This window comes from Enterococcus sp. AZ063 (assembly GCF_051715045.1).
Classification (GTDB): Bacteria; Bacillota; Bacilli; order Lactobacillales; family Enterococcaceae; genus Enterococcus_D; species Enterococcus_D casseliflavus.
Window position 1 is genome coordinate 3633014 of the sequence record NZ_JBIOTA010000001.1, and the last position, 81987, is coordinate 3715000.

68 protein-coding genes and 1 riboswitch are annotated in these 81987 nt (G+C 44.3%); of the genes, 13 read left to right on the plus strand and 55 right to left on the minus strand.

Annotated features, from left to right (window positions below):
* Nucleotides 1-265: 265 nt before the first annotated feature.
* The 6 genes from IGK61_RS17095 to rplM form a co-directional block, all read right to left on the minus strand.
* The gene (locus IGK61_RS17095; protein WP_074536283.1) at nucleotides 266-1267 is read right to left on the minus strand and encodes a reverse transcriptase family protein; all 1002 of its coding nucleotides are present in this window, start codon (nucleotides 1265-1267) and stop codon (nucleotides 266-268) included.
* Between the two features lie 211 nt (nucleotides 1268-1478).
* A complete protein-coding gene (locus IGK61_RS17100; protein WP_074536285.1) occupies nucleotides 1479-2687 on the minus strand; it encodes a phosphoribosyltransferase-like protein in 1209 nt (402 codons plus the stop codon).
* A 224-nt stretch (nucleotides 2688-2911) separates the two neighbouring features.
* Nucleotides 2912-3127 carry a helix-turn-helix domain-containing protein gene (locus IGK61_RS17105; RefSeq protein ID WP_074536287.1) on the minus strand — a complete coding sequence of 72 codons (216 nt, stop codon included), beginning with the start codon at nucleotides 3125-3127 and terminating at the stop codon, nucleotides 2912-2914.
* 591 nt (nucleotides 3128-3718) lie between these two features.
* Nucleotides 3719-4051: a hypothetical protein gene (locus tag IGK61_RS17110; protein ID WP_074536288.1), complete on the minus strand. Its 333-nt coding sequence runs from the start codon at nucleotides 4049-4051 to the stop codon at nucleotides 3719-3721.
* A 515-nt stretch (nucleotides 4052-4566) separates the two neighbouring features.
* Entirely contained in the window at nucleotides 4567-4959 is a 393-nt protein-coding gene (rpsI, locus tag IGK61_RS17115) for a 30S ribosomal protein S9 (RefSeq protein WP_003128901.1), read from the minus strand.
* Between the two features lie 15 nt (nucleotides 4960-4974).
* Nucleotides 4975-5421 carry a 50S ribosomal protein L13 gene (gene rplM / locus IGK61_RS17120; protein WP_301280258.1) on the minus strand — a complete coding sequence of 149 codons (447 nt, stop codon included), beginning with the start codon at nucleotides 5419-5421 and terminating at the stop codon, nucleotides 4975-4977.
* A gap of 406 nt (nucleotides 5422-5827) precedes the next feature.
* Here rplM and IGK61_RS17125 point away from each other — a divergent pair, with 406 nt between their 5' ends.
* Together IGK61_RS17125 and argH are read left to right on the plus strand one after the other, a co-directional pair.
* Nucleotides 5828-7042 carry an argininosuccinate synthase gene (locus IGK61_RS17125; protein WP_074536290.1) on the plus strand — a complete coding sequence of 405 codons (1215 nt, stop codon included), beginning with the start codon at nucleotides 5828-5830 and terminating at the stop codon, nucleotides 7040-7042.
* A gap of 54 nt (nucleotides 7043-7096) precedes the next feature.
* Nucleotides 7097-8476 (plus strand): argininosuccinate lyase, encoded by a 1380-nt coding sequence (gene argH, locus IGK61_RS17130; protein WP_074536291.1) that lies wholly within the window; start codon nucleotides 7097-7099, stop codon nucleotides 8474-8476.
* 40 nt (nucleotides 8477-8516) lie between these two features.
* Here the strand turns inward: argH and IGK61_RS17135 are convergent, their stop codons facing one another.
* Complete coding sequence (locus tag IGK61_RS17135) at nucleotides 8517-9005, minus strand: Dps family protein (RefSeq protein ID WP_005230382.1); 489 nt, start codon at nucleotides 9003-9005, stop codon at nucleotides 8517-8519.
* 125 nt (nucleotides 9006-9130) lie between these two features.
* Between IGK61_RS17135 and IGK61_RS17140 the strand changes: the two genes are divergently transcribed.
* Nucleotides 9131-9802: a prepilin peptidase gene (locus IGK61_RS17140; RefSeq protein WP_074536293.1), complete on the plus strand. Its 672-nt coding sequence runs from the start codon at nucleotides 9131-9133 to the stop codon at nucleotides 9800-9802.
* Between the two features lie 81 nt (nucleotides 9803-9883).
* On the opposite strand, the gene IGK61_RS17145 is transcribed toward IGK61_RS17140, so the two are convergent.
* Nucleotides 9884-16408, minus strand: coding sequence for a Spy0128 family protein (locus IGK61_RS17145; RefSeq protein ID WP_438844971.1), 6525 nt, complete (start codon nucleotides 16406-16408; stop codon nucleotides 9884-9886).
* 295 nt (nucleotides 16409-16703) lie between these two features.
* Between IGK61_RS17145 and IGK61_RS17150 the strand changes: the two genes are divergently transcribed.
* A complete protein-coding gene (locus tag IGK61_RS17150; RefSeq protein ID WP_074536295.1) occupies nucleotides 16704-18122 on the plus strand; it encodes a helix-turn-helix domain-containing protein in 1419 nt (472 codons plus the stop codon).
* A gap of 213 nt (nucleotides 18123-18335) precedes the next feature.
* On the opposite strand, the gene rpoC is transcribed toward IGK61_RS17150, so the two are convergent.
* Nucleotides 18336-21986 carry a DNA-directed RNA polymerase subunit beta' gene (gene rpoC, locus IGK61_RS17155; RefSeq protein WP_034871965.1) on the minus strand — a complete coding sequence of 1217 codons (3651 nt, stop codon included), beginning with the start codon at nucleotides 21984-21986 and terminating at the stop codon, nucleotides 18336-18338.
* Nucleotides 21987-22073: 87 nt separating this feature from the next.
* Nucleotides 22074-25691, minus strand: coding sequence for a DNA-directed RNA polymerase subunit beta (rpoB, locus tag IGK61_RS17160; RefSeq protein ID WP_008381746.1), 3618 nt, complete (start codon nucleotides 25689-25691; stop codon nucleotides 22074-22076).
* A 433-nt stretch (nucleotides 25692-26124) separates the two neighbouring features.
* On the opposite strand from rpoB, the gene IGK61_RS17165 reads away from it, so the two are divergent.
* A complete protein-coding gene (locus IGK61_RS17165) occupies nucleotides 26125-27087 on the plus strand; it encodes a biotin--[acetyl-CoA-carboxylase] ligase (RefSeq protein ID WP_074536297.1) in 963 nt (320 codons plus the stop codon).
* 331 nt (nucleotides 27088-27418) lie between these two features.
* On the opposite strand, the gene menA is transcribed toward IGK61_RS17165, so the two are convergent.
* The 3 genes from menA to pplA all read right to left on the minus strand — a co-directional run bounded on the left by menA (nucleotide 27419) and on the right by pplA (nucleotide 30663).
* The gene (gene menA, locus IGK61_RS17170) at nucleotides 27419-28372 is read right to left on the minus strand and encodes a 1,4-dihydroxy-2-naphthoate polyprenyltransferase (protein ID WP_074536299.1); all 954 of its coding nucleotides are present in this window, start codon (nucleotides 28370-28372) and stop codon (nucleotides 27419-27421) included.
* A 12-nt stretch (nucleotides 28373-28384) separates the two neighbouring features.
* On the minus strand, nucleotides 28385-29461 hold the full coding sequence (locus IGK61_RS17175) for an FAD:protein FMN transferase (RefSeq protein WP_074536301.1): 1077 nt from the start codon (nucleotides 29459-29461) through the stop codon (nucleotides 28385-28387).
* A 263-nt stretch (nucleotides 29462-29724) separates the two neighbouring features.
* Nucleotides 29725-30663, minus strand: a complete 939-nt coding sequence (gene pplA, locus IGK61_RS17180) for an extracellular electron transfer flavoprotein PplA (RefSeq protein WP_016608361.1) — start codon at nucleotides 30661-30663, stop codon at nucleotides 29725-29727.
* A gap of 270 nt (nucleotides 30664-30933) precedes the next feature.
* Here pplA and IGK61_RS17185 point away from each other — a divergent pair, with 270 nt between their 5' ends.
* The 4 genes from IGK61_RS17185 (at nucleotide 30934) to IGK61_RS17200 (ending at nucleotide 35057) form a co-directional block, all read left to right on the plus strand.
* Entirely contained in the window at nucleotides 30934-32874 is a 1941-nt protein-coding gene (locus IGK61_RS17185; RefSeq protein ID WP_005230327.1) for an NAD(P)/FAD-dependent oxidoreductase, read from the plus strand.
* Between the two features lie 206 nt (nucleotides 32875-33080).
* Nucleotides 33081-33488 (plus strand): NusG domain II-containing protein, encoded by a 408-nt coding sequence (locus IGK61_RS17190; RefSeq protein WP_074536302.1) that lies wholly within the window; start codon nucleotides 33081-33083, stop codon nucleotides 33486-33488.
* 10 nt (nucleotides 33489-33498) lie between these two features.
* Complete coding sequence (locus tag IGK61_RS17195; protein ID WP_074536304.1) at nucleotides 33499-34059, plus strand: Gx transporter family protein; 561 nt, start codon at nucleotides 33499-33501, stop codon at nucleotides 34057-34059.
* An 11-nt stretch (nucleotides 34060-34070) separates the two neighbouring features.
* Nucleotides 34071-35057: a polyprenyl synthetase family protein gene (locus tag IGK61_RS17200; protein WP_010748870.1), complete on the plus strand. Its 987-nt coding sequence runs from the start codon at nucleotides 34071-34073 to the stop codon at nucleotides 35055-35057.
* A 162-nt stretch (nucleotides 35058-35219) separates the two neighbouring features.
* Here IGK61_RS17200 and gor read toward each other — a convergent pair whose 3' ends face one another.
* From gor to IGK61_RS17290, 18 genes are all read right to left on the minus strand, one after another.
* Nucleotides 35220-36566, minus strand: a complete 1347-nt coding sequence (gor, locus tag IGK61_RS17205) for a glutathione-disulfide reductase (RefSeq protein WP_074536305.1) — start codon at nucleotides 36564-36566, stop codon at nucleotides 35220-35222.
* Between the two features lie 93 nt (nucleotides 36567-36659).
* Nucleotides 36660-37901, minus strand: coding sequence for a peptidase U32 family protein (locus IGK61_RS17210; RefSeq protein ID WP_008381725.1), 1242 nt, complete (start codon nucleotides 37899-37901; stop codon nucleotides 36660-36662).
* Between the two features lie 13 nt (nucleotides 37902-37914).
* Complete coding sequence (locus IGK61_RS17215; protein ID WP_074536307.1) at nucleotides 37915-38835, minus strand: peptidase U32 family protein; 921 nt, start codon at nucleotides 38833-38835, stop codon at nucleotides 37915-37917.
* 269 nt (nucleotides 38836-39104) lie between these two features.
* Nucleotides 39105-41585 carry an ATP-dependent Clp protease ATP-binding subunit gene (locus IGK61_RS17220; RefSeq protein ID WP_010748867.1) on the minus strand — a complete coding sequence of 827 codons (2481 nt, stop codon included), beginning with the start codon at nucleotides 41583-41585 and terminating at the stop codon, nucleotides 39105-39107.
* A 5-nt stretch (nucleotides 41586-41590) separates the two neighbouring features.
* Nucleotides 41591-42058 carry a CtsR family transcriptional regulator gene (locus IGK61_RS17225; RefSeq protein ID WP_005230319.1) on the minus strand — a complete coding sequence of 156 codons (468 nt, stop codon included), beginning with the start codon at nucleotides 42056-42058 and terminating at the stop codon, nucleotides 41591-41593.
* 224 nt (nucleotides 42059-42282) lie between these two features.
* Nucleotides 42283-44280 carry a Stk1 family PASTA domain-containing Ser/Thr kinase gene (gene pknB, locus IGK61_RS17230; protein WP_074536309.1) on the minus strand — a complete coding sequence of 666 codons (1998 nt, stop codon included), beginning with the start codon at nucleotides 44278-44280 and terminating at the stop codon, nucleotides 42283-42285.
* Nucleotides 44277-45017 carry a Stp1/IreP family PP2C-type Ser/Thr phosphatase gene (locus tag IGK61_RS17235; RefSeq protein ID WP_074536310.1) on the minus strand — a complete coding sequence of 247 codons (741 nt, stop codon included), beginning with the start codon at nucleotides 45015-45017 and terminating at the stop codon, nucleotides 44277-44279. The genes pknB and IGK61_RS17235 overlap by 4 nt, the downstream gene beginning before the upstream one ends.
* Before the next feature lie 14 nt (nucleotides 45018-45031).
* Nucleotides 45032-46390 (minus strand): 16S rRNA (cytosine(967)-C(5))-methyltransferase RsmB, encoded by a 1359-nt coding sequence (gene rsmB / locus IGK61_RS17240; RefSeq protein WP_015510616.1) that lies wholly within the window; start codon nucleotides 46388-46390, stop codon nucleotides 45032-45034.
* Nucleotides 46380-47333 (minus strand): methionyl-tRNA formyltransferase, encoded by a 954-nt coding sequence (gene fmt, locus IGK61_RS17245; RefSeq protein WP_074536311.1) that lies wholly within the window; start codon nucleotides 47331-47333, stop codon nucleotides 46380-46382. Before fmt ends, rsmB begins: the two co-directional genes overlap by 11 nt.
* Entirely contained in the window at nucleotides 47326-47817 is a 492-nt protein-coding gene (gene def, locus IGK61_RS17250) for a peptide deformylase (protein WP_005230314.1), read from the minus strand. The genes fmt and def overlap by 8 nt, the downstream gene beginning before the upstream one ends.
* 10 nt (nucleotides 47818-47827) lie before the next feature.
* Entirely contained in the window at nucleotides 47828-50230 is a 2403-nt protein-coding gene (gene priA, locus IGK61_RS17255) for a primosomal protein N' (protein WP_074536313.1), read from the minus strand.
* Between the two features lie 128 nt (nucleotides 50231-50358).
* Nucleotides 50359-50664, minus strand: a complete 306-nt coding sequence (gene rpoZ, locus IGK61_RS17260; RefSeq protein ID WP_005232977.1) for a DNA-directed RNA polymerase subunit omega — start codon at nucleotides 50662-50664, stop codon at nucleotides 50359-50361.
* A gap of 5 nt (nucleotides 50665-50669) precedes the next feature.
* Nucleotides 50670-51284: a guanylate kinase gene (gmk, locus tag IGK61_RS17265; protein ID WP_005230308.1), complete on the minus strand. Its 615-nt coding sequence runs from the start codon at nucleotides 51282-51284 to the stop codon at nucleotides 50670-50672.
* 124 nt (nucleotides 51285-51408) lie between these two features.
* Nucleotides 51409-51690, minus strand: a complete 282-nt coding sequence (locus tag IGK61_RS17270) for a hypothetical protein (RefSeq protein WP_005230307.1) — start codon at nucleotides 51688-51690, stop codon at nucleotides 51409-51411.
* A gap of 13 nt (nucleotides 51691-51703) precedes the next feature.
* Entirely contained in the window at nucleotides 51704-52588 is an 885-nt protein-coding gene (locus IGK61_RS17275; RefSeq protein WP_074536314.1) for a YicC/YloC family endoribonuclease, read from the minus strand.
* 27 nt (nucleotides 52589-52615) lie between these two features.
* A complete protein-coding gene (locus IGK61_RS17280) occupies nucleotides 52616-52831 on the minus strand; it encodes a YdbC family protein (RefSeq protein WP_005230288.1) in 216 nt (71 codons plus the stop codon).
* Complete coding sequence (locus tag IGK61_RS17285) at nucleotides 52824-54488, minus strand: patatin-like phospholipase family protein (protein WP_074536315.1); 1665 nt, start codon at nucleotides 54486-54488, stop codon at nucleotides 52824-52826. Before IGK61_RS17285 ends, IGK61_RS17280 begins: the two co-directional genes overlap by 8 nt.
* A gap of 75 nt (nucleotides 54489-54563) precedes the next feature.
* A complete protein-coding gene (locus IGK61_RS17290; RefSeq protein ID WP_167827262.1) occupies nucleotides 54564-55280 on the minus strand; it encodes a class A sortase in 717 nt (238 codons plus the stop codon).
* 231 nt (nucleotides 55281-55511) lie between these two features.
* Between IGK61_RS17290 and IGK61_RS17295 the strand changes: the two genes are divergently transcribed.
* Entirely contained in the window at nucleotides 55512-56300 is a 789-nt protein-coding gene (locus IGK61_RS17295) for a hypothetical protein (protein WP_005230281.1), read from the plus strand.
* Between the two features lie 55 nt (nucleotides 56301-56355).
* On the opposite strand, the gene thiT is transcribed toward IGK61_RS17295, so the two are convergent.
* From thiT to IGK61_RS17330, 7 genes are all read right to left on the minus strand, one after another.
* Nucleotides 56356-56928 (minus strand): energy-coupled thiamine transporter ThiT, encoded by a 573-nt coding sequence (gene thiT, locus IGK61_RS17300; protein ID WP_015510621.1) that lies wholly within the window; start codon nucleotides 56926-56928, stop codon nucleotides 56356-56358.
* Between the two features lie 52 nt (nucleotides 56929-56980).
* A riboswitch (TPP riboswitch) is annotated at nucleotides 56981-57082 on the minus strand.
* Between the two features lie 181 nt (nucleotides 57083-57263).
* Entirely contained in the window at nucleotides 57264-58238 is a 975-nt protein-coding gene (locus tag IGK61_RS17305; RefSeq protein WP_005230276.1) for a ribose-phosphate diphosphokinase, read from the minus strand.
* A 115-nt stretch (nucleotides 58239-58353) separates the two neighbouring features.
* Nucleotides 58354-59727: a bifunctional UDP-N-acetylglucosamine diphosphorylase/glucosamine-1-phosphate N-acetyltransferase GlmU gene (gene glmU / locus IGK61_RS17310; protein ID WP_074536319.1), complete on the minus strand. Its 1374-nt coding sequence runs from the start codon at nucleotides 59725-59727 to the stop codon at nucleotides 58354-58356.
* Nucleotides 59728-59906: 179 nt separating this feature from the next.
* The gene (purR, locus tag IGK61_RS17315) at nucleotides 59907-60731 is read right to left on the minus strand and encodes a pur operon repressor (RefSeq protein ID WP_005230273.1); all 825 of its coding nucleotides are present in this window, start codon (nucleotides 60729-60731) and stop codon (nucleotides 59907-59909) included.
* Between the two features lie 151 nt (nucleotides 60732-60882).
* Entirely contained in the window at nucleotides 60883-61713 is an 831-nt protein-coding gene (locus IGK61_RS17320; RefSeq protein ID WP_005230272.1) for a metal ABC transporter permease, read from the minus strand.
* The gene (locus IGK61_RS17325) at nucleotides 61686-62366 is read right to left on the minus strand and encodes a metal ABC transporter ATP-binding protein (RefSeq protein ID WP_005232967.1); all 681 of its coding nucleotides are present in this window, start codon (nucleotides 62364-62366) and stop codon (nucleotides 61686-61688) included. The genes IGK61_RS17320 and IGK61_RS17325 overlap by 28 nt, the downstream gene beginning before the upstream one ends.
* A 12-nt stretch (nucleotides 62367-62378) precedes the next feature.
* Nucleotides 62379-63338 (minus strand): metal ABC transporter substrate-binding protein, encoded by a 960-nt coding sequence (locus tag IGK61_RS17330; RefSeq protein WP_074536321.1) that lies wholly within the window; start codon nucleotides 63336-63338, stop codon nucleotides 62379-62381.
* A 305-nt stretch (nucleotides 63339-63643) separates the two neighbouring features.
* Between IGK61_RS17330 and IGK61_RS17335 the strand changes: the two genes are divergently transcribed.
* A complete protein-coding gene (locus tag IGK61_RS17335) occupies nucleotides 63644-63823 on the plus strand; it encodes a hypothetical protein (RefSeq protein WP_005230269.1) in 180 nt (59 codons plus the stop codon).
* A gap of 182 nt (nucleotides 63824-64005) precedes the next feature.
* Here the strand turns inward: IGK61_RS17335 and ispE are convergent, their stop codons facing one another.
* Nucleotides 64006-64857 (minus strand): 4-(cytidine 5'-diphospho)-2-C-methyl-D-erythritol kinase, encoded by an 852-nt coding sequence (ispE, locus tag IGK61_RS17340; RefSeq protein ID WP_034858541.1) that lies wholly within the window; start codon nucleotides 64855-64857, stop codon nucleotides 64006-64008.
* Nucleotides 64858-65031: 174 nt separating this feature from the next.
* Between ispE and IGK61_RS17345 the strand changes: the two genes are divergently transcribed.
* The gene (locus IGK61_RS17345; RefSeq protein WP_010748856.1) at nucleotides 65032-65439 is read left to right on the plus strand and encodes an Hsp20/alpha crystallin family protein; all 408 of its coding nucleotides are present in this window, start codon (nucleotides 65032-65034) and stop codon (nucleotides 65437-65439) included.
* Nucleotides 65440-65494: 55 nt separating this feature from the next.
* Here IGK61_RS17345 and IGK61_RS17350 read toward each other — a convergent pair whose 3' ends face one another.
* The 3 genes from IGK61_RS17350 to IGK61_RS17360 form a co-directional block, all read right to left on the minus strand.
* On the minus strand, nucleotides 65495-66250 hold the full coding sequence (locus IGK61_RS17350; RefSeq protein ID WP_005230266.1) for a DUF6681 family protein: 756 nt from the start codon (nucleotides 66248-66250) through the stop codon (nucleotides 65495-65497).
* Between the two features lie 8 nt (nucleotides 66251-66258).
* Nucleotides 66259-66693: a hypothetical protein gene (locus IGK61_RS17355; RefSeq protein ID WP_074536322.1), complete on the minus strand. Its 435-nt coding sequence runs from the start codon at nucleotides 66691-66693 to the stop codon at nucleotides 66259-66261.
* Between the two features lie 181 nt (nucleotides 66694-66874).
* The gene (locus tag IGK61_RS17360) at nucleotides 66875-67426 is read right to left on the minus strand and encodes a hypothetical protein (protein WP_074536324.1); all 552 of its coding nucleotides are present in this window, start codon (nucleotides 67424-67426) and stop codon (nucleotides 66875-66877) included.
* A gap of 124 nt (nucleotides 67427-67550) precedes the next feature.
* On the opposite strand from IGK61_RS17360, the gene IGK61_RS17365 reads away from it, so the two are divergent.
* Nucleotides 67551-68063: a type 1 glutamine amidotransferase domain-containing protein gene (locus IGK61_RS17365; RefSeq protein ID WP_010748853.1), complete on the plus strand. Its 513-nt coding sequence runs from the start codon at nucleotides 67551-67553 to the stop codon at nucleotides 68061-68063.
* Nucleotides 68064-68198: 135 nt separating this feature from the next.
* On the opposite strand, the gene IGK61_RS17370 is transcribed toward IGK61_RS17365, so the two are convergent.
* From IGK61_RS17370 to rsgA, 13 genes are all read right to left on the minus strand, one after another.
* Complete coding sequence (locus IGK61_RS17370) at nucleotides 68199-68498, minus strand: hypothetical protein (protein ID WP_074536325.1); 300 nt, start codon at nucleotides 68496-68498, stop codon at nucleotides 68199-68201.
* Nucleotides 68499-68673: 175 nt separating this feature from the next.
* On the minus strand, nucleotides 68674-69822 hold the full coding sequence (locus IGK61_RS17375; protein ID WP_074536327.1) for a mannitol-1-phosphate 5-dehydrogenase: 1149 nt from the start codon (nucleotides 69820-69822) through the stop codon (nucleotides 68674-68676).
* 22 nt (nucleotides 69823-69844) lie between these two features.
* Nucleotides 69845-70282, minus strand: coding sequence for a PTS sugar transporter subunit IIA (locus tag IGK61_RS17380; RefSeq protein WP_008381683.1), 438 nt, complete (start codon nucleotides 70280-70282; stop codon nucleotides 69845-69847).
* Between the two features lie 15 nt (nucleotides 70283-70297).
* A complete protein-coding gene (locus IGK61_RS17385; RefSeq protein ID WP_074536328.1) occupies nucleotides 70298-72070 on the minus strand; it encodes a PTS mannitol transporter subunit IICBA in 1773 nt (590 codons plus the stop codon).
* Nucleotides 72071-72384: 314 nt separating this feature from the next.
* On the minus strand, nucleotides 72385-72819 hold the full coding sequence (locus IGK61_RS17390; protein WP_005230245.1) for a PTS sugar transporter subunit IIA: 435 nt from the start codon (nucleotides 72817-72819) through the stop codon (nucleotides 72385-72387).
* A 12-nt stretch (nucleotides 72820-72831) separates the two neighbouring features.
* A complete protein-coding gene (locus IGK61_RS17395) occupies nucleotides 72832-74862 on the minus strand; it encodes a BglG family transcription antiterminator (RefSeq protein WP_005230244.1) in 2031 nt (676 codons plus the stop codon).
* Complete coding sequence (locus tag IGK61_RS17400; protein WP_074536330.1) at nucleotides 74843-76591, minus strand: PTS mannitol transporter subunit IICB; 1749 nt, start codon at nucleotides 76589-76591, stop codon at nucleotides 74843-74845. The genes IGK61_RS17395 and IGK61_RS17400 overlap by 20 nt, the downstream gene beginning before the upstream one ends.
* A gap of 69 nt (nucleotides 76592-76660) precedes the next feature.
* Complete coding sequence (locus tag IGK61_RS17405) at nucleotides 76661-78022, minus strand: C40 family peptidase (RefSeq protein ID WP_015510633.1); 1362 nt, start codon at nucleotides 78020-78022, stop codon at nucleotides 76661-76663.
* A gap of 185 nt (nucleotides 78023-78207) precedes the next feature.
* Nucleotides 78208-78717: a rod shape-determining protein MreD gene (mreD, locus tag IGK61_RS17410; protein ID WP_005230239.1), complete on the minus strand. Its 510-nt coding sequence runs from the start codon at nucleotides 78715-78717 to the stop codon at nucleotides 78208-78210.
* Between the two features lie 2 nt (nucleotides 78718-78719).
* Nucleotides 78720-79577: a rod shape-determining protein MreC gene (mreC, locus tag IGK61_RS17415; protein ID WP_074536331.1), complete on the minus strand. Its 858-nt coding sequence runs from the start codon at nucleotides 79575-79577 to the stop codon at nucleotides 78720-78722.
* A gap of 142 nt (nucleotides 79578-79719) precedes the next feature.
* Nucleotides 79720-80352 (minus strand): thiamine diphosphokinase, encoded by a 633-nt coding sequence (locus IGK61_RS17420; RefSeq protein ID WP_074536333.1) that lies wholly within the window; start codon nucleotides 80350-80352, stop codon nucleotides 79720-79722.
* Nucleotides 80353-81006 carry a ribulose-phosphate 3-epimerase gene (gene rpe / locus IGK61_RS17425; RefSeq protein ID WP_015510634.1) on the minus strand — a complete coding sequence of 218 codons (654 nt, stop codon included), beginning with the start codon at nucleotides 81004-81006 and terminating at the stop codon, nucleotides 80353-80355.
* Between the two features lie 9 nt (nucleotides 81007-81015).
* A complete protein-coding gene (rsgA, locus tag IGK61_RS17430) occupies nucleotides 81016-81900 on the minus strand; it encodes a ribosome small subunit-dependent GTPase A (protein WP_016608316.1) in 885 nt (294 codons plus the stop codon).
* Nucleotides 81901-81987 lie beyond the last annotated feature (87 nt).

Sequence of the window (81987 nt, forward strand, 5' to 3'; positions counted from 1 at the left end):
TACTTGGAAAGTGCTTTAAATCGTTGATATAATAACTATTAACGCTTTGAAAACTGTGAAAATTTACAAACTTTCTTAAGACCAGGATGGCTATTCCTGAATTTTATAGAGCTGAAAAACGCTTTAACAGCGGGATTTACAGCAAACTTTTAAGGAAAATAGTTTTACTAAATTCTATTGAATTTTAGATACTCGTTAACAATATTAATAACAAAAATAATTTAATTGCATATCAGAATATAGTACTCTTACTTACAACTATTACTTAAGTTTCCCAATCAACAGCATTTAGCTGTTCTAAATATAACGCACCCTTCTCTCTATCAACCATGTAAATATATTTAGCTTTCCCAAATAAATGGGCCTTATAATTTGAGCTTGCAATGTTTCCGGTCCTTTTCATATGAGAATTTAGCCCATACTTATTAATATAATAAATATCTCTTCTTAAATCTCGAATAATATTTTTAGGAACCGACAATTTTTCATTAATTACTATACCTGTAACTTGTTTTCTATCACCTTTTTTTAATAACTTAACTTTCTTTTCATTAACTAAAAATTTCTCATCAGTTACTATATTAATAAAAAACTGTTTGTATTTATAGACGGTTCTTCCACCAGATATAGTAATATCATCGGCATATCTAGTGTATTTTAAATTGTTTTTTTTACACAACCCCAAAAATCTACTATCCATTTTTCTACATACTAGATTGGCTATATACGGACTGCTAGGAGCTCCTTGAGGTAATTCATTTTTGTATATGCAAATATTACTTAAAGTATTAGATAAATCATTTGTATATCCAAAATGTTTGAACATTAAAAATACACGGATTTTACTAATCGACGGAAAAAAGTCTTGAATATCTAATTTCAATATATATTTCTGTCCGATGTGGGGTTTTGCATTATCAACAATAGATTTATTTGGCACAAATCCAGTAATTTCATTATTGCACTCTTGTGAGTATAAAATGTTATCCAAAATCCATCTCTGCATATATTTTAATTTTATGGATGGCAAAAAGAGTGTTCTCACTTCTCCTTGCTTTTTTTTAGGAATCTCTACTTCATGATATTGATATTCCAATTTAAATAAAATATTATAAAAATCTGTTTTTTCTAACCCAAGCAACCTTCTAAAATGTTCTGTATCAAATATCACAGGTACATTATTTCTTTTCAACATTGATGAATACTTCTTAATGTCTTCTGCTGACCATTCTTCTTTTAATGATAATGGATTTTTATCAGAACTCATATTTTCTCCTCAACTGAATTCGCTACTAGTTAACTAATATTTCTTGAGTTTTTCAAAACGGTAATTTATTATTGAGACCTTCGGAAATAATCAAATTACTGTCTGAGCTTTAGCGAAGCATGCTTGGACGCAATTTGTTCAAGCATGTTTTGCTATTTAGGAACTTAATTTCTTAGAAAAGCGACTCGCTTTTCAGACACTCTAACAAATTTTAAGAAGAAAAATAATCATCATCTAATGTCAACGCATCCTTAGATTTAGCAAAAGAATCCATTGGATCTTTGATTAAATCATTAAAAGATAAACTACTTAGGTTATTACTTTTAAGATACTGTATTGCTTTAGTCGACAATTTTTTTTCAATATTAATCCATCCATCTTGAATCAAATAATCATAATGTACCCGCAACTGTTTTCTATTATACATTAAAATATTTCTTAACTCAAAATTTTCCGAGGATGCTTTAAATTCATTCAAATAAACCAATGTTACAACAACTTTGATTTCATAATTCTTTATTTTCAAAACAGATAGATTATATTTAATATTCTTTAAGTCATTCTGATGTTTTAAGAAATCAAATTCTGCCTGTTTTCTTGGAAATAATGCAGACCAATAGCCTTCAAAATGACTCCAATAACTACTAATAGTATTATTGGGGCTATTTCTATAAAATGTGACTAGAGCTTCCGATTCATCATAACCTAAAGGGAAAGAGCTATTAACATCTTCTTTTTCAAAATTTCGAATTACTTCTCTTAACTCTAGAGAACCATTTAATATCTTCGTACTTTTGCAACTATATTTTAAATATAGTTTATTTGAACCTGCATTTTCTTTTACAAACCTTAATATATTCTGCTCTGCTTCTTCCATAATATGAATACAGTATATGACTATTTTCTTATCTTCCAAAAATGGCAACAACTTTCGGAAATAGGTAATTATAGTGTTTCCTGATCCTGAAAAATCGTCAATGAACACTATAGTTTCAACCTTTTCTATCATTTTTGATTTAGGTTTCGCAAGTAATTCTTGATATATATCAAGCCCTTTACTGTTGTCTAAAGAATTTACTTCTAGATACTTATTTAAAAAGAAATTTGAACTGTTATATTTTGTTAGTGCTTCTACATTTGAAATATTACAAAATATGGTCTTCTGAATATTAACTGCTCTAGATAAAAAGTCATGATGAAATTTTCGAAACATATGTTCTACAGTTTCTCTAGAGTAGTACCTATAGTTATTTATTCCATCTATTAAAAAATTACTTACATTAGTCTTATCACTTAGTTTCGTTTGCGATACAAAATAACCAAACTTTTTTTTAAAATTTCTTACATATTCTTCTTCACTATCACGAACATTATTGTTTACAAGAAAATTTTCTAATGCATCATCAAACTTTTTACCCATTTTCGCCTAGCCTCCTCTTTAAGCAAAAGAGATTACTCAATTTTAAATACATTTATATAGATACTATTAAAATAGAGCATATTAATTTTCATCATTAGCTATTTTTTGAGTGATGACTGTTATTCATGAAATTAACCTGTTACAAGATTTATATATTCGGCTGATTCCAAATTATTCAGCATACCCAAAAATAAAAACTTTCTTTTTTTTCAATTATTTAATCGCTATCTATCACACTTTTTCTTTTTCGTCCTATCCAACAAATAATCCACATTGACATCAAAATAGTCAGCTATCTTAATCAGTGTACTGGCCGTCCATTCAATTTTTCCAGTTTCATACTGAGAATAAGTATTTTGAGAAATATTTAATAATTCTGCCATTTGCTGTTGTGTCACATCATTATCTTCTCTTATTGAACGAATATTTTTGTATTTCATCTGCATCACCTATATTCATTATAGGTATCTGTAATAAAGATATTAATATTTATCTGTAATAAAGATATTATATATTGTTCAATAATTTAACTTGAATGACAAAAATGGAGATAGATACAGAAAAGCGAACAGAATTAATCATAACAAAAAGTCAGCCGATAAAAACAATCTCTTGTCAAGACCTATTTCTTTTAAGCAACACTTTCGATCAGATTCACTCGTGGGTAGAAATGCTGTATTTAATAAATAGTTTCTTTACCAATAGTAAAGCTCCTTTGAACAAGAAAAAAATTCTCATAGAATGTAGCAAACTCTTATCTCTTTGCTACATTCTATGAAGATTTTTTACTTTGCACAACTAAACTGATAAAACAGATTAAAGATTTAAAAACTAGACCAAAAGTTAGAATTTAGTTTTACTTTATCTGTACCAGACTGAAAGGATACGACTTATATATTTATACTGATCTACTCGTTTGTTACCGCAAACGGTAGGGATATACGTTGTAAAGCGTATATTCAATAAGAAAAGTCAACAGTGCCCCAAACTTTGTTGACTTTTTTTAGCGTTATTTAGTTACACATCTATTTCTATTCTTCAAACCAATCATAATAATCATCCACGGTCTTCTCTGCATAGAGTTTTAATAATTCCAGACTTAGGGATTGGAATACCTGTATTAATTCATCCCCACCAAAGAAAGTCGAAAAGCGTTTTCCCGTTAGTTCTTTAGACAAGCTAGAAATAAGCTCTTCTGTTTCATCTTCATCTGCAAGAATATTAATTAATTTCCCCACTAGATTGGTATCATCAAAGGACAGCTCTTTCTCTTTTAGCGTTCTTTCATAGCTCTCCTCTATCATAGAAAGAATTTTTTTCGTATCTCCATAGTCAAAATCTCTGGTTGATTCATAGTAAACCATTATTTCTGAACTAATAAAAATAACGGCATCTTCTCTCTGACCACCTTCTAAACCGGTATGCTCTGTAAGATAGCTTTATATCAACTCTTGAATGTGCACTCGTAACAACTTAACGCGGATTTCTGCATAACAATCATCAATGCCCCCTTCTATTGGATAGCCAAAATCAATTTCCCATCCCAGATTCTTAAAACTACCCGTTAAAAATTCTGGTTTTTTTAATGGTACATCGAGATAATCTTTTAATGGAGCGGCTTGTCCTCGCAATAGTAAATAATCTCAAATATAATCTTCTATTTCGCCAAAATAAAACCAGCCGACTGGTCTTCCACTAAGCTCTGAAACCTTCTCAACGACTTCTAACGGGGCTAAAGAATATCCTCGAACATAAGAATTGATGGTTGGCATAATTAATCCCAATCGATTGCCATTAGTCACTATACTCGTTACCAAATCAAAAAAAGACACTTTCCAAATGAATGAAAAGTGTCCTGAAACCCTTGATGTAACAACGATTAACGTTTTGAAAACTGTGAAGCTTTACGAGCTTTCTTAAGACCTGGTTTTTTACGTTCAACCATACGTGCGTCACGAGTAAGTAAGCCAGCACGTTTAAGAGCTAAACGGAAATCAGGATCAACTTGTAACAATGCACGTGCGATACCGTGACGGATTGCACCTGATTGTCCAGCGTATCCACCACCATTTACGTTTACAAAAACATCGTATGAACCTTTAGTTTCTGTAACGCCGAATGGTTGGTTGATTACTTCACGCAAGTCTGCGTGTGGGATGTATTCTTCAACATCTTTTTTGTTAACAGTAATTTTACCAGTACCTGGTACTAAACGTACGCGGGCTACTGCATTTTTACGACGGCCAGTGCCGATATATTGAGCTTGTGCCAATGAAATTCCCTCCTATTAGATTAAGTTTGTGATGTCCAATACTTCTGGTTGTTGTGCAGCATGTGGGTGTTCAGCGCCAGCATAAACATGAAGTTTCATTCCTTGTTTACGGCCTAAAGTGTTTTTAGGAAGCATGCCTTTTACAGAAGTTTCGATCAAACGACGAGAATTTTTAGCACGTAATTCTCCAGCAGAGACTGATTTCAATCCTCCTGGGAAGTTTGAGTGACGGTAATAAATTTTATCGCTTGCTTTGTTACCTGTTAATTTGATTTTTTCTGCATTAATGACGATTACGAAATCGCCTGTATCCACATGAGGTGTGAATGTTGGTTTATTTTTACCACGTAAGACAGATGCTACTACTGCTGAAAGACGACCCATAGGAACATCTGTTGCATCTACTACGTACCATTTACGTTCTACTTCGCCTGGTTTGGCCATATATGTTGTACGCACAATTTTTTCCTCCAATTCAATTTCACGAATGTTTGACATACACTTGAGTTTCCGGGGCTCTTGTGGGGCAAACAATACCATATAACATAATACCTTCTATAAAGCCTAATGTCAACGTAATTCCGCCTCTTTTTGAAAATTTTCTCCATTCGTTTTCTGCCATTTTCTCTGAAAAACGAAACTTGTTGTTGCAGGTTTCTAAAACTGAACACCATAATGAATATTATGTATAAACTTTCATTAGCAAAGTGAGCATCCACTTCTTTTCCTTAACCATCGATAATAGTATAAAAACCTGATAATCACCACTTTTATGTATAAATATTTAATTTTACCCTTGATTTATTATTTTTATTCTGATAAGATAGCTTCAATCACTTGAAAACATGCGGAAAAGGAGTTAATAAGTATGAAAGAAAAAGTAATATTGGCCTATTCTGGAGGATTAGATACCTCCGTTTCAATTAAATGGTTAACGGACCAAGGATATGATGTGGTGGCTTGCTGCCTAGATATCGGTGAAGGTCGCGACACCCAATCCATTAAAGACAAAGCTTTGGCAGTTGGCGCGATTGAATCTTATGCCATCGATGCCCGCGAAGAATTCGCCCAAGATTTTGCTTTGATCGCTTTACAAGGCAATACTTTTTATGAAAATTCTTATCCTCTTATTTCCGCTTTGTCTCGTCCATTGATTGCCAAGAAATTGGTGGAATTGGCATTAGCGACTGGCGCAACGACCGTCGCCCACGGCTGTACTGGTAAAGGCAACGACCAAGTTCGGTTTGAAGTAGCGATCGCTGCTTTAGCGCCTCACTTGAAAGTCATCGCACCGGTTCGGGAATGGAAATGGTCCCGGGAAGAAGAGATTGCCTATGCAGCTGAAAAAGGAGTACCGATTCCCGCTGATTTGGACAATCCGTATTCCATCGACCAAAACTTGTGGGGACGTGCCTGTGAGTGCGGCGTCTTAGAAGATCCTTGGGCAACACCGCCAAAAGGAGCCTACGCCATCACGCAAGAATTAGAAGATACTCCTGACGTACCAACGATCGTTGAGATCACTTTTGATCAAGGGGTACCGACCGCCATTGATGGCGAAACGATGAATCTAGCAGAATTGATCATGAAACTGAACCGGATGGCTGGCGAGCATGGCGTTGGTCGGATCGACCATATCGAAAATCGTCTGGTGGGGATCAAATCACGGGAAGTTTATGAATGTCCAGGAGCGATCGCTTTGATGACGGCTCATAAAGAATTGGAAGATTTGGTCTTTGTACGGGAATTGGCACATTTCAAACCAATCATTGAGCAGCAATTAGCGCAAGTCATCTATGACGGCCTATGGTTCAATCCATTGACGGAAGCCTTGATTACCTTCCTGAAAAGCACGCAAGTCTACGTCAACGGAATCGTGCGTTTGAAATTGTTCAAAGGCAACGTCATTTGTGAAGGACGTAAATCTGAAAACAGCTTGTACGATGAAAACTTAGCAACGTATACTTCTGCAGATACCTTCGATCAGCATGCGGCCATCGGCTTCATCAAATTATGGGGACTGCCAAGCAAAGTGCACGCTGAGATCCAAGCACAACAGCAACTAACAGAAACATTGATTTAAGTATGCACGGCTGAAGCTGCCGCTTCAGCCGTAATCTTTTTTTGAGGTGAGAATATGGCAAAATTATGGGGCGGACGTTTCGATGGGAAAAATGAAGCATGGATCGATGCTTTTGGGGCTTCCATCACGTTTGATCAAAAGTTAGCAAAGCAAGACATTCTTGGCAGTTTGGCCCATGTCAAAATGCTGGTCCATACGGGCATCATCAGTCAAACCGATGGCGAAGCGATCATTGGCGGCTTGACCACGATTCAGAAGCAATTGGCCGCTGGCGAATTGACCTTCACGATTGAAAATGAGGACATCCATTTAAACATCGAGACATTCTTGCATGAATTGATTGGACCCGTGGCAGGCAAATTGCATACTGCCCGTAGTCGTAATGACCAAGTGGCGACCGATATGCATTTGTATTTGAAAGAAGTCGTGCAAGAGGTGATCACTTTGATCGCTGAATTGCGAGAAGCGCTGGTTTTACAAGCCGAAGCCAACATCTACACCATCATGCCCGGTTATACCCATCTGCAGCATGCACAGCCGATTTCTTTTGCCCATCACCTCTTAGCCTATTACAGCATGCTGACGCGTGACCAAGAGCGTTTCAGTGAGAGTTTGAGCCGCATCGATGTGATGCCTCTAGGCAGTGCCGCTTTAGCAGGAACTACCTTCCCTATCGATCGTGCCTTCACCGCTCAAGAATTGGGGTTCAGCAATATTTACAGCAACAGCCTAGATGCGGTCAGCGATCGTGATTTTATCTTGGAATTTTTAAGCAACGCCTCTTTATTGATGATGCATCTGTCTCGTTTTTGTGAAGAGCTGATTCTTTGGTGCAGCCACGAATACCAATTCGTGGAACTGACCGATACCTTCTCCACCGGCAGCTCCATCATGCCTCAAAAGAAAAACCCTGACATGGCGGAGCTGATCCGTGGAAAAACAGGACGTGTCTATGGGAATCTCTTTGGTCTTTTGACGGTCATGAAGGGCTTGCCGCTGGCGTACAACAAAGATTTCCAAGAAGACAAAGAAGGCATGTTTGACAGTGCCGAAACCCTCACGAAAAGCTTGCAGATCATGACGGGCATGATCGCAACGATGAAGGTCAATCAAGCACGGATGCAAGAATCCACTGAAAAGGATTTTTCCAACGCAACAGAATTAGCAGATTACTTAGCTGGCAAAGGCGTGCCTTTCAGACAAGCACATGAGATTGTCGGCAAGCTCGTCAGCGAGTGCTTGACCAAAGGCATCTATCTGCAAGATGTTTCCTTGGAAGACTACCAAGCGATCCATCCTGCCATCGACAGCGATATTTTTGAAAAACTTGACTCCTATACCGCCGTCAAAAATCGTCATTCCTATGGCGGCACCGGTTTTAATCAAGTGGCACAGCAAATTGAAGCCGCCAAAGCATTATTGGTAGGCAAGTAAAAAAACCAGCGAAGAAAATTCTTCGCTGGTTTTTTGTTGATTAATGACGTACGCGAGATTTCGCTGGATCGATCAATGGCGCTTCGCCTAAGTGCGCTTGGATCATCCAAATACGTTTTTCGATGGCTGTTTTGAAGCCGATGAAGATATCTTGGGTTGGATCGTCGCCTTCTTCACCAGATACTTCGATCCCTTTTTGGTATAAGTCCGCTAAGTAACGGTAACCTTCCACCAATGTAGCTAAGCGTTCTGGAATCGTGCGGTCCCAGTTACCGACTTCATCAGGGATTTGAGTGTGTTCTGCCATTTCACGCAAAGTTGAATATGGTGAACCGTCTAATGTAATCAAGCGTTCAGAAACTTCATCCAATTGCTCATTTAAATCATCCATGAATTCGTCCATCATTGGATGCAATGTCAAAAAGCCAGGTCCACGCATGTACCAGTGTGTTTGGTGAACGACCATAGCCATTTGGCTTAAATCAGCAACAAGTTGGTTTAATACTTCTTTTGTTTGTTCAAATTTCATAACGATTCCTCCTCTAAATTATCTATTTTAAGGATAATACGAAACAAATAAAAAGTACAACAAAATCATCTATTTGAGAAAATTTCTCACTCTCTTACGTATTTCTTTATAAGGAGGATCGAAAAATGACGATTTTCGTGTTTTTTTTAGGCGCTTTACTCGGCTTCTTTTGGCTTTTGCTCTTGCAAACCCTGTTTTGGAATCCGCTAAAAAGTGATTCTCGTTCTCATTACCAGAAGGTGAACAAAGTTTCGGATAACCATTGGTTTTTTCTCCTTCCTACAAGATGGCTTTCACCCCTACTTTATTGGGCCTTCACCTGCTTGTGCTATGGCGGACTTTGTGGGGTTGCCTTTCATGATTCCGAAAGCTTCCTGGCTTTTGTCTGGCTGACCAGTGCCTTTTTACTCAGTTTGACCGACTTGATAGACTATAGCGTCTACCCGCAACTGCTGTACCCCGCCCACCTACTTCTCGCGCTAGCACAGCTTAGAAGCGGCGCTTCTTTTCAATGGCTGTCTTTAGGCTTGCTGGTTCCACTGGTCTTTTTTGTCTGGCAGGAAAAAATGGGCGGCGGCGATCTCTTAGTGCTGGCAGGTTGGAGCATTTGGCTAGCGCCAACGACCCTTTTGGCCCTCTTATTGGTAGCCAGTAGTCTTGGGCTCCTCGCTTTTCTTAGCTATCAAGGCATCTGGAAGAAACGATTGGCGCAGTTGCCCTTCGTCCCCTGCTTGAGTCTGGGTTTGCTGATTGTTCGCTTTCTAGCGTTTCATACTTTTGACGGTTTTTTTCTTTGAAGTGAAGAAAAACGGGACAGGAAAAAACGGGACAAGTTGGCCTCATCCCGCTTTCTCTTTCTGCTTTGTTGCTTCCCCTGCCTATGATAACGGCGTCCGTTTTTTGCGATCAAGGTAGATGCCTACTGCGATCACTACTAACAACAGTCCCAAGACGACCCAACCAGCGGTCGTAGTGTCATTGGTTTTCGGTAAGTTGTCAGTTCCCGGCTTCGGTGTTTTGCCTTCTTTGACATGGTTGTTGAATACCATCTCTGCCGTTTGTTCCGCTTCAGCTACTAATTTTCCTGCTTGTTCTTTGACGGTGACCGTTACTTGATAGGTGGTTTCATCATAGATGATCGTGGCGTCGTTGCCAGTTTTTTCACGAATCGTGTAACGATGTTCCCCAGCATCGTCATACGTCAATGCATCAAAGGTAATCGTTCCATTTGCGTCATTGCGTTGGGTTTGCAGAACCTTTCCAGCTTCATCCACTAATTCAAATGCGAATTCGTTGGCTTGCAAGTCTCTACCCGTCAAGACTTTCTCGGCACTTAGTACGACACTGCCTGCTTGTGGTTGGTAGCTGTTTTCAAAGACTTGATCGCCTTCGTATTCGGCAACTGCGGTCAACTGTCCATCTTCATCCGTCACGGTCACAACTACCGCCAGCTCTTTTGTATCGTAGGTGATGGTACCGTCAGTTCCTGTTTTCTCACGAATGGTGTAGTGATACTCACCTGCTTTGTCATATGCAAGAGCATCGAAACTGATTTGTCCGGTTGCGTCATTGGCTTTTGTTTGAAGTACGTTGCCTTCTTCATTGACTAGTTCAAAGGCGAATTCATTTGCTTGTAGTGTACGACCAGTTAAGACTTTCTCGGCATTCAATACGACACTACCAGCCTTTGGTTGATAGCTGTTTTCAAAGACTTGGTTGCCTTCGTATTCGGCAACTGCGGTCAACTGTCCATCTTCATCCGTCACGGTCACGACTACTGCAAGCTCTTTTGTATCGTACGTGATAGTGCCATCGCTGTCTATTTTCTCACGAATGGTGTAGTGGTACTTACCTGTTTCTTCGTAAGGGAGCGCGTCAAAGTAGATCTTGCCAGTGGCATCATTGGCTTTTGTTTGAAGTACAGTTCCGTCTTCATCGACTAGTTCAAAATCGAATTCATTTGCTTGTAACGTACGACCAGTTAAGACTTTCTCGGCACTTAGCACGACACTGCCAACTTGCGGTTGGTAGCTGTTTTCAAAGACTTGGTTGCCTTCATATTCGGCAACTGCGGTCAACTGTCCGTCTTCATCCGTCACAGTAACGACTACCGCTAGTTCTCTCGTATCGTAAGTGATGGTGCCATCGTTTCCTGCTTGCTCACGGATGGTATAGCGGTATTCGCCAGCTTCCTCATAGGCGAGAGCGTCAAAGTAGATTTGTCCGGTTGCATCATTGGCTTTTGTTTGAAGTACAGTTCCGTCTTCATCCACTAGTTCAAAGGCAAATTCGTCTGCTTGTAACGTGCGGCCGATCAAGACTTTTTCGGCACTCAGTACGACACTGCCAGCTTTTGGTTGGTAGCTGTTTTCAAAGACTTGGTTGCCTTCGTATTCCGCCACTGCGGTCAACTGTCCGTCTTCATCAGTGACGGTTACAACTACCGCCAGTTCTTTTGCATCGTAAGTGATGGTGCCGTCAGTTCCTGTTTTCTCACGAATGGTGTAGTGATACTCACCGGCTTCCTCGTAAGGGAGCGCGTCAAAGTAGATCTTGCCAGTTGCATCATTGGCTTTTGTTTGAAGAACAGTTCCTTCTTCATCTACCAGTTCAAAGGCAAATTCGTCTGCTTGTAACGTGCGGCCGGTCAATACTTTCTCGGCACTCAGTACGACACTACCAGCTTGTGGCGTATAGTCGTTTTCAAAGATCGCATTGCCATCATACGTTGCTTTTGCCACCAGTTGCCCGTCTTCATCGGTGACTTTCACGACAACGCCAATTTCTTTCATGTCATAGGTAATGGTACTATCTGCGTCAGCTTTTTCTCGAATCGTGTAGCGGTATTCGCCGATTTCGTCATACGTCAATTCATCGAAATAGATTTGGCCAGTTGCGTCATTGGTTTTCGTCTGTACTACATCGCCTGCTTCATCGACTAGTTCAAAGGCAAACTCGTTGGCTTTCAGTGTGCGGCCTGTCAATACTTTCTCAGCATTCAGCACCACACCGCCAGCTTTTGGCGTATAGTCATTTTCAAAGACTTGATTGCCTTCGTATTCCGCCACTGCAGTCAACTGTCCGTCTTCATCCGTCACGGTCACAACTACCGCAAGTTCTTTTGCATCGTAGGTGATGGTACCGTCAGTTCCTGCTTTCTCACGGATGGTGTAGCGGTATTCACCTGCTTTATCATATGCAAGAGCATCGAAACTGATTTGTCCGGTTGCATCATTGGCTTTTGTTTGAAGAACGTTCCCTTCTTCATCCACTAGTTCAAAATCGAATTCATTTGCTTGTAGCGTACGACCAGTTAAGACTTTCTCGGCACTTAGTACGACACTGCCAGCTTGTGGTTGGTAGCTGTTTTCAAAGACTTGATCGCCTTCGTATTCGGCAACTGCGGTCAACTGTCCGTCTTCATCCGTCACGGTCACAACTACTGCAAGTTCTTTTGTATCGTAGGTGATGGTGCTGTCAGTTCCTGCTTTCTCACGGATGGTGTAACGGTATTCACCTGCTTTATCGTAAGGAAGAGCGTCAAAGTAGATCTTGCCCGTGGCATCATTGGCTTTTGTCTGAAGCACAGTTCCTGCTTCATCAACTAGTTCAAAGTCAAATTCTTCTGCCTGCAAGCTTCGACCCGTCAAAATTTTCTCAGCATTCAAAACGACACTGCCAGCTTTTGGTGTATAGTCATTTTCAAAGACTTGATTGCCTTCATAGACTGCTGTCGCAATCAACTGGCTGTCTTCTTCCGTGACGGTCACAGTTACCTTTAGTTCTTTGTCAGTATAGGTGATGGTTGGATCATCGCCGGCTTTTTCCCGAATCGTGTAATGGTACTCGCCGGGCTCATTGTAAGTGATGTCGTCAAAGGTGACTTGTCCGTTACCGTCATTGGTTTGGGTTAGAATCACAGAGCCAGCTTCATCCACCAGGTAGAAAGTAAATTCGCCGTCTTTCAGCTCGCGTCCATGAAGCAGCTTCTGGACATTCAAAGCATGGGTCGTTTCTTTGATTTCTCGCTTGTTGGCTAGCTCAAAGACATAATTGACTTCTTTATCAGAGATAGTGAAGGTGTACTGAGTCGCATCTCGTTCGTATCCTTCTGGTGCGGTGATTTCTTGGATCATATAATCGCCGTAACGCAGATTGTCGATCCGATCAATGGCGTTGCCGTTTTCCATGATCTGATTGTTTTTGACCACCAGATTCGACAAGATGACTTCATAGGCATTTTGCGCATTTTTGCGGCTTAATTGGAAAACTGCTTCTTCATCGATCCCTCGTTCTTTGGTGCCATCGGCATCGTATTTCACGATCGTCAAGGAGCCGTTCGTCCCAGAAGAGGTTCCGCTGCCGTCTGTCGATTTGATGGTGATTTCTTTGGTCACTGTGTGAATCTCGATCTCACTACCCGTTAAATTGACACTATTGGCCACCCGTTCATTGTTCAAAATCCCAGGATCAAGCTGTGTTTGATAAACGATAAAGTACGGTTTATCAATCATTTCTTCAAAAGCGATCACTAACGATTGCGTACCTGCTACCACATCCGAGGTGATTTTCGGATTGTCTTCGTTGATGAAGGTGACTTTTTCCCCTTTTTCCCAAGTGCCATTGTTTAAGACCGCTTCATACACATCTACGATCACGTTATCGTTGGCATCGCGTAAAAAGGTGTGCTGATTGTAGTTGATGGTATCGGTGACCACCGCATTGTGGATTTTGCGACTGTCAGCGTTGATCATGATTTCCCAATCGATCAACCGATTGTTGTCGGCATTCTGGCTACCATTTTTCATCAACCAATCCGTTTTCGCAGACTTGTCGACTTGGCCATCGGCAGTCAACGTTGTGTCATTGTCCGTCAATGTAATAGTATTTTTGTAGGTAAATACTTCTTCCGCTGCTTCCGTTGCCAAGAAGACCGCCAGTGTTTCTGACGTTTCTTTCAGCAAGGTGATCGTAACTGTCTTCGAGTCAGGGTCATAAGTGTAACTGTAATCCTCGTTTAGCACCAATTGCTCTTTCAGCGCTCTGACTTGCGTCGTATACCCAGTTACTGTGACCGTATAAAGCGCCAAGTCTTTTAAGGTTTGGCCTTCTTGCAGCTGGTCCGTGATGGTTGCATCTTTGTTGATTTTTTCTTTGTACGTATTGAATAGCCCCATCCAATAGACTTGATCGCTAGAGGCGGTCTGCTCATCAAAAATAGTTCCTAAGTTCCGACCTAATACGGCAGTAATCGCTTTGGCGACATCTTCCCCTTCACCAATAAATAGGCCGTATTTCAAGGCATTTTTTAACCAGTTGGTATCCATCCAAGTATTGGATTCAGAGGCTTCCGTGAACGTATTGCCGGCTTCATCTTTATAATGGACAAACGCTGCATTACTAAAACGACTGCTAGAACTTCCTAATGCGATCTGCTGTGAAACATCGAAGCTAGTTTTGAAATTAACCGTGATCGTTGCCGAGGTCGTTTGGTACGCCCCTTGCAGCTTGATCCGAAAACCAGTCTCAAGTTCCTTCGTTGAGCCATCGGCTAGTGTTTTCGTTTCTGTGATTAGCTCTAGCGTATAATCGGTATTGAGCTCTAAAGGCACAGTCACGCCGCTGGCTGTCACTACTAGCGTATCCGCCAATAAAGCTAACGCACTACTGTTTGCGCCAGAGATCAATTGATAGCGGTCTTCTATAATCAGGTCGCTAACTTTTTGCTGATTGGTATTGGCATCAATTTTCCATGCGACAGTCTTCGTTTCATAGTCTTTGGTGCCAGCTGTCTTCACGACACCGATCGTTTTGGTTGGCGTCACTGTCCCACTGCCCGTCAATGAGGTATTTTGATTGTCGCGGATCGAAGCGTAGTTGTAAATACGAGTATCAGCTAGAACAGATTCATACAACTGGGTATCGTATTGGATCTTGTAGTAACCAGCTTTGGCAAACGTGATGCCAAAGCGGACGATTTCCCCCTCTTTATCCAGCTGGTACGTCCCATCAAAGGACCAATCTTCTGCTGGGATCGAGTTACCATCTTTGTCCGTGATCACCAAAGTCTCTGGAACAAAAAAGTGTAGGGCTTTTTCAGGATCCGTTCCTGAATAGGTCTGATCCAAAACTCTGGCTTGGTCTTTGTCCAATGTGACGGAAATTTCCCATGATGCTCGTTTCGTTTCTTGATCATAGCCTTTGAACCGTTTGTATTCCGATTGCTCATCGTAAGTAACCGTTGCTTCTGCAGTTTTTTCTGTAAAATCGCTACCGTTGATTGTTGCCGTGTTTTTGAAAGAAGAAGCCGTTGGATCGGTGACTGCACTATTGATCACGATTCGAACCGGTTGATTAACCGTTTGATTGAAGGTAAACGTGTTGTTAACACTGTTAAACGTATATAAGCCATCAGTACGAATCCATTCATCGGTGGATTCATCGTACAAGTAGCCTGTCGAGGTACTATAAGCTAATCCTTGTGGCATCTTATCGGTGATCACAACATCATGCAATTCACGACTGGCTTGGTTAAAAATAATTTCCCAAACCACTGAACCGCTGGAAGTCACGTTCCCCGTCTTAATGATATCGACCTCATAAATAGGTAATGTAATGATGATCTCATGGCCATCTTCATCGTAAATCCCGGTAGGAATGGTCACTTCCTCAGTAACGGTGCTTACACTTAATTCAGTGATCAGATCAATAGTCCCTGAGCGGTTGGAAAGTGTTTGTGCTGCCTCATTAAAAGTAACGGTCAATGTACCATCGAGTGCTAAGGTAAAGCTTCCGATCGATTGTCCGCCAGAACGAGTCAATTCACCACTGACGGTGTTATGAATGGCAAAATAATTCGGCAATTGATACGTATAATAATCACCAGCACGAATTTCTTCCGTATCTGCTAACGACCAGTCAAAATGAATTTTGATATTGTCATTATACATCGGTGGATTTTCGGCAGTGAAAGGCTGATCGTTTAAGTCAGTGATTCGGACATTGTCAAAAAGCTGCACGCCCCGTTCATTCAGGTTGGCACTAAGATTTTCAGCGGTAGCAGAAGCTTCCGTTTCCGTCTCAGCATCTGGTGCTCGGGGTTGAATGCTGTTTTGATTCAGTGTCGAAGATGCTTGGGTTGCTTGACTTTCACTAGGAACGGTTGCTTGTTCTTCTTCTGCTTGACTCGTTGCTGACTGAACTGCTCCCGCTGTCGATGAATCCGTAGGTGCTTTTTCCGTATCGATCGTTCCGGTCACAGGTTCGCTACTTTCTAACGTTTCGGTCGTTCTTTCGGTGCTTTCGGTTGCGTTGATTGCTTCTGCCAGTATGATCGTTGGTTCACAAAAAATGGAGCCAAGCAAGACTAGCAAACATATATAGATAGAAAATTGTTTTTTCATAATTGTTCATTCCTTTTTTATTTAAATTTTTTCAATTGATCTCGGAAACGCTCGACGAATAACATTGTTCAACAGTGAGCAAGATATCCCAACAAACAACTGCTTTTTGCCTCCTCCCCATGATTCAAAAATTTTGGTCTTTGCTACTTGTATCAAACGTATTACTACTATTCCACACTTCTATTTTCCCAAAATTTTGGGGTGGGATGTATTCAAAAAAAATACAACACGCAATTTTTTTGAATACATGTAAAAACGTGATACTATTTACTTAAAAGGGGGCTCAGGGGCAATCATGTTACGGAAATTGTTATCATCTACGACACAAAAGAAACTACAGCTGATTGAGTATTTATTAGACGATCAGGGAACGAGTCTTCACGATTTGGCAGTAAAATTTTCCATTTCAATGTCTGCAGCAAAAACCTATATCGCGGAAATCGACAATGAATTTTCGTTTCTGGACTTACAATTTGACGATTATTCAGCTGTTCGCCTCCACTTGCATCCCTTTGCTACTCGGCTAGACGTATACAGCCAGTTTTTGACACGCTCTTCTGCATTTCAATTATTGGAACTACTCTTCTCATCGAGTTTCACTAGTTATGACATGCTGGCACTAGAATTAAATTTAAGCAAGTCATCGATCATTCGTTTGATCAAGAGGATCAATTTGGTTCTGGCACCGTATGATTTCTTCATCGCAACCAAACCCATCCAGTTAAAAGGAAATGAAAACAATATTCGCCAATTTTTTCTGATTTTCTTCTTAGAGAAGTACCAGTATGAATTTGTGGATGCCAACATTAACCAAGAGCAGGATTTCTTGAAGATCGCCCGTATCATGGCGGCTGCGACACCCTTAAAACTTTATTTTTCCGACATCAAAAAAATTGCCTTTGTAATCTATATCAACACGAAGCGCGATCGCTTATACGCTTCCAATCCCAATGGGAACCACATCGAATATTTCTTAGAAAAAATCGATTTAAGCGAATTTACTGGCTACAGTCGTGCTTACGTCGAGAAAATGGTCGGCTATATCACAACCCATATCGGTCAAGACCCCGCTGTATTTCGCGAGACCAAACAAGAGTTTTATCAAATGACCAAGCGTATATTTAAAAAATACAACTATCATGAAGCCAATTTTGAAGAGAAGTTGGATGCCGTCGTCTTTTCCTATTTTCTTGGAATCAACTTGCAGGTTCCTTACTGCATCTTGGATGATCGCTTTGCTCGTTTTGTTGATAATTGTGATTTGGTCCAACAGGCAGTTAATCGAGACATCGTTCACCTTTTGACCCATTCAAATTTACCGATCATTCGACCAAGTACGATCAATTACCTGATTTATATTTTCCATATATCTTTCCCAAATTTCGCTAAAGAAATCATCGATGCCAATGCTGGCTTTCGCTTAGCTTTGTTTTATGATACGAATAGTTATCATACGGAATTTATCCAAACGAAAATCCAACAGTTTATTCCTTATCAGCTAACCATCACGATTTTAAATCCTCTGGACTCGTTTTCTCTGACCAGACTGGACGAGACTTATGATTTGATCATCGGCAATCTGACCCCCTCCTGCAAAAAAAATCTGTTTCATTATGCAGACATCAATCTGACTTCGAATGACTTGGCTTTTATTGCGCAGCAGATTCAGGAAAAAGGGATTCGGATGCTGCAAGAACGGCAAGAGGAAAACTAATAAACCAAAAAAATCACCTTCGAAAGAGTTGAATGACGTACGCCAAAGAACAATTTGAACGCATGTCGGGATTCATCATACTTTCGAAGGTGATTTCTTTTGCACATATGACCTAACAACATGAATTTCTATAATATAAACAAAAAAAGCTTGCCATTCCGAAGAATGACAAGCTTTTCCGTCACACTGAGTCAATCAGGTGCTGGGCATTGATTAGTTTTGGCTGTTCAATGCGTCTTCAGCAGCCATTTGTGCTTCGATGTCTGAGATGCTGTAGACATTTTCGCTGGCAACTGTTACTTCTTTTGGTTCCATTTCACGGTAACGAGGCATACCAGTACCAGCTGGGATGATCTTACCGATGATAACATTTTCTTTCAATCCAAGAAGTGGATCTTTCTTGCCGCGGATCGCTGCATCGGTCAACACACGAGTGGTTTCTTGGAAGGACGCAGCAGATAAGAAGCTGTTGGTTTCCAAGGATGCTTTCGTGATCCCTAATAGGACTGGACGGCTAGTTGCAGGAACGCCGCCGGCTACCAATGTGTCGTAGTTGCGGTCTTTAAAGTCGGCGATATCCAACAATGTTCCTGGCAAGATGCCTGAATCACCTGGATCCATGACGCGGACTTTACGCAGCATTTGACGAACCATTACTTCGATATGTTTGTCGCCGATTTCTACCCCTTGCATCCGGTAAACGCGTTGAACTTCCCGTAATAGGTAGTTTTCAACAGACAAGACATCGCGAACTTGTAACAGTTGTTTTGGATCGATCGATCCTTCCGTCAATGGCGCACCACGATGGATAAAGTCGCCTTCTGCTACTTTCATCCGGGCAGTATAAGGAACGGTATACGTACGCGTATCGGTTTCCCCTTTGATGGTCACTTCTTTGGTCCGAGTTGAAGGGTCTTCTGAGATATCGATGACTTCTCCGGTAACTTCGGTAATGACCGCTTGTCCTTTCGGATTACGGGCTTCAAAGATTTCTTGGACACGAGGGAGACCTTGCGTGATATCGTCTCCGGCAACCCCGCCGGTATGGAAGGTACGCATGGTCAACTGAGTACCAGGTTCACCGATTGATTGGGCAGCGATGGTACCGACTGCTTCCCCAACTTCAACTTCAGAACCAGTGGCTAAGTTGCGGCCATAACAATGTTTACATACACCATGTTTGGTGTTACATGTAAAGACAGAGCGAATGGATACTGTTTCGATACCAGCGTCCACGATGGCTTTAGCTAAATCTTCAGTGATCAATTCATTGACCCCTAGAAGGACTTCGCCAGTTTCAGGATGGATCACTGATTTACGTGTGTAACGTCCAATCAAACGTTCTTCTAAGGATTCGATGATCTCGTTTCCTTCGCGAATTGCTTGAATGTCTAAACCACGGTCAGTACCACAATCGTCTTCACGGATGATGACATCTTGGGCAACGTCAACTAAACGACGTGTCAAGTAACCGGAATCGGCTGTTTTCAAGGCGGTATCGGTCATCCCTTTACGGGCACCATGGGTCGAGATAAACATTTCCAAGACAGATAGACCTTCACGGAAGTTTGAGATGATCGGCAATTCCATGATTCGTCCGTTAGGCGCGGCCATCAATCCACGCATACCAGCAAGCTGAGTAAAGTTGGAGATGTTACCACGGGCACCGGAATCAGACATCATGAAGATTGGGTTTTTCGCTTCCAATGATTCCATCAGTTTTAACTGGATTTCATCTTTGGCTGCATTCCAAACACCAATAACTCGTTCATAACGCTCGTCATCGGTAATCAATCCACGACGGAATTGTTTCGTGATCGTTTCAACTTGTTTGTGGGCATTGTCGATGATTTCATGTTTTTCGTGCAAGTTCATGATATCAGCGATACCAACGGTGATACCTGCCATTGTTGAATGGCTGTATCCTAAGTCTTTCATGCGGTCAAGCATGCGTGACGTTTCAGTGATGCGGAAACGTTTGAAGACTTCTGAAATGATGTTTCCTAAGTTTTTCTTCTTGAATGGGCCAACAAGCTCTTGTTCTTTGATGAAGGCAGGCACATCTGTACCAGCTTCAATAAAGTACTTATCTGGTGTTTGAACCGTCAAGTTGTAGTCTGTCGGTTCGTTCAAGAATGGGAATTCTGGTGGCATGATCGAGTTAAAGATCACTTTACCCACCGTTGTTACCATCAAGCGTTGTTTTTGCTCAGACGTGAATGGTTTGTCCCCTAAAGTGTTTGGATTGATGGCGATCCGTGTGTGTAAATGCACGTAGCCATTGCGCCATGCCGTAACTGCTTCGTCCATGTCACGGAAGATCATGCCTTCCCCTTCACGGCCTTCTTCTTCCATCGTCAAGTAGTAGTTCCCTAGGACCATATCCTGAGATGGTGTTACAACTGGTTTTCCGTCTTTTGGATTCAAAATGTTTTGGGCTGCTAACATCAGCATACGTGCTTCTGCTTGCGCTTCTTCGTTCAATGGTACGTGAACGGCCATTTGGTCTCCATCGAAATCGGCATTGTAGGCTTCACAAACAAGTGGGTGCAAACGAATGGCACGGCCTTCAACTAAGACTGGTTCAAATGCTTGGATACCTAATCTGTGAAGCGTAGGTGCCCGGTTCAATAGCACTGGATGTTCTCTGATAACATCTTCTAAGACATCCCAAACTTCGTCTTCTTGACGTTCGATTTTGCGTTTGGCATTTTTGATGTTTGACGCGATTTCACGAGAAACAAGTTCCCGCATCACGAATGGTTTGAATAATTCGATCGCCATTTCTTTTGGCAGACCACATTGGTACATTTTAAGGAATGGACCAACGACGATAACTGAACGACCTGAGTAGTCGACCCGTTTTCCTAGCAAGTTTTGACGGAAACGACCTTGTTTCCCTTTCAACATGTGAGAAAGAGATTTCAATGGGCGGTTCCCTGGCCCTGCAACTGGACGGCCGCGACGACCGTTATCGATCAAGGCATCGACTGCTTCTTGCAGCATCCGTTTTTCATTTTGAACGATGATGTTTGGTGCATTCAAGTCTAACAAGCGTTTCAAACGGTTGTTACGGTTGATTACACGACGATACAAGTCGTTCAAGTCACTTGTGGCAAAACGTCCACCTTCTAATTGCACCATTGGACGCAAATCAGGCGGGATAACTGGGATAACGTCCATGACCATCCAGCTTGGTTTGTTTCCTGAAGCACGGAATGCTTCTAAGATGTCCAAACGGCGGATCGCACGGGTCCGTTTTTGACCAGTTGCGTTTTTCAATTCTTCTTTTAATTCAGCAACTTCGCCTTCAAGATCAACGCCATCTAATAATTGTTTGATGGCTTCGGCACCCATCGCTGCTGAAAATTCTTGACCGTATTGGTCACGTTTTTCACGGTATTCCCGTTCAGTCAATAGTTGTTTTTTCTCAAGGCTGGTGTTTCCTGGTTCAATCACTACGTAAGAAGCAAAGTAGATGATTTCTTCCAATGCACGTGGGCTCATGTCTAAAACAAGACCCATCCGTGAAGGAATGCCTTTGAAGTACCAAATGTGTGATACTGGTGCTGCTAGTTCAATGTGTCCCATGCGTTCACGACGCACTTTTGAACGTGTTACTTCCACGCCGCAACGGTCACAAACGATGCCTTTATAGCGGATCCGTTTGTATTTGCCGCAAGCACATTCCCAGTCTTTGGTTGGACCGAAAATACGCTCGTCAAACAACCCTTCGCGTTCAGGTTTTAACGTACGGTAGTTAATGGTTTCTGGTTTTTTTACTTCACCATAAGACCAGCTTCTGATTTTTTCAGGAGAAGCCAAACCGATTTGCATACTTTCGAATTTATTTACATCGATCAAAAAAGGTTCCCTCCATTTCATTTCATGGACATATCCGATAGAACGGGGGCTATTTCCGCTGGTGGCGGAAATAGCGAGGGCCGTCTATTATTGCAAGCGATCTTCTGCTGTCTCGATTTGTTGGTTCAACGCGTCGGCGGCATTTTTAGCTTCTGTTTGTGCTTTTTGTTCTAATTCACGGGCTGTTTGTTGCTCCGCAAATTTTGTTAAGGCATCAACGGTGATCAAATCATCATCGTCATCATCCATATCACGTAGTTCGATCTCTGCATCATCGATATCTAGGACACGCATGTCTAGACCCAGTGATTGCAATTCTTTTACTAATACGCGGAATGATTCTGGTACACCTGGTTTTGGAATTGGTTCCCCTTTGACGATCGCTTCGTATGTTTTCACACGACCAACCACGTCATCTGATTTGTAGGTCAAGATTTCTTGCAAGGTGTAAGCAGCACCGTATGCTTCCAGTGCCCAAACTTCCATCTCTCCGAAACGTTGTCCACCAAATTGGGCTTTTCCTCCCAATGGTTGTTGCGTAACCAATGAGTAAGGTCCAATGGAACGGGCATGCAATTTATCATCGACCATGTGGGCCAATTTGATCATGTACATGACACCAACGGAGATGCGGCCATCAAATGGTTCGCCGGTACGTCCGTCGTAAAGCACTGTTTTAGCATCGCTGGCCATCCCTGCTTCAGCAACCGTTGCCCAAACATCTTCATCGCTGGCACCATCAAAGACTGGTGTTGCCACGTGAATGCCTAATTGACGCGCAGCCATTCCTAAGTGTAACTCTAATACTTGTCCAATGTTCATCCGAGAAGGTACCCCTAATGGGTTCAGCATGATATCGACTGGTGTGCCATCTGGTAAGAAAGGCATGTCTTCTTCTGGCATAATGCGAGAAACGACCCCTTTGTTTCCGTGACGTCCGGCCATTTTATCCCCTTCATGGATTTTCCGTTTTTGAACGATATAAACGCGAACCAGCATGTTCACACCTGGTGACAATTCATCGCCAGCTTCGCGGGTAAAGATTTTGACATCGTGGACGATTCCGCCGCCGCCGTGAGGCACGCGTAGAGAAGTGTCACGCACTTCGCGGGCTTTTTCACCAAAGATTGCGTGCAACAAACGCTCTTCTGCTGAAAGTTCCGTTACCCCTTTTGGCGTGACTTTCCCAACAAGCAGATCGCCATCTTTGACTTCCGCACCAATGCGGATAATACCCATTTCGTCTAGGTCTTTCAACGCGTCTTCCCCAACGTTCGGGATTTCGCGAGTGATTTCTTCAGGTCCTAATTTTGTGTCGCGGGCTTCTGATTCATATTCTTCAATATGGACAGAAGTGTAAACATCATCTTTCACCAAACGACGGCTCATGATGATGGCATCTTCATAGTTGTACCCTTCCCAAGTCATGAATGCGACTAAGACGTTTTGTCCTAATGCCATTTCACCTTGTTCCATAGATGGGCCATCTGCTAAGATGTCGCCTTTTTCCACTTTTTCACCAAGTGCCACTAATGGACGTTGGTTGTAGCTGGTTCCTGAGTTTGAACGACGGAATTTGGTAACAGAATAAACGTCTAATGCGCCATTGTCACGACGAACGCGCACTTCGGCTGCATCCACGTATTCTACGATCCCATCATGTTTACATAACAAAGCAGCTCCTGAGTCATGTGCTGATTTGTATTCCATACCAGTACCAACCCAAGGTGCTTTCGGATTGATCAATGGTACAGCTTGCCGCTGCATGTTGGCACCCATCAAGGCACGGTTGGAGTCATCGTTTTCCAAGAAAGGAATACATGCGGTTGCGACTGCGACTACTTGTTTTGGTGATACGTCCATGTAGTCGACTTTATCGATCGATACTTCCAAGTTTTCAGAAGTAGCACGCGCCATAACAACGTCGTTTACGAAAGAGCCGTCTTCATTTAACAAGCTGTTTGCTTGGGCCACAACGTAGTGGTCTTCGGTATCGGCAGTCAAGTAATCGATCTTGTCTGTAACACGGCCTGTTTCACGATCAACTCGACGGTATGGGGTTTCAATGAAGCCATACTTGTTGACTTTGGCATAAGAGGCCAAGCTGTTGATCAACCCGATGTTTGGTCCCTCAGGCGTTTCGATCGGACACATACGGCCATAGTGGGAATAGTGAACGTCTCGGACTTCATAGCCGGCACGGTCACGGGTCAAACCACCAGGTCCTAAGGCAGATAGACGACGTTTATGGGTCAACTCACCCAATGGGTTTGTTTGGTCCATGAACTGTGACAACTGAGAAGAACCAAAGAATTCTTTGATACTTGCGACAACCGGACGAATATTGATCAATTGTTGTGGTGTCAAGGTTTCGGTGTCTTGGATCGACATCCGTTCACGAACGACACGTTCCATCCGAGCAAGCCCGATCCGGAATTGATTTTGCAATAATTCACCAACAGAACGAATCCGACGGTTTCCTAAGTGGTCGATGTCATCGACATTGCCGATGCCTTCCATCAAGTTGAAGAAGTAGCTCATTGAAGCAATGATGTCTGCTGGACGAACGGTACGTGTCGCAGTATCTGGATAGCCATTACCGATCACGTTGACTTCTTGTTCTGGATCTTTTGGTGAAAAGACTTTGATGACTTGGACCGTCATTGGTTCGGTAACGACCCCATCTTCTGATGGATAGTACGTTACACTGTTTAGGCCATTATCGATAAATGCGCCTAGTGTTTCCATGACTTGGTGAGTCAAAACAGTGCCTTTTTCAACAATGATCTCGCCTGTTTCAGGGTCAACCAAGGTTTCTGCTAAGGTCAAGTTCAATAGACGTGTTTTCAAGTCTAATTTTTTGTTTACTTTGTAGCGACCAACATTTGCTAAGTCGTAACGTTTTGGATCGAAGAAACGTGCGTTCAGCAAGCTGCGTGAGCTGTCTGCTGTTTTTGGCTCGCCTGGACGAAGACGTTCGTAAACATCTTTCAATCCTTCTTCGGTACGAGAATCGCTTGCGTTTTTATGCAAGTCTTTTTCGATCGTGTTACGCAATGATTCACTGTCGCCGAAAATTTCAAAGATCGTATCATCAGAACCAAACCCTAGGGCACGGACTAAGACCGTCAAAGGAATTTTACGGGTACGGTCAATCCGTACGTAAGAGATATCTTTGGCATCAGTTTCCATTTCTAACCACGCACCGCGGTTAGGGATAACAGTTGAACCAAAGCCTTCTTTTCCGTTTTTATCGACTTTGCCATGGAAATATACACCTGGAGAGCGGACCAACTGAGAAACGATAACCCGTTCTGCCCCGTTGATGATAAAGGTTCCTTGTTCAGTCATTAATGGGAAATCACCAAAGAATACTTCTTGGGATTTGATTTCCCCGGTTTCACGGTTCGTCAAACGCAAAGTAACATGTAATGGTGCCGAATAGTTTGCATCATGGGCACGTGCTTCTTCTACTGTATACTTTGGTTCTTTCAATTCATAATCCACAAATTCTAGGGACAAGTTACCGTTGAATCCTTCGATTGGCAAAATATCTTCAAACATTTCTCTTAGGCCCTCATCTAGGAACCATTGGTAAGAGTCGGTTTGAATTTCAATCAAATTCGGTAATTCTAATACTTCACTGATCCGTGCGAAACTTCTACGTTCGCGATGCTTTCCGTATTTTACTACGTGTCCAGCCAAGCTCTTCACCTCTTCATAAAGTCTTTCAAAAAGGCTATCCGATTATTTACAAAACTGTAACAAATATTAAATATAGGTTACAGAAAGCATTTTTTGCGGCTTTTAGGCAAAAAAAAACCAAAAATAGAACGGATGCATTGGGCATTTTCTACTTTTGTTTCCTTATTCCTAAGCCGAAACGGACAATATTTCGTTTCTGCTTTTTTCGTTCAGATAGTTTTTGCAACTCCTTATTATACAGATGAAGCACTTCTCTGTCAAGCTTTCATTGGAAGTTACAATGCTTTTCTGGCGCACCCATTTCCTAAGATTTTCTAAAGAAAAAAACAAGGCTGGTGTGGACGGTTTTTCGTAAGAAACTACTTTGCTTTTTGCCGATTTCTTGCTATGCTAACGAAAACGTTACACGTGAAACATTAGGAAGGATATCCTTATGACGACAAAAGAAAAAATACTGACCTTATTACAAAAAGAAGATACTGTGCTATCTGGAGAGAAACTGGCCCAAGCTTTGTCGATCTCTCGTACCGCAGTCTGGAAAGCCATTAAAGAACTCGAGAAAGAAGGCTATCATTTCGAACACTTGGCCAACGGCTATCGCTTTGTCTCGGATGATCGATACGATCAAGCAGCACTTGCGGCAGCCTTGCCGATGATTCCCACGATTCAAATCAAGGAAGCTGTTGAATCCACCATGAAAGAAGCCAAGATTGCCGCTTTGGATAGTGGACTGGCAACCCCCGCCCTTTTTTTGACCGAAACGCAAACAGGCGGTCATGGCCGCTTCGAACGACCGTTTTTCTCACCGAAAAAACAAGGGATCTATATGAGCTTGCTTTTAAAACCAAACCAAGCGTTTCAAGAATTGCCGCAATATACCGTTCTGGCGGCGGTAGCAGTTGCCGAAGCCATCGATGCCCTTCTAATGAAGGAAACGGCCATTAAGTGGGTCAACGATCTGTACTTAGATGGAAAAAAAATCTGCGGTATTTTGTCTGAAGCAACCAGTGACTTTGAAACAGGCCGCATTACTTCGGTTGTGATCGGTATCGGTATCAGTTTTTCAATTCCACAACAGCAGTTTCCAGCAGAGATTCGGGAAAAAGCGACTTCACTCTTTCCTGGTGAGGAGTATCCAACCTTTTCTCGAGCAGTATTGATTCAAGAAATTTGGCGGCGGTTCTTCCAATTATTGGCACAACTGCCTGACATGGATTATATGGCCCGCTATCGGCAAAAATCCTTCGTTTTGGGCCGCACCGTTCAATTTACACAACAAGGTGTGACCTATGAAGGGATTGCCAAAGACATTACCAACACCGGTGAATTGGTGGTGGAAACAGCGACGGAGCGCAAGGTGCTTTCTTCTGGAGAAATCAGTTTGGAGCGGTATTGAGGCTGCGAAAAAACCGCAAACCAGCTTGCTGATTCGCTGCTTTCGTAGGCAATCAGTTAAAGCAAGCGCAAGCACAAATGCTCCATAAGCTGACCTGCTTATTCCGAGGGTTTAAGCAAAAAGCAACCTAGGTAGCACCCCTTTCTATCGGGATTAGCCACCATCACCAACTTTATTGCTGCGATCAGGATCGCAGAGAAAGCAAGCCTCATCTTTTCATAATAAGCATTACGATCGTTATTTTATCAAATGATTTTTGAAGTTTTTTACGTTATTTTGGTCCTCAAAAAAAGATCGACCTGCTCTTTCAAGAGCGGGTCGATCTTTTTTTTTAAAGCAATTGCCACAACAGACAGAAAAGCAAGCCTAAGGCATAGCTGCTGTTGAATAAAATCATGTTCTTAATCGAATAGCCGAAACTACGTGGGTGGGGCAGGCTGGCTTGATGCTCTTTCAAATTTTGGTGGATTTTCGGCAGTGTCAGAAACACGAGCAAAATCGGCCATTGGAAGAGACCAAACAAGAGGCCCAATAAAATAGCGGCGTAGGAAGCTAGCATCATTCCTTGAAACAGACGGATACCTGCTTCGCGACCGATGTAGTACACCAGTGTGTAGCGGTGATTTTCGATATCGGCTTCCAGATCCCGTAAGTTATTGGCTAACATGATGTCAGCAATCGTGAAAATCAATGGCAAGGATGCCAACACGATGGCACACACGGCCCAGAGGTTCCCAACTAAACCAAAGGTCCCATTTGCAAAATCCAGTGCCAGATAAAACACTTTTTGATCAATAGTATTGATATAGATCGTGATGGCAAAAATCCCTAATCCCATCGTTACGCCGCTGAATACCTCGCCTAAAGGCATCCGCGATAACGGAATGGGACCAAAGGTATAAAAGACCCCGATGAAACAAACCACCAGCCCCATCACTAGCAGCAACCAGCCAGTGACAAACGACAAGTAAAGACCAATTAACAAGGTTCCTGCCAGCATCGCAAAAATCAGATTGCGAACAGTAGCATCTGAGATGTTTTCGCGCCCGATCACATTGTGCTGGTATTTGTAGGTTTCTGATTTGGCTTTTTTGAAATCCATATAATTGTTGATGGACGTCGTCGTCAAATCAAACAGCAACATCCCCAGAAAAAAGATTGCGGTATTCAAAGGATGAAATTCATGAAAATACACCAACGAGAACAACACACCCATAATGAAGGGGAAGACACTGGCCACTTTGGTACGGATCTCCACTACTTCTAAAAACACTGAAAGAGACATCTTTCACTCCTCCTATTCTAAATCAGCACGATCACCCATCGTGTAGCCTGATTCCTCTGAAAGTTCAAAGGTATCTTTGATACCGTCGGTTACATACACCTTATCTTCTTTTGTGATAAAGATCGCATCGGTCCCCTTTTCGGTATGCTGCTCGATATAAGCCAAGCCTTCTTTGACTCCTTTATCAAACGCCACCGTAGTCAACCCGTCACCATCGATGGATTTGTCAGTGATCACAGTCACACTTGCTACATCGCTATCGTAAGGATAGCCAGTCTCAGAATCAAAAATATGGTGATACGTTTTGCCGTCTACTTCTAAGTAGCGTTCGTAGATCCCTGAAGTAACTACTGTTTTATTGGTTTCTTTGATACTGCCGATAATCGAGCCGCGAGATTTGTTCGGGTCTTGGATTCCGACATTCCATGGCTCATCTGTGCCGCGGTTACTATGACCTAACACATAGACATTCCCGCCCAAATCGACGATCGCGGAAGTCACGCCATTGTCCTTCAACACTTTGACGACTTCGTCCGTGATATAGCCTTTAGCGATCGCCCCAAGGTCAAGAATCATGTCCTTGTCTTTTAAATAAACGGTTTGATCTTCATCGTTAAACTCGACTTGTTCATAATTGATATGTTTCAATGCTTCATCGATCTCAGATTGCTCTGGCTTGCGGGCATCATCAAAGCCGATCCGCCATAATTGAGTGATGGCACCGATGGCCATATTAAAGCCGCCTTCTGATTTCACACTGTAATCGTAAGCTTCTTTTAACAAATAATAGATGTCATCCGAAACCTTTACCGGCTTGATGCCAGCTTGCGCATTGATCTCATCGATCTCTGACCCTGCTTGGTTGATGGTGATTTTATCGCCTAACTCTCTGATGCGGTCAAAGGCCGGCTTCATGGCGTCCTCTTTGCCTTCATCATAAATGCGAATCCGAGTATAAGTACCTAATAAAAATTCTTCTTGAAAATATGGTTCTTCGCGCAGCGTCGTTGCTTCCTGATCACTGCCACAGGCTGCCAACATTGTGCCTAAAAAAACAAACATCAGAAAAAACGTTACTTTCTTTTTCATGATTTTCCTCTTTTCTATTGTCTTCAACCTTCATATAATAGCCTTTTTTTGGCAGAATGAAAAGGGGCATTCCGTGATTCCTCAACGTATTTTAGGAATCCTTAATCGAACCTTTTCTTCTTTGTAAAAAACCATTCTTTTTTAAAAAACCTTCCCACCAGATTGCTTCCTTTTGCACGAACTTGCTTTTTTGACCTTGTTGCCCACGAAAAAAAGACAGCACTCAAAACGAATGCTGTCCTCTTAATAGAAAGAAGTTGTGATTATTCAGTAACGAAGTTATCCACTTCGATTGTTGTTTGGTCGCCTTTTTCAGCGGCATTCAACAATTGTTGTGCATAGATAACAAAGCTGTGGAAGCTGTGGGTTGCCCCTGAAACAACATCCATGTCTGCCACAGAGCCGTCTTCGGCATTGACTGCAGAAACAAAGGCTTCATTGAAGTTTGGAATGAACTCTTCTGGACTTGTACCAGATTTTGCTTCCATGTTTTCGTTGTATGATGCATCATCTTTTTTCGACTCGCCTGCTTCGTTTAGGTAGTCGTAGTTTGATTCAGAGATTTTGCCGTCAGCTACAGTCATTGAGAAGACTACGCGGTAACCGTTTGAGTAGTTCTTTTCTTCTAATGTATAGGTTCCGTCTTTCAAGTCTGCACCATTGTCGATTTCAATGGTTTCCGTGTTGCCTGCTTGCGCCGCTTGAATCAATTGTTGTGCATAGTTTTGGAAGGAATCAAAGGAATGAGTCGCGCCAGAAACTACTTCGATTGAAGAAGGGCTTTGTGCGGCAACTAACTCTTCATTGAATTTAGGAATAAATTCTTCTGGGCTGATGCCTGCTTTTTCTTTCATTGTTTCATTGTATTCAGTGTTTTCTGTTTTTGATTCGCCATCCGCATTGACGTTGTCATATTTTGATTCAACGATTTTGCCGTCTTTGACTGTGATCTCAAATGTGACACGGTAGTCGTTTTTATAGTTCTTTTCTTCTAAACGATACGTACCATCTTGCATTGGCTCGCCTGCAACGACGGTTGCTTCTGAGCTTTCTGTAGTTGCAGAATCGCTTGCAGAAGTTTGTGATGTACTTTCACTAGTTGACGAAGAACCTGTATTGTTGTCGTCTGCTCCGCATCCCCCTAACAATAATGCTGCGAATGAAAATACCGCCATACCTACAATCAATTTCTTTGCTTTCATAATTATCCACCTTTTACTTGTTTATTTTCCCCACAAAAAAGTTTGTGATACATCTAACATTGTAAAGTAAATTTACGAGATGTCAACCGCTTCCTTTCCGCTTTTTCAATAAAAAATGACTTATTTTTTGATTTTCGCAAGTTTTCACGAATTTCAGGAAATATGCGTTTTTTTCATCAGAATCGTTAGACAAATGAACCATTTGTCTATATAATAGGAACGATTGTGTAATTATTATCATAGATTATTTTTATTAAGGAGAGATTTGCAATGGCAAAGAAAAACATTGTCGTTGTCGGTGCCGGTTATGCAGGCGTTTCTGCTACGAAGTACATGGCAAAGAAATTGAAAAAAGACAATGATGTTGAGATAACATTGATCGACCGTCACTCTTATCATACGATGATGACTGAACTGCATGAAGTCGCTGGAGGACGTGTAGAACCTACCGCAATTCAATATGACTTGCAGCGCTTGTTCTCACGCAAGAAAAATGTTCGTTTAGTAACCGATACAGTAACTGGGATCGATAAAGAAAATAAAACCGTCCAAACAAAATTAGGCAGCTATTCATTTGACTACTTGATCTTAGGGATGGGTGGCGAACCGAATGACTTCGGTACACCTGGTGTCAAAGAAAATGGCTTTACTCTATGGTCATTTGACGATGCTGTCCGCATTCGCGAACACATTGAAAAAACTGTCGCAAAAGCAGCGATCGAACCAGATGCAGCATTACGTAAAGCAATGTTGACGTTTGTCGTTTGTGGTTCTGGGTTTACTGGGATCGAAATGATCGGTGAACTGATCGATTGGAAAGATCGTTTAGCTTCCGATTATAAATTGGACCCAAGTGAAATCAGCTTGAAAGTCGTTGAAGCAATGCCAACGATCTTAAACATGCTTGATCGTAACGATGCAGCCAAAGCAGAACGTTACTTGAAGAAAAACAATGTTGATCTTGTCTTGAATGCACCAATCGTTGAAGTGGCACCTGACCACATCAAACTAAAAGATGGTTCAACGATCCCAACCCACACGTTGATCTGGACTGCCGGCGTCAAAGGAACTAGCGATGCTGCTGATTTCGGTTTAGAAACCGCGCGTGGTTTCCGTCTAGTTGCCAATGAGTACATGGAAGCAAAAGGCTACGAAGACAAAAACATCTATATTATTGGTGACTTGGTTTACTTCGAAGAATTCCCGAACACACCAACACCACAAATCGTGCAAGCAGCTGAACAAACTGGGCACACTGCAGCAACGAATATCGTTTCAGCCATCAAAGGCGGCGAAAAACATAAATTCAAAGGAAACTACCAAGGATTTATGGTTTCCATCGGTGCCAAATGGGGCGTGGCGAACTTATTCAATAAGATTCACCTGAGCGGTTTCTTAGCGATCATTATGAAACATATCGTTAACTTGAAATACTTCTTTGATATTCGTTCTGGTTACTACATGTTCCAATACTTGATGCATGAAATCTTCCACATCAAAGATGACCGGACAGTCGCTCGTGGTCATACGTCTCGTTACGGAAACGTCTTGTGGAGTGTTCCGCTTCGTATTTTCTATGGTCTTGTCTGGTTCGTTGAAGCTTTCAAGAAAATTTTGGGTACGAATGGGGAAGTCTTCAAACCTGGTACATGGTTCGGTGAAGGTTCTTGGTTCCAAGGCAACAGCGTTTTCCCTTGGACTTGGGAATATCAAACAGTCGCTGATGCAGCAAGTGGTGCTAGTGAAGCAGCCGATGCAGCAAGTGCCGCTAGTGGTGCCGGTGAAGCAGCCGATGCAGCGACACAAGCCGCACACTTCGGTTTGAGCTATGCCTACGGTGAGCAACCAATGATCGTGATTGAAAAATCACCTGACTGGTTCACAAAAGTTATGCAATTTATCATGCCAAACAACGACGTTGCAATGTTCTTCCAAAAATTCATGGTCTTCTTTGAAATTGCTTTAGCTCTTGCATTGATGGCTGGTCTCTTCACTTGGTTAGTAAACGCAACGACTATCGTTTTAGTGTTGACTTTCTGTATGTCTGGTATGTTCTACTGGGTAAACATCTGGTTCATTCCAGTTGCATTTGCCTTGATGAACGGTTCAGGACGCGCAGTCGGTTTAGACCGTTGGGTAATCCCATGGTTGCAACGTACCCTTGGAAAATGGTGGTACGGTACCCCTCGCTCCTTATATGGCAATAAATAAGCCAGCAAAATAGAATACCTGTACGACTTCATGAGACTAAGACATTCTGATTTTCAATCAGTGTCTTGGTCTCTTTCCAAGTACAGAACTTTTTCTTGATCGTCCTTGCACAGAAATCGGTGGATTATTGAGGATTCAGCTAGTAGAATCTTGTCTTCTTATGCTAGAATGAGACACATCACATGAAAGAACAGGAGTCTTTTTTGATGAAACTAAAAGAATTTATCCGCGATGCCCATTTAAAACCATGGGATGGCGTCATCATACTTGTTTTGATCCTCAGCTCTTTTTTACCGATTTTTATTTTTGGCCAAACGCAAACAGCGGACAAAGAAGCCGTCTTGCGGGTCGATGGGACAGAAATCAAGCGTTTTGACTTAGTTGAAGGTCAAAAAACGTACACCTATCTTTATGAAGATGAAGATGGCGATACCAATTTACTGGAGATCGAAGGGGATCGGATCCGAATCAAGGAAGCCGATTGCGGCGACCAGATTTGTGTCCGCCGTGGCTGGGCCAGTAAAAATGGGGAAACCATTGTCTGTCTGCCTCATAAATTGGTGATCGAAATCCAAACCGCAGATGGGAGTGAGACCGACGATCTAATCTATTGATCGTTTGCTTATGAGTCGATTACAACGAATAATTTTCATCTCACTGCTGGTCGCCCAAGGGGTCGTGATTGGTTTAGTTGAAAATATGATCCCTTATCCATTTGCCTTTGCGCCTGGTGCGAAACTAGGTTTGGCAAATTTAATTACCATTATTGCTTTGTTCACCATGCCAAAAAAAGACAGCTTTCTCTTGATTTGGCTAAGACTGATCTTAACTACGTTACTAGGAGGAACGGTTTCGACCTTCTTATATAGTATGAGCGGTTCCTTACTGAGCTACTTTGGGATGTCTTTGGTGAAACAGTTGGGGCCTAAGCGTGTCAGTATCATCGGCATTAGTTCGGCCGGCGGGTTCTTACACAACGTCGGACAGTTGATCACTGCCTCATGGATCGCTCAATCCTGGAGCGTGATGCTCTACTTGCCGGTCCTGTCTTTCTTTGGGATCTTGTCCGGGATCGCTATCGGGATCGCCGCCAACTACTTGCTGCGCCGTGTCGAAACACTGCGCCGTTTTCAAATTGATTATGAACGCCAGACCAAAGTCAAATGGCGCTCGGATTCAGAATAAAGGAGTTAATTATGAAACTTCATTCCATGTGGCAAGAGTATCCAGCACTGCAAGCTGACTTATCTGCCTCCTTGCAATTGATGGAAAAATCATTAAAACTAAAAAACAAAGAGGTCGAACAAGCGATCCTGTCCATGATCCATTCAGGTGGGAAACTGCTGCGTCCTGCTTATCAGCTGCTCTTTTCTGCTTATGGCAGCGACAAAGATCGCGAAAAAGCCGTCGCATTGGCGGCCTCGATCGAAATGCTCCACACTGCCTCGTTGATCCACGACGATATCGTCGATCATGCGGACACCCGCCGCAAGCTGCCGACCATTCGTTCCGAATTTGGCAACGATGTCGCTGTCTATGCTGGTGATTACCTCTTCGTCTGCTGCTTTAAATTGATGGCCGATTATGCTAGCTCCATGAAAAGCTTGCAGATGAATTCCCGTAGTATGGAAAAAATCCTGGCCGGTGAATTAGGACAAATGAGCAAACGATACGATTTGTCCGTCACTGTCGAGGATTACTTAGAAAACATTCGCGGCAAAACCGCTGAATTGTTTGCTTTAAGCTGCTTCATCGGAGCTTACGAAAGCGGCACCTCCTTGCGCTTTGCCAATCAAGCCCGTGAGATCGGTGAAGCCATTGGCCTTGCCTTTCAAATCATGGATGACGTCTTGGATTACAGCCAAGATGCGGCTGCTTTAGGAAAACCAGTATTGGAAGATGTTCGGCAAGGCGTCTATTCCCTACCGCTGTTGATGGCATTGAAAAGTGACCGCCAACAGCTGCTCCCATTGCTGGAAAAACAAGACGCCATGACGGACACCGACACCCACGAAGTCTATCGGATCGTCCAAGAAAGTGCTGGGATCGAGGAAGCCAAGAAACTCGCAGCCGACTATACGAAAAAAGCTTTGCAGGCGATCCAGAAATTACCTGAGACCAAAGATGAAACCAAAACGTATCTTTACCAGATCACTGCTCAGATCCTTGGGCGTCAGAACTGATCAAGGATCTAGCATAAACCCAGCAGCTGGAATCATCCTGAAATAAGTCCCCAAGGTTAGATTTCTGATCTACTTTTGGGGACTTTTTAGTTGATAGCTAGAATTTTATACGCAAAAAAGCCTCAACGGACAAATCATCTGTCCGTTGAGGCTTTTTTTCTTTTAACGCATCGTCACAAATTCTTCTGACCCTGTCGGATGAATGGCAACGGTTTGATCAAAGTCTGCTTTTGTAGCACCCATTTTGATGGCTACAGCGAAGCCTTGCAGCATTTCATCGACACCGATCCCGATGCCGTGCAGACCGATGATTTTTTCTTCTTCTCCTAAGCACACCAATTTCATCTCACATTTTTGGCGATACTCATTTAAAGCAAAGTACATCGGTGTAAAGCGCGAGCGATACACCTTTATCTGCTCTTGGCCGTATTTTGCCAAGGCTGCTTCTTCGGATAAACCAATCGTGGCAATCGGTGGATGAGTAAAGATGACCGTCGGCACTAAGTGATAATCCAAATACGCATCGCTTTGACCGTTGAACAAGCGTTCAGACAAGCGACGACCGGCGGCGATCGCAACCGGGGTTAAATCCAATTTTCCGATGACATCGCCCACCGCAAAAATCGAGTCAGCTGTGGTATTTTGATATTTGTCCACAATGATAAACCCTTTTTCATCCAATTGGACATCGGTGTTTTCCAGACCTAACTTATCCGTGTTGGGCACGCGACCACCAGCAAAAAGGACGCAATCGCCGGTCAAGGTTTCGCCATTTTCAAAGTGAACGATATACTCGTCACCTTCTTTAATGATACGAGAGGCCACGTAGCCTGCATAAGTTTCGATTCCTGATTCTTGGTACATCTCCACGAGATTATCCGCAAGCATCTTGTCAAAGGTTCGTAATGGTCGCTCTTTGCGGTACGCCCAAGCCACTTGGCTGCCCAGCTGTTGGCTGACCCCGCTGATTTCGGCTGCGATGTAGCCTGCCCCTAAGACGACCATACGCTTTGGTGCTTCTCGCAACGCAAAAAAACCATTCGAGTCAATGGCGTACTCACCGCCGGGAATATTCATCGCGCTAGGTTTTCCACCGGTGGCAATCAAAATGTTTGCTGCATGGTAGTTTTCCCCATTGACGGTAACCGTGTGGTTATCCACAAACTGTGCATAACCGTGGATAACTTCTACATTGTTACTGTCTAAGCCTTTTTGATAGGCTGTGTGTAAAAAATCAATGTATTTTTCACGGTTATCCACAAGCTCAGTAAAATTAAATTTATCCACATGTGGATAAATGCCGTAGCTAGTTGCGTCCCGCTTGATCATTTCTAACATCTCACTGGCTTGCCACATGACTTTTTTCGGCACACAGCCGACATTGACACAGGTGCCGCCTAATTCATTGCCTTCGATCAATAATACTTTGGCGCCGTGCATTCCTGCTCGATTGGCTGAGGCGATCCCGCCGCTGCCGCCACCAATTACTATGTAGTCGTATGTTTCCATATTTGTTGTTTCCTCCTTAAGATTGTCTATGTTCTCATCGATCCTTTTTGGCTGGATTGATTCAACAAAAAAAGCCGAGAGAAACTCTCGACCTTATTTTTTCTTCCGAATCATGTCTCCGACTTCCACCGGTTCTTTGACCGGCATCGTCAGCAGCATCATAGGATTTGGTGCACGATCGATGGATTCACCGTCTTCATTATACATGACTTCGACGGTTTGGTGAAAGTGATGGAATCCGGGACCGTAAAATTCGATTTCATCGCCGACGGAAAAGTGGTTCCGTTGCCGGATCGTAGCTGTTTTCGTTGCCGGATCATATGCCATGACTTCCCCAATAAACTTGTATTGTGGAATTTTCCGACGTGGACCAAACAACTGCTCATTTTCACTCGGGGTATCATAGTAAAAGCCTGACGCAAGCTCGCGCTGCGCAACTTTCCACAGTTCATCGATCCATTCTTGTTTGCAGACATAGTTCTCTGGATCGGCCATGTAACTGTCCACGGCTGCTTTATAAACGTTCGCCACGGTCGAAACATAGTGGATCGATTTCATGCGGCCTTCGATTTTGAAACTATCCACGCCGTTTTCAATCAAATCAGGGATATGTTCGATCATCGACATATCCACAGCACTCATGGAAAACTCTTCTTCCACTGTCCCGTTTTTAGTCAAACTGTTTCGTTCCGTTGCAAAGGGCATGTCAAACAGATCATATTTCCAGCGGCAAGATTGCGAACAGCCGCCGCGATTGGCGTCTCGCATCGACATATGATTGGACAAAGTACAACGGCCAGAATAAGAAATACACATGGCGCCATGAATAAAGGCTTCGATCTCCACGCTAGTATTTTTGCGGATCTCAGCGACTTCCTCCATGGACACTTCTCGGGCGAGAACGACCCGTTCTAGACCTTCTTCCCGCCAAAATTCCAATGTTTCATAGTTCGTGGCACTGGCTTGGGTGGACAAATGGATCGGTAGACCTGGCGCTTCTGTTGCGCAGATCTGGATCAAAGCGGGATCAGAAACGATCACGGCCGAAATACCGACATCTCGCAATTCCCGAAAGAATTCCCCTGCACCTTCTTGATTGCCCTCATGGGTCACCATGTTGGCTGCTACATAGACTTTTGCGTTGTGGGCTTTGGCAAAAGCCACCCCTTCCGCCATTTCTTCATAGGTAAAGTTTCCCGCGCGACTCCGTAGACCATAGGCATTGCCGCCGATATAGACAGCGTCAGCGCCATAGTGGATCGCTGTTTTTAATTTTTCTAACGTACCAGCTGGTGCTAACACTTCTGGTCGTTTCAATGCTTGTTTAACGGTCATTTGTTCTTGCTCCTTACTTGATATCGTCAGGATCGATGGCATAAAATCCAGTGTCTAACCCACGTTCTGCTGGATGAAGTTGGGCAACTTGTTCACTGAGCACAGCTGCTTGCTCTGCTTGCCACTCCCCACTTTCTACAAGGCTCTTGGCTTGGGCAAACAGTTTAGCAATAGACACAAAGGCAGCCCCTCGTGTATAGATTCCGTCCAGCTTCCAGGTTTGAAAGCCTGTTGCGGCTAATTCCGCCAGTTGCAGCAGCAGATTGATGTCGTTATTGGCAAAAATGTGCGTGCCGTGGCTATCTTCATAAATGGAATAGTGGGTTTCTTCTTTTTTTGGTTCGGATAAAAACAACCCACGGTCGTGGTTCTTTTCTTCCGATTGTTGGGTATAGTTATAATAATTTTGTAAAAGCGGACGCTTCGATTGGTGAATGCAGGTCGCACCATAAACCAATACTTCCACAGGAATATTTAGTTGCGGTGCCATGATTTTCATTTCCTCGAAAGGAACTTCTCGCGCTAAAACGGCTGCCTTTGCTCCTTTTTGTCCCCAAAAATTGATTTGACGAGCGCTCGTTACTAAGGTTTCCCCTGCATAGATAAATGGCAAGGCACATTCTGGATTTTGCTTCATGCGGTAAATGATCCCAGGATCTCCGAGAGCGATTTGATCGGCTTGATTGGTCTTCAGAAATGCTAGGTATTCTGGAATCCGCTTCATTTTTTCTGGATGCATGATGCCATTGACTGCGATCGTCACTTTCTTTCCAGCTTCGTGGGCCATGTCGATCAGTCTGATTTGCTCTTCACGAGAAAAAGAGGCCGGTAGGCGCAGCCCGAATGTCTCTTCTCCAAAAAACAATGTATCAACATAAGGGATGAGCTGCTGTGCTTGCTCGATCGATTCCACCGTGGCGATAATCTCAACCATAATACTCCTCCTTTTTTCAACTCATTCATAGTATCACACAGCAGGATTCTTTCCAAGAGGTCTCGTTACTCTTTTTTTCACGAATATCGCTTTTTCCGTTAATCAACCGTTGTCATAAAGCTATTTAAAAGGATATTTTTTTGTGAATCATCAATCATAATCAGTGGAGACTTCTTGATCACTACTAGACATAGCAAGACAAAAAAGCGACGTTTCTATGGATGCCGATTGCTCGACCATAGAAACGCCGCTGCCGTTATTGGCTCGACTTAAACTTGTTGCAAGACCCGTGCTTGTCCCTCTTTGACATTGAGGGTGATCGATCCTTTGGAAGCACCAATCGTCACTTTGTCACCTAAATGAATTTGTCCTGATAGGAGTGCTTCACTTAAACGGTCTTCGACTTCTTTTTGCAATGCTCGACGAATCGGCCGTGCCCCATATTCTGGATCAAAACCAGCTTTGCCGATCACATCGATGGCAGATGGCGTGATCTTCAATTGGATGTCTTGGTTGCTTAACCGTTTGATGATCGCTTTGCTCATGATCTTCACGATCTCGTGGATCTCCCCTTCACCTAAGGATTGGAAGACCACTGTTTCATCCACACGGTTCAAGAACTCTGGACGGAAGGCTTTTTTCAGCTCTTCTAAGATCCGTTTTTGCATCGCTTGGTGATCTTTCGTTAAATCAGTGACATTGAATCCAACGCTTTTTTCTTCGCGGATTTGTTGGGCACCGATATTAGAGGTCATGATCAAAATCGTGTTGCGGAAATCGACCTTTCGACCTTTGGCATCCGTCAAATGACCATCATCCAGCACTTGCAAGAGGATATTGAAGACATCGGGATGGGCTTTTTCCACCTCGTCCAATAAGATAACGGAGTAAGGTTTTGAACGGATTTTTTCCGTCAATTGCCCACCTTCATCATAGCCGACATAGCCTGGCGGTGAACCGATCAAACGGCTCGTGCTGTATTTTTCCATAAATTCGGACATATCGACACGAACCAAGGCATCTTCACTACCAAACATCGCTTCCGCTAAGGCTTTGGCAAGCTCGGTTTTCCCGACACCGGTCGGGCCTAAGAACATGAAGGAACCGATTGGGCGGTTGGGGTCTTTCAACCCACTGCGGGCGCGACGGATCGAACGAGCGACTGCTTTGACCGCTTCTTCTTGGCCAACTACCCGTTGATGCAAGATCTTTTCAAGATCCAACAAGCGTTCGCTTTCTTTTTTCTCCATCTGTTGCAAAGGTACACCAGTCCATTGGGAAACGACCGTAGCAACATCTTCTGCAGTAACACTATCGGCATAGCCTGACGCTTCTTTGACTTCCATAAACGCCACTTCCGTCAATTGTTGGGTCAATTTCTTTTCCTTGATTCGCAGACGAGCTGCTGCTTCAAAATCTTGCTGGCGAATGGCTGCTTCTTTTTCTTCAATCAAGTTAGCGATCTCGTTTTGTAGATCTGCCAATTCCGAACTTTCATCGGTTTTGTCTAGACGCACTTTGGCTGCTGATTCATCCATCAAATCGATGGCTTTATCTGGTAATTGGCGCGAATTGATGTAACGCACGGACAATTGCACAGCGGCGTGTAACGCATCATCAGAAATTTCCACCCCATGATGTTCTTCATAACGAGGACGCAAGCCGCGCAAAATTTCTTCCGCTTCTTCTGGTGTTGGTTCGTCGACTTGCACTCGGGCAAAACGGCGTTCTAACGCAGAATCTTTTTCAATGTATTTTTGGTACTCATCTAATGTCGTGGCACCGATGGTTTGCAATTCTCCACGGGCTAAGGCTGGTTTCAGAATATTCGAGGCATCAATCGCCCCTTCGGCTCCGCCGGCCCCAATCAGTGTATGCAATTCATCAATGAATAAGATGATTTGACCATCTTGATAGATCTCATCGATGATTTTTTTCATTCGGTCCTCAAATTCTCCACGGTATTTCGTTCCAGCAACTAAAGCCCCCATGTCCAGCATCATCAAACGTTTGTTTTGCATGTCTTCTGGGACTTCCCCATTGATGATTTTTTGGGCTAAGCCTTCGGCGATCGCGGTTTTCCCAACACCAGGTTCCCCAACGAGAACAGGGTTGTTTTTGGTCCGACGGCTAAGGATCTGGATCAGCCGTTTGACTTCTTTGGCACGACCGACAACAGGATCTAGCCGTTTTTCACGGGCTAATTTGGTCAAATCACGGGCTAAGGAATCCAAGGTTGGTGTTCCTTGCTGCGCTTTGGCTTGGGCTGGACGACGACGACCAGCACTTCCGTTGGTTTTGCTTTCATTGAAGCCCATTTTTTTCTTCAAAAGCTGACGCATTTTCGCGAGACTCAAGCCGAGATTCAGCATGATTCGTGAAGCCAAAATGTCTTCGTCTCTTAATAAGCCTAATAATAGATGTTCGGTACCGATCTGTGGTGCCCCTAAACGCTTGGCCTCATCCCCTGCATAAGCAAATGTATGTTTTGCTCGTGGTGAATACGCGAGATAGGCGTTTTCTGGGTATTGACGAACGGTGCCGTACCCTGTTAAATGCTCGATTTCTTCACGAATATCGTTTTCTGTGATATTCATTTCCCGTAACGTTTTGCCAGCGATCCCGTTTTGTTCAATGACCAGTGCCAATAGAATATGTTCAGAACCTACTGCTTGGTGCTTAAAGTATTTTGCTTCTTCTTGGGCGATAGCCAAAACGGCTTTCGCGCGTTGGGTGAATAATTCATCCATCTCTTTCACTTCCTGTCTTCGTAACTTAATCGTTCTAGAATTGCATGGAGCAAATCAGCTCGTGTTCTATTTTCATAAGGAGAACGTCCTAGAACTGCTTTCGCGATGACGGTCAACAATAAATTGCCTTCTCGCTTGGACAGGATTCCTTCCTCATAAAGTTTCTGGATTATTGCATATGCATCTTTTTCCGAGATGGTTTCATCGAATAATTGATTCATTTCTTTTAAGTAGTGGTGGCTATCAGTAATTTTGACTTTCTCGATCCGAATATAGCCGCCCCCGCCGCGTTTGCTTTCAACCGCATAGCCTCTTTGAACGGTAAAGCGGGTATTGATCACGTAATTTATTTGTGAGGGCACGCAGTTGAACAAATTTGCCATTTCTGCGCGACGAATCTCAATGGTTTCACTGTCTTCAAGAATTTTCTTCAAATATGCTTCAATCAAATCGGAAGTGTTGTGATGACTCAATTCATTCCCTCCCTTGACTAATTCTGACCTTCATTATACCCAATTTTTGAATCCTTGGAAAGATGTACGCTTGCACAAAAGGAAGGTCTAAAGGAAATTTTAAAGACACTTATCCCTCGCTTCAGCTTTTTAGCTACAAAAAGAAACAAGCAGCTCGTCGGGGAACAAAAAGAAAATTCTTTGGTCCCCGTAGGCTGCTTGTTCTTCTAACATAAACGTTCATCTTATTGCGTACTTTCTGAACTACTTTCACTCGTTGACGAGCTGCTGCTTGAGGAGGATGAGCTGCTTGACGAAGAAGAATCCTGTGGTCGAGGACCTCTGGAAACCGTCACGGTGACAGAACTTCCTACTGCTACAGAAGTACCTGCTCCCGGCGTAACGCGCACTACTTCTCCAGCAGGCACAGAGTCATTATAATCAGATTCTTGTTCTATCGTATACTGCAATCCTGCTTCATTCAAATCTGCTTCTGCATCGGCTTGGCTTTTGCCAACGATTCTTGGTACATTGACCATTTCTTGCCCGCTGCTGACAGTTAATGTAATGATGGTTCTGGAAGTCACAACGGACTCGCCACTCGCTGGTGCTTGACCAATGATCGTACCTTCCGGTTGGCTACTGGATTCGTAAGTGACATTGATTTGTGAAAGGCTTACCCCGCGAGAAGTTAATGCTGCTCGTGCATCTGCCTCTGTCATACCATAATAGTTGTCCATTGCGAAGCTATCTGGTCCGGAGCTGACCTTAAAGGTGATTTCGTCTTCTGCTGGGGAAACTTCCCGCCCTGCTGCTGGTGATTGACTGATAATATCCCCTTCGTCGACATCATCTGACGACTCTAACTCTTCTTTGATTCTGTCTTCATCAAAGCCCAAATCGATCAATTCTTTTTTGACATCATCGAAGGAACGACCTTCATAGTCATCAAGGGTGATTTTCTTCGTTCCGCTACTGATGTAGAGAGTGACGACGGAATTCTTTTTGACTTCATTGCCTTCTGGGGGATCGGTTTTGACGACATTGCCTGCTTCGACTTCATCGTCTTCGATTTCTTCCACCTCATCTGCTACTTTCAAGCCGGCGGCTTCTAGCTCGGCACGGGCAGCTGCTTCCGTCTGACCACTGACTTCAGGAATCGCCACATCTCCTCGACCACCGCCGAATAGGAAGTAACTGCCTATCCCTAACAGTGCGATCACCATAATGATGGGCAGCAACAGCCAGCGTTTGCGTTTTTTCTTTTTCGGTTGCGCTGGTTCTTCGGCTTGATCCGCAACCTCATCTTCTACGGGTTCCTCCACTGGCGGCGTTTCGACTTGGGCTGCTTCCACTGGAGTCAGCACTCTCGTTTCATCCATCAGGGCATGAGGTTCCCATCTCGGTTCATTGAGGCGGTCAGGAGACAACACGGTATCGAGATCTGCCCGCATTTCATCGGCGGTCTTGTAACGATCCGCCGGTTCTTTGGCGGTCGCCTTCAATACGACGTTTTCCAGCGATTGCGGAACATTTTTGTCATAGATCCGAATCGAAGGGATCTCATCTTGGAAGTGTTTCAAGGCGATCGTTACGGCTGATTCGCCATCAAAGGGTACTTTGCCGGTTAAAATTTCATAGAGGATAATTCCAATCGCATAAATATCTGATTGATTGGTGGCCATACTGCCTCGTGCTTGTTCTGGTGAAAGATAATGCACCGAGCCTAGCATCGAGTTGGTTTGGGTGATCGATGTTTCTGATAAGGCGATCGCGATCCCAAAATCGGTGATTTTCACCACGCCGTCTTCATTGATCAGCACATTTTGGGGCTTTAGGTCCCGGTGAATGATGCGGTGCTGATGGGCCAATGCCACCGCTGATAAGATTTGTTGGATGATATCAACGATCTGCAAATAAGGTACGGGATAGTGCGTTTGGATATAGCGCTTGAGATCCATCCCTTTGACATATTCCATCACCAAAAACTGCATGCCGTCTTCTTCGCCGACATCATAAACGGTTACGATGTTTGGATGAACCAGCTCAGTCGCCGCCAAGGCTTCTCGTTGAAAGCGCCGAATCGCACTTTGGTCGTTTTGGAAGTCAAAACGAAGCACTTTGATTGCCACTTCACGGTCTAAGATCAAGTCATGTGCCAAAAACACATTTGCCATTCCGCCGCTGCCGATATTGCCGATGATTTTGTATCGGCCGTTTATCTTCTTCCCAATTTCGATCATGGGCGCTCTCCTCCAACTTTAATCAATAATACCGTGATATTGTCGACACCACCGCGTTCGTTGGCTTGATCGATCAATGATTGCACTGCTTCTTCCAGCACAGGGTTTTCTTGGATCGTTGCTGTGATCTCTTCATCTGAGACCATGTTGGTCAATCCATCTGAACACAGCAGCAAATAATCCCCGTCTGCAATAAAGTGGATCGCCACATCGACTTCGACTTCGCTTGGCATACCGATCGAGCGGGTCAAAACGTTTTTGCGAGGATGATTCAAGGCCATTTCTGCCGTGATTTGTCCCGACTTCACCAATTCATTGACCAGTGAATGGTCCTCTGTGATTTGAGTCAGCACTTGATTGCGTAAAAGATAGGCACGGCTGTCCCCGACATTGGCGATCGTAAACTGGTCGCCTAATAAGGCCACAGCAATGATCGTGGTGCCCATGCCGCTAAGTTCTTCTTGTTCTTGTCCTTTTTGGAAAATCACTTGGCTTTCCGCTTGGATTTTTTGGATCAGCCATTGGGCAGTTTTTTCACTGTCTGTCAGCTCTGTCTGTTCCCAAGCGGTGCCGATCTCACTGACTGCTTGACGGCTAGCGACATCTCCGGCCCGGTGGCCCCCCATGCCATCGGCAAGCAAGGCCAATGTCACATTGGCTTTATTTACATAGGTTGCTGCAAAATCTTGGTTTGTGTTGCGACGTTTGCCGACATCTGTTTGAAAACGAATCTCCAATTTCTTTCACCTCGTTACTTTTTGCGTAGACAACTGATAAAAAAGCCATCTGTCATAAAATCTTGCGGATAGATCGTCAACATATCCTCTTGAACCGCTTCGGCTGCCAGCGGTCCTACCGCAAGAGGCATTTGCTCAAATTCAGGATGGTCAGCGAGAAACGCTGCCACGACTTGTTGATTTTCTTCCGCTAGAATCGTGCATGTGCTGTAGACCATTATACCCGATTTTTTCAGGGTTGGGGCGGCACTTTCCAAAATCTCTCGCTGAATCTGCGGCAAGCGTTGGAAATCGGCTTCCGTCTTGCTGTATTTGATGTCCGGTTTACGGCGCATCAACCCTAATCCAGAACAAGGGGCATCCACTAAGATGCGATCAAATTGTTCGGGTGCAAAGGTTTGAGCCGTCTCCCGCGCATCCATCACGCGGGTCTCCACAACGGCTTCGACGCCTAAACGTTGGGCATTTTGCTGAATCAGCTTAACCTTATGGGCATGGATATCCAGTGCTGTCACTTTGCCGCCCTCTGCGGCAGACAAGAAGGCAGCGATATGGGTCGTTTTGCCTCCTGGTGCGGCGCAGGCATCCAGTACTTGATGGTCTCGGGCTACTTGTAAAACGGGGGCAACCAGCATCGAACTTTCATCTTGGATCGTCAGTAAACCTTCTTTGTAGAGGGACGAGCCCGCCATAAAGCCTTTGTCAGCCACAACCCCATAGGGGGAAAGCTCACTTGGTCGTGCGTCGATGCCTTCTTCTTGTAGCCGTTCGATCGCTGCTGCTTGCGAGATGCGCTGCAGATCGATACGACCACTGGCATGATTGGGTTCAAATAGGGCATAACCCAGCTCACTGGTTTCTTCGATCCCAATTTGTTTGACTAGTTTCTTCGTTAGCCACAGGGGCAAACTGATTTCCGTTGCTAAACGTTCCATTGGGTCTTTGATCAATGCCAAGTCTGGCACTCCTTGTCGTTGGATCGTGCGCAGGACGCCATTGACGAATTTTCCAGTTCCCGGATTGCCTTTGGCTTTCGCAATATCCACGGCTTCATGAATGATGGCATGGGCGGGTACTTTATCGAGATACAGCATCTGATACAAGGAAAGCCGCAGCAGCGTTTTGACCCACGGGTCGACTTTGCGGGCATTTTTAATAAACCGATCCAAATAATAATCCAATAAAAGCTGACGACTGATGGTGCCGTACACCAATTCAGTCAGCAAGCGACCGTCTTTGTCATTTAAACGCCCTTGATTCATCAATTCCCGCAGCAGTAGATTGGAATAAGCGCCGCCTTTTTCGATTCGCAACAACGCTTCTAGTGCCACAAAACGCACTGTATATTGTATGTCTCCAAGATTACGCTTCATAGGTACCTACCTGATCCCCTTTTTGAATCTGTTGTCCACTGCCGTTTAAGAATGCGGCAATGTCTTGTCGGCCTTTTCCAGCTGGCTGCAATTCATCGATAGCCAATACCGTGCCTTCCCCACAAGCGATCAGCAACGTTTTTTTCGTCCGTTCAATGATCGTTCCTGGTTGGGCTGTCGTCGTTTGCTCCAGCGGTGTCACTTGCCAAAGTTTCCAGCGGTTGCCATTTTGTGTCGTAAAGGCGATCGGCCATGGTCGCATGCCTCGGACTTGGGCATCGATTTGCACCGCCGTTTTCTGCCAGTCGATGGCTTCTTGTTCACGGCTGATATTTGGTGAAAAGGTGACTTTTGCTTCTTCTTGCGGGACAGGCTGCAGCTCTCCTGACAAGATTTTCGGCACAGTTTCCAGCAGCAAGTCTTTGCCTAATAGGCTCAACTTATCAAACATCGTCCCCACATCATCTTGTGCCGTGATCGGCAAATGAGCTTGAGCAAAAATACCGCCAGCATCCATTTTTTTGATCATTTCCATGATGGTTACACCCGTTTCTTGCTCCCCTTCCATAATGGCATAATGCACAGGTGCTCCGCCACGGTATTTCGGCAGTAGGGACGCATGAACGTTGATAGCGCCATGCTTTGGTACTTCTAGTAACGCACTAGGTAAAAATTGGCCGAAAGCTGCCGTGATCAGCAGGTCAGGTGCTAAAGCTTGAATCTGCTCCATTTCTGGCGACCCACTGATTTTTTCTGGTTGTAAAACCAACAAGCCATGCTTCATCGCCGCTTCTTTAACGGGGGTCGGAGTGATGGTTTTTTTGCGACCGACGGGACGATCCGGCTGGGTCACGACTGCTGCCACTTCATAGCCAGCTTCAAGCAAGCCTTCTAAAATTGGGACGGAAAACGCCGGGGTACCCATAAAGACGATTTTAGTCATTTTCATGTTCCTCCATATACTTTTCTAAGTCTTCTTCAGGAATGCGTTCGACGAGCTTGTCGACAAACAGCACGCCATTTAAATGATCGATCTCATGCTGCATCGCACGCGCCAAGTAGCCGAATGCTTCCACTTCCATTTCCTCTCCTTCTCGGTCGAAATAGCGGACAGTGATCTCGTCTGCTCGTTTGACGGTCCCAAAGGTGTGGGGAATACTCAAGCAGCCTTCCACATCAAGGGATTCACCAGAAGAAGCGATGATCTCAGGGTTGATCATTTCAAAGCGGTCGTCTTCTTCGACTTCCACGATCGCCACTTGCAGGTTTTTGCCGACTTGCGGTGCGGCAATACCGATCCCGTCGTGGGCGACCATCGTTTCATAAAGGTCGTCTAGTAGCTGAACGAGCTCATCGGTAATAACTTTGACGGGTTTTGCTTGCCGACGAAGACGTTCATCGGGGGTGATAATAATAGGATAACGCATATTTTCTCCTCTAAATAAAATTCAACGGCTCTTGGTCAATCGACACGTACAATCCTTTGCGCTGATCGATTTGACTTTGATCCAACAGACGGGTCAACAAAGCAGGTAGCTGCGGTTCATTTTTGTATTTAATGATCAATTGGTAGTAATAACGGTTTTTCACCCGCAAAATCGCACTGGGTGCCGGACCCAACAAAATACTTTGCGGTGACAGCTCCTGCTGCAGATTCCGCGCGATCGCAAACATCTTCTGAGCTGCGACTTGCTCTTCGGGATGACTGCAGGTGATTTTGACGGTGAAATAATACGGTGGATAGCCGCTTTGGTGCCGCATCCACATTTCTTTTTGATAGAAATCTTCGTAGTCTTGCGACTGCGCCAATTGGATGGCGTAGTGCTCAGGGTTGAATGTTTGGATCACCACTTCGCCGGTTTTTTCTGCCCGACCTGCCCGACCACTGACCTGAGTCAACAGCTGGAACGTCCGTTCACTCGAACGAAAATCTGGCAAATTCAAGGCGGTATCGGCATTCAAGACCCCTACCAGTGTGATATCAGGGAAATCCAAGCCTTTGGCGATCATTTGAGTCCCTAACAAAATATTCGCTTTTTTCTCCCCAAACAAGGTCAAGATTTTTTCATGGGCGCCTTTTTTGCGGGTGGTATCGACATCCATCCGTAAAACCCGCGCTTCGGGAAACAGTTCCTTCAACTCTTCTTCCACTTTTTGCGTGCCCGTTCCGTAATAACGAATCTTGTCTGCATTGCAGTTGGGGCAACGATGGGGGATGTGTTCTTCATGTCCGCAATAATGACAGCGCATCGTTTTGGTATCCATATGCAGCGTCAAGGAGATGTCGCAATTTGGACAGGGCAAAACATACCCGCAATCGCGGCACATCACGAAGGAAGAGTAGCCGCGCCGATTCAGCAGCAAGACGATCTGTTCTTTGCGGGCCAAGCGGTCTGTAATTTTTTCCTGTAACGGACGAGAAAAGGTTTGATACTTTTTATTGGCAAATTCGGTACGCATATCCACGACTTCGATCTGCGGTAATTGCGCACTGGTTTTTGCCCGTTGATTCAATTTCAATAAGCGGTAGACTTCTTTTTGCGCCCGGGCACGAGATTCCAATGACGGCGTCGCACTGCCTAACACCACTGGACAGTGATGGTACTGGCTGCGCCAAATCGCTAAATCTCTCGCATGGTAACGAGGGGCTTCATCTTGCTTGTAGGAGGCTTCGTGCTCCTCATCGACGATGATGACCCCGATGTTTTTCAACGGAGCAAAAATCGCCGAGCGGGCGCCAACCACCACCTGCGCCTCCCCACGTTCGATCTTACGCCATTCATCGTATTTTTCACCTTGGGACAAGCCGCTGTGTAAAACAGCCACTGCGTCGCCTAGACGGCTTTTAAAGCGTTCGACCATTTGCGGAGTCAACGCGATCTCTGGCACGAGCATGATCGCGGTTTTGCCTTGTTTCAGCAATTGGGCGATCGCTTGCAGATAGACTTCTGTTTTTCCACTGCCGGTGATCCCTTCCAGTAAAAAAGTCTGTGCCTCTTGGTTATCCGCACAAGCAGTGATTTGCGCTACTGCAGCTGCCTGTTCTTCATTTAATTCAAGCGGGACCGTTTTTTGAAATTGACGGTCTTTGTAAGGATCACGGTAGGCTTCAACTTCCGTAAAGGTCAGCCAACCAGCTTCTTGCGCTTGGTTCAAAGCCGCGGTGGAAATCCCTTGTTCGGTAAAAAAGGAAACCGGCAAGCGGGCTTCCTCTGTCAAAATCTGTAAGATTTCCAGCTTGCGTTTGGCCCCTTTGCGCAGCTGTTGCTGGACGGCGGGGATTTCTGCTGGATCGATCTTGCGTTCAATGTAACGGGTCATTTTCGCTTTGTTTTTATTTTTCACGAGATACTGCAATTCAACTACTGCGGCTTCCCGCAAAGGCTTCAACTGCGGCAACAGCCCTGCACTTTCGGCGTCTTGCCAGCTGAGGATGCCGTTTTCGGGAAAATATTCTTTGATGGGATGATTTCCTTCCAGCAAAACGATCTGCTTTTGGTACTCGGCTTTCATCACACTAGGCAGCATCGTCTGCAAGCAAGTGATCTTAAAGGCAAAGGTCGTTTCCTTCATGTAGTCGGCTAATTGGAGAAGTTCTTCATTGACGACAGGCGACAAATCCAACAAACGAACGATTGGTTTTAAGGTCTGCTGCGGTTCGGCAACTTCTGAAAGGCCGACGACGAACCCTTGGATATGGCGGTCGCCCTTGCCAAATGGCACTTCGACCCGCATCCCTGTCTCAATGGCGGCTTGTAATTCTGATGGGATCAGATAGGTAAAAGGCTGATCGGTCTGCATCGTGGGAACATCCACGATCACTTCTGCTATGTACGCCATTTCTTCTCCTCCTTTTAGGTTCTATTTTACTAAATGGGTGGGGGTTTGTCTGTACCCCTTACAAAAATTTAACCATCATCATTCAAAAGAAAAAGCCAGAACACAGGCGTGCTCTAGCTTGCTTTTGTCTATAGCTTTTGTTCGTCGCGGATACGCGCTTCTAATTCTTTTTGTTCTTGGTCTTTTTGCGCTTTGCGCTCTTCTTGTTCCATTTTCAAGCGGGCACGCTTGATTTCTGGATGCGGATCATTAACGACTAATTCCGCTTCGATTTCTTCAAGTGCTTGACCCACGCTTTTCACTGAATCAAAGTTTTCTAGTGTTGCTTGCGCACCGGCATCAAGTTCATGCGCCCGTTTGCTTGCTAAGATCACTAATGAATATTTTGAATTGACACGATCCAACAAAGAATCGATTGAAGGTTTTAACATCATATTTCTTACAGCTCCTCTAACATTTTGATATAGGTTCCGATCACTCGGTCAACGCGAAAATGTTCACTCGAAATAATTTCGCGAATTCGTTGGACTGCCTTAGGTACTTCATCATTGACAACGGCATAATCATACAAAGCCATCATTTCGATTTCTTCACGGGCGACACGCATCCGTTCATCGATCACTTCGGCAGAGTCGGTTCCTCTTCCTGTAATACGAGAGCGTAATTCTGCCAGATCAGGTGGCGTCAGAAAAATAAACACACCATCGGGAACTTTGTCTTTTACTTGTTTTGCCCCTTGCACTTCGATCTCTAAAAACACATCTTTTCCTTGATCCAGTGTCTGTTGGACATAAGATAATGGGGTTCCATAATAATTGCCGACATATTCGGCGTATTCCAGCATTTCACCGGCTTCGATCAAGGCTTCAAATTCTTCACGCGTGCGGAAATAGTAATCGACCCCTTCCACTTCCCCCTCGCGTTTTTGACGAGTGGTCATTGAAACGGAATATTGAAAATCGTTGTCGTCACTCTCAAAAATTGCTTTGCGCACGGTCCCTTTCCCTACTCCGGAAGGTCCTGATAAAACTATAAGTAATCCTCGCTCTGACATAATGACGTCCTTTCACTGACATTTGCTTAACGTCTATTTTGCACTTTTTTTCAGCAACTTTCAAGAACTACTTTATTATAATGGGAATTTCATGAAATTGCTAGTCTACACTTTGGCCGCTTTCTTAAAAGCCCATGTTGCTTAAGGTATTGATGACCCCTGCCAATTCGTCTTTAGCGGTGATCGCTTTTTCAGTAGGATCCGTCACTTCTTGGCAATCGATACGTACGATGTACCGACGATTTAAAGAAACAGCTACGCCATCAACTAATAGATGGAGAAAATCTGGCTCGATGGCTACGCAAGCATCTTCCCACGCAGAGAAATTCTCTTTGTCAGAAGGAATACTGCGCTTGATGACATTTTTTCCGCTTAGTTCGTGAAAGGTGATATCGTAATATTTCATTGGTTCATTCCTCCTACTCGATGTTTTGAACTTGTTCTCTGATTTTTTCAATGATCGTCTTCATTTGGACGACACTGTTTTTGATTTGGATCGGACTTGATTTTGAGCCAATCGTATTGACTTCTCGGTTCATCTCTTGGATCAAGAAATCCAGCTCTCGACCTATCGGTGTCTCAGCTGCCAGCAGCTCCGTCATCGTCGTTAAATGGATACTTAAACGATCCAGTTCTTCGTGGATATCGCCGCGTTCTAATAAAATCGCTAACTCTGTCAGTAAACGATCGCGATCGACTTCTTCCCCTAAATAAGCAGTCAGTTTCTTTTCAAAGCGTTCTTGGTAGTCCGCCTCATAGAGGGCCACGAATTGTTTGAGTTCTGTCAGCTTTTCCTGCAGCTGTCGCTGGTTTTCTTGCAAGATCAGCAAAATACCTTGCCCTTCCACCCAGCGGCTTTGATCGATCGCTGCCAGCGCTTGATCTAATGCTTCCATCACGCCATCGGCCAAGGTGCTTTCTTCTGGCTCTTGATCCGAGATCGTTAGAAAGGCCTCATGGAGCAGGAATTGTTCTAGCAATGCTGCTTTTGGCAGCTCTGCTAGGTCAAAACGGTCTTTGGCTTCGGTATCGATTTCCTGCATGAAACGTTCCAGCAAGTCCCATTGGATCTCGATCTGTTTCGTATTTGCGGTTTTTTCTTTTAACGTCACATACAATTCGATTCGTCCTCGCTGGAGGGTCTGCTTGATCGACTGCCGTAAAGCACCTTCTAGAGGATTCAATTGTTTGGGCATTCGCAGCTGCAGGTCCAAAAAGCGCTGATTGACACTTTTGATCTCAATTTCGATCTGCACATCTGGCGTTTCTGCACTGCCTTTGCCAAAACCAGTCATACTTTTCATTTGATCACTCCTCACCGCTTTGCTTTCTTACATGGAAAGCAGGGCTTTTTTAAGTTCTGCAAATTCTTCATTGGATAAGGTCACGCCTTTGCCCATCTTCTCGTGCTCTGGGCCCCAATCTCTCAGATCAAATTTTGGCGGACGCCCATTCCAGCTCACCAAATTTAATTCTTTGCGCCAGCCTCTTTGATTTTCCGAAAGCACGGCGATCTCTTCAACGATTTCATACGAAAATTTATCCATTTTCTGCTCCTTTCAAAAGATAGTGACTATACGCTGCCATTAAAGCAGTCAGTGGGTAACGCCGACGAATCTGCTGAAGGGCGGGCAGATTCAATTGCTGCGTCCGATAAAAAAAGAAAAAGCGATTTTGCTCGGACAAGACAAAAAAACGGTCGCGATAATAGCTCAGCCACTCGGTGATCGACCAGGCATCGGCTTCTTCCACTGCCTTTAGCGCAATTTTTTCAGCTAAAGCCGTTAGAATCGTTTCCTGCTCATAAATCACTGTAGGCGCTAGATACAATACTTTCGCGGTACACTCTATCAGTATACGCCCCCACTGCTCAAATGGCACATCCTGTTGATAGAATTTACGCATTTTTTTCCAAAATTCTTTTTTCTTTAGTTCCTGATAAAGCAGCGGGTCTGTCTGGCGCAGCTCTTTCAAAAAGCCCCGCCATAACGGCTGAAAATCAACCGTCCTTTCAAAGGTATACCAATGGCCTTGGTATTTGCCGAACACTTTCAAGGTTTCCAAATAGCCTAAGGTCATATTATCCAGCGAACGCTGGGCATCAAAAACCAAAAAGCTGCCTAAGGACCAAGGAGACCCCAACGAAAGCTGCGCGGTTTCTTCCGTCACAACCGTCCTTTTATTGATGCCAGGTCCTTGGACATCCACGGTGATACATTCCGTTGCCCCTTGCTGGACAGCGACATCGATGGGCAGGTTGTTGCGATAGCCGCCATCGATGTAATAAGCGTCGTTAATTTTTTGCGCCTGCATCGCTGGATAAAATGAAGCGGATGCCAACAACCAATGCAGATTTTCCTCTACTGCGGATGGATCAAAGGCATAAACCGTCTCCTTGAAATCGGGCAGACGAGTCGTACAGATCAGCAAGCGACAAGCAGTTTGGCTGAATTTTTCTTGATCAAAGGTCTTTTGCAAAAGCTTTGCCAACGGTTCGGTACTGGCACCGTTGCTTTTGACCGCTTCGCGGACCAGCGAATTGGCTTGATTCATCAAATCTCGCAATGTTTGGGCACGTACCGAAGCAAGCGGATAGTGCAATACTTGCTCGTTAGAGATATTTGCCCATAAATCGACGGCCGCTTCCACATCGTTCATTAAAATCAAGGCGCCATTCAAGGCACCGACGGAAGTTCCCGTGATCCATTCAAAGGTGATGCCCCGTTCTTGCAGCGCTTGCCAAACACCAATTTGATACGCCCCGTGAGCACCGCCACCGCCTAAAACCAGCGCCGTCTGATAAGCTAGCGCTCTTTGATACCCTTGAGGGACCACCTGATACCCTTGCTGGATAAACCACTCAGCCAAGGGGGTTCGATGAGGAAGTTGCCACGAGACAGCTGCTACAAAACGACTGCGGGCAAAGCTTTCTGTCACGGCTAGCAGTTGTTTCCAAGTAAAATCGGCGGCTGCTTCCACCAGCAGATTGGTGATAGTCAGTGTCTTTTGGTCAAAATCAAACTGCCCAGCAAGGTAAAAACGTCCGTAACGGCTGTCGATCTGCCAGCCCTGCTGAGCTATATCGGCTAGAAAGGCTCGTCGCGCTTTTGAATGCGACTCAAAAAAGGAAAAGACGAGTCGGCTTTCTTGAAATCCTGCCCTTTGTGCAAGAAAATCGATCGAAGTCAGTTTTTTCACTTTCATCAAGACGCCTCCTCAAGCAAAAAAGAATAGACGAATGACACGCCAGCTGCCGTACCACTCGAGCTATTCTTTTGATTAAAATGTTCGTTGTGCCATGTTGAATGCCGCCAGCATCTCATCCGTTGCTTCGTCGACAGGCGTTACAGATTCCAGATCACCTTGGATCACACGACGGGTGACACCGCCCATTTCCCCACAGGTGATCAGCGTGATCATTTTACGGTCTTCCACTTCGTCAAGCAAATAGACATCGGTCGGGTCGACCCGCACAGAAGAAGTCGCGGTATACGTGTAAATATTTTCCAGATCGGTCACATAGATAGCCGCTCCGATGGCGACATCATCCAATGGCGTAAACAAAAGCTCTGGCGATTGAGCGCGATGGCTGGCTAGTGCGTAATTGCCTTCCCCCATTTTTTGGGTGGGACTTAACGTACCAGCACCATACAGCAAGGCCTCGTTGGCCAAGCCTTTAAAAATCGGCAGATTGATCCCCACACTAGGAACCGCCACGCCGCCGATCACTGGCAAGGCTTTGTTGCTCAGCTGCGCCCGTAAGACTGCTTCTGAACTCGCCGGCTCCACGGCATCAAAATCAAAGGTCGCTTCCGCTTCCATATTTTTTTCCACATCACTGCGATCAATGGTGCCGACTGCGTAAGCTTCACCCGTTTGTTTAATAAAATAATTTTTGATTTGATTATTAAAAATCAATGCTAAACCAATCAATAACAGCAAAAGCAAAAAGAGATTGCTCAGCCAATTCGAAAGTCTGCGTTTCTTTTTTCTCATAGGTTTTCGTCTCCATTAGTTTCTTCTTTTATCATACCAAAATCCTCATAAAGACGCCAATTTTGGCCATTTTTTTTACGAAAAGACAAGATTTGCCTTTTTTTGTCGAAAAAGGGAACTTAAAAATTGTTTTTTCTGTTATTTTGTAATATAACTTTAAACGAAAAGATACAAGCAATTTTCAGCGCTTTGTTGTAGAATGAACTTAGTATATAGGAGGGATCGATCGGCATGTCTAACACGATTTACGTACATATTGATACAACCAGCAATGCCGTCTTGACCCGCGGGCTTGCCCCCCAAGATTTTAACAAGAGCATCGTCCATCAGCCCAAGAATTTGCTCTTGCTTGATCCTTCCAGTGATTTCGGCGAATTCGACGGTCATACGGGCTTAAAAGTGATACGCGGAATGGAAGACGTCCAACTGTTTTTTCAGCAGATCAACAAAGGTCGTGTTGCCGAAGAAATGAAGTGGATCGATTTTAATGATTACGAGATGGTCAAAGAATTGACGCCTTTAGAGATCTCCGAGTTGTTATATTTTGGCCACATGAAGACACACCTCCACTCCCCTTTCTTTTACAAACTGCAAAATAACTTTGTTTTCTTTGACTTAAAAGATGCACGTTCCCGCGTTTATTATCGCTATTTAGATGAATATTATCGGATCTTGGCGGATCGGATCACCCGCATCGTCTTAGAAAAAATCAATGATCGCCTCTCCTTTTTTAAAAAAGCAACACCGGTGGAAAAGCTCGATTTTAATTTGCTGAAAGAATTGCGGGGAATCATGCAAGAAGGCATCGTCTTTTGTCTAACACAAGAACAATTGATCGACAGAACCTATACGATCCCGATCTATCTGTCAGAAGATGCTGGCTTAAAAAACACGCTGGTCAATCAAAAAGAGCTGGATCAAATCGCTGTTTTACGCTATTCAGCCAGCAAAAAAAGCTGGTCGTTGGAAATCGACCAAGAAGATCTAGCGTTTGGCTTTATCGACAAAAAAATGTCTTGATGCTTCTCTTTCTCAAAGAGCATCAAGACATTTTTTGATGGTTCCATTTCTAAAACTAAGCTTTCGGGACAAATAATTTCGGGGCTGCCTTGACTAAGAGACCTAGGACGACCCCTACATAAACGATATTGATAATGACCGATGATCCATTAAAGATCAAGGAATACAGATACGGACTTTGTCCTGGCGGTGCGTACATTCCCCAGACAAAGACCCCAGCCCAATAATGCCAAAACCAACGGCTGATCACCGCCACGATGCCCCCTAAGACGACATACCACGTAACGGTTTTGCTGTTTTGACGGATCGCTTGCTGGATTTTATTAGCAAACAAGCCGCCCATCCCGCCAAAAGCAAAGGCAAAGGGGTATTCAAAGATAATCTGTGGAACGGTGATAAAGTTACGCATGGCGCTACCAATCAAAATATTCAGCAAGCCCCACATAAATCCAGCCGTCATTCCCGGCAGCACCCCGCGACGATACGAATACAAGACCAAGGGCACGAGACCTAGAGACAAGTCGATACTGGAATTGGCTGTCTGGATCGGGATATACGACAAGACGACCCCAATCGCAGCGATCATCGTTCCTTCCGTCCAGACCTGCAGCGACATTTTTCGTTTCAAAAAAAACTCCTCCTTTAGAATCATCACAATTCACAAAGGAGAAGTGTTGGACACTTCAACTCGTCACAATTCCTACGTTCGCATGATCGAAACAGGTACGAAGGGTTTAGAGTACTCTCATTCTCAGCCTTTGCAGACTCCCCTTTGTGATTAGATTCTATTTTATTTTTTGCTTGCATTTCGCAAGTCACTTTCAAGAATACCATAAATTGGTGAAAAGAAACATGACTGCGATCGTTTTTTCTAAAAACATCCTGAAACTCCTCAGAAAAAAACAGCCAATGAGCGACTAAAGACCGACCATTGGCTGTTGTTCTCATGCTTATGAGACACGATTAAATTGATAATTTTGATTCAAACAGTGGACTGACTGGTTTGTTCTCATGGATTCGTTTGATCGCTTCGCCCATCAAGGCACCGACACTGATCTCATCGATTTTTTTCGACTTGCGGTCTTCTGGCAAGTGAATCGAATCTGTCACAACTAGATGCTCAATGGCAGAATCTTCGATCCGTTCCAAGGCAGGTCCTGACAAGACAGGGTGGGTACATGAGGCGTAAACACTTTTAGCACCTGCTTGTTTCAACGCATTCGCAGCCAATGTGATGGTACCAGCAGTATCAATCATATCGTCGATCAAGACACAAGTTTTGCCTTCAACATGACCAATGATATTCATGACTTCTGCTACGTTGGCTTTCGGACGACGTTTGTCGATGATCGCGATTGGTGACTTAAGAAACTCAGCTAATTTACGGGCACGAGTCACGCCCCCGTGGTCTGGTGAAACGACGACGACGTCATCGCCTTGAATGCCTCTTTCCAAGAAGTAGTTGGCGATCAATGGTGCACCCATCAAGTGGTCAACTGGGATATCAAAGAACCCTTGAATCTGTGAGGCATGCAAATCCAGTGTAACCATGCGGTTCGCACCGGCTTTTTCGATCATGTTTGCTACAAGTTTTGCGGTGATTGGTTCTCTTGATCGCGCTTTGCGGTCTTGTCTTGCATAACCATAATAAGGCATTACTACATTGATCGTCTTCGCACTGGCGCGCTTCAAAGCATCGATCATGATCAGCAATTCCATTAAGTTATCGTTTACAGGGCTGCTGGTTGATTGAATCACGTAGACGTGGGCACCACGAATACTTTCTTCAATATTCACTTGGATTTCACCATCGCTAAATTGTTTGACTGAACACTTACCTAATTCAACACCTACTGCAGCTGCGATTTTTTCCGCCAAAGGACGATTTGAGTTCAGAGAAAAAATCTTCAATCTTGGATCAAAATAATGATTTGACATGAGAACCTCCACTTTCTTTGCGTTCATCTAGAAAAAAATGACTCCTTTTACTAGAATCTTCTTCCTAATAAATAGTAGTCATTTTTCCTTAAGAAATCAAGTCATTTCGCTATTTCTAATTTAGATAAGGCAACTTTTTCGCGTAATCCGCTTTATTTTCCTGACGGGCGCGGGCAATCGCCATACTGTGTTTAGGAATATCTTTGGTGATCGTTGAGCCAGCAGCGATCATCGTTTCCTCTTCGATGGTCAATGGCGCAACTAGATTGGAGCCAGAGCCGATAAAGCAATTGTCGCCGACAGTCGTTTTGAATTTGCTCTTGCCGTCATAATTAACAAAGACTACGCCGCAACCGACATTGATGTTTTTGCCTAAGGTCGCATCGCCAACATAAGACAAGTGTCCGACTTTGGTGCCTTCACCAATCGTCGCATTTTTGACCTCCACAAAGTTCCCGATATGGGCATGGGCCAAAATTTCCGCATGGGGACGAAGATGGGCATTGGGACCGACATCGGCGCCATCATGAATGATGCTCTCCTCGATCGTCGATGCCTTGATCGTCACTTGGTTGCCGATCTTGCTGTCTTCTATTTCAGAAGCTGCCGTAATGACACAGTCTTCTCCGATCGTCGTCTTCCCTTTGATGGTGACACCGGCTTCGATCAGAGTATCTGAGCCGATCACAACACCTTCGTCGATATAAGTCGTTGCCGGATCGATCAAGGTCACGCCATTTTGCATGTGCTGACGATTGATCCGCTGACGCATCAAGCGATTAGCTTCGGCTAAGGCGATGCGGTCATTGACTCCTAATGATTCATGAAAATCTTCGGTTTGATAAGCAGCGATGATTTTGCCGTCTTCCTTTAAGATCTCGATGATATCAGTCAAGTAGTACTCCCCTTGGGCATTGTCCGTATCTAATTTTGCCAAGGCGTCAAATAACAATTCATTATCGAAGCAATACGTCCCTGTATTGATTTCTTGGATCAGCGCTTCTTCGATCGACGCATCTTTTTGCTCAACGATTTTCTCCACGATACCGACACGATCCCGCACGATTCGGCCATAGCCTGTTGGGTCTGCCGCTTGCGCCGTTAAGATCGTCGCCGACGCATTTTTCCCTTGGTGGTAATCGAACAAGTTATTCAAGGTTTCCGTCGTCAATAACGGTGTATCCCCACTGATCACTAAGGTCGTCCCTTTTTTGCCTTTTAAAAACGATTCGGCTTGAACGACGGCATGGCCAGTACCCAATTGTTCGGCTTGTAAGGCATAGTTGGTGCGATCCCCCAGCTGCTCTTTGACCATTTCTGCCCCGTGACCGACGATCGTCACGATCTCTTCAGGATTTGTTTCCACCACTCGATTCATGATGTGCTCCACCATTGGTTTGCCACAAACAGGATGTAACACTTTATATAACTTCGATTTCATGCGCGTGCCTTTTCCAGCCGCTAAAATTATTGCAAAACGTGTGTCCACGTATTCCACTCCTATCAATCTGAACGATTTTTGTTCATTGAATTTCCTATAAACAGTTTAGCCCAAGTACTTGTAAATTTCAACGATTTAAGGAATCCCCACCTAGACCAATCAAAAAAAAGACTGGCGGCCGCCGTTTAAAAAACAGCTGCTTGCGCCAGTCTAAGAGCCACAAAAAATCAGGCTTTTTTCTCAAAGTAATTTCCCGGTACTACCGAGATCGTTTTGGTCTGGGTATCGACATCTTCAACATACAGCAGAGAACTGTAATCGCTGATGGCCCGCTTGCCTTTGAATTTCGTTTCGGCAAAAACCGTAATACCGACTAATTCGGCTTCAAATTCTTCAATCAAGCTCTTCATCCCATTGACCGTGCCGCCGCCTTTCATAAAGTCATCGACCACCAATACTCTAGAGCCGCGCTTTAAGCTGCGCTTGGATAATTCCATTTTTTCGATGCGCTCTGAAGAACCAGAGACATAATTGACACTCACGGTCGAGCCTTCAGTGATCTTGGAATCACGACGCACGATCACGAAGGGAACATTCAAGTAGTAAGAGACTGCTTGAGCGATCGGCACTCCTTTAGTAGCAACGGTCATCACCGCATCGATTTGTTCGCCTAAATATTTGGAAGCGATGATGCGGCCGACTTGGCGCAGCAATTCCGGTTCGCCTAATAAGTCAGATAGATAGACATAGCCGCCAGGCAACAAACGGTCTTGCTCAGACAAGCGTTCTGCCAGCCCTTCGACGTACGCATACGCTTCTTCTTCAGAAATTTCAGGCACAAAAAAAACACCGCCAGCAGCGCCTGGCACGGTATCAAGAATGCCTGTTCCTCGTTCTTTAAAGGTCTTTTTGATAATAGATAAATCTTCGCTAATCGATGATTTTGCAGAGGCATATCGTTTAGAAAAGAAGGACAATGAAATCAATTCATGGGGATGATTCAACAAGTAATGTGTCATATCGATCAGTCGTTCACTTCGACGTATTTTCACACCGGACAACTCCTTTAGTTTATTCGCCTTATTATAAGGCTTTTTCGGGATAAAAGCGAGCATTATCTAAAATATTGCTTATATTGTTCGGTTTTGATTAGAGTTTAAAAAAAAGAAACGAAAATTCTTCGTTTCTTTTTCATAAAGCCCTTTATTTTAGGCGTTGTTTTCGTTGGACGAGGATCACGATGCGTTTGATCAAATTGATCACTAAGAAAAGAGCGATAAAAACCAGCGTGATCGTCGCTCCCGGTGGTGTGTCCAAATAAAAGGAACTGGTCAAACCAGACATCATCCCAATCATGCCGATCACGACACTGATCAAAATCACGGCATTGAAGCTCTTGCCTAAACGCATACTGATGGCAGCTGGTAAAACCATGATCGCAGAGATCAACAATGCACCCGCAATCGGGATCATCATGGCGATTGCCACCCCCGTCAAGACATTAAAGAGCATCGACATCACTCGCACAGGCAAGCCATCGACATGAGCGGTATCTTCATCAAAGGTCAAAATGTACATGGGCCGTTTGAATAAGAAGAATAAAGCAAAAACGACTAAAAACAAAAAGCCTAAGATCCAGACTTGTTCTTGTGTGATCGTAACGATCGACCCAAACAAATACGATTGGATACTCGTTGCGGAGTTCCCCCCGCTAAGGTTCATCAAGACGAGGGCTAACGCTAAGCCGCCAGACATCAAAATGGCGATCGAGATCTCTGAATAACTGCGGTACAGTGTTCGCAAGTATTCCAAAATGATTGCGGCAATGACTACGATCAATAGCGTCGTCAAACTCGGATTTAGATTTAGAAAGAAGCCCAGTGCCACCCCTGCTAAAGAGACATGGGACAGCGTATCAGCCATCAATGACTGTCGCCGAATCACTAGAAAGACCCCCAGCATCGGTGCGATACCAGCAATAAAAATCGCCGCAAGAAAAGCTCTTCTCATGAATTCATATGAAAGCAACGCCATGGTGAATCCTCCTTCCGCACTAAACGGATCTGACGGTCCGCGTATTCTTTGATATCTTCGTGATCATGGGTGATCATCAAAATCGACTTGCCGTGGTCATGAGCATTGTGCCGTAGCAGTTCATAAAACAGATTGCGGGATTGTTCATCCATCCCCGTAGTCGGTTCATCTAAAATAAATAAATCAGGGTCCGTGGCAAAGACCCGTGCCAAGCTGATCCGCTGCTTTTGGCCACCGGACAACTCGCCGATCCGTTTATGACGCACGTCCCACATCCCGACGGCATCTAATGCACGGCGGACATGTTCATGGTCTCGTTTCGTCAAGCGCTTGAACCAGCGATCTCTTGGGTAGCGGCCCGATTGGACCAATTCCAAAACGGTGCTGGGGAACCCGACGTTAAAGGAAGCAATCTGCTGAGGAATGTAGCCGATGCTTAATTTTTCACCAGCAGCATTTTTGGTCGCCAAGGTGACTGCTCCTTTAGAAGGTTTCAACAAACCAAGGGTTGCTTTGATCAAAGTAGATTTTGCCGCCCCATTTTCGCCAGTCAAAATCACGAATTCGCCGTCTTCGACAAAGTAGGAAATGTCTTCCAAGACGGGCTCATCATCATAATAAAAGGTCAAATCTTTTACATCGATATAACGCACGCCGGCGCCTCCTTAGTGAATACTTTTTTGTAATGCTGCCAAATTGTCTTCCATTACAGACAGGTATGTTTCGCCGTTATCCATCTGCTCTTGCGTCAAGCTTTCTAATGGATTCAAGACCGCCAGCTCCACTCCTGTTTCAGACGCTAAGGTCTCAGCCACCTTCGATGACGCGTTTTCTTCAAAATAGATAACTTTGACTTGTTTTTCTTCTACATATTCTTTCAGCTCAGCCAACCGACTTGGCGTTGGTTCTTGATCGGGTGAAATGCCCGAAATCGATTCTTCGACTAAATCATACTGCCGTGCCAAATAGCCAAAGGCTGCGTGCTGCGTAACGAAGGTTCGTTGGGTCGCATCCTTTAACGCCGCTTGGTAGGCTTCATCTAGAGCAGAAAGCTTTTCGATATAGGCAGCTGCATTTTCCGTGAAAGTTGCCTTTTGCTCAGGAAACTTCGCAATCAAGTCATCGCGGATCGTTTCTACTTCTTGGATCGCTAAGACTGGGTCGGTCCAAACATGAGGATCGTACGTATGATCATGGCCTTCATGGGTGTCTTCGCTTTCGTGATCGTGCGCGTCATGATCCTCTTCCTCTGTGCCTTCCACCAACTGAATGTTTTTGGCCGCTTCGATCACGGCTGTTTGCTCAGGATCGACGGAATCCGTCAAACTAGCGACCCAAGTTTCTAGCTCAGGACTATTGTAGACAAAGGCATCTGCATCCATGATTTTGGTCATATCTTTGGCACTTGGCTCATAGTCATGGGGTTCGGTTCCTGCAGGGATCAACAAGGAGACCTCTGCTGCGTCGCCTACGACTTCTTTCGTAAATTCGTACATTGGATAAAACGTCGTGACGATCGACAGCTTCTCTGTGTCACTCGATTGGCTTGTCGCTTCTTGCTGCCCACAAGCGCCAAGAAGCACGCCCCCTAAAAGGAGTGCTGTAGTAAGTAAGATTTTTTTCATCGGGATTTCCCTTCCATTTGCTGGCTCTTCTTTTTATTTTAAAACGGAACAACTCCGTTTTGTTAGCAAAAGTTACTCTATCAAATGATTTCCGGTTCGTCAAGACAAATCGTACGTTTTACGATTTAAAACTTTTATTTCGAGATAAATCGGAAAACATAGGAGAAAACGTTCATTTGAAGCGGATTCTTCACTCAGGAACTTAGCCATATTTTACACCATTCGCCATGCGCCCCTGCTGTAACAGCTTGAAAAATTAGAGAGTATGTAGGATAATAACCTAAAAGCATTTGGAGGAAACGAAGATGAACGAATTTGTAACTGTGCCGCCAACTGTAAACAACAGCGACTTGTTGACTCGAATCGTCTTACCAGAAGATCCTGCATCGCAGCAAACCGAAGAAATCCGCAAAACGATCGACAAACCATTGTATGAAGAAGACAAAAAGAAAAAATCCGCAAAGAAGCAGCACCAAAAAGAATAGCCTTTGCTTTACGTTAAGAATCAGACCCCGACGCCTTATTTGCGTCGGGGGTTTTTCTGTAGGGCAGCTTCTAAATTCTTCCTTCCCCACTTCAGCTGCCTTTTTCTTTACTATTGAACTGGTTTTTCATAGAAAAAAATGCAAAAAAACACAGGCACTTCCTGCCTGTGTCCTTGACTCATTCATTTCAATGTACGTACAAGATAAACCTCATCGCAGAATCCTTTTAAGGCATTATAGACCCGCTGTGCCCGCGAATATTTTTGACAAAGAGCAAAGACAGTCGGTCCGCTGCCGGTCATCAAGGCAACATCTGCGCCGTATTTCATCATGCGATCTTTGATCTGTTGGACGATCGGATACTTCGGGATCGTGATGGCTTCTAGGCTATTGCCCATGGCAGCGATCATTGCTGGATAATCTTCGGCTAAGACGGCGGCCGACAATGCTGCGATATCTGGATGGTGCAGTTGATCCAGCTCAACTTCTTGAAAGATTTTCCCCGTTGAAACACTCAGACGAGGTTTGACTAAGATGACCCAACATTGCGGCATCGGCCGCAGCGGCGTCACCAGCTCCCCTTTTCCTGCAATATGGGAAGTGGTCCCATACAGACAATAGGGAACATCAGTGCCAACTTCCATACCAATATCGATCAGCTCTGCCATGGAAAGGTCTAAATGCCAGAGGCGAACCATCCCCCGCAGCGCTGCCGCACAATCCGTACTGCCACCACCTAACCCAGCTGCCACCGGGATATTCTTGGTGATGCGGATACGGATGCCTTTTTTTATGCCGTAGCGTTTTTTTAAGATACTGGCGGCTTGATAGACATTATTGCGTTTGTCGATCGGCAAAAAGGCTTTGTTGGTTTCTATAATGATCTTATCTTCTGCTATCTCTTCCATTATCAGACGGTCGGCTAGATCAACACTAGACATCACCATTTCCAACTCATGGTAGCCGTCTGTTCTTTTCTCTAACACATCGAGACCGAGGTTGATCTTAGCTGGCGCTTTTTCAATAATCTCCATCTTCATTCATCCAATCATCTGATAGTTATTTAGTTCTATCATAGCAGATTCTTATAAGATAGTTGAGTGATTTCTCTTGTTTTTATGATTGTTGCCATTTTGGTTGCCCTTTGGCTTGGTTCCTCGTAAAATAGAAGTACCAACTCAATAGATAAAAGAAAGCGGGGGAACCACATGGCAAATTTGATTCCAAGAGATTTCGCAGGCGGCGAAGAACTATTAGGCAAATTAATGAACAGTTTTTGGCAAGAACGGCAAATGAATACGGACATTAAAGAGTACGAAGACAAGTATCTCGTTCAAGCAGATTTACCCGGCATCAAGAAAGAAAACATCCGCGTCAGTTACGTCAACAACACCCTGACGATTTCAGCGGCTCAAACAGAGACCACGGAAACCGAGGATGATTTCGGACATTATTTGCGCAAAGAACGCTCTAGCAGTGCCTATCAACGGACCTTCACCATCACAGACATTGATGACGAGTCCATTAAAGCAGTGTTTGAAGACGGCGTTTTGACCCTGACGTTACCAAAAGCCAGCTACAAAGATGCACCCGCAAAAAACATCCCGATCGAATAACCGAGATACCAAAAAGGCAGTCCCTTCAGAGAACGCTCTGAGAGGACTGCTTTTCTTATTTGCGTGCTTGTCGTCGATACGCCTGTCTTGAGGTCTGTGGTTCTTCTTCAGAAATCTCTTTTTTGACGTACAATTTCAAACTGTATGGTTCATGGTATTTCACATCATTTTTGATAAAATCACCGCCAGTGATAAATAAACCCACTGGCTCTAAAGGTTGTTTGCCTGTCCATTGGATCGTGCCGACTTTCGTCATCTCCGTGTAGCTAGTACCGATCTGCAATGCGTACTCATTTTCCCCTTGCTGTTTAACAAAATAGTAAGGATACAAGGTGTTTTTCGGGATCGTAAAGCCGTTGGATGACGGTTTGATCGCCAATTCTTCTTGAGCGATCAAGGTCTGCAAATGATTCGCCAATACCAGCTGATAGTCTTCTTCAAAATGGATCACCGCTTTTTCAGTCGTCAAACGATCAATGTCGGTGGTGCTGATGGTTTCTCCTTCAATATTGAAGACTTCGTCTGGTAAAACTTTGACAAAGGCCTGAGTGACATCGAACTTCATATTTTTGTTTAAGAAATAATAGAAGATATTCAGTACCCAGAAGTAGACTAAGACCAAAAAGCCGACCGTATAAAGGATCGCTTGAAAATAGTTTTGGTTCGCAAACATCCCGTAGACGATCCGCAAAATATACGCCGTTGGAATGATACTGAGGATGGTATAGGCACGGTTCAAATATTTAGGACTGATATCGAGATAGCCCAAAAATTTATGGATGCCGTTGATTAAATCTAAAATAAGCGTCATTTTCTCACCTACTCATTTCCTTGATTCTCATCCATGATCCCTTGTGGATCTGGCGTGGTCTCTTCACTTGAAGAAGGTGTTTCCTGATTGTTTTCCGATGGTGCTGGTGAAACATTGGCATCGCTTGATGGCGTCGTTTCTGCAGGCACCGAAGAAGACGGAGTCGTTGCTGGTGTTGCTGGTTCACTGCTGGATGACGGTGTTGTCTGCTGGTCATCGTTCGTCGGTTGTGAGTCCGTGCTAGCAGGTGTCTGATTTTGACTGTCTTCAGTCATCGAAGAGGGTGTGCTTTCACTTGGTGCTTGTTCGGTCGTTTCTGTCGTTTCCGTCGCACGACTTGGTTGGCGGTAGCTGCCTGAATTCACCACGCCGGTGGCAGTGGCAATGATCGTTGATATCGTTAAAAGTGCAATTGGTTTTAAAATAGGCGGGACTTTTCGCATGATTCTCATCCTTTTCTTACCCGATGTTGCCCATTGGCAACCTCGGTTCCTTCAGCCTCTTCTTACCTTTATAATCGTTTCTGACAAAAGGGTCAAGATTCCAGAGGCTTCTGTCGCAGGATTTAAAAAAATCTAAACATGTAACTGTTTTCACAAAAAACAACGACGGCAGTTGCCGCCGCTACACAAGGTATTCATAAAACTTTTCAAAGGTCAACCGCAACGTGCCATGGTAATCCCGTAAAAGGGTAGGCAAGGCGATCACTTCTTCATGTTGGATCGGGGCATCGATTTGGATCACCGCTTCTTCTTCATCCAGATAATAAGAACTAAACAGTTCATCATCAGCGACTTCTTCTAGCTGATTGGTCAGCTCCTCATAAAACTTTTCTACGATCGGTTCTGCCAACTCATCAAAGACCGGCTGCAAGGCTGCTTCTACAGCTGGAAACGGCTGCGCGAGTAATTGCTGTCCGCTGAGGGAATGGCAGGTATTCTCATAGGTCAAATAAAGCAGGTCGAAATAATCCTCTTCTTCCCCGATCGCTTCTAGCGTCAAAAGGGCTTTTTCTACCAATGAAACCAAGGCCGAGGATACCTCCTGATGCATCACCGCATCAACTTTTTCAAATAATTGCTGTTTCTCGATGACAAATCTTTCTTCCATAAAAGTGAATTCCGCTTTTTCAAAGCAAAGGGGGGTATCAGAGATAAATAGTTGGATCGTTGCCATGGCGTTGCCTTCTTTCTTTTTCAAGCTGCGGACAAACAGATGATTTGTCAACAGCGAAAATCTTCGTTAGCATAAATAATAGCAGGTGAACAAATTGTTCATCAAGTAATAAGGAGGAGATCGAATGAGTAAAGTTGCTGTTATTGTCACTGATCTAGTCGAAGATGTTGAGTTGACGTCACCAAAAGAAGCACTGGAAGCGGCTGGACACGAAGTAGTCGTTATTAGTAATGAAGGCGCCGAGACCGTCGAAGGCAAACAAGGTGGAACATTTACCGTCGATGCGACCATTGATACGATCGATCCTGCAAGTTTTGATGCTTTGTTGATCCCAGGCGGTTTCTCCCCTGACCAATTACGGACCGATGAGCGCTATGTGTCATTGACGAAAGACTTTTTGACATCTGATCGTCCCGTCTTTGCCATTTGCCACGGCCCACAACTGTTTATCCAAACAGGACTGACGAAAGATTTGACCTTGACGGCTTATGATTCTGTGCGACCAGATTTAGCCTACGCAGGGGCCACCGTCAAAGATGAGCCCGTCGTGATCGACGAAACCTATCGGTTGATCACCAGCCGAAACCCAGATGACCTAGATGCCTTCAATCAAGCCATTACCGAGGCATTGAACTAACCACGAATAAGACTTGGTTTCTTAGAGAAAAAAAGCCGCCAGTTGCAGCGTTCGATCCTTCGTATCGATCGAGCTGCAGCTGAGCGGTTTTTTCTTGCGTAGCTTTTCAGTTTTCAGTGAATGGCTCTTTCCCCGTTACTCGTCAGAGGGCAGCTCAAAACCATCGAAAGTCTCGCCATCATAGTAGCGCAATAATTCTTCCGTCGATAATAAGGAAGACGTCATTTCTTCCTGTGTCTCATTGGCCTCTCGAAGTTGGGCAAGGTAAGCCGCGTAGGCTTCTGCCAACTGCCGATAAACAGCTTGCCGCGAAGTTCCTTCTGCTTGGATCGTCGGCAATTCACGGATAAAGGCCCGATAGACGGGGCGGTTTTCCAGCCATTCGATCGGCAACTCAATTACTTGAAGCTGAGCTTCTTCAAACCATCGTTCCATCGCTCTCCCTCATTTCTTTTCTTATTATCGTCAAGTTAGCAACAAAGGTCAATCAGTGAGCAAAAAAATACAGAACAAGCGTTGAAAGAAATTGCCACATCCGCAAAAGCTCGCTTGTCGGGCTCGCTTTTACGGATGCGGCAATTTATCTGCTTGTTCTGTGTGTTACTCGTTTTTATGCGGCAACATACGCATATTTTTCAATGTTTTGTCGGATCGTTTCAATCATGTCTTCATCTTGTAAGCCAGTGATTTCTGCAATGACTTCCGGTAGTGATTTTTCATCCAAAAGTGCTTGCAATTGTTGGCTTTGCTCATCTTCCGGATCTTTGTAGTTGAAGATCATGCCGATCGTTTCATAGAGATGATCTGGCTGCATGTTGCGTTTTTCTAACTCAAGGACTGGTCGGATAAAGCGTTCTTCGGTCCCTAATTTGCGGACAGGTGTCCGTGCCACCCGAGTGATAGCATCGGAAATGTGCTTGTTTTTAAAGCGTTGGATGATTTTTTCGATATACCGTTCATGTTCTTCGGGATCAAAGGCCCACTTCTCAATTAAAAGCCGCCCAGTTTCTTCGAGAACGGATTTTAATTGGATCACCACTAAATGGTCCTGCATCGCTTCATCGATCGTCTGATAGCCTTGGAGGGCGCCTGTGTACGCTACCGTAGCATGACCCGTATTGACACTGAATAATTTCCGTTCAATATACGGTTCCAGGTCCGCCACATAATGGACCCCTTGCAGATGGATCGAGGATTTCACCCCTGACTCTTGGATCACCCATTCGCAAAAAGGTTCTACTTGAACGAATAAGGGATCTTCATGGTGTTGCAGCGGTACGATGCGGTCCACCGCTGCATCTGGAAAACCAACCGTCGCTTCTAACGCGGACCAATCCGCAACGTATTTTTGCACTTCGCTTTTTAAAAAGGTCGATCCGCCGATCATGTTCTCACAGGCGATCACATCAATGGCTGGCTTGTCTGGGTATTGTTGACGTGCTTCTAAGCCTTTGGCGATCAGCTCAGCGATATGCGGCAAAATGTTGGGACCAATGGCAGTCGTAAGGATGTCTGCCTCGGCGATCGCTTGGATCACCGCTTCTGGTTCTTTGGCATTGTTCAATCCCGTCACATGCTCGATGTGGATCTGTTCTTGGGTCTCATCGGCTAATTCGATGGTATACCCTTGTCTTGCTTTTAAGGCGTCAATGATCGTTTCATTGACATCAATAAATGTGATTTCAAAGTTGTTGGCAGCCAATATCTCGCCGATAAAGCCGCGACCAATATTACCTGCACCAAAGTGAACTGCCTTCATGTCTTGTCTCCTCCTTAAATCCTTATGCTACGGTCAAACTTTGGGCGATTTCTTCTTTATCTAAGGCATCCGCCAATTCGACAACGTTATCGATATCGCTGCAAAAGAGGGCGATTTGTTGGACCAATTGCAGGTGATCTTCCCCTTTGCCCGCGATGCCGAAAAGGACGGTGACGATTTTTTCTTCGTCCGCGGTACCGAAATTCACGCCATCAGGTACTTGCACGATACAGATACCAGATTTTTTGACGTATTTTTTGGCTTCATCCGTGCCGTGAGGAATCGCAATAAAGTTCCCCATATAGACTGAGAGCATCTCGTCACGCTCAAGCATGGCTTCGACGTATTCTTCTTCCACACAGCCTGCCGCCAGCAATTTTTCACCACAGTAACGAATGGCTTCTTCTTTGGTCGCAAATTGTTTGTTCAATTCAATCATGTCTTTTTCTAATACTTGCATTCGGCTCATCCTTTCTTAATTCGCTGCTTTGATCGATGCTACGATCCGTTGATAGTTCGTCGTTCCCATCAAATTATTGACAGATAGGTGGATCGCTTCTGGCGCTGACGTTTGCGCTTGCGGCGTTAGGGCTTCTTTTGTGATCACCAGTGAAGAGGCGTTGGCATGGAGATCATTGATATGGCTTTTTCTGATTGGCATCGTCAGAGCTTCTTTGGCTAAAAGATCTTGGAAAACTTTCTGAGCCATCGTTGCCGAACCTTTGCGATCATCGTGGGCCAAAATGATTTCACTGACTTGCTTAAGGTCATTGGCGGAAGGAACATCTATCTGGTTGCCTGCTTCAGACTTTTTTGCTGTCTCCCCCGCTGTCTTAGTCCCTGACAATGTGGCTACGATTTCATCGTACCGTGGAGAGTTCAGGAAATTTTCAACCGCGACAAAGGTCGCATTTGGCGCTTTTTGTTTGGCACGTTCTTGCAATTCTTCTTGAGTGACGATCAGCGTATTGGCATCGTCCGTCAAATTGTTGATGGCGGAATTCGAGACATTTTGTGGAAGACCCGCTTCTTTGACTTTTTTACGTAAGATCGATGCCCCCATAGCACTGGAGCCCATGCCTGCATCACATGCGAAGATGATACGATTGATGCCAGTCATTGGTTGAGCCGCCAAGCCTTTTGAGCTGAGTTTTGCTGCTTGCGTTTGTTGTACTTTTTCTTCAAAATTATCCACCGTATCCTTCGCATCCGCTTTCAAGATCGCGGCAGCGACGATAAAGGACACGCCTGCTCCTACGGCAATTCCGGCTAAGACAGAAACGACACTCATCACTGAGTTGAATGGCGTCATTGCTAAGATCGCAATGATCGAACCTGGTGAAGCAGGTGCCCGTAAGCCTGCACCTAGCAATTGGAAGGTAAAGCTTCCTGATACACCGCCGGCAATCACTGCTAAGAACATCAATGGTTTCATCATGACGTATGGGAAGTAGATCTCATGGATCCCACCGATAAAGTGAATGATGATCGCTCCAGGTGCCGAAGATTTCGCTGCTCCTTTTCCGAAGAAAGTGAAGGCTAGCAAGACTCCTAAACCAGGTCCAGGATTGGCTTCTAATAAGTAAAGGATCGATTTCCCAAATTCGCTGACTTGCTCAGTACCTAATGGTGTCAAAATTCCATGGTTGATAGCATTGTTTAAGAATAAGATTTTTGCTGGTTCAATAAAGATATTGGCTAATGGAATCAAGTGGGCATTGACGATTACTTCGACCCCTGCTGCCATTGCTTCTGTCAAGGTGTTAACAACTGGCCCGATTGCTACAAAGCCCAGTAATGCTAAAGCAAAACCGATCAAACCTGATGAAAAGTTGTTGACCAACATTTCAAAGCCAGCGCGAACTTTGTCTTGGAAGATCTCGTCAAATTTCTTGATGACCCAACCGCCTAAAGGACCCATGATCATTGCACCCAATAGCATTGGGATATCCGTTCCGACGATGACCCCCATCGTTGCGATCGCCCCAACCACGGCTCCGCGGTCACCAGCAATCACTTTCCCGCCAGTATACCCGATCAAGATTGGGATCAAATACGTTAGCATTGGACCGACCATCGTTGCAAAGGCTTCATTTGGTAAATACCCATCTGGAATAAATAATGCCGTTAATACACCCCATGCAATCAATGCGCCGATATTCGGCATCACCATACTCGACAACGTACTGCCTAATTTTTGAACTTTTGCTTTGACTGATGATTTGGCTGCTTTTTGTGTCTGTTCCATTTTTTTCTCTCCTCTCGTCTGCTTACACCCTTATTGTAGGCGCTTCCCAAAAAGCTCGAAAGTCGTACTTTGGCACAAAAAACTGTGCCAAAACTTGTAGCCAAACGGATAGAACAAAAAAAGGCGAGCAGCCCCTGCACTCGCTTATTTTTGTTATGTTTCACGTGAAGCATTTTTTTGGATTTTGCCAAAACGCAAAAAAAAAAAGTGTACCCGCTCCTTCTACACAAGGTAGAAAGAGCAAGTACACGGAGGCAGCTCATTCATTTATTTCGTTCGCTGCTCTTGTTGCAAGCCAGCCTGCTGCTGATCGCTTATTCTTCTGCCAGCAAAATCTGTTGGATCTCTTCAACCGATTCGGCATCACTAAGCACCCGAACATTCTGCATATCAGAACAAAAAAAGGCGATTTCTTGCAAAACAGCTAATTGCTGCTCTTTTAGGACGACTACGAAAAGGATCGTAGCGATTTTAGGCTGCTCCTTCGTGCCGAAGTCGACGCCATCAGGCACTTGGATCAAAAAGAGTCCTTCTTCCTTGATCCATTGCTGGGCTTCTTCTTCCGCATGGGGCAATGCCACAAAGTTACCGATGTAAACACCTGTTTTTTGATGGCGACGCAAAAGGCTTTTGACATAGGGCAAGGAAACGATCTCCTGGTTGACTAAGTACTCGCCAATTTTTGTCAGAGCCTCTGTGGCATCGGTAAAGTGTTGATCCAACAAAATCCGCTCCTGTGGAATATACATCGCTGATCCCTCCTATTGTTTTACTTCTTCAATCAAGAGCGAAGAGAGCAACTGATAAATAATCGAATCATTGCCCGAATTAAAAATCTCCGTATTTAGATCATTCATAATGATCGAACCACTGATTTTTCCTAACATCTGAGAGCTTGTTTCATTGATAGGATACGGCGCCAGCATGACTAATAAACGGGTAACAGCGATCTCTTTTTTATCCATCGCTAAAAGAGGCAAAGGTTGTTTCAAGTCGAAAATACGAAAAACTGGTTGCAAGATCGCCGAGCTCGCCGCGTGAAACAAGGCAAAGTGAGTGTCAGGAATGCCCACTGGCGCTTGGAAGTAGCGCCGTAAGAGACGATCAACGACTTTCTCACGATCCAAAACAACATGTTCATCAAAAGACGTCAGCACCAGCTGCAACGTTTCTTCCAAGTCCGCTGGGTTATCAATGGCTTGCACTTGAAACAGCGCCAATAGCTGGTTAATGGCTTCGATAAAAGCCAAGACCGCTTCATAGGATTCCTCTTTGACCAAAGCAGAGGGTGCTTTTTTTGCGGAACGTTTTTTCTGACTAATGGCTTGGAAGGCCTTCTTCAACTCTTGAATGTCTTCTTCTAGCAGGATCGGTGAAACGAGTTTGTACTCTCCTTGATACCCTGGCAGCAAGGAAGTCGAGATCACCAAGTCATAGGTCTCCTCGATATTTTCCCGTTTGACATCTCCCACTCGAAAGAAGGTGATTTGATTGATAAAGGGAAAATGTTTCCGCAGCTGCATCTCTAATAAACTGATGGAGGCTAATCCGCTAGGAGAGATCCCTGCAATATTGACTTCTAACACTTTCGGATTTTTTTCCAACGAATTGGCAAAATGCAGGACCATATAGGCGATTTCTTCTTCCGAGAACTGCTGCTGCGGAAAGACCTGCGGCAGATGATTGCGAATCCCGCTGGCGATCTCGACATACTGGTTCATGATTTTTTCTAGGATAGGGTTGTTCAAATGATCTTCTTCTAAAATCGCCCGCGTCATCACTCCTGAGATATGGGTCAGCAGCATTTTATACAAGTTCGTATCTTCATAAAACGCCACTTCCGTTTGCTCACTGACCAATTCGATCAAGCGTTTCACACGATAAGCCAAGTCAGTATCAAAATTGTCATCAAAAAAATCACGATCAAAGGAATTAGCAAAATCACCTAGTAACACGGCAAAAAAGACGATTTCGTTGATGGAATAAAGCAGTTTCGTCTTTTCGGCGATCTGAGCAAAAATCTTTTTCGCCACCTTCAGCAAGTCTTTGTTGATCTGACTCGGGTACGTCTCTTCTTCCACCGTGTAGCCCAAAGCTACCCGATCCATGGCTAGCGCCAGCATCAAGACGATAAACGCCAATTTGCGGTCACTAAGTTCCTTGAACTGCGGCTCGATGGTTTCTCGAATCAGCCGCTGGGCTAGCAATAGATGGTCACGGGACAGAAATTGAAAAATAAACGGGGCTTCATCATCGGTTTCCAGTAAATGGAAAAATTGGTACTCATTGATCTCCATCACTAGTGTATTGGCTGTGATCAACCGCCGATATTTTTCGGAGCCTTCGATCTCATACCCTTGATTGCGCACGATCCTTAACGGCAGCCGTGCGAGACTTTCTTCTAGCTGTTTGATATCTGAAAAAAACGTCGTATTGCTGATTTGGTAGCGATCCAAGAAGAAATGACTAGATACAGGCTTCGTGGCGGTAGTCAGTTGCAGCAAAATACGATGTTGTCGCTCACTAGCCGCGAATTCTTGATCGGTATCTGCCATAATGGCTTCTTGCAATTGGCGAATGCTCGTTTCTGATGCAAAAATTTGGAAATGACCACGACCGACCTTCTCTAAGGTAGCTCCTACTGTTTCCAGCGATTTTTCTAAATTAGCCAGTTCACGGTACACCGTTCGTTTACTGACTTTTAAGACTTGCATCATGCGATCTAAAGAAACTGGGCCGGTACTATTCATCAATTCCGTTAATAAAAGTGTTTCACGATTGGTCAAAAACATAGTCGACTCCTTCTGTCAGTAACTGACGATACGCATCTGTCGTCAATAAATCATCCACCACCAGCAAAGGAACATCTGGGATCGGGCACTTTTCTGCAAGTTCTTTCGGGAGGATATAGACTGCCGTAGGGTCAAGAGCTTGTCCTTCATACGCCATTTTTTTGATGGTCAAAGACAGCGCTTGTTGGCGGGCCATTTTGCTTAGTATCTCCACTGCCATCGTTTGTGAACCGCGTTTTTTTCCAGTATACAAAAAGATGATCGTTGAAAATCCTAACGAACTTGCTGCCTCGGTTTGCAGCGATTTTTGCGGATCCTGTTCTCTTCTTTGTAATTCTTTAATCAGCGGGGCATACTCATCAGCCGCCAAAAAATTATCTAACACATAATGCTGTGCGTGTGGTGTCTGCTTTTGGGCAATAGCTGCTAATTCCCGTTGGGTGATCACCAAAAGCGCGGGATCATCGATCACACGATAAATCGATTGATAGCGGACAGGAAACGTTAGCTGGGCTTCTTGTAACTGTTTTTTTAGTATGCTGGCACCAATCGCACTGGATCCCATCCCTGCGTCACAGGCCACGACGATCTCCGTGACTTTCTTCATTTTCGGCATCTTACGCTCCTCATTTTCTGTATTGGACTTCCGTTTTAACAGCACACTAGCGATCGCAAACGATACGACCGTACTGACGACAATCCCAGCTAAGACACCTAGGATCATAGACGGCGGTGTATTGAGTAAAATCGCTAAGATCGAGCCCGGAGACGCAGGCGCTCTTAAGCCTACCCCTAAAAATTGGAAGATCAGCGTGCCACTGAAACCACCAACGATCGGACCGAGCAACACCCAAGGATCGAGCAGAACAAACGGGAAATACACTTCATGAATCCCACCAATAGCCTGCACAAAAACGGATGCTGCGGCATTCGTTCGGTTTCGCTTTGAACCAAAAAAAAGATACGCCGCTAAGACCCCTAATCCTGGACCGGGGTTGGCCTCGATCAAAAATAAAACCGACTGACCATTGAGTGCCGCTGCTTCGATCCCTAGCGGTGTAAATAGACCATGGTTGACAATATTATTAAAAAACAAAACCTTCAATGGTTCTACAATGATATGGATAAAGGGCAAGACGTTTTGCTGAACAAAATAATCAACCAGCTGATAGCTGCCGAGACTGAACCAATTAAAAAGCGGCGCCAATAGGAAGTAACTGCCTAAAAAGAGGAGTCCGCCAAACGCACCTGCAATAAAATTGCGCACCAGCATCTCATAGCCACTTTTGACTTTGCTCACGATCGAATCACTGCGGTACAATAGCCAGCCCGCTAGCGGCCCCAGCAGCATCGCCCCAAAGACCTGGGGAATATCGGTTGCGAGAATAGCCCCTAAGACCGCCACTGCTCCTACGACCCCACCTCGTTCAGGCGCCACCATCTGCCCACCTGTATAGGCGATCATGAGGGGCAGCAGCACAGTCAAGACCCCTTGTTCCATTTGCTGGATCACTTGTTGATCGACTGAGAAAAAAGGCAGCAGGAATGAAATCAGCATCCACGCAATAAAAATACTTAAATTCGGCATCATCATGCGAGAAAGATAATTCGTATAAAACTTAACCGTTATCATTTTTTCTCTGGAAGACGAGGTCTTGTTCATTTTATCCGCTTCCTTTCTCTTCTCTATTATAAGATGTTCTGGCAAGACTGAAAACAAAAAAAGCATACGTTTTTTAAAACAGAAATCAAAAAAAGCTGACGTAAAACGCCAGCTTTTGAAATAGCTTCAATTGATTTAGTTTACGCGTACCGCGAAATCTGGTGAGTAATAAGAGTAACTGCTAACAGAAACATTTTGACCTGGTGTTGGTGCATGAACGTATTGTCCGTTACCCATAGCGATCGCCACGTGGTGTGTGCTTCCGCGGCTACCCCAGAATAACAAGTCACCAGCTTTTGCTTCATTGATCGAGATCACCGTACCAGAAAATTCTTGTGCGTAAGTTACCCGTGGTAATGAGATCCCAACTTTAGCAAATACATATTGTGTAAAGCCAGAACAGTCAAAGCCGTCTGGTGTCGTACCACCCCATACATAAGGAGTACCAATGTATTTCATTGCTTCTGCTACGATTGCTGAACCGTTGACCGTTTGTGCGGGTGCAGGAGTATTGCTTGCACCATTGCCGCTATTGTTCGATCCTTGGTTGTTATTGCTATTGTTATTGTTGGCAGGAGTCGATGGTGTCGTATTTGTTGAACCGCCACCTTGTGATGAACTGCCTTGCGTAGTATCAGTCGTCGTACTAGAATTTGTTGTTGAGTTTGATGTCGTTGAATTCGACGTTGAAGACTCGCTTGATGCTGCTTCCTGAGTAGCTGCTTCAGCTGCTGCCGCTTCTTGAGCCGCTGCTTCTTGTGCTGCTTGTTCACGAGCTGCTGCCGCCGCCGCTTCTTCTGCAGCGATGCGTGCTTGTTCTGCTTCGTATTCTTCTTTTTGTTTTTCTAAATCAGCTTTTTCATCTTCTTTAGATGCTTGTTGAACAGCCAATTCCGCTTGTAAAACATTTAAATCGGCTTGTTTGGCTTGTAGATCCCCTAATTGTGTTTCTAATTCAAATTGGTTCGCTGCGATTTCTGCCAATTTATCGTCGTTTTCCGCTTTTTTCGCTTCAACTGCTTCTTGGTCTGCCTTTTGTTGATCCACAAGATCTTTGTTAGCATTGACGATCGTCGTCATTGCTTGCACACGGCCAATAGCATCTGTTAAAGAGTCAGCTTCTAATACTGCATCAATAAAGTTCGTGCTTTGACCATTGACTTGAACGTCACGGGCTTGTTTTTGGATCGCTTCTTCACGCTTTTCGATTCTGACTTTCAAATCAGCAATTTCTTGCTTCAACTTTTCAGAATCCGCACGCAAATCACCTTGTTGTTGCAACAAAGTTTGGGCTTTTTCATTGATTGCAGCCACGTCGCTTTCAAGTGCTGCTACTTGTGACTGGATGCTCGCTTGCTGGTTTTGCAAGTCAGAGATCTCTTTATTTTTTTCTTCAATTTTATTGTCAAAATCTGATGCAAAGACAAGTGTCGGTGCTGCTGCAGAAGTAAGAACAATTGAACTTACTAACAATAAAGATAAAATTCGCTTTTTCACTCTTCATTCCTCCGGCTGTTGCTTCCCCTAATATGGTTTTTTTATGTATAAATGCTTAAGAATACCTAAAGTCCTTCACGATAGTGTGATTGTAACACAGCCGTATGTCAGAGAGATAAAAGGAATATTACAAAAACATTTCAATCGCTGTTATTTTTATACAGTCAAACGCAAAAAAAACGAAGCTATTCGTCTTTGAATAGCTTCATGAATGGAACGACTAAAAGGATAAACAAAATGATGTTCAATAAAAGCGTTGGTGCTAAAAAGCGGGAAACAAAGAATGACGTGCTAACTGATGCGATCTTAAATAGCAACTGGACGCCCAACGTCACAACTTCTAAGCTTGTAACAAAGATGATCATTCCGAAAAACATGGTAAATACATTTTGATAAAGCGTATTTTTCAAAATATACATGATCCATACGATCAAGGGAAACGCCACCGTGTAGATGCCGATCACACCGACATAATACACGTCATAGAGGCAGCCGATCACAAGCGCCGTGGTGATCAAAAAGTTTTTCGGCAAATACTTCGCGCCACATAAAAGGGCGATCAATAAAAGATGCGCACTGGCGATATAATTGTCTTGGGTCCATTTTTCTAAAAAACGCGTCAGTTGTCCATCTGCCAACATCATCAAAAAGAAGACGCCCGCTGCCAGGTATTTGATGTAGTCATGCTTTTTCATGGCTATTCCTCACCTGCCAAGCGTTTGATAATCGTTACTGTTTGAATATCATACATTTGGGCATACGGTTTTACAAACACTTGGGTATCAAGACCAAACTCATCTTTGGTGGTACGGATCACTGTTCCGATCGCTAAGTCGGCAGGCGAGTTTCCTCCTAATCCAGAGGTCTGCACGACATCGCCTTCCTTCAGCTCATTGTCCCCTGTCAACTGGGTAATGACCAAGGAACGTTCTTTTTGATCGTAACTACTTAGAATCCCAAAGTTTGACCCATCTTCGCCGCTGATCCGAACCGGATAGTGGTTAGAATTCTGGTTTTCAGAAGTCAAAAGTTCAATTTTAGAAGAAGCCGCATTGACCTCAATGACACGACCAATCAAGCCTTTTTGCGACATGACTGCCATGTTGACCTCAACGCCGTCTCTTGAGCCGCGGTCCACGATCAGCATATCTTGCCAAGTATCAGGTGACCGATTGATGACATTGGCGGAGATCCGTTCATAATTCGTCAAGGTCGCATTCAGCTCTAGCTCTTCTTTCAAGGCATCGATTTCTCTTTGCGCATTGTCCTTCGCTTGTTCCAGTTCATCAAAACTGTCCAATTTCTCTTTTAAACGTTCATTTTCTTCATACGTCACAAACAAGTTTTTGACTGAATTCGCCCCATTTTCGATCCAACGAAAAGGCGCCGTAATCACTTTATCGATAAAGCCAACGGAGTCATTGACCGTTGATTGCACAACATTGGTGGAGTTTCCCGCAGCTCGGCGGGCGATCGTCACGCTTAATACGGTGACAACTAAAATCACAATAATCAATGTGATGATAATATTTTTATTAGGATTAAACTTTTTCACAAAGACACCTCAAATAATTCCAAACTGTAGTTCCAATTTTACCATTAATACCCTGCAAACAAAAGCTAAGTTGACCGTCTTAATGTTTTTTTTGTAATTAAGTTTCTGAAATTTTCAACAAAAAAAAGAGACGTTCCGTCTCTTAATCACAACTTTGAATGACTGCTATCATCCCGCTGCTAAAGGAAAAACCTGCTGTTTGTGTCAGAAATTCATTGCTGGCATAAGAAGTTGGGTACGGCACTTGGACGTTTTCTAATAAATACTTGCTACCTGTCAACGTCAAATCTGTTACCGGCGTCAAACAGCAGTACGCCAAATACTGCATCTCGGGTTCTTTTTCCAATTGATAGGTGCCTGGTAAAAAGAACTGAACGACATTTTGACGATCTAAAAAACGCAGATTTGGGGCAAATGGACGAAACCGATCTTCTAAAGGCAGCCATAGATTGGCTAAAAGATGGTCGAGACGTCCTCCTGTTGCACCAATCAAGTCGATTTGCGCTTTTGGATAGCGACGCAACGTCTCCACCAATGCCAATTGGGTATCTGTATCATCTTTTTCAGCAGGAGCTTGGATCACTGTGTTGACTTGTTGTTTGACTGCTTGCAGTTCGCCTGCGGTCAAAGAGTCGAAATCACCAATCGCTAGATCGACTGGCCGTTGGTGCTGAAGCAAAAACAATGCCCCGCGATCAATCCCAATGTATTTGTCATAGGTCATCAGCGGTGGCCAATTTTCAGGGCGCCCCCCTGCTGCTAACAAAATCTTCATTTATTGCAAAGCTTCTTTCAAGGCTCTGATTTGTGCTGCAGGTTCATCGGCATCGTAAATATAGCTTCCTGCTACGAAGACATTTGCACCTGCTTCCAGGCAACGTTTGGCTGTCTCAGGAACGATCCCGCCATCTACCTCGATATCATAATGGTAGCCTTTTTCTTCTTTTAAAGCAGCCAGTACCGCAATTTTTTCTAGTGATTCTTCAATAAAGGATTGCCCACCAAACCCTGGATTGACCGTCATGACTAACACTTGATCACACATGGATAAAACATGTTCAATGGCTGATACTGGTGTGCCTGGGTTGATGACGATTTCTGCTTTGACATTTTCTGCCACGATCATTTGGATCGCACGATGGATATGAGGTGTTGCTTCCGCGTGGATCCCAATGATATCTGCCCCAGCTTCTGCGAAGGCATGGATATACTTTTCTGGTTCGGTGATCATTAGGTGAACATCCAACGGCAGTTTGGTAACTGGGCGAATCGCTTTAACGATGTTTGGGCCTAAGGTAATATTAGGGACGAAATGACCGTCCATCACGTCTACGTGAATATAATCTGCGCCATGGCGCTCTACCAGCTCAATGTCTCTTTGAAGATTTGCAAAATCGGCACTTAAAATAGATGGTGCTAGTTTTATCATGCTTTTCCCTCACTTTTTCTTCTTTTTATAAACCGGACGTCGGTTTTCAATCTCTTCTAAAAATTGCACGTAATTCTTATAACGAGTCTCGGCAATCTCATCTGCTGCAACCCCCTGCTTAACTGCACAATCAGGTTCATTAAGGTGCCTACATTCCCTAAAACGACAGTTGGCAGCTACCGCTAAAAAGTCAGGAAATAGTTTGGGTAACTCCACCGCTTCGATTTCCAAAAAGTCGATCGAACTAAATCCTGGTGTATCGGCAACCAATCCATCACAAATCGGCAAGAGCTCCACATGACGGGTCGTATGTTTCCCCCGCCCGAGAGATTCTGAGATCACTCCTGTTTCCAATGCCAATTCTGGGACGATCCGATTCAGCAATGTCGACTTTCCAGCACCGGATTGCCCCATAAAGACGGTGATCCGCTCAGGAAAGTACCGTTGAAGTTCCAATAGATCTTCGCCTTCTGCTTTTGACGTGATCACGTGGTAGCCAATTGCTTGATAGGTCTCCTCAATTGCTTTCATTGCGGCAAGATCTTTCACAAGATCCGCTTTTGTCAAAAAGATGATCGGTTCGATCCCCTCATACTCTAACGTCACTAAAAAGCGGTCCAATAGGTTATAGGAGAAGTTCGGCTCAACTAGACTTGTCACGACCACCCCTTGATCCACATTTGCGACTGGCGGTCGAACTAGCTCATTTTTTCGCGGCAAGATCTCTAAAAGATAACCGTCTGTTTGATTGCTGCTTTCAAAGATCACTTCATCCCCCACCAAAGGAGTGATTTTTCGATTCCGAAAATTTCCTCGAGCGCGGGTTTGAAAGATTTCATCTTCTGATGCCACATAATAAAATCCGCTTAGCGCTTTGATGATTTTTCCCTTCAAACAATTTCCTCCTCGTTTTTTACTATTGTATCATATTTTCAGGGCTTCTCACTGGCTGAAAACACAAAAAAAGCCTGAAGCGAATGC

Excerpts from the sequence above, each read along its gene's own strand:
- IGK61_RS17215 (WP_074536307.1), bottom strand. The coding sequence starts at position 38,835 with ATGGTTGAGATTATCGCCACGGTGGAATCGATCGAGCAAGCACAGCAG.
- IGK61_RS17345 (WP_010748856.1), top strand. The coding sequence starts at position 65,032 with ATGGCAAATTTGATTCCAAGAGATTTCGCAGGCGGCGAAGAACTATTA.
- IGK61_RS17360 (WP_074536324.1), bottom strand. The coding sequence starts at position 67,426 with ATGGCAACGATCCAACTATTTATCTCTGATACCCCCCTTTGCTTTGAA.
- IGK61_RS17220 (WP_010748867.1), bottom strand. The coding sequence starts at position 41,585 with ATGGATGAATTATTCACCCAACGCGCGAAAGCCGTTTTGGCTATCGCC.
- ispE (WP_034858541.1), bottom strand. The coding sequence starts at position 64,857 with ATGGAGATTATTGAAAAAGCGCCAGCTAAGATCAACCTCGGTCTCGAT.
- IGK61_RS17270 (WP_005230307.1), bottom strand. The coding sequence starts at position 51,690 with ATGAAATATTACGATATCACCTTTCACGAACTAAGCGGAAAAAATGTC.
- IGK61_RS17385 (WP_074536328.1), bottom strand. The coding sequence starts at position 72,070 with ATGGAACAGACACAAAAAGCAGCCAAATCATCAGTCAAAGCAAAAGTT.
- IGK61_RS17145 (WP_438844971.1), bottom strand. The coding sequence starts at position 16,408 with ATGAAAAAACAATTTTCTATCTATATATGTTTGCTAGTCTTGCTTGGC.
- IGK61_RS17305 (WP_005230276.1), bottom strand. The coding sequence starts at position 58,238 with ATGTCAAATCATTATTTTGATCCAAGATTGAAGATTTTTTCTCTGAAC.
- IGK61_RS17135 (WP_005230382.1), bottom strand. The coding sequence starts at position 9,005 with ATGAAATTTGAACAAACAAAAGAAGTATTAAACCAACTTGTTGCTGAT.
- IGK61_RS17390 (WP_005230245.1), bottom strand. The coding sequence starts at position 72,819 with ATGTATATTCCACAGGAGCGGATTTTGTTGGATCAACACTTTACCGAT.
- fmt (WP_074536311.1), bottom strand. The coding sequence starts at position 47,333 with ATGACTAAAATCGTCTTTATGGGTACCCCGGCGTTTTCCGTCCCAATT.
- pplA (WP_016608361.1), bottom strand. The coding sequence starts at position 30,663 with ATGAAAGCAAAGAAATTGATTGTAGGTATGGCGGTATTTTCATTCGCA.
- IGK61_RS17165 (WP_074536297.1), top strand. The coding sequence starts at position 26,125 with ATGACGACAAAAGAAAAAATACTGACCTTATTACAAAAAGAAGATACT.
- IGK61_RS17185 (WP_005230327.1), top strand. The coding sequence starts at position 30,934 with ATGGCAAAGAAAAACATTGTCGTTGTCGGTGCCGGTTATGCAGGCGTT.
- IGK61_RS17275 (WP_074536314.1), bottom strand. The coding sequence starts at position 52,588 with ATGAAAAGTATGACTGGTTTTGGCAAAGGCAGTGCAGAAACGCCAGAT.
- IGK61_RS17420 (WP_074536333.1), bottom strand. The coding sequence starts at position 80,352 with ATGAAGATTTTGTTAGCAGCAGGGGGGCGCCCTGAAAATTGGCCACCG.
- IGK61_RS17110 (WP_074536288.1), bottom strand. The coding sequence starts at position 4,051 with ATGGTTTACTATGAATCAACCAGAGATTTTGACTATGGAGATACGAAA.
- IGK61_RS17190 (WP_074536302.1), top strand. The coding sequence starts at position 33,081 with ATGAAACTAAAAGAATTTATCCGCGATGCCCATTTAAAACCATGGGAT.
- IGK61_RS17280 (WP_005230288.1), bottom strand. The coding sequence starts at position 52,831 with ATGGATAAATTTTCGTATGAAATCGTTGAAGAGATCGCCGTGCTTTCG.
- IGK61_RS17375 (WP_074536327.1), bottom strand. The coding sequence starts at position 69,822 with ATGAAGGCAGTTCACTTTGGTGCAGGTAATATTGGTCGCGGCTTTATC.
- rpoZ (WP_005232977.1), bottom strand. The coding sequence starts at position 50,664 with ATGATGTTAAAACCTTCAATCGATTCTTTGTTGGATCGTGTCAATTCA.
- argH (WP_074536291.1), top strand. The coding sequence starts at position 7,097 with ATGGCAAAATTATGGGGCGGACGTTTCGATGGGAAAAATGAAGCATGG.
- IGK61_RS17350 (WP_005230266.1), bottom strand. The coding sequence starts at position 66,250 with ATGACGCTTATTTTAGATTTAATCAACGGCATCCATAAATTTTTGGGC.
- IGK61_RS17195 (WP_074536304.1), top strand. The coding sequence starts at position 33,499 with ATGAGTCGATTACAACGAATAATTTTCATCTCACTGCTGGTCGCCCAA.
- IGK61_RS17125 (WP_074536290.1), top strand. The coding sequence starts at position 5,828 with ATGAAAGAAAAAGTAATATTGGCCTATTCTGGAGGATTAGATACCTCC.
- IGK61_RS17335 (WP_005230269.1), top strand. The coding sequence starts at position 63,644 with ATGAACGAATTTGTAACTGTGCCGCCAACTGTAAACAACAGCGACTTG.
- rpe (WP_015510634.1), bottom strand. The coding sequence starts at position 81,006 with ATGATAAAACTAGCACCATCTATTTTAAGTGCCGATTTTGCAAATCTT.
- def (WP_005230314.1), bottom strand. The coding sequence starts at position 47,817 with ATGCGTTATCCTATTATTATCACCCCCGATGAACGTCTTCGTCGGCAA.
- IGK61_RS17105 (WP_074536287.1), bottom strand. The coding sequence starts at position 3,127 with ATGAAATACAAAAATATTCGTTCAATAAGAGAAGATAATGATGTGACA.
- priA (WP_074536313.1), bottom strand. The coding sequence starts at position 50,230 with ATGGCGTACATAGCAGAAGTGATCGTGGATGTTCCCACGATGCAGACC.
- IGK61_RS17320 (WP_005230272.1), bottom strand. The coding sequence starts at position 61,713 with ATGGCGTTGCTTTCATATGAATTCATGAGAAGAGCTTTTCTTGCGGCG.
- IGK61_RS17395 (WP_005230244.1), bottom strand. The coding sequence starts at position 74,862 with ATGTTTTTGACCAATCGTGAAACACTTTTATTAACGGAATTGATGAAT.
- mreD (WP_005230239.1), bottom strand. The coding sequence starts at position 78,717 with ATGAAAAAGCATGACTACATCAAATACCTGGCAGCGGGCGTCTTCTTT.
- IGK61_RS17140 (WP_074536293.1), top strand. The coding sequence starts at position 9,131 with ATGACGATTTTCGTGTTTTTTTTAGGCGCTTTACTCGGCTTCTTTTGG.
- gmk (WP_005230308.1), bottom strand. The coding sequence starts at position 51,284 with ATGTCAGAGCGAGGATTACTTATAGTTTTATCAGGACCTTCCGGAGTA.
- IGK61_RS17210 (WP_008381725.1), bottom strand. The coding sequence starts at position 37,901 with ATGACCGTTAAACAAGCATTGAAACGACCAGAAGTGTTAGCACCAGCT.
- IGK61_RS17100 (WP_074536285.1), bottom strand. The coding sequence starts at position 2,687 with ATGGGTAAAAAGTTTGATGATGCATTAGAAAATTTTCTTGTAAACAAT.
- IGK61_RS17365 (WP_010748853.1), top strand. The coding sequence starts at position 67,551 with ATGAGTAAAGTTGCTGTTATTGTCACTGATCTAGTCGAAGATGTTGAG.
- IGK61_RS17330 (WP_074536321.1), bottom strand. The coding sequence starts at position 63,338 with ATGAAAAAAATCTTACTTACTACAGCACTCCTTTTAGGGGGCGTGCTT.
- IGK61_RS17285 (WP_074536315.1), bottom strand. The coding sequence starts at position 54,488 with ATGAAAGTGAAAAAACTGACTTCGATCGATTTTCTTGCACAAAGGGCA.
- pknB (WP_074536309.1), bottom strand. The coding sequence starts at position 44,280 with ATGATCGAAATTGGGAAGAAGATAAACGGCCGATACAAAATCATCGGC.
- IGK61_RS17355 (WP_074536322.1), bottom strand. The coding sequence starts at position 66,693 with ATGCGAAAAGTCCCGCCTATTTTAAAACCAATTGCACTTTTAACGATA.
- IGK61_RS17295 (WP_005230281.1), top strand. The coding sequence starts at position 55,512 with ATGTCTAACACGATTTACGTACATATTGATACAACCAGCAATGCCGTC.
- IGK61_RS17175 (WP_074536301.1), bottom strand. The coding sequence starts at position 29,461 with ATGAAAAAGAAAGTAACGTTTTTTCTGATGTTTGTTTTTTTAGGCACA.
- rsmB (WP_015510616.1), bottom strand. The coding sequence starts at position 46,390 with ATGAAGCGTAATCTTGGAGACATACAATATACAGTGCGTTTTGTGGCA.
- gor (WP_074536305.1), bottom strand. The coding sequence starts at position 36,566 with ATGGAAACATACGACTACATAGTAATTGGTGGCGGCAGCGGCGGGATC.
- IGK61_RS17200 (WP_010748870.1), top strand. The coding sequence starts at position 34,071 with ATGAAACTTCATTCCATGTGGCAAGAGTATCCAGCACTGCAAGCTGAC.
- IGK61_RS17370 (WP_074536325.1), bottom strand. The coding sequence starts at position 68,498 with ATGGAACGATGGTTTGAAGAAGCTCAGCTTCAAGTAATTGAGTTGCCG.
- IGK61_RS17095 (WP_074536283.1), bottom strand. The coding sequence starts at position 1,267 with ATGAGTTCTGATAAAAATCCATTATCATTAAAAGAAGAATGGTCAGCA.
- menA (WP_074536299.1), bottom strand. The coding sequence starts at position 28,372 with ATGTCTCTTTCAGTGTTTTTAGAAGTAGTGGAGATCCGTACCAAAGTG.
- IGK61_RS17150 (WP_074536295.1), top strand. The coding sequence starts at position 16,704 with ATGTTACGGAAATTGTTATCATCTACGACACAAAAGAAACTACAGCTG.
- IGK61_RS17400 (WP_074536330.1), bottom strand. The coding sequence starts at position 76,591 with ATGCTTTTTTTGTTTTCAGTCTTGCCAGAACATCTTATAATAGAGAAG.
- IGK61_RS17290 (WP_167827262.1), bottom strand. The coding sequence starts at position 55,280 with ATGAGAAAAAAGAAACGCAGACTTTCGAATTGGCTGAGCAATCTCTTT.
- IGK61_RS17380 (WP_008381683.1), bottom strand. The coding sequence starts at position 70,282 with ATGCAAGTATTAGAAAAAGACATGATTGAATTGAACAAACAATTTGCG.